Origin of the sequence: Xanthomonas sp. DAR33341, assembly GCF_003992815.1 — a bacterium.
Taxonomy (GTDB): Bacteria; Pseudomonadota; Gammaproteobacteria; order Xanthomonadales; family Xanthomonadaceae; genus Xanthomonas; species Xanthomonas cissicola.
The window spans coordinates 115,343-229,835 of the sequence record NZ_QEYV01000012.1 but is presented as its reverse complement, the minus strand read 5'-3'; the positions used below and the strand labels follow the sequence as shown (position 1 = coordinate 229,835).

Here is a 114,493-nt window from a genome sequence, read left to right as displayed (position 1 = left end):
GCGGTGCGGCACCGCAGTGGTTACGGCCGTTTCCGGGCGAGGTGCTGGGCATCCAGTTCGCGGTGCTGCCGGTGGGCTGGGTCGGCGATTGGCATGAGAGCCCGTACCCGCAATGGGTGATTCCGTTGCGAGGCCGCTGGTTTATCGAAACCGGCGACGGCACCCGCGTGGAGATGGGGCCGGGCGACATCCACTTCGGCCAGGATCAGGGCACCACCGATCGGCGCGGCCACCGCTCCGGCCAATTGGGCGAGACGCCCTGCCTGCAGATGATGGTGCAGTTTGCGCAATCGCCAGGAGCGGCCACCGCGCATCCGTTCGGCCATCCGGCGCCGCGTTGATGGACCGCCACTGCCGCCTTCGCGCGCCCGGCGCCGCCCAGCCGGCCGAGTGCCCGCCACCCACCACGCATCACGCCGCGCTGGCAGCGCGGCTGGGCAATGCGCGCCTGCAGACCCTCTACGACCAGGCCACCTGGAGCGAGGGCCCGGCGTGGTGGGAGGCACAGCGCACGCTGGTGTGGAGCGATGTGGTCGGCCGCCGCGTGCTTGGCTGGCGCGAGGACGGCGCGGTGGACGCGCTGCTGGATGCCACCGCCTTCACCAATGGCAATGCGGTGGATGCGCAGCAGCGACTGGTGCACTGCGAACACGGGCGCCGCGCGATCACCCGTAGCGATGTCGATGGCCGGGCGCATCTGCTGGTCGGGCGGTTCGAGGGCAAACGGCTCAATTCGCCGAACGATCTGATCGTTGCGCACGACGGCGCGATCTGGTTCACCGACCCGCCGTTCGGGCTGCTCAAGCCCAGCCAGGGCTGCCCGGGCCCGCAGGAACTGGACCATCACGGCGTCTACCGGCTGCCGCCCGATGGCAGCGCCCTGCAGTGCATGGTCAGCCTGGATCACCCCAATGGGCTGGCGTTCTCCCCCGACGAACGTGTGCTGTACGTGTCGCAGACGCCCGAAAGTGGCCCGACCACGCCGGAGATCACCGCCTTCGACTGGCGCGATGGCGCATTGCACAACCGGCGCCGCTTCGCGGTGGTGCCGGACGGCCTGCCGGACGGCTTTTGCGTGGATCGCCAGGGATGGCTATGGAGCAGTTCCGGCGCGGGCGTGTGCATCTTCGACAACCACGGCCACTGGCTCGGCCTGGTGCCGACGCCGGAGACGGCATCCAACTGCACCTTCGACCGGGAGCAACGGCGGTTGTTCATCACCGGCGGCAGCACGCTGTGGCTGCTGGGGTTGCAGAAATAGGAACGGCATGACAGGCCAGGCGGACGCGGCCGGTGATCGGTACGGCATGGATCACTCGTACGAATGGTTTCGAACACCCCGTACACATCCAGCAGCATGATCGCTTGCCGGGTTTTGGGCGCGGCTCCAAGCCATGCAAGTCCGCTCGCCGCGATGCGCGCGGCAGCCACCACCGCCTACGGCACGAGCCTCATCTGCGGCGGATCTTGCGCGGGGTTGGCGCTTGACCCGGCAATCACCAGGCATAAAAAAGCCCGCTTGCAGCGAACTGCCAGCGGGCTTTGCTCCCTCCCCCACGTCGGGATGCAGGATCATAGTGCGCGCCCCGAATCGGACTTGCACGCTGCACTGCAAAACAATACCAGGCAGTACAGAACTGGTGCTTTTTTCTTCACCCCAGCGCGTGCGATGCAGGCGTCAGCGCAATAGCTCCGGCTGCGCGCGATACCACTCCGGAGCGCGTCGCAGATGCCATTCGGGTGTGTCGCCGCGCAAGCCCACTGCCGCGCTCAGCATTCCCCAGCGGGCCAGCAGACTGCCGCTGCGTTGATTGCCCTGCAAGCGCAGGCGCGCATCGACCTGAAAGCGTTCGTTGCGTGCCTGCAACCGATCGACGATGACCGTCTCGCCTTGCCAGTGCGCGCGTGCGGTCAGCTGCGCCTGGCCTGCATCCACCAGCCGGAGCATCCAGTTCGGAATCGAGCGGTCGCGCGCATACAACGCCACCAGAAATGCCAGATCGCGCACCTGGATGCGTACACGCCCATCCACACCCACCGGTTGTCGCCATTGCATGCGCGCATCGTCCAGCACGACACGCGCCCACCAGCCATCGCGATGTTGTCCATCCGGGCCGGTGAATCCGACATTGCGCAGCTGGATGCTGCTAGCATCGAGACTGAACTGTTCGGCGCGTAGATCGCCGCGCTGCAGGCGTAGATCCGCATCCACATCGCCGCGCAACGCCAGGCCGGCAAACTGCAGTCGCGCTGCACGCGCCCCGATGCGCACACCGCCCTTGCCGATGCGCCCACCCGGCTCGATCTGCAGATCGCCGCTGAGCACGCCGTTGCCGCCGTCGAAGCGCAGTTGCTGCTGCGGCAGATAGCGGTTGTAGGCACGCAGATCCGGCACGCGCGCATTGGCGAACACCAAGTGCGCGCGCGTGGCATCGCGCAGGCTGGTCAGGTTGCGCGCATCGGCGCGCGTTTGCAGATCCAGGCGCAAATCGCGGCCTTGCACGAACGGGCGCGTTGGCGCGTCGGTATGCGCGATCGAAAACTGCTGCATCTGCAGTGCAAGCGCCGGCAGCAACTGTCCGTTGGCATCGGCGTCCACGCGCAGATCTGCACTGGCTTGTCCCGTGATCGCATGCCCCATCACGCCTACCTGCGCTTGCACGTGCGGTACCTGCAGGCGGCTGCCGGCGCCGAGCTGGCCGCGATCGATCCGCAGATCGGCATCGACCAGGCCCTCGCCCTCCAGGGTCAGCCAATCCACATCCGGAAACAGCGCAGCAATCCAGCTCAACGAAGACAATTGCCAGTGCAGCCGCGCATGCCCGGAGGTGCGCGGCAACAGGCTGCGCATGGATTGCACTGGCAATTGCCTGCCTTGCACGCGCACGTCGGCGTCCAGCGTCAGTCCGGCATCGGCCGGCTCGGGCATGCTTACCGTCAGCCGCATGTTCTGATCGACCTGTAACTGCGCCGTCAATTCGCCCAGCAATGCGGCCTGCGCGCGCCTGCCGTCGTGCAGCGGCGCGCGCCATTGCAGTTGACTCCCGGGCTGCAGGGCACCGCGTATCCAGCGCAGCTCGCCATCTGCACGGCCCTTGCCGGGACGCGTCGCCAGCGTGTGCCGGCCCTGCGCATCACGGGCGACATCCAACGCTGCAGTGTCGCCATGCACGGCGATCAGCGCATCGGTGAACTGCAGCACCGCTTGTCCACTTGCCTGCTCCGGTGCATGCCGCGCGATGCTCGCTTCGATACGCAGCTGCCCGTTGCGCATCACTTCGTCCTGCCCCCACCGCACACGCGTCGATTCGAACACCGCACGCGAGGGGAAGATTTCCATCGGCCCGCCACGCAGTCGTTTGAACAGACCCAGTTGCAGTTGGCCCTGCCCTTCGATGTGCAGCTGACGCAGCGACACGGCCTGCACCTGCTCGGCAACGATGCGGTCGAACTGCAGGGTCCAGGCGGCTGGTGGGATGGGTGCGCTGGCGTGAGCGTCGGCGCGCTTGGCTGATTGCGGCGTACTGGTTGTTGGCGTTGTGGGCTTCGCGTTGGTTGCAGTGGTTACGCGCAGATGCTGCGCGGGCGGCTGCGTCGTCGCCGTTTTTTCGACATCGGGCGCTACTGTAGGCGCCTCCTCGTTCGCTGAAGCGGCCGGCGTATCAGCGACGCCCTTCATCGGAACAACAGCACCCCGCGCCGCTTGCGTCGCCGCAGGCGATGGCATTGTCGCCGTCCCGGGCGTCTCGACCGCAGCCTGCAGACCGCCACGCACACCGCGCGCGTGCAACTCCGGCACCAGCAGTTGGCGGTGCAGCAATGGCAGCAGCCGAATCTGCCCGCTCATCCGCTGCGCGCCGACATTCCAGTTCGTGCGCGTCCAATGGCCTCGCAGATCGACATCCCACAGCACCACACGCCCAGGCCACCAGGTCAGCGCCGGGCCCCAGTGCATCGTGAACTTATCGGGCGAGCGATTCAGCGCAGCCGGGCCAAGCGGCGTGTTGAGCAACAGATTGCCCAGCAGCACATAGCTTGCGTACAGCGCAATCAGTGCCACTAGCGGCCATCGCAGTACGCGTGGCAAGGCGCGCCAGCGGGCGCGAACAGGCATCGTCATGACGGCAGGCTCCTGAAAACCGCGCACGCGGCTGGGCACAGTGTGCCAAGCCAGCCGTGAGCACGGCGCAGCACGATCACGCCAGCGGCCGCATCACTTGGTTTTGGAGACCGCCGGCAACAGTGCCGGCCGCGCGTCATACCACTCGCGTGCGCCCGCCAGATGCCACTGCCGCTGCTTGCCCTCGAGTTCGATGCCGGCACCCAGCACGCCCCAGCGCAGATACAGATCGCCGCGCCGCTGCGCATCGTTCAAGGCCAGCCGCGCACGCAGCGACAAGCGCGCGTTTTCCGCATGCAGGTCGTCGATCAGCACCTGCTGCTTGCGCCAACGCACTCGACCAGTGGCATCCAGTTCGCCCGAATCCAGCAAACCCAGCACCCAGCGCGGATAGTCGGCGCGCTGGGCGAACACCGAGAGCAGTGGGGCGATATCGCGCATACGAAGGGCTGCGTCGACATCCACCTGGAACGGTGCTTCGGCCTGGATCGTACCGGCACCCACCTGCAAGTCGCCCCACCAATTCGCATCGCTGACTTCGTCCCCCACGCGCATATTGCGCAGGCGTATGCGCGTGCCGCCGAGGTCGAAGAACTTGTTCTTGAAGTCGGCGCGCTGCAGCGTTGCCTGCAACTCGGCATCGCCGCGCATCTGTACGCCAGCCAACGCAAGATGCGCGCCCTGCCCGCGCAGGTTCGCATGCCCATTACCGACCTCGCCGGACGCATTGAGCGCCACATCGCCGGTCAGGCTGCCGCTACCGCCGAGCAGGCGCACGTTATTGCCCGGCAGATAGCGGTTGTAGGCGGTGAGATCGGGCACACGCGCATCGCTGAAACGCAGCTGCGCCTTGAGCGTATCGCTCAGGCGGGCCAGCTCGGCATCGCCATGCATGGCCAGTTGCAGATCGCGGCCATCCAGCAGGAGCTGTCTGGGCGCATCGCGCGGCGCCGCCTTGAAGGTGGGAATGCTCACATCCAGATGCGCCTGCGCCGTGGCGGCATCGTCGATGCGCCCGTGCGCCTTGGCGACGCCGGCCAGGCGCGTGTCGAACACCTGTGCCACGGCCTCCACGCGCGGAATATCCAGCGTGCTGCCGGCACTCAGCCGGCCCTGTGCAAGGCGCAGGTCCGCTTCGACCAGACCGCCGCCTTCCAGCTGGAACCACGGCTTGCGCACGAACAGCTCGGCGATCCAGTTCAAGGATTCGAACTTCCAGCGCCCACGCACCTGCCCCGACAGACGCGGCAACAGCTGCGCCGGCTGTTCGAACGGAACACTGCGCCCGGCGATGCGCAGATCGGCGTGCAGCTCGCTGCCGGTCTTCTCGTCGCGCGGCAGCCGCGCCTGCACGCGGATGTCCTGTGCCACATCCAGCTGCAGCGCGAGCATGCCGCGGTCGGTGGCGCCCACGCCCGCAAGCAATGGCAACCGCCACACCGCGCGGCTGCCCGGCTGCAGCGCGCCGCTGGCCAGGCGGATATCGGCCTCCACGCGGGCTGCCGATGGCCCGCTGCCGATGTCCACATGCGGCGCGCCGGTATCGATCTTCAGCGCCACGGAATTGGCCTTCAGCTGTAGCCGGGCGGCGGTGATGCCGAGCTTGCGCAGGCCCGGCGCCTGGTCGCGGTAATGGCGTGGAAACTGGAACTGCGCATCCAGCTGCACACCGTTGAACACCTGCACCCCGTCGTAGCTGACCACCGCATCGGTAAAGCCCGCTTCGGAAGGAAACAGTTCCGACGGCCCGCCCTTGAGTTGCTTCAGAAAACCGACCTTGCCGTGCCCCTTCCCGGCGATCAGTAATTTGCCCAGGCGGGCACTGCGAATGCTGTTGCTGGTGATTGCATCGAAGCGCAACGTCCAGCCTTGGTTGCCCCGCGGTGGCGGCGGAATGGGCGTATCGGAGGTTTCCACTTCTGCGCTCACGCCGGTGGCATGCAGCCACGGCAGGCGCACTTCGCGCCGAAACAAGGCCAGCAGGGCGATACGCGCATGTGCGCGGTCGGCGTGGAAGACATACACGGTACGGTTGGCCTGCCCGCGCATGCGCACGTTCCAGGCGATGACCTCGCCCGGGAACAGCGTCACCGCCGGGCCGGTCTGCATGGTGAACTTGTGCGGCTGCCGATTGGTGCTGGCGTCGAACAGCGGGGTATTGAGATAGAGGTTGCCGGCCAGCAGATACAGCGCGTAGAGCGCCAGCACAATGCCCACTGCACGACGCCACGGCCGTGGCCAGCGCTGGAAGCGGTCGCGAAGTGAGGGCATGGGCGCAGGCAGGAAAGAGTCTGCCGCCACTATCCCGGTTGCGCTGACCGCGAAGCGTGAACAGGGCTGGTGCCGTTGCGGGAATTGGGAATTGGGAATCGGCGGCGAGCTTGGAGATTGGCGGCCGGCTAATGCCTTAGTGCTGCAAACCTCGCAATTCCTGCGGTGCTGCACTGGCGACGCTGAACCGCTGCGATTACGCAATCCCGGCATTTAACGCTTCTCGAACTTCATTGCTGCGCACGACATGCAGCGACATCGCAGGGTCACGCGCCGGGCGGATAACGGTCCTGCCCGCTCGCTCCATGTGACAGGAAGGCTCTCTCCCCCTGCTGTCGCTGAGCGAAACGGGCCATCACTGGGTGGTGTCCAATCCGTCGGGCCGGCTCCCTGCGCCGGCCCGACGTTCTTGGTCTGCAGCGGCCCGCCAGACGCCTGCGCGCACGGCCAAGCCGATCGTTGTATCGGTTGGTCGTCGCTGATGGCACCGCTGCGCGCCATGTTGGACGTGCTGCACCTGCGCGACAGCGGCGCACCAGCCAGCCGTCCCGCCTCGGTGAGGAGTGGCCCGAGCGTCTAGCGCACACCCACGTCATTGCCTGCGCAGTTACCGACGCTTGCTGCACCGACGCACGTGCCAGCCGCAAGATCCTTTCCCATTGGCCAAGGTGGCGCATAGCGCCGAATCAGGGATGCGCGACGCCGCAGACCAGCCAACGCGCTGCCTCGCCGTGATTTCGAGTGGGCGACGCCCCATGCAGCATCAGCAAGTGTTCTGCCGATGCTGCTGCGCCGCAACTCATGCAGCCTCGGCAATCCGGCGCATGCGCCGTGCGCGCACTGCGGTCGCCAGGCGTTCCAGCACCTGCACCGAACTGTCCCAGCCGATGCAGCCGTCGGTAATGCTCTGGCCGTAGGTCAGCTCGCACCCCGGCAAGAGGTCCTGGCGCCCACCGACCAGATGACTTTCCACCATCACGCCGACGATGCGTGTTTCGCCGCCTTCCAGCTGGTTGGCGATGTCCTCGACGACCTTGGGCTGGTTCTCGGGATTCTTGCTGCTGTTGGCGTGGCTGGCATCGATCATCAGGCGCGCGGGCAGGCCGGATGCATTGAGCACCTGGCTGGCCGCTTCCACATTGGCCGCATCGAAGTTGGGCTGTTTGCCGCCGCGCAGGATCACATGGCAATCCGGATTGCCCGCCGTCGCTGCCACGGCGGTATGTCCGTCTTTGGTCACGGCCAGGAAATGATGCGGATGCGAGGCCGCGCCCACCGCGTCCACCGCAATCTTGACGTCGCCACCGGTGCCGTTCTTGAAGCCCACCGGGCATGACAGCCCGGACGCCATTTCGCGATGCACCTGGCTCTCGGTGGTGCGTGCGCCGATCGCGCCCCAGGCCACCAGGTCGGCGATGTATTGCGGCGAAATGATGTCGAGAAATTCCACGCCGGCCGGCAGGCCGAGATTGTTGATATCGCGCAGCAGGCCACGCGCCACGCGCAGGCCCTTGTTGATCTGGAAGCTGCCGTCCAGGTCCGGATCGTTGATCAAGCCCTTCCAGCCGATGGTGGTGCGCGGCTTTTCGAAGTACACCCGCATCACGATCTCCAGCGCGTCGCCGAACTGATCGCGCAACGGGCGCAGGCGTTGCGCGTACTCCATCGCCGCGACCGGGTCGTGGATCGAGCATGGCCCGATCACCACGGCCAGGCGGTCGTCGCGCCCGTGCAGGATGTCGTGCAGCGCGGCGCGCGCGTTGGTCACGGTTTCGGAGGCGCGCTCATCGCAGGGCAGCAGCGACAGCAGCTGCGCGGGCGGTGCGAGGGCTTCGATCTTGCGGATACGCAGGTCATCGGTGACGGGCGGCATAACAGTGTCTCGGTGGGCGGTGTTGCATCAGGGAACCAGGCGCGGCGGCAACAAAAAAGCCGCCAGGTGTGCGCTGGCGGCTTTTCGGGAATGCTGCTGAAGTTTCCTTCAGGGTGAGCGCAATCCTTCCTCCGCCAGCGGCATCGGAAAACCGTAGTACCAAAAGTAAAACTGGCTGCGGGGTGCGTTCATGGGATGCATTGATACCACGCACGTTTGCGCGTTGCCACTGTTTCATCGGCAACGGACCGGGCGCAGGTGGAAGCGAACGTCCCTCCACAGGCTCCAGCACAACCCCGCGTTGAAATGCATGCGGCCGGAGCGGTGAAGTCGGCACAGGTTCCGGGGCGATCGCCAATCCAACGGGCGGCGATAGCGCTGCCGCCAATCGGCGCGATGCAAACAATCGATGACGCGCTGATCGAGCTGGTCATCTCGCCAGGTCTTGCGGCCTGCCGAAAGCAGTGCAGACACAAGACATCCGCACGCCACGGCAACCACCGTGGCGTGCGCAGGCGCCGCACTCACTCAGAACGTAAACACGTATTCGGCAGCCACTTCGCGACCGATCGGGTTGAACAGGGTGGTGTTGTAGAAGCCGTAACCGTAGAAGCGTTCCTTGTGGTCGTAGCCCACTTCGTTGAAGAGGTTGTTGACGTAGAAATTGACCTTGGCGTGGTCGGTGATCTTGTAACCGGTGCTCAGGTTCCAGTAGATCGCCGGGCCCACGCGGCCGAAGTAGCGCTTGCTGGTTTCGCCCAGATGCACGTTGGCGGTGTCGGTCACCAGGCACGCATCGGAGGCGCTGGGTTGATAGCCGTCGTCGAAGCGTTCGCAGGTGCCCCAGTTGACGGCGCGCATGGAGCCGATCCGGCGGAAGTACACGGTCCAGTCCCAGGCGCCGCCGTTGTCCCAATGCACGCTGCCACGCACGCGGCTGCGCACGCGTTCGTCGCGGCGGTTTTCGTCGCTGTCGGTGCGGTAGATCTGCTCGCGATAGGCGATCAGGTTGTTGTAGTCCAGCGACAACTGGAAGTTGCCCCAGCCTGCGGTAGCCAGGCGATACTTCAGCGCGGCGTCGATACCGGAGGTTTCCATCTGCGCCAGGTTGATCGGGCCGCGCTCGATGCTGGCGATGGTGCCATCGGCATTGCGCATCACGCGCGAGGTGATGGTGTCGCAATAGCCAGCGCCGCCCGGATTGTTCCAGGTGCCGCCGCTAATGGTGGTGCCGGTACGGCAGCCGGCTTCGGCCGACAGGATCTCGTCGCGGTCCAGATCCTTGATCATTTCCTCCAGCTGGATGCGGTAGTAATCCACGCTCAACGACAAGCCTTGTGCGATGTCCCACACGATGCCACCGGTGAACGAGCGGCCGGTTTCCGAGCGTAGATCCGGGGTGCCGCGACGATTGACATCCACGGTGTAGAAAATGTTGTTGTTCTCGTCGTTGCAGCCGCCGGTCAGGTACGCGCCCGAGGAAATGCAGCGGTACTGATCGATCACCGTCTGGTTGGTGGAACTGGGTTCGCCCAGCACGTAATGCATGTCCGGCGCGCGGAAGCTGGTGGCCACCGTGCTGCGCACCAGCAAGCTTTCCACCGGCCGCCATTCCAGGCCTGCGCTCCAGGTGGTGTCGCTCTGCGTGCCCACATCGGTGGGGATGGCGGCCGAAGAACGGTAATTGCCGTAGCGGTCGTAGCGACCTGCCACATTCGCACTCAACGTGGAGAGCAACGGAATCTGGAATTCAAGGCCGGCCGAACTGCGCATGCGTTCGCCGCCGCCGCTGTCCACCACATCCACCGGGTAGCACTCGTTGGCGCACGGGTCGGGCGAGAGTTGATAGCCCTGCTTTGCCACTTCGGCCACGGTGGCGAAGCGGATCGGCCCGGCCCAGCCCTGCACCACATCGCCGCTCACGCTGAAGCTGGCTTGATTGACCCACGAATACGCCGAGTTGTGCGATTTGGCGACCAGCGCGTCGTATTGGTCCATTGAAAGTGGCGTATACAAGCGCGCTTGGTTGATCGCATAGATCGACGTGCCATCGGCGGCAGTGCCGAGGGAGCTGCCGAGGAAGTAGTCGGTGGCGCGCGCGGTGTCCACGGTGCGAATGTATTCGTCGACGGTGTAGCGCGAGCGGCCCACGCTCAATTCCCAATCGAAACGGCCAGCCCACACGCCGCGCAAGCCGGCGCTCAGATCCCAGGACTGCTCCTTGTTGTAGTTGGCAAGCCGGTCCCAGCCACCGGCTTCGCGCCGGGTCAGCTGGCGGATCAGGTTCAACGAACGCCCGGTGGCCGCGTCCTGGAACGGGCCCAGATACGCGTACGGCGGGTCGTAGGTCCAGCGGCCGATGCTGCGGTTGGCGGACAGCGTGGCCCAGGCTTCGGTGTGTTCGCCGAACTTCCAGGTGCCGTAGAGATACGCCGAATAATCCTCGCTGCCGGTGACCAGGCCCCAGTCGCCGTAATCGCGCGCCACGCCGCAGTAACTGCCGGCATTGGTGAGCGCGCCGGTGTTCTGGTTGTAGCTCAGCCGCTGCCCGTCGATGAACTCACCGCCAAAGCGCGCGCAGGTGCCGGCAGGCGGTGCCAGACGCTCGTTGGTGTTGGCATCGATCAGGCTCAAACCGGTGAACGGATTGAAGCCGTACAGGCGGTTCTGGCCGGTCCAGTTGGAGTAGGACATGTCGTCCGAATCGTCCATTTCAGGGCGATCGCGTCCGCTCAACGGGTCGCGCTTGGTCGCCTGCAGCGCGTAGGTCAGGCTCCAGTTCTCGCCGGTGCGCCCGCCGGCCCAGGACACGTCGAAACTGTCGCGCCCACCTTCGGCGGCGGTGCCGCCGCGCAGGCGCACCTGGTCGCCCTGATAGTCGCGCTTGAGGATCACGTTGATCACGCCGGCCACTGCGTCCGAGCCGTAAATCGCCGACGCGCCGCCGGTGAGGATGTCGATGCGCTCCACCGCAGCGGAAGGAATATTGCTGTAGTTGGAGAAGTTGCTTTCGCCGCCGTAGGGCAGCGGGTAATCGGCCACGCGATGGCCGTTGACCAGCAGCAGCGTCCGCCCCGGCCCGAGGTCGCGCAGGTTGATCGGCGAGGCGTTGGGCGTATGCGAACCCCACTGGGTATCGGCTTCCACCGAGCCCTGCTGATTCATGCTGTTGAGCACGTCGTAGACGGTGGCGAAGCCTTCCTGCTGGATCTGCTGCGCGCTGATGGTGACCACCGGTTGCGCCCCTTCGACCTGCGCGCGCTTGATGCGCGAGCCGGTGACGCTGACCGCATCCAGCGTGGAGGTGGCGCGCGTGGCATCGGGTTCGGTTTGCTGGGCCATGAGCGGCGGCGCGCACGCGGCAGTCACGGCAAGGGAGACGGAAATCGACAAGGCAAGGCGATGACTGCGGCAGTTCATAAGATCCCCGGGAGAGGCCGGACGTGGCCGGCGTGGCGATGCGCTGCAACGACGCCTGCCAGCGATGCGTGCATCGCTGCCCCTTGTCCGATGGCCCCCCGACCGCTCGGCGCAAACGCCTGCCCAGCGACGCTAAGGCTGCGATGACATCGGTGTCAACAGGTGGCCGCAGAGTGTGACGGCGATCGACTATCCGGCAGGTTGGGGCTGCCCCCACCGCGACTTCTGCCCTCCCAGCGCACTCGACCATGCGCGGCAGCAACCTGTCTTGCGATCACAAGTTGCCACCGTCCTGCCTGGTCGGTTCTTTCTGCAACGCAGTAGTTCGCGCCGCGCTATGCCGGCCGGGCAGGCTTGTTCGAATGATGCATGTGCGCCAGCCAGTACGAGTTGGCCGCTCCTCCTCATCAAGGAAACCCACCATGGAGATCAAGCAACAGCAAACCGCAGGGCCCTCTTCTCTGGCGCCATTGCAGGACATCTATACCGACAATGCTCCCGTCACCGACGCCACATCGCCGACGCAAACGCCGATCCACCCCAGCTTGTCGGCGCTCACTCCCCGCAGCCGTTCGCACGCGTCCACCGCCGATTCCGAGCACGGCGCTTCGCCGGTGCCCTCGCACGACCCTGAACCGCAGGCCCACTCACCCGAACGCGCCGCAGGCCCGTCCACCGCCGCAACGCTTGCCGCACGCGCAAACGCGGCATTGGCAAGCGGCGTTCAGCAGGCTTACGATGCGGTCTCGAAGGGGGCGTCCAATCTCTGGTCGCTAGCGGATCTGCGCACCATGCTGCAGATCCATGCGGACGATCCCGCATTCTTGCAGATGGTGCGCCACACCGACCCGGAACAGAGCACCCCGCACAGTCTGGCCGCGTGCCGCCAGCAGATCACGCAGCTGCGCGACGCCATCGAAGCGGCAACCGGTCTGGAAGCACGCTTCCGTCAGCAAGTGCTGGGCGACATCAAGGCCGTGGAAGACGCGCTGCAGCCGCTGGAGCACGGCACACCTGCGACCGGGCGGGTGCTGAAGTCGCTGGCCAACCTGGTCAATCTCTGGCCCCTGGTGGTCCCCAGTCCGTTGCTGGGCAACCAGGCCAAGACCTTCGCCTATTCCATCGCCGCCGCAACCAAGGGCGTGATGACGCTCTCGGCATCTGCGCTGCGTCCCACCGCCGACGGGCTTCCGTTCCCGCTGATGGGCGGGCAGCTGGGGCGCGACGCCAACGAAATGCACTTTTATTCCGTTCTGCTCAACGGATTGTTTCTCACCACCGAACTGCCCAAGAAATTCGGCAATCCATCCGTGCGGCACCAAGCCGAAACAGTGGAAAACAACCTGGGATTTGCCGCGGCCGCATCGACGGCGTGCGCGGCGATGGTGCTGACGCCCTTCCTCTGGAACAGCCTCAACGTGCTTGGCAATCGACTTCAGCACAAGCTGTCGCATCTGGGCGCCGGCATTGCAGAAAACGCCGGTTTTCAGCGCCAGGCGCAACGGTTGCGTGCACGCCTGACGCCCGGCCAGATCAGCGCGCAACTGCGCACGCAACTCAACGAGATCACCGCCGCTCTGGAGAGCGGCCGGGAAGCGTTTCAACAGGCGCGTCGCGAGTTCACCGACCCAAGCCAAGGGCACGAGCTCACCCGCACGCTCAATGCCCAGTGCACGCACCTGCTGGAGACGCTGGACCAATGCAGCAAGCGACTGAGCACTGCGCTGCAAGTGGAACAGGACGAGCCAGCCACCATCCCGCGCCAGGTGACCAACCACGACATCGCGCCCAAGTTGGCATTGGCATTGCTGGGAGCCGGAGTGACCGGGCTGACGGTCTACCTGATCCAGCCCGACCGCATCGGCACGGTCGACCTGGTCGCCGACTCTATCCTTGTAACGACCGTGATGATGCAGTCGGCGGTCAACGCACATGCGACCCGTCAGGACGCAATGGAGCGTTTCAAGGCCATGTGCTCCAGCAGCCTGGTGATGGCGCTGGCCCTGGGCGTGGAGAAACTGTCCAAAACCTTCGCAGACAAGAGTCTGATCGAAGCCTCATCCTCATCGCCCTACTACGCCGGCGCGATCATGTCGCTGATGGCGATGACCATGCCGGGCCCCATGGCACGTGGCGCGGAACTGGCGATGAACTGGGGCGGAGGTCAGATCATGCGTATGGTCAAGGGCCCCGACGGTACCGCGCTCGCAACCCGCATGCCGTCCTCGCCCGAGGAGCTCATCCAGCACGCGCAAGACACCGCGAGATATGTGCAAAGCCTGTCGCCGGAACACGCGCAGGAGTACGCGCAGCGGGTCGGCGATATCGCCCTGCAGGTCATCGAGGACGCCGGCGCGCAGGCGCAGGCGCAGACCACCCCCAGCAGCAGCGTCACCATCACCGAGATCACCGAGGCAAACGACGAGGCCGAGTTGGCCGCAGGCAACGCATCGCCCGAGCAGCGCTCGCCTGCGCGCACGCATCCGTCGCCGGATCAGGCCGCAGCCAGCACTGCGCCTTCGTCCTGACGGTACGACCGCCGGTAATCGGCAACTGCCGCGTGCATGCGCAAGTTACGCGCATAAAAAACCCCGCCGTTGGGCGGGGTTTTTTTTACTGCAACAGCCTAAGTAGCCTGGATCAGAAATCCATGCCGCCCATGCCGCCCATGCCACCGCCGGCCGGCAGTGCCGGCTCGTCCTTCTTCGGTGCATCGGCCACCATGGCTTCGGTGGTGATCATCAGGCCGGCGATCGAGGCGGCGTTCTGCAGCGCAGAGCGGGTCACCTTGGTCGGGTCCAGGATGCCGAATTCGACCATGTCGCCGAACTCGCCGTTGGCGGCGTTGTAGCCGTAGTTGCCGGTGCCTTCCTTGACCTTGTTCAGGATCACGGAGGGCTCTTCGCCGGCATTGGCCACGATCTCGCGCAGCGGGGCTTCCATGGCGCGCAGGGCGATCTGGATGCCGTGGGTCTGGTCTTCGTTGGCGCCCTTCAGGTCACCCACGGCCACCAGCGCACGCACCAGGGCCACGCCGCCGCCCGGGACCACGCCTTCTTCGACGGCTGCACGGGTGGCGTGCAGGGCGTCTTCGACGCGCGCCTTCTTTTCCTTCATTTCGATTTCGGTCGAGGCGCCCACCTTGATCACCGCAACGCCACCGGCCAGCTTGGCCACGCGCTCCTGCAGCTTCTCGCGGTCGTAATCGGACGAGGTGTCTTCGATCTGGGTCTTGATCTGGCCCACGCGCGACTCGATCGCGGCCGAATCGCCAGCGCCGTCGATGATCGTGGTGTTTTCCTTGGAAACCTGCACCTTCTTGGCGCGGCCCAGGTCCTTGATGGTCGCCTTCTCAAGCGCCAGACCCACTTCCTCGGAGATCACGGTACCGCCGGTCAGCACGGCCATGTCTTCCAGCATCGCCTTGCGACGGTCGCCGAAGCCCGGCGCCTTGACGGCCACGACCTTGACGATGCCGCGGATGGTGTTGACCACCAGGGTCGCCAGCGCTTCGCCTTCGACTTCTTCGGCGACGATCAGCAGCGGCTTGCCGGCCTTGGCCACGCCTTCCAGCACGGGCAGCAGGTCACGCACGTTGGAGATCTTCTTGTCGTGCAGCAGGATGAACGGGTCGTCCAGATCGGCCGACTGGCTCTGCTGGTTGTTGATGAAGTACGGGGAGAGATAGCCGCGGTCGAACTGCATGCCCTCGACCACGTCCAGCTCGTTTTCCAGGCCCGAGCCTTCTTCAACGGTGATCACGCCTTCCTTGCCGACCTTCTTCATCGCTTCGGCAATGATGTTGCCGATCGACTCGTCCGAGTTGGCCGAGATGGTGCCGACCTGGGCGATCGCCTTGTCGTCGGTGGTGGGCTTGGAGATGTTCTTCAGCTCGACGACCGCAGCCTTGACGGCCTGGTCGATACCGCGCTTGAGGTCCATCGGGTTCATGCCGGCGGCCACAGCCTTGGCGCCTTCGCGAATCAGGGCCTGGGCCAGCACGGTGGCGGTGGTGGTGCCGTCGCCGGCGTTGTCGTTGGTCTTGGAAGCGACTTCCTTGACCATCTGCGCGCCCATGTTCTCGAACTTGTCAGCCAGTTCGATTTCCTTGGCGACGGAGACGCCGTCCTTGGTGATGGTCGGCGCGCCGAAGCTCTTCTCGAGCACGACGTTGCGGCCCTTCGGGCCCAGGGTTGCCTTCACGGCATTGGCAAGCACGTTGACGCCACGAACCATGCGGGTACGTGCGTCTTCACCGAAACGAATGTCTTTAGCAGCCATTGGTTGTTACTCCGGAAATTGGGAATGGGAAATGGGGAATCGGTAGATCAACAGCGTGAATCGGGGTGGGGTGGGATGGCGAAGGACGCTAGCCGCTTTGCCCATTCCCGATTCCCAACTCCCGATTCCCGGCGCATAGCGCCTGATCAGCCGATGACGGCCAGGATGTCGTCTTCGCGCAGCACCTTGTACTCGACGCCTTCGGACTTGTAGCTGCTGCCGGCGTACTGGCCGTAGATGACCTTGTCGCCAACCTTGACCACCGGCGCGCGCAGGCTGCCGTTGTCCAGCGGCTTGCCGGCGCCGATCGCGACGACTTCACCCTTGGTGGACTTTTCCTTGGCGGAGTCCGGAATCACGATGCCGCCGGCGGAAACTTCGTCGGCTTCGATCGGCTTGACTACAACGCGGTCGTGAAGCGGCTTGATGCTCATAGAGAAGACCTCTTAAGTGTTTGATTGGCCTGGAAATTATCGGCGATGTTAGCACTCGTACATGACGACTGCCAGCACAGCGCGCGGAAAAAACCCGACAAAGCGGGTGCGGGCCAAAGATTGTGCTGCGTGGGCGGCTTTCAAGGGCTGGCGGCAAAAATTTTTCGCTGACCGCTTCTCTCCGAACGCCGAGGGCGGCAGACAAAACAGAGCGAGCGGTCGTCAGGTGGGGCGGACGGCGCGCAGGAACCGGCGTGTACGCGTGGTACATGCCGGTTCCGAGCACCGGCCGCGCCCGCTGGCAGACGCGCAGCAGTTTGTTGAGCGCTCTAGAAATGGAACCAGGTTCCATCGCTTGTCATGCGCGCGCCTTACAGTCGGGAACGCATTCCCCGATCACAAGGAGCTGTCGATGAGGTTGCCGTCCCGTTTCGTGTCCCTGCGTTGCACCCTTCCCCTGGCCTGCGCGTTCGCGCTCGGTGCCACCTCCGCCGATGCGGCGGTCTTCATCAACGAACTGCACTACGACGACGCGGGCGCCTCCGGCGACAGCGGCGAAGGCGTGGAAGTGGTGGCCACCGCCGGCGAGTCGCTGAGCGGTTACCGCATCTACCTGTACAACGGCGCTGCCCCCAGTGCGGCAGTGGTCTATGCCAACACGACGCTGCCGGCCGGCACGGTGGTGAGCTGCGGCAGCCAGGTGCGTCTGGCCACGGTGAGCTACGCAAGCAACGGCGTGCAGAACGGCCCCAACGACGGCGTGGCGCTGGTCGACCCCAACGGGCAGTTGGTGCAGTTCCTCAGTTACGAAGGCGCCATCACCGGCAGCGGCGGCCCGGCGGCCGGCGTGACCAGCCAGAACCTGCCGGTGAGCGAGAGCAACAGCACCGCGGTCGGCAGTTCGCTGCAACTGACCGGCACCGGCAGCAGCGCGGCCAACTTCAGCTGGGCCGGCTCGGCGGCGCAGACCTTCGGCGCCTGCAACCGCGGCCAGACCTTCACCGGCAGCGACGGCGGCAGCAGCACCGGCGCTCCCACCATCAGCAGCACCACACCGACGCAAGGCGCCACCGGCTTCCCGGCCGCCGGCGATCTGGCCGTGGGCTTCAGCGAGGCGGTGACGCTGGGCAGCGGTGCGTTTGCGCTGAGCTGCGCCAGCTCCGGCAACGTGGCATTGACATACCCGACCAGCGGCACCCGCTTCACCCTGTCCACCAACACCGCCCTGGTCGGCGGCGAGCGCTGCACGCTGGCCATTACCGCCAGCGCCATCCGCGATGCCAGCGGCCTGAGCCCGGCCGCCAACCAGTCCATCGCCTTCACCGTGGCCACCGCCAGCGGCGGCGGCACCGGTTACTACGCGCGGGTCAATGCCACCAACGCCAGCCAGCTGCGCTGCTCGCTGCACGCCACCATCAAGGGGCACACGGTCTACCCGTACAGCGGCAGCGGCACCAGCACCTGGACCATCCTGGAGATGGCCGACGAGGATCCCAACAACAGCGGCCGCATCCTGGACGCCTACCGCAACCGCAGCTACGCCAAGGTCAGCGACCGCGCCGGCACCGGCAGCGGGCTCACCTACAACCGCGAGCACACCTGGCCCAACTCGCTGGGCTTCGGCAGCGCCACCGGCGACCGCGGCCTGCCGTACGCGCCCTACACCGACACCCACATGCTGTACCTGACCGACACCAGCTTCAACGCAGACCGCGGCAACAAGCCCTATGCCACCTGCACCAGCAGCTGCGGCGAGCGGGTGACCGAAGTCAACGACGGCAGTGGCGGCGGCAGCGGGCGTTACCCGGGCAATTCCAACTGGGTACGCACGCCCGACGGCAACAGCGGCACCTTCGAGGTGTGGGGCCGGCGCAAGGGCGACATGGCGCGCGCGGTGATGTACATGGCCATCCGCTACGAAGGCGGCCTGGATGCGACCACCGGGCAATCCGAGCCGGACCTGGAGCTCACCGACGACCGCAGCAAGATCGTGCAGACCGCGGCCTCGCCGGCGTACATGGGCCTGCTCTCCACCCTGCTGGCCTGGCATCAGGCCGACCCGCCGGACGACGCCGAGCGCGCCCGCAACGAGGTGATCTTCAGCTTCCAGGGCAACCGCAACCCGTTCGTGGATCACCCCGAATGGGCCACCGCCAGCCTGTTCAACTCGGCCAGGCCGGCCAGTTGCCAGTTGCTGAACTGAGGACGATCACCGGCGCTCCGATCGCGGCGCGCCGGGTGTCTTGCGAGCCACTGCCAGCCCACTGCAATAAATCGCATTCCCGTTAACATCATGACTTGGCATTGATCAGCGCAAGCCAGCTCCGTTCTCAGCGCGTCTGGCTCACGATGATGCGGTCGAACATGCGATCGCCGAGCCAGACGCGCATGCGGATCAGCATCTTGGCGAACTTGCCGGCCGCATAGCGCGTACGCGGGTTGTTGCTGGCCACCGCCTTGGAGACCACGTCTGCGATCACGCGCGGATCGCTGCCCTTGCCATGTCCGTACGTGGTGTCGATCGATTTGGTCACCATCTGCACCAGCCGGCCATAGGGGCCGCTGGCCGAGCGCTTGGCGATGCTGTCGGTGGCGGCATCGCCGAAGCCCGTCTCGATCACGCCAGGTTCGACGATCACGACCTTGATGCCGAACTCGGCGACCTCCAGGCGCAAACAATCAGACCAGCCTTCCAGCGCATGTTTGGTCGCGTGGTACCACGCACCCAGGATGCTGTACATCTTGCCGCCCATCGAGGTGATGTTGACGATATGCCCGGCGCGCTTGGAGCGCATCGCGGGCAGCAGCAGTTGGGTGAGCCGGGCGGCACCGAACAGATTGACTTCGAACTGGTAGCGCGCTTCGTGGATCCCGATTTCCTCGATCGGCCCGTACAGTCCAAAGCCTGCATTGTTGACCAACACATCCACGCCGCCCGTCTGGGCCAGGATCGCGTTGACGCCGGCGACGATGTCGTCGTCCCTGGAGACGTCCATGCACAGGAGGTGTGCGCCCAGCAGGGCCAAATCCGCCATCCTGTCGACGTTGCGCGCCGCTACGTAGGCCTGATAGCCATCCTGGATGAGACGGTGCGCAATGGCTTTGCCCATGCCCGACGACGCACCGGTGACCAAGGCGGTTTTCTTTCCTTTGACGAACATGTGACACCTCGATTGAATGGATGAAGTCCATTCTCCGGATGCGCGAGCAGACTCGACTTGCAATCGGCGCCAGAGTGCTGACATTTCGCGCCATGCATCGCAACCATCGCATTCGGTGGACCCGGCGATCTGGTCGAGCCGTCCGTCCAGCCCATTGCAGCCCGCTGTTCTGCTTTGGGCGCGGTCACTGGTTGGTGCAGGCCTTCATTCGGTAGCAGGCCGGTGGCTGCTGGGGGCAATGGCTGCAGCCCTCCAGCTAGTGTTTTGAAGAACGACCCGATGCTGCCGGGTTCGGCACCGGCATCACCACGGCCCGATCTGCATGACGGTGCTCTGCATCGAGCCGAACCAGCGCTGCCGTATAGGGCACTGCACGTCGCTCGGCGAATCCGTCGATCAGTAAACCAATGGCCCCCAGCAGCACCAGCGTCGAACCCAGACCGCGCCCCCATTCCGGGCCGGCCACGTAGTGCAGGATCAGCCCCAAGGCAGCCACCAGCCCCAGGACGTAGTAGGTCATGCGAAAATTGGCATTGACCTTTTGCATGCGTGGCAGCTCTTTTTGCACCAGCATGGAAGGGCTTTCCTGCAAGCCGCTTTCAATCGCGGCGACCTGTTTGTCGGTGCGCAGGCCAACGCCGGCGCCTACGCCGACCAGCACGATTCCAAACAGGATCGAGGGTATGACGACGCTCCATGCATACCCTCCGCGCTCGGCCTTCAGGGCCGCGACTCCGAAGATCACGAGCAACAGGCCGGTGACGGCGATGAAATAGATCGCCTCGATTTTTTCCCCTCGAAAGTACATGTGCATGGCATCGATGAATGGCATGTGCTTGTCCTGTGGCGTCATGGAATTGGTCGTTTCGTCCGCATGGAAACATTGGGTGCGATTGGAATGGCAGCGTTACTGGCCAAGCCATTCTCTTCAGACATCGAAAAGCCGACGACCAGCGCTCTTTGCCTTCGATGTATCCGTGAAATCTTTCGCTGCCGAACAGCTGGCCGACACGACGTTCATGGGCCTGGTCAGTGGGCTTGCCGCAAGTGGCTTCGCAGCGCCTTGAGCGTCCCGAAGGGCGTCTCCACCACCGTCTGGTTGGCCAGCCAGCTCGGAATGGACCCACCAGGCGAGGCGTGCATCTGGTAGGTGACGTCCACGCAGTCCGCGTCCGGCACCAGCGTCCATTGACCCTTGGCCCGGGGAATGCGCACCTTGCCCTTGCGCAGTGGCAAGTAGTCCGGGACTGCCTCCACACGCACGGTGATGGCACCGTCGCCGGCCTTTTCATAGGTGAAGTGGTAGACGCCGTCTCGGTTGGATACCGGCCAGGGCGCGCTGTTGTCCAGATAGTGGTACTGCTCGGTGTCGGTGGCCTTCAGCAGTTCCGAAGCGGCCACGTCCGGCATCCACTGGCGGAAGGCATTCGCGTCGCGCAGCACCTTGACCACATCGTCCGCAGCGGCCTTCAATTGCACCTCGCCCCGAAATTCGCGTGAGGGCGAGCCCTCGACGTTGCGCACGTAGACCTTGATGCCTTCGGCATCCTTGGCCAGCGACCAGCCGTCCTGCGCGAATGCCGCCTGGCCAACCAGCAACCCCACCAGCATGGCGATGGGAAGAAGAAAGCGCCGAACGTTCATGGTGACACCTCAAGTGGAGGAATGAACTGACGATAGAGCGCCTCGCCTTGCGATGAACTCGCCATTCGCGCCAGAGGAACGGCAATGTGCGCCAACCTCATTCGCCCTAGAGCGTGCCGCTTTTACCTGCTCCACCCGCGTCACCTGGGCCGTCAGGGCATGGCGTTGCGGCACCGGACGCAGGGTCTGCAGTTGCGCGACAGCAGCCTCGCGCCCCAGGCGCCGAGCCCCCTCTTGCCGCTCGGCATCGTGCACGCCAGCCGGCTCGATCAACACGCCGGCCGACGCGCATGAGGTCGGCGCGCTCGAGATCCTTGGCCATAGCGGCGAAACGCACAGGGCAGCGCTCGATGCACCCCCCTCAAGGCGTCCGGCGCCTGATCGGCTCAGCGCATGCAACGGAGCCTCATGAGACCAGGACCCTGTCGCTTCTCAGTTCAGGCGCATGGCGTTGCGCGCGGTATCCGGCGTCTGGCCCGTCCATTCCAAGAAGGCGCGATAGAACGAGTTGGGGTCTTCGAACCCCAACAGGAACGCGATCTCCCCGCCGGTCATCGTGGTGCTGCCGAGGTAATGGCGGGCAAGGCTCTCCCGGGTCGCATTGACCAAGGCGCGAAAATTCGCCCCTTCGTCTTCGAGGCGGCGCTGCAACGTGCGCTTGCTGAGCCCCAGGCGTTCGGCGGCCTTTTCGATGGTGGCCATATTGCTGGGCAGCAACTCCAGCAGCACCGCACGCACGCGCTCTACCGTCGTCGCCGCCGCATCGAGTTCGCTGAGCCGGCGGCGCAGATCGGGTTCGAACACGCGCCACATGCCTTCGTTCACGGTCAGGAACGGACGCAGCGCGTCGGCGGCGCCGAAGGTGATGGCCGGAGCCTCGCCGTGTCGAACGGGGACGCCGAAGAAGCGCTCGTAGCGCCGCGCATAGGCGCCGGGCGGAAGCCGCGGCAGTACCACGCGCAGCGCCTGCACCGGCTCGCGCGTCGCCAGCCGGGCCAGCCGCAGGAAGAACGCGACCTCTGCGACCTGCAGTGAGTAAGGCACTTCGGTCTGCACCGACAACCAGCGTGGCGACACCGTCAGTGCTCCCGCACGGTCCACGTCCACCTCCAGGCCCATGGGCGCCACGAGTTGCTTGTACTTGGCCAGGCGCTGCACCGCCTGCATCAGGTTGGCGCTGCACAGGGCGGCGAACAAGGGCGGATCGAACACCTCGGCCGACACCATCTCGACCAAGTGCAAGGGAAACATGGCATCGCCCGCTTCCAGTTCCAGCGCCCGCCAGAAGCGGAAATACTCGTCCGTATCGAGCCCGCGGCCGACGCGCGCGAACAGATCTTCGGGCAGCCCGGCCTTGCGCAGCACGTGCTCGGGCTTCAGGCCGAAGTCCTTCAGCAGCGTGCGCCAGCCGATGTCCAATGAAAACGTGAGGTTGCGTGCCATGCGAAAGCGACCGGGAGTCGATGATGACCAGGCTGGGACGAGGACGGAACTAGCGTAGCGCCCAACCCAAGCGCGGGACATGCAATCCGTGCCAAAGTGATTGCAATGCATGCCAGGGAATGGGATTGCCAGCCACCAGGGGGTTGTGTCCGCGCCTGCCCTGCCCGGTCGTCGCGCATGGGCCTGCAACCAAGTCCCCGCGGACACGGACTCACCTCCGACCCAGGCCCGGCAAAGCCCCGCCGGCGTCCCTATACTGTCGGCCGCATGTCTTCGCCCCCACCCCTCCGCCTGCTGTTCAGTACCTGCCCCGATCCGGCCAGCGCCGCGCGGATCGCCCAGGTCCTGGTCGAAGAACGCCTGGCCGCGTGCGTGAGCCGCCTGCCCGGTGTGCATGCCACGTATCGCTGGCAGGACGTGGTGGAGCAGGCCGAGGAAGTGCTGCTGCTGATCAAGACCGCCGCCGACCGCATCCCCGCGTTGCAACAGCGGCTGTGCGAGCTGCACCCCTTCGACGTCCCCGAACTGATCGAGCTCGAGGTCGCCGGCGGCTTGCCTGCCTACCTGCAGTGGGTGTACGCCGAAACCCGTGAGGAACCGTAAGCCGATGACCGTGCTGCACCGTATCGCCGCCCTGTGCCTGCTGGCCCTGGCCGCTTTCCCCGCCCTGGCGATCAGCGAAAAGGATCTGCTGCCAGTGGACCAGGCCTTCGCGCTGAGCGCCACCGCCGACAGCCGCGACCGCATCGCGCTGAACTGGAAGATCGCACCGGGCTACTACCTGTATCGCCACCGCATCAGCGTCAAGGCCGGAAAGGGGTTTGCCGCGGGCGAACTGGCGCTGCCGGAGGGCGAGAGCAAGCACGACGAGTTCTTCGGCCAGGTGCAGACCTACCGCAAGCAACTGCAGGCCACCCTGGCCGGCAAGGCCGACCCGGCGGTGCAGACCGCCGTCCTGCAGGTGCAGTACCAGGGCTGCGCCGATGCCGGCGTGTGCTATCCGCCGCAGCGGCGCGAAATCCGCGTCGACCTGCCCGCGGCCGATGCCACCGGGGCGCAGGCCACTGCTGCGCCACGCGAAAATCTGGGCGCGCTGGTGCCACGCAGCGCCGCCGGCCCGCGCCTGTTCGGCGCCCCCGGCCAGACCGCCGGCGTGGACGCGTTGCCGCTGCCGGCCGAGCAGGCCTTCAACTTCGAAGCCATCGTCGGCGACGGCAACAGCCTGCTGCTGCGCTTCACCCCGGCGCCGGGCTACTACATCTACCGCGACCGCACCTCGCTGGCACTGGAAGGCGCCAGCGGCGTGCGCACCGGGCTGCCGCGCTGGCCGCAAGGCAAGGCCCACCGCGACGAACACTTCGGCGATGTGGTGGTGTATTTCGACCAGGCCGAAGTGACCTTGCCGCTGCTGCGCGACCACCCTGATCCGGCCCACGTGACCCTGGTGGCCACCTTCCAGGGCTGCCAGACCGACGGTATCTGCTATCCGCCGATGACCCGCCGCGTCGCCCTCGATGTGCCGGCCGGAATCGTGTCGCCGCAGAACCAGGCCCAGGCTTCGCCGTTGATGATTTCGCCGCTGGCTGCCGGTCAGGCACCGGTCGAGCCCGCGCCTGCCGCCAGCACTGCCGGTCCGGTCGCCGATGCCTCGGCCGGCAATCCGGAGCGCACGCCGCCGCCGCATACAGACAAGGGCCTGCTGGGCATGCTGGTACTGGCGCTGCTTGGCGGGTTGGTGCTGAACCTGATGCCCTGCGTGCTGCCGATCCTGTCGCTGAAGGTGCTGGGCCTGGCGCACAGCGGCGAGAGCCGCGGCCACGCACGTAGCCATGCGATCTGGTACTCGCTGGGCGTGCTGGTGTCCTTCGCCGCCATTGGCGGGCTGGTGATCGGCTTGCGCGCCGCCGGGCAGGCCGCCGGCTGGGGCTTCCAGTTGCAGCAGCCGTGGTTCGTCGCGGCGCTGGCCTATCTGATGTTCGCGGTGGGGCTGAGCCTGTCGGGCGTGTTCACCTTGGGCACCAACCTGGGCGGCATCGGGCAGTCGCTGGCCGCCCGCAACGGACCGCTGGGCGACTTCTTCACCGGCGTGCTGGCCTGCGTGGTCGCCAGCCCCTGCATCGCGCCGTTCATGGGCACGGCACTGGCCTACGCCTTCACCGCGCCGGCGTTGCTGGCGATGCTGGTATTCCTGGCGCTGGGCCTGGGCCTGGCGTTGCCGTTCCTGCTGATCGGCTTCGTGCCTTCGCTGGCGCGGCGCCTGCCCACCCCCGGGGCGTGGATGGAAACGCTCAAGCAGGTGCTGGCGTTCCCGATGTATCTCACCGCGATCTGGCTGCTGTGGGTATTGGGCAAGCAACGCGGCGTGGATGCGCTGGCCTTGATGCTGGTCGGCGCCACCCTGCTGGCCTTGGGCCTGTGGTGCTTCGAGCGCAGCCGCTGGAAGAGCCACCGCCTGGGCATGGGCCTGGCCACGGCGATGCTGGTGCTGGCGCTGGTGCCGGTGGTCGCGGTCACGCGCCTGAGCCTGCCGGCGGCCACCGCGACCGAGGGCGTGGTGGCGTTCTCCCCGCAGTTGCTGGACCGCCTGCGCGCCGACAACCGCGTGGTCTTCGTCAACATGACCGCCGATTGGTGCGTGACCTGCAAGGCCAACGAAAAGAACGTACTGAGCAGCGCCGAATTCCGCGACGCGTTGCGCCGCGTCGATGCGGTCTACATGAAGGGCGACTGGACCAATGTCGACCCCGCCATCAGCACCTTCCTCGACCAGCACCAGGCCGTCGGCGTGCCGCTGTACGTGGTCTACGGCCCCGGCGCCCCACCGGCGATCCTGCCGACCGTGCTGACCGGCGCCATTACCGAAGATGCCTTGCTGCGCGCAGCGCGGTGAGGCAGCGCCTTCGCTGCAGCTGGTGACCTCGGCGGCCGTCTGTTGGCGGGCTAGGTCGAAGATGTTGCGAATCATGTAGACCGGCACCCGCGCCACGAGGCGCGTTGCGGCACGTCCAAGCGCGGGTTCGCTGCCCCTCTTGGCCGTCAGTCTGCGTGCCCCGCGCTCTGCTGGCGCCCTGCAGACCGGACTGGCCGGTGCCGGCATGGGCAGGCGCGGCGTCAGGCTGCGCGCGGTGTCGCCTGTTCGGTGCCTCCGACACCTGCGCCGCCTTGATGCATGCGATGTGCAGCAGGCGACAGTGGCCGCGGCCGGCATGACGGGCAGCTGCACGAAGCGAGGCAGCAGACGGGATCGATCGCGCCGATCGCCCTTCATCTGACACGCCGGCCCTGTCCGGCCCGGCGCCTCGTTGTTGGCGCCTGGATCTGCGCGCAAAACGCAGATCGCGGCCCTGCTGCAGCATCACCTCCTGCGCCCTTGCCACGAACAAGCCGGACACTCACCGAATTGCTGCCGCCGGCACAACATTCTGACGCCCGGCAGGAGAGGATGCCGACAGCAGCGATTAGCGCGCGACCGGCCGGGACGGCGCCTCCAGCGCGCCAGAGCGTAAACGCTGCGCGACGGGTGCGCACGGCCGGCTACCGGTTCGGCTCGCATCGGGATGGGGCTTTCAGAGCCGGCACTATGACCTTTGGCGCACTGATGCCTGCCACCATTAGCCACCGCCCAAACCACTCGAAATTTAAAACAATCGTTTTAAACAGACCTAAGTTCGTCGAACTGGACAGCATCGACGACATCGCGCAGACTTCCGGCCTTTCCGCTCTTGCCGATCCCATGGCCCATCTGCTGCTGTTGCATGGCCCCAACCTCAACCTGCTCGGCACCCGCGAGCCGGAGGTTTACGGGCGTACCACGCTGGCGCAGATCGATGCGGCCCTGGTGGACCGCGCGCAAGCGGCCGGGCACGTGCTGCACTGCCTGCAGTCCAATGCCGAGCACGTGCTGGTGGAGCGCATCCACGCCGCGCGCGAGGACGGCACCGCCTACATCCTGATCAACCCGGCCGCCTTCACCCATACCTCGGTGGCGCTGCGCGATGCGCTGCTGGGCGTGGGGCTGCCGTTCGTGGAAATTCATCTGTCCAACCCGCACGCGCGCGAGCCGTTCCGGCACCACAGCTATCTCAGCGACAAGGCCGACGGGGTCATCTGCGGCTTTGGCGCAGACAGCTACCGGCTGGCCCTGGAAGCGGTGATCGCGCGCCTGGAGCGCGACGCATGACCCCTGCCGCATCGACCTCGGCCAGCGCGCCGGCGTCCTGATCCCATTCCGCCGGCATCCGCCGGCACTCCCCACCGTTTCACTTCCAGAGGCCCTTATGGATCTCCGCAAAATCAAGAAACTGATCGACCTGCTCGAAGAATCCAATCTCGCCGAAATCGAGATCAAGGAAGGCGAAGAAAGCGTGCGCCTGGCGCGCGTGCCCAAGGGCGCGGCCATGCTGAGCGCGCCAGTGCAGCAGCAGTACGCGCCAGCCCCCGCCGCCCAGGCGCCGGCCGCCGCGGCCACCATGCCGATGCAGTCGCCTACCGAAGCCTCCACCGGCGGCGCCAAGCAGGCCGCCGCACTGCCGGAAGGCCACGTGCTGCGCGCCCCGATGGTCGGCACGTTCTACACCTCGCCCTCCCCGGACAAGCCGGCGTTCGTCACCGTCGGCCAGCAGGTCAAGGTCGGCGATACCCTGGCGATCATCGAGGCAATGAAGATGTTCAACCCCATCGAAGCCGATGCCTCCGGCACCATCGTCGCCATCCTCGGCGAAACCGGCCAGCCGGTGGAATTCGATCAGCCGCTGTTTGTGATTGGCTGAAGCGCCGGGAATCGGGAGTGGAGAATGGGGAATCGGCAAAGCGGCCTCATGAACGTCTTGAGGCGTGGCGCGATTCCATGGAGTTGGTGGAAATGATCTATCGGTTTACCGACGTCTTTCCCGAGCAGGAACGCTACGGCTTGACGGCGCAGTTGCGCCGTGCGGCCGTCAGCGTTCCATCGAATATCGCCGAAGGTGCGGCGAGACGCTCCACTTCCGACTACGCGCGATTTCTCTCGATTGCGCGCGGCTCGCTCTCCGAACTTGATACACAGATCCAAATCGCGGTCCGACTGGGCTACAGCAATCCCGAAGACGAAGACATCGCCAGCCGACAGGTCGACCAGGTCTTCGCCAAGCTCACTGCATTGATGAATGCCTTACGCAGACGCGGAGCCGCGCCATGAAGCCCGCATCTTCCCACTCCCCATTCTCGACTCCCTATTCCCATGCTCGATAAAGTCGTCATCGCCAACCGAGGTGAAATCGCGCTGCGCATCCTGCGCGCGTGCCACACGCTCGGCATCCGCACGGTCGCGGTGCATTCCACGGTCGACCGCAACCTCAAGCACGTGGCCATGGCCGATGAGTCGGTATGTATCGGCCCGGCCGCCTCCAGCGACAGTTACCTCAACATCCCGGCGTTGATCGCCGCGGCCGAGGTGACCGATGCGCAGGCCATCCACCCCGGCTACGGCTTCCTCTCGGAAAACGCCGATTTCGCCGAACGTGTGGAGCAATCCGGCTTCATCTTCATCGGCCCCAAGGCCGACACCATTCGCCTGATGGGCGACAAGGTGGAAGCGATCCGCGCCATGAAGGCTGCCGGCGTGCCGTGCGTGCCCGGCTCGGGCGGCCCGCTGGGCGATGACATCGTCGCCAACACCAAGGTGGCGCGCGAAATCGGCTACCCGGTGATCATCAAGGCCGCCGGCGGCGGCGGTGGGCGCGGCATGCGCGTGGTGCATTCGGAGGCGGCGCTGAAGGCTGCCATCGAAACCACCAAGTCCGAAGCCAAGGCCGCTTTCAGCAACGATCAGGTCTACATGGAGAAGTTCCTGGAAAATCCGCGCCACGTGGAAATCCAGGTCCTTGCCGATGGCCAGGGCGGTGCGATCCATCTGGGCGAACGCGATTGTTCGATGCAGCGTCGCCACCAGAAGGTGGTGGAAGAAGCGCCGGCGCCGGGCATCACCGAAGAACTGCGCAACGAGATCGGCAAGGTCTGCGTGGACGCCTGCATCCGCATCGGCTACCGCGGCGCCGGCACGTTCGAGTTCCTGTTCGAGAACGGGCGCTTCTACTTCATCGAAATGAACACGCGCATCCAGGTGGAGCATCCGGTCACCGAGCGCATCACCGGCATCGACCTGGTGTGCGAACAGCTGCGCATCGCCGCCGGCCACAAACTGAGCATCCAGCAAAGCGACATCGTGCTGCGCGGGCATGCGATCGAATGCCGCATCAATGCCGAGGACCCGGAAACCTTCATGCCCAACCCGGGCCTGATCACCGCCTTCCATCCGCCAGGCGGCCCTGGCGTGCGCGTGGATACCCACATCTACGCAGGCTACAAGGTGCCGCCGAACTACGATTCGATGATCGGCAAGCTGATCGTGCACGGCCCGGATCGCGAAACCGCGATTGCGCGCATGCGCGTGGCGCTGAGCGAGATGGTGGTGGACGGCATCAAGACCAACATCCCGCTGCAGCAGCGCATCATGCGCGACAAGGGCTTCCAGGCCGGTGGGCAGAACATCCATTACCTGGAAAAGCGCCTGGCCGAGCGCAAGAACAAGTCGATCGCCCTGACCTGATCGCGCCTGCCCTTGCATCGATGAAGCAGAAAAGGCCCGGGAAACCGGGCTTTTTTGTTGCGTTATTTCTCGGTGCATCGCGTCGGCAGCGCCTCATGCAGGCCAAGCAAGCGGCTCGACGACACCCCGCACCGGCAACACCATGCAGCCGCCGACCTATGCGTAGGAGCGCACCCGGGCGCGACCGCGCTTTATCGGTGGAACCTCGTCGCGCCCAGGTGCGCTCCTACGGGATCCAGGGTGCTACCGGATCCGCGGCGCAGGCGCCTGCTGGCTGCCCGGCACCGGCACGATGCCGCTGGCCGATGATGGGTCGACCACGGTCATGGTTTCGGTGGAGCCGTCCGGCCACACCACCTGGAAAGTGGAGCCAGCCGGCAAGGTGGAAAACGGCATGGCACTGCTGGCGCGGTAGACCGCAGCGACCTGGCTTGCGCCATGCCGTCGCTGCTGTTCGTCGGCGGTGACGCTGGTGGACTTGACCGACAGCGGCTGGTACCGGTGATCGGCGGTGTCGATCATCACGATGCTGACCGCCGCCGCCGAATACGCCACGAACAACGCCACCCATAACCAGAACTTGGCGCCGTGCGCCAACCGACGGTAATTCATGACTGCGCTCCCGGATCGGAGACCAATGTATCGACCATCTCATCCACCCTGTCTGCTCCCTGCCGCGGCACCGCGGCATCGAATACGAACGACACGAAATCCTGTGCGCTGTCGCGCGAGCAGATGCCCGCGTTGGCGCAATAACTGGTGACCAAGGTGCTGCCGGCACTGCAATCGAGCCCCAGCCGGCATGCAGCCACCTGCCAGGCCAGCTCGGCGAACTGATCGCCGGCCACATAGCCCTGGAGGCTGTCATCGCCGCTGGCCCGCGCGCCCATCGCCGGGGCCAGGGCCAGATAGGCCTCGGGATCGCGCGAGGCCAGCACGCGTTGCACCAGCGCGCGCTTGTAGCCGGGCGATGCGTGCAACGGTTCGCCCAACGCCAGCATGGCGGCCTCGGCGGCCAGGCTGCCGGCGCGCGCCGCGACCAGGCGTTGCTGGGCAACCATGCGCGGACTCAGCCCGTCGGTGGGGGCGAAACCGGCGCAGCGCTGCGCCAGGCGCTCGCGTGCGGCATGCATCGCTGCCACTCCCGGCGTGTGTTGCGCGGCGATCCATGCGCTGTCGGCGGCATAGCCGGACGGACTGGCCGCATAGGGCGCGCAGTAATCGTAGACACGGCTCAACCGCCACCCGGCCTGTGCATCGCCGGCACGCACCTGCTGCTGCAATTGCTGCGCGTAGCGATACAGATCCGGTTGCGCTTCCACTGCATCGCGATGGGGCAGCTGCAACGCGGCACCGTGCTCGGTCGCCGTGTGCGGCTGCGGTGGGGCAGCGCTGACCGGGATCACCTGTGCAGCAACCGGCACTGCGCGGTCGGCATCAAGCCCGGCCGGTTGCACGCGCACATGCCACCACGCGGCCGCCGCAAGCGCAGCGGGAGCGAGCAGCAGCCAGAGATGGCGGGCACGAGCAAGCGGCATGGATGGCGGCGACCCTGCTGCGGAACCACCCGCAGCGACGGCGCGGAGTCTAGCACCCACCCACGCGCACAGCTGCCGCCAAGCAGACGCTGCCAGTGGAAGTGGCGAGAAAGGGGCGACATGCGGTAACGGTCTGCGCGGACTGCAGGTGAGTGGCGCGCTGCAGGCGTTCGGTTGCGCAGTGCTGTGGGATGTTTGCTTTTGCTTTGCTGTGCTGTGCTGTGCTGCGTGTTGGTGGCGATGTTGATGTTGATGTTGCTCAGCTGCTTGCCGGCTTGCTGTTGAGTTGATCGGTTGCGGATGCCGGATGCGGCATCGATTTTCGCGGGTTGAGCATCCGACAGCAGCGCATGTCGAAGAGCTCCTGCTTGGCCCGAGTCTGGCGTTGCGCTATCGCCTCGACGACGCTGCGTTGCCCAGTTGCAGCGCTGTCGAGTTGTGAGTGGACCCACGCACCGCACACATCGCGGGGCACGACAGCACGACAGCACATATGCAGCCGTCTACGCGCGCGATTGCGCGTGCTCGCAAAGATGCAACGCCTCTTCCTGCTTGCTCGCCTCGGCCCTCACCCAAAGACCTTGTTCGATGACTCAACGGCATCACCGGTTCGCTCCCACGTGTGGCGTCATCGGCGCACAGCCATGGGCAGGGCAGCACATCCACCGCAGACGCGCTTCCAGACAGCGTCACACCGGGCCATCGTCCAATCGCCGACAGCACGCCGTCTGCCTGGCAGCGGACGCATCCTGATCGGCGAAGCAGGGTTTTTCCACCTCACGCATGAGTAGGACATACCGCCGGAGCCGACGGCGCCTGCGAATGCAATCGCCTGTAGAGCGGCAGGCATGCCGGCGCGAATGGTCTAGGATGCGTGGTTTCGAATTGCCCGACCGCCCCGATGCCGTTTCTTGAACTGACGCTTTCCTGTTCCGAGGTCACCCTGCCCCGTTTCCAGAATGCACTGGACGATGTGGGCGCACTGGCGGTGACCATGCTCGACGCCGATGCCGATACCAGCAACGAGCGCGCCATTCTCGAACCCGGTGTGGGCGAGATGCCGCTGTGGGACCGACTGACGATGACCGCGCTGTTCGATGGCGACAGCGACGCGCTGGTGGTGCTGGCGGCGCTGGAAGCCTTCGATCCGGGCCTGGACTGGAGCCAGGTGGCGTTTCGTATGGTCGAAGACAGCGACTGGGAACGTGCCTGGATGGACCTGTTCAAGCCGATGCAGTTTGGCGAACGCACCTTTATCGTGCCGTGGAATCACGCGCTGCCCGAAGCCGCGGACACCCCGGAAGCCGCCGTGGTGCGGCTGGACCCGGGCCTGGCATTCGGCTCGGGCACCCATCAAACCACCGCGCTGTGCCTGCGCTGGCTGGACAGCCTGGCCGGCAGCGGCGAGCTGCAGGGCCGTAGCGTGCTCGATTTCGGATGTGGCTCGGGCATCCTGGCGGTCGCCGCGCTGAAGCTGGGCGCCACCCACGCGGTCGGCGTGGACAACGACCCGCAGGCACTGCTGGCGACCGCCGACAATGCGCAACGCAACGGCGTGGACGCCCAGCTGGCGGTCTACATGCCGCAGGACGAACCGGTGCAGACCTACCAGGTGGTGGTGGCCAACATCCTGGCCTCGGCACTGGACGCCCTGGCCGACACCCTAGCCGCGCGCGTGGCACCGGGCGGACGGATTGCGCTGTCGGGCATCCTGCACGGCCAGGAAGACGACTTGCTGAAACGCTACGCCCCCTGGTTCGAACAGTTGCGCTGCGAACGCGACGAAGACTGGATGCGGATCGACGGCGTGCGCCGCGGCTGATCCAGCACGTCATCCACGCCGGCTAGCGCTGTGGCCGGCCGGCGCGGATCTGCGCGGTAGTCACTGCATCGGCCACGCTGATCGCCCGTAACCGGGTCACCAGTTGCCAGCCGGTGCGTTGCAGTGCCGCAGTGCGCCACGGCCCGGCCTGCCGGGCCACCCAGACCCGCAGCAGCACCTCAGCCACCAGCAGCGCCGTCCAGGCCACGGGCGACCACCCCTGCACACCTGCAAGCGCCACTGCGCCGGCAACCACAAGCATCGGCGCGCTCACCGCCAGCACCGGCCATTGCCGCTGACGTAGCGCCCAGATCCGCGGTGCCAGCGCTGCTGACCACTGCGGACCATCGGCCACGGCAGTCCACTCGGCGCCACGCCGCCAGATCGCATACCGGGCCGCGCCACGAAACCGTCTGACCGCAGGGTCCACTGGCGAATGGGCAGGCCACGGCGCATCTGCGGGCGCGACGGACGGGTGCGGAGTGCGCCGCTGTGGGTCGGGTTTCCGGCCGGCAGGCTCGACCATGAACATCCTCCTTGAGTTCGCTGTGATGTGACCATCACCGATTCGCCGACAGTATCGCAAACATATGGCTATATGAAAGTTATACGAACTATCTCGAGGCGCTGCTAGGGCTATATCTCCCGCCCCTGCCTGCCCTCCAACGGTGCCGTGTGAGCAAGCTGTACGAACGAGTACGCGAAGCCCGCAGCCTCACCAAGCTGACCCAGGAAGCCCTTGCCGGCGAGCTGGGCGTCACCCGCAGCGCGGTGGCGCAATGGGAGATGGCCGAAGGCACCGCACCGTCGGTGGAAAACCTGATCGGCCTGGCCAAGCGCAGCGGCATGGCGTTCGAATACCTGGCCACCGGCCGCGGCGACCGCGTGTTCGGCCCGCCGGTGTCGGCCATCGCCGAAGAACCGGCGCAGTACCGCCGCCTGGATGACCAGCAACGCGTGCTGCTGACGCGCTTCGACACCCTGACGCCGCGCCAGCGCGCCGGCCTGCTGGATCTGTTGCTGGCTGAAGGGAAGACGCGGCGCAGGCGGTGAAGCGGGAATCGGGAATCGGGAATCGGCGAGTTGACGCACCCGGCACCGAGATCTCAAGGCGATGTTCCGCTAGCTGTAGCCTCCTGATCCTGGATGCGCCTGGGCGTATCGCCGGCTTGCGTTGCTGTCGCGGCGGCCGTTTTCGGAGACGGCATGCGCTGCGCGCGTTGCGTCGGCATCGACGCAGACGGCGCCATGACCACTTGGGTCGGGTGCGAGAACCTGCAGGCATGCGCGCTGCGGGTTGATCGCATCGCCGCCGGCACAGGTTCGCCGTTGGACGTGCGCGTGGTTGAATAAGGGTCTTCCCGCTGCACGCCTGCCGATGTCCGAGACTCCGCCACCGCGCCGCCCCCTGGCCACGTTCCTGCGTGCGACGCCGGCCGCTCCACCGCTGGTGCCCACCCCGCTGGTTCCGCCTGTGGAGCCGCCGGAGCAGGCCATACCGGCCCCAGGCTCTGCGTTGCCGCCGGCAACACCGCCGCCGGTGGACGCGCAGCAGGCGCCGCGCGTGCCATCGCCAGCCGCCGCGGTGGCTGCGTCGCCGCATCGCCCAACGGGCACGCCCGGGCACGATGGTGTCCAGGCGCCAGTGTCCGGCGAGACGCAACTGCCCGCGCCCGGCACCACGATGCCGTCCGCTTCGGCGACCGCACTCGCAGCCGGACGCGTCTCTGATGCGATGGGCGATCCACCTCGCCCGGCGTCGGCCGCCAGCGACGCCCACGCCAGCGATGACGGGCTGGCCCCGATCGATGCCGCGACCGATGACGCCCTCCAAGACCCAACCGCGCGGACTGCACCTGTCCCGCTGAATTCAGCGCAGCAACGTGCGCCACGTGCGTCGACGGATGCAGACCTGCCGTCCCGGAATGCGCCGGGCACGTCGAAGGCGCTGACGGAAACGACCGAGCGGCAGGTTCCAACCGCAGCGGCAGCAGCGTCTGCAGGATCTGCAGCACCTGTGGCAACGGCGGCAGCCGCAACGCAGGCCGATACCATCGGCAGCGAGCGGACGGCGAGCACACCCGACGGCCAGTCGCACCCGGGCCGCCCCTCCAGCCATCCAGACCCGGCAACCACCGAGTCCGGCGCAGCCAGCGCATTGGCAGGCGAGGACGCGCAGTGCGATGCCGGCATCGCGCAGTCCCGCCCCTCCCCTGCGCAGTTGCAGCCCCTACCCGCTCCCGCCTTGGCCGCGCCCGCCTTCGCGCGGCGTGGCGTCACCCGGCCGCGGCTACGCGCCAGCGGGCGCCAGTGGGCGCTGTTGGTCGGGCTGGTCGGCGTGCTCGGGTTGCAGATCGTCATCGCCGACCGCGCGCACCTGGCCACCAGCCCGCGCTGGCGGCCGCTGATCAGCGCGGCCTGCACGCTGGCGCGCTGCAGCGTGCCGGCCTGGCGCGAGCCGGAGGCGCTGACCCTGCTCAACCGCGACGTGCGCCCGCTGCCCGGCGTGGCCGGGGTGCTGCAGATCCAGGCCAGCTTCCGCAACGACGCGCGCTGGGCACAGGCCTGGCCGTGGCTGCAGCTGTCGCTGTCCGATGCCGACGGCCGGGTGATCGGCACCCGCATCTTGTCGCCGCAGGACTATCTGGGACAGTCGCCGGCTGCGCAGGACACGCTGGCGCCGGGTCAGGCGGTGCAGGTCGCGTTTCGGGTGCGCGAACCGGCCGCGAGCACCGCTGCCTTCAGTTTCGACTTCCGGTGAACGGGCGCGACCGCCACGTGGGCGTGGCGAGCGATGAGGTCACGCGCTAGACTCACTCCCCCTCGCCGGCCACGCGTCCCGGCTTCGTGACACTGGGAATCTCCTTTGAACGCAGCCCCCTCTCGTCCTGACACCAGTCGTGGCGCCCCGAAGTCGCCCCTGCGCGAACACGTGGCCCAGTCCGTTCGCCGTTATCTGCGCGACCTGGACGGCAGCGACGCGGACGACGTTTACGAAATCGTGCTGCGCGAGATGGAGATCCCGTTGTTCGTCGAAGTGCTCAACCACTGCGAAGGCAATCAGAGCCGCGCTGCGGCGATGCTGGGCATTCATCGGGCAACCTTGCGCAAGAAGCTTAAAGAGTACGGTCTGACGTAAGCCGGGAATCGGCAATCGTCACGGCGTGCTTCTGCCAGACGTGGCGCGCACGGGCTCCCGATCACAGCGTGGTGTCGTGCGGGTCAGCCTTTCGGTTGGCCAGACGCGGCGGTTGACCGACGCGCGCTGGGCGGATCCGGTGCTGCAGATCGCCAACGGCACGCGATGCACGTGTTGCGATTTCATGACAAGCGATGTGACAAGCGGTCACGCCCAGCCATAGCGAATCAGGTGGAAGAAGACCGGCGCGGCGAAGCACACCGAATCCAGGCGGTCGAGCACACCGCCGTGGCCTTCGATCATATGGCCCCAGTCCTTGATGCCGCGATCGCGCTTGATCGCCGACATCACCAGCCCGCCGAAAAATCCCATCAGGTTGGCCACCAATGCCAGGCCGAAGGCATGCCACGGCGCGAACGGGGTGATCCACCACAGCGCCATCCCGAGCAGGCTGGCCGACACCACGCCGCCGATGAATCCTTCCACCGTTTTGGACGGCGACAATTTCGGCGCGATCAGATGGCGGCCGGCCAGTTTGCCCCACACGTACTGCAGTACGTCCGAGGACTGCACCACGATCACCAGGAAGGCGATCAACAGCAGATTGCGCCCCGCATAGCCGGGAATGTCCAGGTTCAACAGCGCCGGCACATGCGAAATGCAGAACACGCAGATCATCAGGCCCCACTGCACTTTGGCGGTGCGTTCCAGATAATGCGTGGTGTCGCCGCCGATGGTGGCCAGGATCGGCAATACCAGGAACGCGTAGACCGGAATCAGCAAGGTGTACAGGCCGTACCAGCCGGTCCACACCAGGCCGTATTGCCACGGTAACACGACGTAGAACGCGGCCAGTAACGCGTAGTAATCGCCGCGCCGGGTCGGGGTCAAGGTGATGAACTCGCGCAGCGCAAACAACGACACCAACGCGAACAAGCCGATGACGCCGGCGCGGCCAAACACGAACGCAAGGCCGACCACCGCGGCCATCACCCACCACGCACGGATGCGGGCGACCAGGTTGTCCAGCACTGTGCTGGGGCGTTCGCGTGCGCGCCAACGCAGGGTTTCGGAAATCAGCGTGGCGATGATGAGCACCAGCGCGATACCGCTGAACAGCCACAGCGTCTGCTGATGCATCGAAGACTGCTGCAGCTGGCCGCTGTACGCAGACAGGCTCATGCGCGCGCCTCCAAGTGATCCGGCGACAACGCCAGCAACGCCGCACGTGCACGCGTCAGAAACACATCCTTGGTTTCGTCCGCGTCCAGGCGCAATGGCGCGCCAAAGGTGGTGGTGCACAGCAGCGGCAACGGCAACCACTTGCCCTTGGGCATCACGCGCTTGAGGTTGTCGATCCACACCGGCACGAACTCCAGTTCCGGGCGTTGCCGTGCCAGGTGATACAGCCCGCTCTTGAACGGCAGCACGCCGTCGTCCGGGTTGCGCGTGCCTTCGGGAAACAGGATCAACGAATCGCCGGCGTCCACCGCATCGCACAGGCACTGGATAGGGTCGCGCGTGCGCTGCGCCGGGTCGCGCTCGATCAATACGCCGTTGAAGACCGCATGGATCAGATAGCGCCGCAGGGCGGTGCGCTGCCAGTAGTCGGCCGCCGCCACCGGGCGCACTTCATGCCGCAGGCCGGCCGGCAGCGATGACCAGATCAGCACGAAATCGCCGTGGCTTGCGTGGTTGCCGTAATACACGCGGCGTTCGTTGGAGGGCGCGCAACCGCGCCACAGCGCACGCGCGCCGGTCAAGGTACGAATGGCGCCGCTGCAGCCGCGCGCGATGAAACGGGCAATCATTTCTGCTCCAGGGTGCGCACGATCGTGCGCAGTCGTACCGCCACCGTCAGCAAGGCACCAGCGATCAACACCGCCAGTGCGCCGATCAGCAGCCAGGCCGCAAGACGCGGCTGGCCCATCCATTGCAGCGGCAAGGCCAGCGCGCCTGCCAGCGACAACCACTGCATGCGTTGCACGCGGCTCATCGGCCCCTGTCGCGGCTCTGGCATGCCGCAGGCCAGGCCCAGCATGCGCACATATGCGGTGGCCACGCAGCACAGCGCCGCCGCCCACCCCAGTTGCGCAGCCCACGGCAGGCCGGCCTGCAGTCCATAGCCCAGGCCCACGCAGACCAGCACATCGGACAACCGATCGGGCGCATCGTTGTAGACCTCACCGGCACGCGAGACCATGCGCGCCTGGCGCGCCAGCGCGCCATCCATGCGGTTGCACCACAGCCGCCCCTGCAGCCCGAGCACCGCCAGCAGCAGTGGCATGGCTCCTTCGCGCGCAGGCGCGCTCAATCCGATGTAGAACATCAGCCCGGCCAGCGCCGCAAACGCGATGCTTACCCACGACACGCCATTGGGCGTGGCGCCACGCCCGCGCAGCACGCGCGCCCATTGCAACTGCCGCTGTTGCTGTCCGTGTTGCATCAGTCGCCTCCTCCACCGCAGCCGCCACAGCCGCCGCCACCATCGCTGCTATCACCATCGCCGCCGCTGTCGCCGCCGCCCCCGCCGCAGCTGCTGCCACTGCCACCGGCGTGGCCATGCGGCGCACGCAGGCTGTGGTAGTCGGCCCAAGCGGTCCCGATCAGTGCCGCGGTGCCGTACAGCGCCACTGCCTCGCCTGGATCACCGCCGGTGCGCGCCGCATCGCGTCGCCGCGTGTGACGCAGTGTCGCAAGGCGGGCCTCGCCGCCGAGCGTGCGCCGCACGCGCACCAGCGCAAAGCCCAGCACCAGCAATGTGGTCAGCACCATCAGACACAGCAGATAGCCCACCGGATGGTTGCCCTGCACGCCGATGACCAGCTTGCACAGGCCAAGCCCCCATACCAGCGCCACCGGCACGGTACATGCCAGACGCACCGCGCGTGCCTGCGCCTGGCTCAGCCACAGGCCCTTGTCGATCAAGCGCTGCTCCAGCGGTGCGGCCAGCGCGCGCAACGCGCGCAAGGCCCACACCGGGTCTTCGGTGGTGCGCACCGCTTCCAGTGCCGGCTCCAGCGCAGGCGGAACCGCAATCTGCCGGTGGCAGCGCACCCAGTGGCGTGCCGGTTCGGTTGCGTCGCGCTCCAGATACACCGCATTGCGCACCAGTAACTCGGTGAACCACAGGTCGGCCACGCGATCGGCGCCGCCGGCCAGATACGCAAGCTCGCTGGCATCCAGTGCTGCTGCGGTGCGACCGCGTCGCAGCACCCGTCGCAACCATGCCGCCATCGACCAGGCCAGACCGATCAGCGCGATGAACAGCGGCAGGAAATAGACACCGCGCCAGTGCAGCGGCGACAGCGCCCCGCCATTGGCCGCGCGACAGGCCATCCCCACTGCCACCACGATGATCGCCCACGCGAAGCCGGCATACGGCACACCGCGCTGCGGCCCAGACAACTTCGGCGCTCCACGCAAGGCCTGCAAGGTCTGTTCGGCAGTGTCCTCGTGCAGCGGATCCAGCGTCGATTGCTGCGGTCGCGCCGCAGGCCACCATTGCGCCGGCGGCTCGCCGAACTGCGTGCGGTAACGCGCCAGCGTCTGGCGGTACTGCGCCTGGAACCGCGCCTGTTCGCCGGCATCGCCGCGTCCGGGTTGATGATGCAGGGTGGTCTGCAGCACGTGCGGGCAGAACTGCTGCCAGTACTCGCGGGTGTCGGTCAGATGCGTATGCCAGACCTGGTCGACCAACGGGCTGGGGGTGACCTCGTGGGTGTCGGTGCAGGCAAGAAAACAGAACCGTCGGTACTCCTCCACCAACGCCTGCGCTTGCGCGGTGCTGCACTGTGCCTGCTTGGCCACGCGCCGAACGAAGGCCGCAAACGCCGCGTCGTCCTGGCCAAAGCGGTAGCCCTGCAGCCGCTGCCACAGCGCCCGCTGCGCTGGCGCGGCGTGTTGCGGTTCGCGCTGAGCGGAATCGGGTGCGTCGCTCATCTGAAGATCCCGAGAGCGAGCGCAGCAGCCACCAACAGCAGTTGCACCACCACGCTTGCCAGCTGCCAACGCAGCAGGCGGCGCATGCCGGCGCAGCGCGATGCCCAGTCGCGTGCGGGCGGCAGCTTTGGTATCAGGCCAATGGCATGCATCGCCGCATCGAGCTGGTGCGCGGCCTCTTGCTCGCTGCCGCCGCAGCGTTCGAGATGCGCGATGGAGGCCGCCAGCAGGTCGGCATCCAGGCCCACGCGAAACGCCCAATAGCGCTGCACCACGCCCGCAAGCACGCTGATGGCATAGCCCAACTGCATCAACGGCGGCGCCTCGGCTACGCCGAGCAAGCCAATGGCCGCCGCCAGCAGCAGGAGTGAGAAGCGGTCCAGTGCTGCACCTTGCCGCAGCACTGCGCGCATGGCCGGCAAGGTCAGCGGGGAGGTATTCATTGCGCTCTCCGTTCGGGGATGTCGTCGCCACCGTCATGACCGTCGCATGCCGCCACGATCGCCGCGCGATGCGCGTGCCCAAGCACGATCGACGGCCGCACGGCGCGTAGCTGTGCGATGGCCGCATCCACGTCCCGGGCGCGGCCGCTGCGCACCAGCCAGGTGGCCATGCTGGCAGCGCTGCGCGAATAGCCCAATGCGCAACACACCAGCACCGGGCCGTGCGCACGCGCCTGCGCGATCGCCTGCGCCGCCTCGCGTAGTTGCGCTGGCGACGGTGCGACCAGATCGAGCATCGGCACCACACGGTCCTGCGCCTGCGCGGCGTACAACGAGAGCTCTGCAGACAGGTCCACCACCGCAGCACGCTCGTCGCGCTGGCCGGGCAGCGGAATCCGCCCCAGCCACACGCCATCGCATACCGCGCGCGGCGACGGGGCGCGCCGCGTCCAGAGGCGCGAGTTGCACCATGCTGCCATCAGATACGGCGCATACAACCAGCGCGCGGCAAGACTCAGGCGCCCATCGCTGCGCTTCTGGAATCCGCCCGGCCCGAGCAGCGCGTAATTCAACGCAACCAGCAGCAAAGCCAGGGCGATCCACAGCAACCACAGTCCTGCACCTCCGCTCCATAGCGCCAGCGCAGCGCTGACCAGCGCGCCGGCCAGATACATCACGGCCAAGCGCCAACGACGCAGGTCGCGTGCAAACCGTGCCCGCGCGAACGGTGCAGCGATACGCTCCGGCCACATCCACACGCATAGCCAGCCCACCGCGAGCCCGGTGGGAATATCCAGAAAGTGATGCTGATACGTGGTCAGCACCGACACACCGATCAATGCGAACCAGGCATGCAGCAGCCAGCGCCACACCCCGCAAAGATGCTGCGCATAGCGCACCCACAGCACAACCAACAGCACGATGTGCAGCGATGGCGCCTGATTGAAGGGTTTGTCAAAACCCAGCAGCACCGCGAACAGCCAGCCGAACACGCCCCCGGTCTCGGGCCGCACGAAGCTGTAGCGCAGCGGCCACAGCAAAAAACACGCCACGCAGATCAGCTGTGCGCTGAGCAAGCGCAGTGCATGGGTGTCCAGCTCGCGGCGATTGCGGCAGACAAAAAACGAGACCGCGTAGCACGCATCGATCGACCAGTACGGCACGATGGTCCACGGCCAGAACGGCATGCCGTGTTCCCAGCCGAATACCACCGACGGCACCTGCGTCGCCCGCCCGGCCAGCGTGTTGGCCAGGCCGTAACTGAGGAAGAAAAACGGCCCCAGCAACGCCAGCCACAGCGCGGCACGACCGACTGGCCGCGCAGCGCGGCTCATGCGTCGACCCGCTGCGCCATCGACACGGTGAAGATGCCGAACGCATCGATGCGTTGCGCCACCTTGCGAAAGCCCGCCGCTTCCACCAGGCCATCCATCTCCTGCTGGCTCCGCCGGCGCATCACCCAGGCCACGCCATCGCGGTGACTGGTCAGCGCGCGCGCAATGAATTCCAGCTGCGGATGCCAGGGCTGACCGGTGTAAAGCAGATAACCGCCCGGCTGCACCGCCGCGGCCAGGCCGGCCAGCGAGCGCGCGACCTGGTCGTTATCGGCAAACAATTCGTACAGGCCCGAGACCACCGCCAGCGTCGGAGCCGGTTGCACGGACGCCAATGCTGCCGGGTCGAACGCATCGCCTTGTTCGAAACGGGCGATGTCGCCAGCGCCCAGCGCCTGGATCAGCGCAGTGCCCTGGGTCACGTTGGGCGGGCTGAAGTCGCGCAGCACGATTGCATCGGCACGCTGTGCGCCGCTGCCCAGCGCCTGGAGCACATAGCGGCCGTGTCCGGCAGCGATGTCCAGGACGCGTACCGGCTTGCCGGCGCCACGCAAGCGCGCCGCTGCCTCGCGCAGCAATTCGCCCAGATGGCTGCCGCGGATGCGGATGCCGCGCCAACCGATCGCGTTGAGATACGTGCGGTCGATCATGCGGCCCAGCGGCCCGCGACCATGCGCCTGATTGCGGTAGATGTAGTCCAATGTGCTGCCGGAATCGAAACCGGTCTGCAGACCAAGCGCGATGCCCTCGGAGAGCTTGCCACCCAGGCGCAGGCCGGCACGCACGCCGCGCCAGCGCAGGTCCTGCAGGCTGTTGCGCTGCGGTGGCCAGGCCAGCCGTTCGGCCTCTTCGAAACTGGGGCCGGCACGGTGGGCATTGCGCAGCGCGGCGCGCACCGGCGGTTGCGCAAACCGCACTTGGACGAACTGGCGAATGTGCGCGATGGCAATCGCGCGATCGCGTTCGCCCAGGGTGTCGTGGAAAAACCCCGGCAGCCAGTGGCGCTGCTTGATCGGCGAGCGCAGGTTTTCGTAGAAGCGATCCTGCGGGCCGCGATGCACCACAACATCCGCGCCGGAGACCAGCAACTGGGTCGGCACGGTGATGGCCTGTGCATCGTCCACCACGCGATCGGCGGCCGCGTACAGACCGAGCAATACGCGCACCGAAATCGGGCGGGTGATCAACGGATCGGTGCGATAGCTTTCCGCGCGCGCCGGATCATGCGTCAGCCATTGCGGCTTGACGTAGCTGTTGACGAAGAAGTTACCGCGCAGCGCATGCAGCAACGCCAACCCGGCGCGTGCGAACGGCACATACAACTTCACCTTGAACGCCGGCGATGCCAGCACCAGCGCGCGCAGCGACGGGGCGTAATCGTGTACCCAGGTGGCAGCCACCACCGCGCCCACACTCTGCGCGATCACCACGATGTCCTGCACGGCGATGCCGTGGGTGGCGCGAAGATGCGCGATGAAGCTGTCCAGATCGCGCACCAGCGCCTCGAAGCCCGGCGCATCGCCACGCACGCCGGGCGAGCGACCGTTGCCGCGTGCATCCCAGGCAAAGAACTGCGCATCGGGCATGTCGAGTTCTTCGGCAAGATGCATCACACGGCCGGAGTGCTCATGGCCACGATGCAGCAGCACCACCGCCCTGGGCGTGCCGGTCGCAACGGCATCGTGCAACGGCCAGTGCCGGTAGAACAGCGGCACACCATCGAAACTGACGAACTCGCGCTCTAGCACTGTGCGCATCGAAGCATCCTGAAAGTCGAAAGGTTGAATCGCAGAGATCACCGCACAGCAGCGCGGCCAGCGGCGTTGCTGCGACGATGTATCGCTAGGTGCCTGCGGGCGACTCGGCCAGGCCGGCGCGCACCCGCCGCCACACCGTGGCCATGCAGGCCAGATTCAAGGCGATGGCGACCCAGGTGACGCCGCGCGCACCGAGCAACCCGCAGGCCAGGCCCACGCCCAGCACGCCGATCACCAAGGCGCGGTCGCTCTTGCCCATCGGCCCGTCGTAACGGCGGCTGGCGCCGACCATCAGGCCGAGCACGCCGGCGTATTCGGTCAGCGCGGCCAGCAGCGCGAAGATCCATAGCCAGGGTGCGCTCACACCGGGCACGCCAAGCAGGCTCAAGTACAACGCCGCATCGGCCACCACATCGCACAGTTCGTTGAGGTAGGCGCCCAGCCGCGATTGCTGGCCGAACTCGCGCGCCAGCATGCCGTCCACCGCGTTGAGCGCCATGCGCACCAGCATCCACACCGGCAGCAGCAGATACAGCAGCGGCCGGCTGGGGCCGCCGCGCAACACCACCGCCGCCACCATGAGCGACACCGCCGCTGCGATCAGCGTGACCTGATTGGCGCTAATGCCACCGCGATACAGCGCGCCCACCATCGGTCGCAGCAGCGCCTGGAAGCGTCCCTTCAATGCATAGATCGAGGCCATACGGAGTGTTGAGTCCATTCGAGCGCTGGCGCAGCCTACAATATCGGCTGCTCCGCAACGACATCCCCCACCGATGGCCTCTGATTTCCTGCCCGTGCGCCGGGCCCTGCTCTCCGTTTCCGACAAGACCGGCCTGATCGACCTGGCCCGCGCGCTGGTGGCGCGCAACGTCGCGCTGCTGTCCACCGGCGGCACCGCCAAGGCGATCCGCGAAGCCGGCCTGCCGGTGAAGGACGTCGCCGAGCTGACCGGTTTTCCGGAAATGATGGATGGCCGCGTCAAGACGCTGCACCCGCTGGTGCACGGCGGCCTGCTCGGACGCGCCGGTGTCGACGAAGCGGTGATGGCCGAGCACGGCATCGTGCCGATCGACCTGCTGGTGCTGAACCTGTATCCGTTCGAGTCGGTCACCGTGAAAGCCGATTGCACGCTGGCCGATGCGGTGGAAAACATCGACATCGGCGGCCCGGCGATGTTGCGCAGCGCGGCCAAGAATTTCGCGCGCGTGGCCGTGGCCACCGACCCGGCGCAGTACGCCGACCTGCTGGCCGAACTGGAGGCCAACGACGGCCAGCTGTCGGCGGCCAAGCGCTTTGCGCTGTCGGTGGCTGCGTTCAATCGCGTGGCGCAGTACGACGCGGCGATCAGCAACTATCTCTCGGCAGTGGCCGACAGCGCCGAGGCAGTGCCCACGCGCAGCCCGTTCCCGGCGCAGATCAATTCCAACTTCGTCAAGGTGATGGACCTGCGTTACGGCGAGAATCCGCACCAGTCCGGCGCGTTCTACCGCGACCTGTATCCGGTGCCGGGCACGCTGGCCACCTTCCAGCAGTTGCAGGGCAAGGAACTGAGCTACAACAACCTGGCCGATGCCGATGCGGCGTGGGAATGCGTGCGCCAGTTCGACGCGCCGGCCTGCGTGATCGTCAAGCACGCCAACCCCTGCGGCGTGGCGGTGGGCGCGGGCTGCGGCGATGCCTATGAGCTGGCCTACGCCACCGACCCCACCAGCGCGTTCGGCGGCATCCTGGCGTTCAACAAGACCCTTGACGCAGCGACGGCAAAAGCCATCCTCGATCGCCAGTTCGTCGAAGTGCTGATCGCGCCCGACTACGAGGCCGGCGCGCTGGAATACGCCACCAAGAAGGCCAACGTGCGCGTGCTCAAGATTCCGCACGGCAATGGCCTCAACAACTACGACACCAAGCGGATCGGCTCGGGCCTGTTGATGCAATCGGCCGACAACCGCGGCATGTCGCAGGGCGAGTTGAGCGTGGTCACCCAGCGTGCGCCCAACGAGGCGGAACTGGGCGACCTGCTGTTTGCCTGGCGCGTGGCCAAGTACGTCAAATCCAACGCGATCGTCTATGCCAAGGACAACCGCACCATTGGCGTGGGCGCCGGGCAGATGAGCCGCGTGGTCAGCGCCAAGATCGCTGCCCTCAAGGCCGAAGAAGCCAAGCTCACCGTGGCCGGTTCGGTGATGGCATCGGATGCGTTCTTCCCGTTCCGCGACGGCATCGATGCTGCGGCTGCGGCCGGCATCAAGGCAGTGATCCAGCCCGGCGGTTCGATGCGCGACGGCGAGGTGATCGCCGCCGCCGACGAACACGGCATCGCGATGGTGTTCACCGGCGTGCGCCACTTCCGGCATTGATGTCACCGGCACAGGGATAGGTCGATGCAGCGTTTGCGTTGTTTTGCCGCGTGTCTTGCGACCGCCGTGCTGTTGGGCGCGTGCAAGCAAGCGCCTGCGCCCGCGGCGGCGCCGGGTGCCGCGGCACCTGCCGCGCCCAGCGATGGCCCTCATCTGAGCCGCACCGAGCGGCTGGATGGGTTCTTGCGCACGCGCTACGGCGCCAAGGCCGGCCTGGCCGCGCAGTGGAGCGGCGAAGCCGACGGCTTCAAGGCCGGCAGCGAAGTCTGTGCCGAACAGCCGGTGGTGGTGGGCGATCAGGTGCAGCAACTGCTGGCGGTCTGCCACAGCCTCAGCGATGCCGGCCACGGCAACCCGGGCCTGATCGATTTCTTCGTGCTGCGCGGCGATGGCGACGGGTTCAAGGTCGTGGTCGAACGGCTCGCCGACGGCTACGGCAGCGACGGTCAGCCCGGCAGCGTGGACGTCCTGCGCCTGGGCAGCGATTTCTACGGCTTTGCCGTGCACAGTTTCTGGATGGGCCAGGGCCTGATGCTGGAATCGCAGGATCTGGTCGTGCCCGGCCCCAAGGGTTTGGTCAATGCCGGCTCGCTGCGGGCGCATATCGACAACAGCGGCGCACTGGCCTGCGACGACGACGCGCGCGAGCCGGACCAGACCCAGGCGCAATGCCTTGCCGACGCCTTCGACGTGGATTTCGCGCTGGAGGTGGACAACAGCGCGCCGCAGGCGCGCACCTGGCCGCTGCGCATCCACGAGCACGGCAGCGATTGCGGGGTTGCCCTGGACAAGACGCACGTCTTCGCGCTCGACACCAAGACCTGGACCTACCCGTTTCCCAACGCACTGCAGCGCGAAGGCTGCAGATAGCGCCCCCTTCCCCCTTACTAGCGAGCAACTGCCTTGAAAATCCTCGTCATCGGCTCCGGCGGCCGTGAACATGCCCTGGCCTGGAAGATCGCGCAGTCCGCGCGCGTGAGCGAGGTGCTGGTGGCACCGGGCAATGCCGGCACCGCCACCGAAGCCAAGTGCCGCAACGTCGCGATCAAGGTCGACGACCTGGATGGCCTGCTCGCCCTGGCGCAGCGCGAAGCCGTCGCGCTCACCGTGGTCGGCCCGGAAGTGCCGCTGGTGCTGGGCGTGGTCGACCGCTTCCATGCCGCCGGCCTGCGCATCTTCGGCCCCACCGCCAAGGCCGCGCAGCTGGAAGGCAGCAAGGCCTTCGCCAAGGATTTCCTGGCCCGCCACGGCATTCCCACCGCGTATTACGCCGTGCACACCGAAGTGGACGCCGCGCTGGCCTACGTGCGCGAGAAAGGCGCGCCCATCGTGGTCAAGGCCGACGGCCTGGCTGCCGGCAAGGGCGTGATCGTGGCGCTGACCCTGGCCGAGGCCGAAGATGCGGTGCGCGACATGCTCTCTGGCAATGCGTTCGGCGATGCCGGCGCACGCGTGGTCATCGAGGAATTCCTCGATGGGGAAGAGGCCAGCTTCATCTCGATGGTCGATGGCAAACACGCCTTGCCGATGGCCACCAGCCAGGACCACAAGCGTGTCGGCGACGGCGACACCGGCCCCAATACCGGCGGCATGGGCGCCTACTCACCTGCGCCGGTGGTCACGCCCGAGGTGCATGCGCGGGTGATGCGCGAGGTGGTCGAGCCGACCGTGCAGGGCATGATCGCCGATGGCGTGCCGTTCACCGGTTTTCTGTATGCCGGGCTGATGATCGACGCGCATGGCGCGCCGAAGGTGATCGAATTCAACGTGCGCTTCGGCGACCCGGAAACCCAGCCGGTGATGCTGCGCCTGCAGTCGGATCTGGTCGATCTGCTCGAGGCGGCCATCGACGGCAAGCTCGACGGCGCGCATGCGCAGTGGGATCCGCGCCCGTCGCTTGGCGTGGTCATCGCCGCCAGGCCTTACCCGGACACCCCGGTCACCGGTGAGGTCATCACCGGGCTGGACGCGGTGCCGGCCAGCGCCAAGGTCTTCCATGCCGGCACCGCGTTGAATGCCGCTGGCGAAGTGGTCAGCGCCGGTGGCCGCGTGCTGTGCGTCGCCGCCCTGGGCGACAGCGTGCGCGACGCCCAGCGCACCGCCTATGCCGGCCTCAAGCCGATCCACTGGAGCAGCGCCTTCCAGCGCAGCGACATCGGCTGGCGGGCGATCGCCCGCGAGCGGCAGGCGCAGGGCTGAGCCGCGTCCTTCCCCCGCCGGCGGGGGAAGGTGCCCGAAGGGCGGATGGGGGCAAGTTCGGACATCCACTGGTATCGGCCGAACAGAGCAACGGCGCGCTGGTACTCGACGACGCAGCGACATCGGCTGGCGGGCCATCGCCCGCGAGCGGCAGGCGCAGGGCTAAGCCGCGTCCTTCCCCGCCGGCGGGGGAAGGTGCCCGAAGGGCGGATGGGGGCAAGTTCGGACATCCACTGTTATCGGCCGAACAGAGCAACGGCGCGCTGGTACTCGACGACGCAGCGACATCGGCTGGCGGGCCATCGTGCGCGAGCGGCAGGCGCAGGGCTAAGCCGCGTCCTTCCCCCGCCGGCGGGGGAAGGTGCCCGAAGGGCGGATGGGGGCAAGTTCGGACATCCACTGGTATCGGCCCAACAGAGCAACGGCGCGCTGGTAGTCGCCGACAAGGCGCTGTTCAAGCGCGCAGCCGCAGGTTGGGCGCGATAGACGTCCGTGCAGCTGGGCGGACGCGCAGTTCGCATGGCTGCGCCCAGGCGCGGGCTGCGGGCTGCGGGCTGCGGGCTGCGGGCTGCGGCGCAATCGTGCACTCCGCTCCAGTCCGCGCACATGCCGGCTACTGACAAAGAACTAGCCGCCGTCCACCCCGATGGCGCATGGCTGCGGCAATAATGCCCGGGCTCCCTGCCTTGTAGAGACTGTGGCCACTCCCTCCTTCGAAACCCGCCTCAGCCGTTTGTGGGCCCATGAAAAGGCCAGCTATGGCCTGCGTGTGTTCATCGCGCTGGCGGTGGCGATGGGCGTGTGCTGGCACTGGCAACAGCTCACTGCGGTGCCGGCGCTGTTTCTGGGCGCCATTGCCAGCGCCATTGCCGAAACCGACGACAACTGGCTGGGCCGCATCAAATCGGTGCTGCTTTCGCTGCTGTGTTTCGCCGCTGCCGCAGCCGCAGTGGTGGTGCTGTTTCCGTACCCGCTGCCGTTCGTGCTGGGCATGGCGTTGGCCACGTTCTCGTTGACCCTGCTCGGTGCGCTGGGCGAGCGCTATGCCTCGATCGCGCAGGCCACGGTGGCCTTGTCGATCTACGCCATGATCGGCATGGACCAGCATGGCAGCCGCGATCCGCTGATCGCCTGGCACGGCGCGGCGCTGCTGCTGATCGGCGCCACCTGGTACGGCGTGCTTTCGATCCTGTGGACCATCCTGTTCGCCAATCGCCCGGTGCGCGAGCGGCTGTCGCGGCTGTTTTTCGAATTGGGCCGCTATCTCAAGCTCAAGGCCGATCTGTTCGAACCGGTGCGCCAGAGCGACCTGCATGCACGCCGGCTGGCCTTGGCCGAACAGAACGCCAAGGTGGTCGGCGCGCTCAATGCGGCCAAGACCGCCATCATGAGCCGCTTCGGCCGCTCGGGGCGGCCGGGCGTGCAATCGGGCCTGTATTTCCGCCTGTATTACATGGCGCAGGACTTCCATGAGCGCGCCAGTTCCTCGCACTATCCTTACGAGGCGCTCACCGACGCGTTCTTCCACAGCGATGTGCTGTATCGCTGCCAGCGCCTGCTCGCCCTGCAAGGCAAGGCGTGCGCGGCGTTGGGCGAGGCGATTCGCCTGCGCCATCCGTTCGATTACGGCGACAGCAGCCGCCTGGCCACCGAAGACCTGCGCCAATCGCTGGATTATCTGCACGCGCGCGCCGACCCCGCACTGGCCCGCCTGCTCGGCGCGCTGGAACTGCTGGTGACCAACCTGCAGAGCATCGAACGCAGGTTGTCGGAAGCGGCGCAATCCGATTCCACCAGCGACAACCTCGACACCCGGCTGCGCGATTCCTCGCCGCACACCTTGCGCGAAATGGGCGCGCGGCTGGTGCAGCAACTCACGCCCGGCTCGGTGCTGTTCCGCCACGGCCTGCGCATGGCCATCGCGCTGCTGGTGGGCTACGCCATCATGCAATCCATCCATGCCGACAACGGGTACTGGATCCTGCTCACCACCGCATTCGTGTGCCGGCCCAACTACGGCGCCACGCGCCTGCGGCTGGTGCAGCGCATTGCCGGCACCTTGATCGGCCTGGTCGCCACCTGGGCGCTGATGCAGCTGTTCCCCGGCACCGAGGTGCAACTGCTGCTGGCGCTGGCCGGCGCGCTGGTGTTCTTCATCACCCGCACCGATCGCTACATGCTGGCCACCGCCGGCATCACGGTGATGGCGCTGTTCTGCTTCAACCTGCTGGGCGATGGTTTCGTGCTGATCTGGCCGCGCCTGATCGACACCCTGATCGGTTGCGCGATTGCTGCGGCCGCCTCGTTCCTGATCCTGCCGGACTGGCAGGGCCGCCGGCTGAACCAGGTGATGGCCACGGTGCTGGCCAGCTGCGCGCGTTATCTGGCCCAGGTGCTGGAGCAGTACGCCAGCGGCAAGCGCGACGACCTCCCCTACCGCATTGCGCGCCGCGACATGCACAACGCCGATGCCGCGTTGTCGGTGGCGTTATCCAACATGCTGCGCGAACCCGGCCGCTACCGGCGCAATCTGGATGCGGGCTTTCGCTTCCTGGCGCTGTCCAACACCTTGCTCGGCTATCTGTCGGCACTGGGCGCGCACCGCGCCGCGCTGGAGGGCGAACACGATGCCACCATCGCGCAGGCTGGTGAGTATCTGCAGCGCGCACTGAGCGAGATCGCCAGCGCCCTTGGCCAACGCCAACCGCTGCCGACGCACGACGAAAGCGAAGAATTGGCCATCGCAGAAGCGCTGGAACACCATCCGGTGCAACTACCGCCCAAGCAACGCCTGGTGCGCGACCAACTGGCATTGACGCTGCGCCTGCTGCCCAAACTGCGCGCTGCAGCACTGGCGGTGACCACGGCGCCGGCAGAGAACGCGCCGCGTCTGGCGACGACCAAGGCCTAGAGCGTGTGATGCACTTTGACAGGACGCTTCGCACTCACCTCAAAGTACACAACACGCTCTAGCCGCCAGTGATCGACAGGCGTGGGCGCCGCGGCCCATGCAGCCTCGATGCGGTAAGCGATGTCGAACACGGCGATGCCGCGCAATCGCCACTTTCATGCGTGCGCTGCGTCCTCGCCCCACCGGCCGCGCTCACTTCCACTGCTTGCGCGCCACGCTCAGCCCCACCCAGCCCAGCGCCGCCGCAGCAAGCACCGCGCCACCGATCACCACACCCATCCAGCCGGCCTGCGCATATGCCGCCGTGCCCAGGGTCGAGCCCACTGCACCGCCGATGAAATAGCAGGTGATGTAGGCCGAGGTGATGCGATTGCGCGCCGCCGGGTTGCGCTGATAGATCACGCTCTGGTTGGCGATATGCACGCCCTGCACCGCGATATCCAGCAGCAGCACGCCGACGATCAGCAGCACGATCGACTGCGGCGCAAACGCCAGCAAGCCCCACGACAGCAGCAACATCGCCAGCCCACCCCAGCTCACGCGGTCGCCATGGCCGTGATCGGACCAGTGCCCGGAGCGATTGGCGGCCAGTGCACCGGCCGCACCGATCAGGCCGAACAAGCCGATCACCGCCGTGCCGTAGCCATAACTCGGCCCGGACAACAAAAACGCCAGCGTGGTCCAGAACATGCTGAAGCCGGCAAAGATCAGCCCGCCCAGCACCGCGCGCGAACGCAGCACCGCATCGTCGCGCAGCAGCGTCAGCACCGAGCCTACCAACCGCGGGTACGCCAGTTGCGCATTGCCGGGATGGCGCGGCAGCCCGCGCCACAACAGCCCGGCGGTGAGCAGCAACGCGACCGAGGCGATCCAGTACACCGTATGCCAGCCGCCGACACCGGCGAGCACGCCGGCCGCGGTGCGCGCCAGCAAGATCCCCAGCAGCAATCCGCTCATCACCGTGCCGATCACCCGGCCACGCTCGTGGGGCGCAGCCAGCGTGGCGGCGAACGGCACCAGGATCTGCGCCGCCACCGAGCTGGCGCCGGTCACGATGGTGCCGGCCAGCAACATCGCAAAACTGTGCGAACTGGCGCTCACCAGCAGCCCAAGCGCGCTCAGTACGAACAGGCCCACGATCAGGCCGCGCCGCTCCAGCCGGTCGCCCAGCGGCACCAGCAACAGCAACCCCGCCGCGTACGCCAACTGCGCCGCGGTGACCACCGCACCGGCACTGCGCACCTGGATGCCGAATGCCTGCGCCAGCGTTTCCAGCAGCGGCTGGGCGTAGTAATTGCTCGCCACCGCCAACCCGGTGGCGGCGGCCATCAGCAGCACCAGGCGACGGGGCAAGGGCGGGTGGGAGGTGGGCTCGGTCTGCATGGCGGCTGTCTGGTCAGGAATGCGCACAGTGTGGGCAGCCGGCACGCATCTTTCCAATGTATTGTTTTCACCATCGCCATCTTTTTTCGAGATTGCATGCTGACCTTGCGCCAACTGGAATTTGCCGTGGCCGTGGCCGAAGAAGGCGGTTTCACCGCCGCTGCGCGCCGCTGCAACACCGTGCAGTCGGCGCTCAGCCACCAGGTCGCCAAGATCGAAGAGACCTTCGGTGCACGCCTGTTCGAACGCGGCACCCGCCGGGTGCGGCCCACCGCCGCCGGCGAGGTGTTCCTGCACAACGCCCGCCAGACCCTGCGCGCTGCCGAGCGCCTGCACGAGGAAATGGCGCAGGCCCTGGGCACCGTGCGCGGGCGGTTGGCGTTGGGGCAGATTTCCTCGCTCACCACCGTGCAACTACCGGCCTTGCTGCATCAGTTCCGCAGCGCGCATGCGCGGGTGGACGTGCATCTGCGCACTGCCATGAGCGAGGCGTTGCTGCACGATCTGGGCGAAGGCCGGCTGGATGTCGCCCTGGTCGGTGTCGGCCCGCAGCTTGCGGTGCCGGCGCAGCGCCTGCTGCTGCATGAAGAGGCGCTGGCCTTGATCGTGGCCCCCGGCCACCGCCTTGCCGCGCGCAAGCGGGTGGCGCTGGCCGAGCTGGACGACGAACCGATGGCCGGGCTGGTTCCCGGCGCCGGCGTGCGCGGCATCATCGATGCCGCCTTCGCCCAGTCCGGCCTGCGGCAGCGCCAGCAGTACGAAGTCACCCATGCCGATCTGGTGCGCGAACTGGTCGCTGCCAACCTGGGCGTAGGCATCGTCCCGCAGACCATGGCCGGCGCCATGCGCGGCGTGATCACGGTGGCCTTGAAGGAGCGCTACCGCTTTCTGACCTATGCGGTGTGGCGGCCCGACCCCAGCCCGGCCGCACGCGCCTTCGTGGCCTTGCTGCGCGCCCAACTCGCGCAACGCAGGCCACCGGCACAGAGAAGCCGCTGAGCGCAACCGCCATCCACCAGCACGCCATGGAAGCCTGCTAGGCTGCGCGCGTTCGCAAAGGAAACTGCATGTCCGGTCACAGCCAGTTCGCCCTGCTCAGGCAGCGCCGCTTCTTGCCGTTCTTCGCTGTCCAGGCGCTGGGCGCGTTCAACGACAACGTCTATCGGCAGGCCATCATCGGCCTGCTGTTCTATCTCGGCATCGATGCCGCCCAGCGCACGCTGTATACGAACCTGGCGCCGGCACTGTTCATCCTGCCGTACTTCCTGTTCTCCGCGCTGGCCGGGCAGATCGCCGAGAAGCTGGAAAAGCAGAAGCTCATCGTGATCACCACCACGATGGAGATTGCGATCATGTCGCTGGCCGCGGTGGGCTTCATCACCGAGAACATGGTGATCCTGCTGATTGCGCTGTTCTGCACCGGCCTGCAGTCCACGCTGTTCGGGCCAGTGAAATATTCGATCCTGCCCTCGGTGCTGAAGCCGGAAGAGCTCACCGGCGGTAACGGCCTGGTCGAAATGGGCACCTCGATTTCGATCCTGTGCGGCATGATCTTCGGCGGGCTGATCTTCCAGATCGCCGGCAGTCATGGGCCGGAGGCTGCCGCCACCGCGGTGATTGCGATTGCGGGGACCGGCAACCTGGTGGCGCGGCTGGTACCGCGCGTGGATGCCGGCGCGCCCGAGCTGAAGATCAACTGGAACCCCATTCCCGAATCGCGCGCCATCATGCGCCTGACCCGACGCACGTTGGCGGTGCGCAACGCGGTGCTGGGCGTGTCGTGGTTCTGGTTCATCGGCACCGTGCTGACCGCGCAGTTGCCCACCTATGCCCAACTCAACCTGGGCGGACAGCAGGATCTGTACGTGTTCGCGCTGGCGCTGTTTTCGATCGGCACCGGCGCAGGCTCGCTGCTGTGCGAACGGCTGTCCGGCCGCACCGTGGAAATCGGCCTGGTGCCGCTGGGCGCGTTCGGCATCAGCGCCTTCCTGCTGGACCTGTACTTCGCCCGGCCTGGCGCAGCGCCGGTCACCGGCCTGTCGATCGGCCAGTTCGTGCAGCAGCCCGGCAGTGTGCGGCTGATCATCGATCTGGTCGGCATCGGCCTGTTCACCGGCCTGTTCGTGGTGCCGTTGTTTGCGCTGATCCAGAGCCGCACACCCAAGGCCGAGCTGTCGCGCGTGATCGCCGGGCTCAATATCCAGAACGCGTTGTTCATCGTGGCCGCGGCGGTGATCGGCATCGCGCTGCAGTTGCCGCACGTGGTGCTGTTCGGGGTACGGATTCCGCTGCCGGGCTTGAGCATTCCGCAAGTGTTCCTGGCACTGGCAATCGCCAACACGCTGGTGGCGCTGTGGATCTTCACCCTGGTGCCCGAGTTCCTGATGCGCTTTCTCAGCTGGGTGCTGGTGAGCGTGTTGTACCGCCTGCGCGCGCGCGCTATCGACACGCATGTGCCCGACGAGGGCGCCGCCCTGCTGGTGTGCAACCATGTCAGCTACATGGACGCGCTGATCCTGTCGGCGGTGATTCCGCGCCCGGTGCGCTTTGTCATGTACTACAAGATCTTCCGCATCCCGGTGATGCGCTGGATCTTCCGCACCGCCAAGGCCATCCCGATCGCCGGCGCGCGCGAAGACCCCGCATTGATGCAACAGGCCTTCGACCGCATCGATGCCGCATTGGCCGATGGCGAGCTGGTGTGCATCTTCCCCGAGGGCGCATTGACCAAGGATGGCGACATCGCACCCTTCAAGTCCGGCGTGGAAAAGATTCTGCAGCGCCGCAACGTGCCGGTCATTCCGATGGCGCTGCGCGGCATGTGGTCGAGCATGTGGAGCCGGCGCGACACGCGCCTGGGCCGCATGCGGGTGCCGCGGCGGATGCGCGCGCAGATCGACGTGGTGGCAGGGGCAGCGGTCGCCGGCGATCAGGCCAGCGCCGCGCTGCTCGAACAACAAGTGCGCACGCTGCGGCAGGATCAGCCCTGAGCCCGGCGGATGCAGGCTTTGCGTCCATGGCGCGCCGCGAGTAGCCTGTGCGCCATTGCACGCTTTGCCGTCGCAGCCGCCAGGCGGACGCGGCCGGCCGTACCGGGGGACGTCGTTGTGCTCAACATCATCGCGCCTGAGGCGTCTGCCCTGATCGGCGGGTGTCGCGCATTGCAGCGGCTGGCTGTGCCGGCAGCGATGGGCATGCCGCTGCGTTTTCGCTCGCGGCGCAGGCGTGGAGCGCCAGGTCCGCTGGCGCGGGCAGATATCCGGCACCGCGCAGCGCCGCTACCGCTACCGACACGCGGCTCGCCGCTCGCGCCAAACCTCGCATGAGGGCCATCCGGCCATCGTCAGCGCACACGGGCGCATCACCGCCGTGCATGGCGCCCGATAATCGACCCCACTCACCCATCAGTTCGCTGTTGTTTACCACCCAAGGAGCTTCACCATGAGTGCCATGCCACCGCCGATCCATCCCTCGTCCAGCGCCGCGCCCGGCCCGGTGCCGAATCACCTGATCTGGGCGATCGTTTCCACCGTGCTGGGCTTTTGCCTGTGCTGCCCGGCCCTGATCTCCGGCATCGTGGCGATCGTGTTTTCCAGCAAGGTCAACGGCCTGCTCAACCAGGGCGACATCGACGGCGCACGCCGCGCCTCCAACACCGCCAAGACCTGGTGCATCGTGACCAGCGTGCTGGCCGCGATCGGCCTGCTGATCAACATCGGCATGGTGGCCACCGGCGGCATGCAGGGCTACATGGACTACATGCAGCAGTTGCAGCACATGCAGTAATGGAACTGCGTCCACGCCATTGGCTTGGACTGGGGGCGGCCACCAGCGTGGCCGCCCTTGGCGTGTCGTTGCTGTATCGCTTCGATCCGAATGCGAGCAACAGCCCGTTCCCGCCTTGCGTCTTTCGGGCCGTCACCGGCTGCTACTGCCCCGGCTGCGGCATGACCCGCGCACTGTATGCGCTGGTGCACTTCGACCTGCCCGGTGCCTTCGCGATGAATCCGGCCGCCGTGCTCGGCCTGTTCATCCTGCCCGGCCTGATCGCCTGGAAAGCCGGCTGGCGCGCGCGCTGGTTCTCCCCGGTGGTGGCCGTGATGTCCGAACCGAAGTTCTGGTTGTGGGCCTTGCCGACGTACTGGATCGCAAGAAACCTGCCGTGGTACCCGTTTACCTTGCTGGCGCCGGGTTAGACCGCCAACAATCGCGAGGGGCCGACGTTTCCATAGGGCCCGGCGCTACACATCTTCTCGCCCGACATCACGCGCGGCGCTACCGCACCCAGCCCGCAATCACCAACAACGCCAGCACCACCAACCATAGCAGCAGCACGCGCCAGACCAGGCTCATCGCGTCGCGTACTTCCGGCAGGCGGCGCCAGACCGGCACCAGGCCCGAATCGGTGTAGTCGTGCGCTTCCTCGCGCAGCTCGGCGCTGACGCTGGCACGTGCAACGGCGCCGAGAAAATGCGGTTCCAGCGACCAGCGGTTGCCATGCGCCTGCCGCCAGGCGCGGAACACGGTGTCGAAGTTACCCACCAGCGCCATCGACATCGTCATCAACTGCGCCACCGGCCATTCCAGCACCGCCAGCAGCCAGCGCGCGCCAGCCAGATTGCGGGGCGGCAGCAACACGGCCAGCGGGCTTTCCACCGCCAGGGCAGTGAGCCGATACAGCACCGCGCCGAACGGCCCCAGCAGCAGAAACCACCACAGCACCGCAAACCAACGTCGCAGGCCGTTGACCACCACCGCTTCCACCAGCGACGGCGCGTCTTCGTGCACGCTGCCGCCGGCGGCCTGCAGGTGCGAAACCGCTTCGCGCCGCGTGCGCGGCTCGTCGGCGTCGATGACCGCTTCCACATCGCGATCCAGATCGCGCGGACCCCAGGTCCAGGCCAGCACCGCCACGCCGAACAGCAAGCCCAGAAAACCGTGCCAGACATCGTCCAGCAGCCACTGCACCAGCAACACCAGCAGCGCCGGTAGCACGGCCAGCAGTACGCCATAGCGCCCTTGCCACGCACCGCGCCCGGCCGCGTAACTGTCTAACCGGCGCAGCCATTGGCCGAACCAGGCGAAATTGCGCAGCCTGGCCACCTGCGCCGGTACCAGATGGCCCAGCGTGAGCGCGACGACGACGGCAACCAGGGTGGTGAACATGGGCAGGCCTCCTCAGCCGAGTCTAGCCGAGCGGACGCGAGCGCCGCTGCAACACCGCAAAAGCCGGCCAGGCTCAGCCATGCGCACGATGCCAGTGCTCGATCAACGCACGCGCAATGGAAATGCGCGGCGGCAACCCGATATCGCCCTCGCCGGCCAGCGCGGCGCTGACCTGCGCATGGCTGACCCAGCGCGCGTCTTCCAGCTCCCCGGTGACCTGCGGCACCTCGGTCGCAGCGGCGCGCGCGGTGAACCCCAGCATCAGCGCCCCCGGGAACGGCCACGGCTGCGCGCCCAGGTAGCGGCAGTCCTGCACATGCACGCGGGTTTCTTCGTACACCTCGCGCACTACGGTCTGCTCCAGCGACTCGCCCGGTTCGACGAACCCGGCAATCACCGAATAACGTCCTGGCGCCCAACTGGCCTGACGGCCGAGCAGCAAACGCGCGCCATCGCTGACCGCCACGATGATGGCCGGGTCCACGCGTGGGTAATGCTCGGTCTGGCATTGCGTGCAGTGCGCGATGAAGCCGGCGCGCCGGAACGCGATCGCACCGCCGCACACGCCGCAAAAGCGCGTGCGCGATTGCCAGTGCAACATCGCCCGTGCATAGGCGAAGGCGGTAGCGATCTCGGCAGGCCAGTCGGCAGCGGCCTGGCGCAGATCGATCCGCTGCGGCGCCTGCACCGCGACGATGTCGGCCGGCAGGCAGAACCAGCCCACCGCATCGCGCAGACCCAGGAAGATCGCGGCCTCCGGCCCGTCGCCCAGTTCGGCGCCATCCAGCAACAGCGGCTGGCCATCGGCATCGGCCAGCGCCGTGCCCTTGGCGTCGATCAACAGCACACGGCCCTGTGGCCACAGACGCGCCAGGGCGTCGGGATCGTCACGCAGCACATCGCCGCGATCGAGCGGCGCGTGGGTGAAGGCAAAACCGGAAGCTGAAAAAAGAGACTCTGACATCGGCGCAAGCCTGCCGATAATCGGCAGCGCCTGCAACCATCGTACCCACTCTATCGAGCGCGCCTGCGGTGCGTGTTCAGACGCGGACGCCGCTCGCGCTGGCCACTGGCGCGGGATGCGGTTCACGCCAAGCGGCACGCGGCCCTATCACTGGACAGCGCGCGGGTGCGGCCCTGTCAGGACACGCACGTGAGCCAGTGGTCATGGCAGTGCATTGCAACGGCTGCAGTGAAGCGCCATGCAGGTGCCGGCTTCGAGACGCCTGCACCTGCAAACCCTTCGGCAGCGTCGAGCAACGACCGCGGCGTCAGCGCTGCTTGTCCAACAGCTGATGCCGCACTGCCACGATGCACGGCTCGTTCGTCAACAGATGGACGAAGGCCGAGTTGTCGCTGGAGTTGCCGGTGCCGATATCCACCACCGCCACCTGGTTGCTGCCACGCCGCTTGAAGCTGGCGATGGCGGTCTGCGCGTTCTTGAGCGGAATGGTGGCATCGTTGGACGAACCGCACAGCAACGTCGGCGTCTGCGGCGCCCACGCCAGCAGATCGTTGCGCGCCAGATCCTGGCGGAACGGGTTGGCGGGATTGCTGGCAAAGTCGCGGTAGAAGCCGGGCTGGAAATACGCCTTGAGTCGATCGATGCCTGGCAAGGTGTCGCCGAGAAACAGATCGGTCAGGCTCTGCTTGCCTGGGAACAAGGGCTCCACCTTGGCAGCCCACGGGTCTTGAAACACCTGTCCGGGCTCCAGATAGATGTTCTTGTACGTGTGCTGCATCGCGACGATGGCATAGCTGCCCAGAATGATGCCGAAGCTGCTTTCGCCCACCGCGTTGCTGCCGCTCCAGCTGTCCAAAAACGTCTGCTGCAGCGCGTACGGTCCGGAGATCGGCGCGCTCGCCACCAGATGGAATTCCTTGGACAGATGCGCTTCTATCTCGCGCTGGGTGGCCATCGCCGTGTGGCCGCCCTGCGAATAACCCGACAGCATCACCTTGCCGGATAGCGGTGTGTTCAAGCGTTGCAACACACTGCGCGCTGCGCGCATCGCATCGATGGTCGCACTCGCCTCGGTCGCGCTGTGCAAATACGGGTGATAAGGGTAGTTGGACGGACCAAACCCCAGGTAATCGCTGCTGACCACGACATACCCCTGGCTGGCCAGGCGCGTGACCAGTGGGTCGTTGCCCTTGGCATCGCGGATGTCCTTGGCCTGCTCCTCAGCGCGAACCGTTCCGGTCGGACGCCCCCAGCCGAGTAACGGATACGGCCCGGCGCACCGCTCGCCATCCGGAATCAGCAGCACGCCAGATGCGGTTGCAGGTTCGCCTTCGACACCGACGGTTGCATAGGTGAATTCGGCAACACGGACGTTGCATTTGGGCTGCTCGGCCTGCGGCTCGGAGGCCAGCATCGCGCCGATCGCATCACGGGTGTAGCTGGTCAGGAAATTGCTGGTAATCAAGGCGCCGCGCGCGGGCGCGGCCTGCGCGCCGGGTGCAAGCACTGCGCTGGCGATGCCCAACATGGCCGCCAGGCCAAACGCCGAACGGGAGTTGATCTGCAACATGAAGTGATGCTCTCTTGGGGAAGGACGGAAGACGCGCAGCAATCACCCAACGCCAGATCGGTCTCGGTGCGATCGAGGTGCGGAAGAAGCGTGAGTGGTCACTGCGCAACGGCTTGGAATCGACACAAGGCATGGCAGACGTGTCAGCACGGTGTCACACATGACCGCGGTGGATCAACGTGGACAAGCGGCAATGCCTGGAGAAAACGCGCATATCGTGGCGCCAGCGGAAGCACGCACGCAGTATGGCCCTCTGGATCCATGCACCATCGCGCACGCACGAAGCTGGCGCGCGCGCCGCGAAACCTGCAGCGCAGAAAGCGTCGTGGCGCGTCACGCGCGCGTGCAGGTCGCCGGCCTTGCGGGCGCAACCCAAGCAATCAGATGCGTGCCTGGCCATCGACAGCCAGCAACGCGCTGCATTCCTGTCGTCGCGCTGAAAATCGCTGCAACGCCGCGCGCGGCACAGGCTCTTTCAACGCGGCGCGTGGATCGCTGTTCACGTGTCACTACGTGGCGCGCAGCGCTGTCACCGTACTGAAGGATTGCCGCAGAATTGCTCAGCGTGGAAGCACTCACACGCCTGCCTGACCAGTCGCCGCCATTCGCGCACTGCGCTGCTCGCGTTGGCAGCCTCATCGTGATGGCGGTCGGCAGTCGCCCGACGAGCTGCAGCGGCGAAGCAAGCGATGCGCCTTCCTCATCACAGCGCGCACCGCGAGGTAAGCCAGGCATACAGGCCAGTCCCGTCACCTGCAATGCGCCCACCTCATCGCCAGCTGGTCAACATCGAGCGAGACCAGCGCGCCACTCAGCCGCGATCGATCTCACGTTCGGCAGTCACCCTGTCACCAACGCAGATGCACTGCAGAAGCACGCGCTACGCGCCGCAATCCGCGTTCACCCAGATGCGTCGCACAATCCGCATCTACCCAGATGCAATCAGACGCTGAAGCTGCTCCCGCACCCGCAGGTGGTTTTTGCGTTCGGATTGCGGATCACGAACTGCGCGCCGGTCAGGCTCTCGGTGTAATCCACCTCGGCGCCCATCAGGTATTGCAGGCTCAGCGGATCCACCAGCAGCGTGACGCCATCGGTGGCCACGGCCAGGTCGTCCTCGGCACGGTTCTCGTCGAACTCGAAGCCGTACTGGAAGCCGGAACACCCTCCGCCCTGGATGTACACGCGCAATGCCAGGTCGGCATTGCCTTCTTCCTGGATCAGCTCGCGCACCTTGGCGGCAGCGGCCACGGAAAAGTTCAGTGGCCGGTCGATGGACTGGTAGTCCGGCGCCGGGGCGGCAGTAGGAAGCGAAACGAGCGTACTCATGGCGCCAGCATGGGGGCCGGAGCGCACCACTTCAAGCCATGCCGCCGCATCGGATGCCGCGGCATTCACCGCATGCCGCGCTCAGGCGTCGGCGGTTTCGGCCTGCAACGCCGTGACCGGTTCGGCACGGCTGGGTTCCGGCGCCGGCAGCGCCGCGGTTGCGCCGGCCGTGGCGGCATGGATCAGCCGCCCAGTAAGCTGCGCGCCCGCGCTCATTTCCACCACCTGGTAGTGCACGTTGCCCTGCACGCGCGCATTGGCGGCCAGTTCGACCCGCTCGGCCGCATGCACATCGCCGGTCAGCTGGCCGTTGATGATCACCACCGGCGCACGCACTTCGCCTTCGATGCTGCCCTGCTCGGCCACCGTCAGGGTGGCGCTGGCGCCGTCTTCGGCAATCACCTTGCCCAGGATGCGGCCTTCCACATACAGCCCGCCGCTGAACGTCAGGTCGCCGCGGATGACCACCTGCGGCCCGATCAAGGTATCGACCACGGTCTGCGCACCACGGTTGGACTTGTTTCCGAACATGAGCTATTCCCCCGCGCCATTGCCGGCGACTTTCCAATCGAATGTCTGACTGACCGGCGCCCCATCGCCACTCAGGGAGATTTTGACACGTTGCGGGGTGAAATCCTTCGGCAGGATCACGCTACCGTCCAGCTGCTGGAAATAGCGGAACGAGTACGGTTGCCCGGCGGCGTCGGGCTTCTGGTGCAACTCGTTCCAGCTCACCGTCACCAGCTTGCCGGCGCGCACGCCTTCCACCGCAAAGCGCAGCTGGCCCTGGCTGATTGCGCCGCGGTTGAGGTTCTGGGTCAGCACCACGCTGTAGCTCCAGGTGCCGCCGGCTTCGGCGGTGAATTGCACCGAATGCGCGTTGAGCCCCTTGCGCTGTGCGGTGGAGCCCACCAGCCGCTCGTAGAAGGCCACATCGGCGCGCAGCGCGGCGATCTGCTCGTCGCGCTCGGCCAGCGAGGCCTGCACTTCGGTGTTGGCCGCGCGGCTGATCTTGTCGGACATCGCCAGATTGACCTGGCGCTGCTGCAACTGCTCGATCTGCCGACGTTGCTGGACCTGGCTGCGTTGCGCCTGCTGCAGCGCTGCCTCGGCCTTCACCAGCCGCGGGGCAGCCGTGCGCGTGGCCATCCACCACACCCCGCCCAGCGAAGCCAGCCATACGATGGCAACCAGCAGCCACCACCAGCGGCCACTGGAACGGCCATGCCCGGAGGCACGTTGGACGATCTGCACGCGTGCGGCTGGTCTCATGGGCATCGGGTCCGGACGGGCCGGCGCAATCATGGGCGGCGTAGTGTGCCAGAGCCCAGACGATCGTCGCGCTGGCGCTGGATCGGCGGTTATTCCAAAGTTCTGCGATAGTTCTGCAATTGTTTGCAGGGAACCACGCCATGAGCGAAGCGCATCTGTTCGTGATCGGCATCCTGCTGGCCTGGCTGGCCGGCATCCGGGTCTATCTCACCGTGTTCGGCGTCGGCCTGGCCGGCCTGCTGGGCTGGATCGATTTGCCGCCGGCGCTGCATCCGGCGCAGTCGTGGTGGGTCCTGGGCACCTCCGGCGCGCTGGCAGTGGCCGAATTCTTCGCCGACAAGATTCCGGGCGTGGATTCGGGCTGGGACCTGCTGCAGACGCTGGCCCGCGTGCCAGCGGGCGCCTTCCTGGCCGCGGCGACGCTCTCGCCCGATGGCGACCTGGGCGCGGGCGCCCTGGCGGCCGGTGCCGGCGTGGCGCTGACCAGCCACACGCTCAAGGCCGGCACCCGCGCACTGCTCAACACCTCGCCCGAACCGGCCAGCAACTGGATCGCCTCGCTGGCCGAAGACACCATCGCCACCACCGCCTTGGCACTAGCACTGGCGCACCCCTGGCTGGCACTGGGTCTTGCGGTGGGCTCCAGCCTGATGGCGGGGCTGGTGGTGTGGTGGGTCTGGCGATTGCTGTGGCGGGGCATGCGTCGGCTGGTTGCGCCGATACGCCCTGCCGCCACGCCGACTGCACGCAGCTCCCCGCTACCGTGAAGTTCATCGCATAATCACAGCGACTGTAGGGAGTATCGATGGCCGCCCGAGATCCGGTTTCTTCCACCACACGTGACGACACCGCCACGCGTAATCGTCCACTTCGCGCCGAGACCCCGCCGGCCGACCACTGGCGTCGCTGGGCCGATGAGGTTGCGTCGCCGGCCGACACCGCTGTGCCGGTGAGCGCGGCGATCATTCCTGCGCCTGCCACTGCAGCGGCGGCCAGCCCGGCCGCGGCCGTGGCGACGCCGCGCGCGGTGGCGGCCAGCAGCAGCGCACGTGTTGCCGCAGCAACGGCGCCCACGGCGTCACCCACATCGGCAGCGCCCGCCGCGCCGCACGATGGCGAGGACAATGTCGCCGCCGATGCGCCGTACCGCGTCCTCATCGTCGAAGACGACCGCTCGCAGGCCTTGTTCGCGCAGAGCGTGCTGCACGGCGCCGGGATGCATGCGCAGGTCGAGATGACCGCCGCCAGCGTGCCGCAGGCGATCCAGGACTATCACCCGGATCTGATCCTGATGGATCTGCACATGCCCGAGCTGGACGGCATCCGCCTGACCACGCTGATCCGCCAGCAGCCCGGTCAGCAGTTGCTGCCGATCGTGTTCCTGACCGGCGACCCGGACCCGGAGCGCCAGTTCGAAGTGCTCGACAGCGGCGCCGACGACTTCCTCACCAAGCCGATCCGCCCGCGCCACCTGATCGCTGCGGTGTCCAACCGCATCCGCCGCGCACGCCAACAGGCGCTGCAGCAAGCCGGCGAACAGGTCAGCGTGCGCAGCAATCCGGAAACCGGCCTGCCCACCCGCGGCCACGTGATGGACCTGCTCGCCGACGCGCTGGAGCGCAAGCAGTCCGGCGGTCTGTTCTTCATCGAGATCGCCAGCGCGCTCGGCCTGCGCGAGCGTTACGGCTATGCCGCCTACGAGCGCCTGATGACCCAGGCCGGGCACCGCCTGGCCAGCGCCGCCCAGCCCTACCCGCTGGCGCGCCTGAACGACAACAGCTTCCTGCTGCTGGCCGTCGACATGCCCGAAGCCAGCCTGGAACAGCAGGCGCTGGAGATCCGCCAGCGGCTGTCCGCCAACGCCTTCCCGGTGCGCGAAGAAGAATCCGTGCATGTGCGCTGCGCCATCGGCGTCGCACCGCTGGGCCTGGGCTTCGACGACACCGGCAGCGCGCTGGAAGCGGTCGAACGCACCGCGCTGCAGGCACGCCTGCGCAGCGACGGCGTGCAGACCTATCTGGCGCCCAGCCAGGCCGAACAGCAGGAACAACTGCGGCTGGTCGAAGGTCAACTGGAACTGGCCTATCAGCCGATCGTGGCCGTGGCCGGCGGCGACACCGCGCAGTACCAGGTGCTGCTGCGGCTGCGCCAGGCCGATGGCACCTTGCTCTCGGCAGGCCAGGTCATTCCTGCCGCAGAAGCCGCCGGGCGCATCGCCGATCTGGACCAGCAGGTCATGGACCACGCGCTGGGCCTGCTGCACCTGTACCAGCACGCCAGCCCGCCGCTGCGCCTGTTCGTCTCGCAATCGCCGCGCACGCTCGCCCGCGATGCCTTCGCCGACTGGCTGCTCAAGGCGCTGGTCGAGCGTGGCGTGGCCGGCCAGTCGCTGATCGTGGATCTGCGCCTGGACGATGCATTGATCCATGCCGTCACCGTGCAGCAGTTCTGCGCCAAGTTGATGCCGGCCGGCGTGCAGTTCTGCCTCAGCCAGTTCGAACCCGGCGATGAAGCCAACGCACTGCTGGCCCAGTTGCCGCTGAGCTTCGTACGCATGGCCAACCGCTTCGCCGATGCGCACGGCAACGCGGCGGTGCGCGACGAACTGCGCGGCGTGATCGACATCGCCCACCAGCGCGGTTTGCTGATCATCGGCCAACGCATCGAAGATCCGCAGGCAGCGGCTGCGATGTGGATGAGCGGCGTGGATTTCATCCAGGGCAACCTGGTGCAGACCGTCGGCAAGGAACTGGACTTCGACTTCACAAGCGCGGTGCTCTGAGTGAGAGAGCGGGCAGCAGGTCTTCGCGCCTGGAGCATCTTGGCAGTGCTGGCCGCGCTGACAACCGCACTCGGCGCAGGCCTGCAGTGGTCTTCGCTGCAAGGCCCCTGGCGCGCCGTCAGCGCGGTGTCGGCAGCGCTGGCGGTGGTCTGCGGGCTGTGTGCCGCGTTTGCCGCTCACCGTGCCGCTCATGCGCAGCACGCGTTGGCGCAGCGCCTTGAAGAAGCCGACCTGGCCCGCGAACGCTTGCAGCAGGAACTGCGGCGCCACGGCGAACTCGAACAGGAACTGTTGCGCGCCAAGCAGGCCGCCGAGGCCGCTACTCTGGCCAAGGGCGAATTCCTGGCCACCATGAGCCACGAGATCCGCACCCCGCTCAACGGCATCATTCCGATGCTGGAGCTGATCTCCAGCGGCCAGCTCAGCCTTGATCAGCGCGACATGCTGCAGACCGCCACCGGCAGCTCGCTGCAACTGCTGCGCATCGTCGACGACATCCTCGATTACTCCAAGCTCGAGGCCAACAAGCTCGAACTGGAAATCACCACCTTCAATCTGCGCGAACTGCTCGACGGCGTCATCCAGTTGCTGCAGCGCACCGCCGAAGGCCGCCAGCTGCGCCTGAGCCTGGATATCGAACCGTCGGTACGGCTGCTGGTGCGCGGCGACCCGATCCGCCTGCGCCAGGTGCTGGGCAATCTGATCGGCAACGCCATCAAGTTCACCGAACGCGGCAGCGTCGACATCCAGCTGCGCCGCCTGGGCGAAACGCGCGCCCAGCATCTGCTGCGCTTCCAGGTGCGCGACACCGGGATCGGCATCGCCCCGGACCAGCAGGCACGCCTGTTCCGCTCCTTCGCACAAGCCGACGCCTCCACCACGCGGCTGTACGGCGGCACCGGCTTGGGCCTGGCGATCTGCAAACGCATCATCGACCTGATGGGCGGCCGCATCGGAGTGGAATCCGAACCCGGGCGCGGCTCCACGTTCTGGTTCGAAATCCCGCTGCTCAAGGTCATCGGCGACCTCCAGCAGGCCACCGGCGCCGACGCCGCACGGGTGATGGTGATCAGCTCCGATGCGCGCCTGTCGCAACGCCTCAAGCGCCTGTTCGACAGCTGGGGCGTGTCGCACGTGCTCATGGAAACCACTCAGGAAGCGCTCGAACGCGTGCGCCGGCACAGCGACGGCGAAGGCTTCCGCTGCGTCATCGCCGACCACGACACGCTGCGCTACAGCGCGCGCGCAGTGCACCGCGCGCTCGCGCGCCCGGAAAATGCCAGCAGCGCGCGGCTGATCTGGCTGTACGGCGAAGAACCGGTACCGCCCGAACTGCAGGATCACGCCACCCTGGTGCCACGCCTGAGCCCGGACGAAACCCTGCGCGCCCTGGTACTGCCGCCCGAACCCAAGCCCGCCCACGCCACCACGCTGGCTTCGGCGATGATCCCCGAGCCGTTGCCGCCGCCGATGGCCAACGCCCGCGAGGTGCGCATCCTGCTGGTCGAAGACAACCCGGTGAACCTGCTGGTCGCGCAGAAGCTGCTGGCGGTGCTTGGCTTCGAGGCAGACACCGCCACCGACGGCGAAGCCGCACTGGCCCGGATGGAATCCACCCGCTACGACATGGTCTTCATGGATTGCCAGATGCCGGTGCTGGATGGCTATGCCGCCACTCGCCGCTGGCGCGCCATGGAAACCGAAAGCGGCGGCCGCCCGGTGCCGATCGTGGCCATGACCGCCAACGCCATGGCCGGCGACCGCGAGCGCTGCCTGGCCGCCGGCATGGACGACTATCTGTCCAAGCCGGTCGCACGCGAACAGCTCGACGCCTGTCTGCAACGCTGGCTGCCGCGTCAGGCGCTGCTGCCCGGCCCAAGCCCTGCCGGGCAGGCCACCCATGACCCCGAAAGCGCCAGCGCCGCCGCGCAGGCACGCGCCCTGCCGATCCTGGACAACAGCGTCATCGACGAGCTGTACGAGGTGGCGGGCGCGGACACAATCACTATCCTGCAATTGTTCCTGGAAGACGCCCCGCTCATCATCGAACAACTGGAAGCGGCCGCCGCCAACCGCGACAGCATGCAGCTGCGCGATCTGTCCCATACGCTGAAGTCCTCCAGCGCCAACGTCGGCGCGCAGGCCGTGTCCAACGCGGCACGGCGGATCGAACTGGCCGCCCGCACCGGCACCATCGAACGCCCCTCGGTCATGGTCGCCCTGGTCATCGCCGAATACGCCCGCGCCCGCCTCGCCCTGCTGGGCCAGGTCGCCCGCCTGCAAGCCGACGCCAGCACGACAAATCACTAATCGCATCAGTGTGTCGAAGCGGCGGCAGACGCCTGGGACCGTCACCTGCATCCGTTAACGCGAGGCTCAAATCGCTCTGATGCTCAACGCCTTCTCACCCGAAAGGACGCTCGAGCCTCTCTGGTCCCGGAAGGACACCAGAGCCCCCCCTCCTGCGGGAAAGGGGTGGGGTGAGGGTACGGGCGAAGCCACGCACTCTCACCCGGCAACAGAATCTGTAGAAGCAGATCATCGGCAAACAATCGCTGATACACCAACCAGCAGAAGTACCGCGCACCCGTAAATCCAGCGCCAAATGAAAGACAACACCGACCAGACGCGCGTCAGTCGTCCAGCTTGGTCAGCAGGTAATTCGGCTCGCCGATGCGCGCCACCAGGTCCAGTTGGGTTTCCAGCCAGTCGATGTGCTCTTCTTCGGACTCCAGGATGTCCACCAGCAACTGGCGGCTCACGTAGTCCTTGACGGTCTCCGCATACGCCACCGCCTCGCGCAGCACGACAACCGCCTCGCGCTCCAGGGTCAGATCGCAGCGGAACATCTCGGTCGGGTTCTCGCCGATGCGCAGCTTGCCCAAGGCCTGGAAATTGGGCAGCCCTTCGAGAAACAGAATGCGGTCGGACAGCTTGTCCGCATGCTTCATCTCGTCGATGGATTCCTTGTACTCATGCTCGGCCAGTTCTTTCAGGCCCCAGTTCTTCAGCATCTTGGCGTGCAGGAAGTACTGGTTGATCGCAGTGAGTTCGTTGTAGAGCACCTTGTTGAGGTACTCGATGACCTTGGTATCGCCCTTCATGCGATGTCTCCGAGAGAGTGAGCCGGCCGCACTCTAGCGCGTTGGCGCGGCGCATGAAGGAACGCGAATCGTGATCAGTTGCGGGACGCGCTGTGTGTCGCAGGAGCTGCCAGGCGCCTGGCAGCTGCAATGGCGGATCAGGCTGGTACCGGCTGGAGTCTTGTGCCGGTCATTACCGAGCAACCACTTCGCTGCAGGTAGCTCCAGCGCTGCAGGGATGCCACGGGCATTCGCGGCGCGGGTCGGAAGATACCTCTGGCATCAGGTACCGCGTGGAAATCTCGAAGGCGTTGTCGGAACCCTCCGCCCCTGACGTCCTGCCTCAGGCAGCGCTAGCCAGCCCCAGGAGCGGCAACGGCAATGCGCGGTTGGCATGTGCCTGGCTCAACAGGTCGCCCGCCATCTCCAGGCACGAGCCGCAATTGGACCCACACCCGGTGCGCATGGTCAGTTCGGCAAGGCTGGCGCAGCCATTTTCGGCCGCTTCGCGGATCTGGTGGTCGGTGACCCCATTACAGATGCAGACGTACACAGTATCGGTCGGGTGTTGGCGATCCGGAAAGGACCGGCGCTGATTGCACCGCAAACGAGAATAGGTGTCAATTCCATCCGTTAATCATTATTAATCCGCATCGCACGAGCCCAGTTGCGCTTGCGTGGCCGCTTGCGTGGGCTGTCGTGCCCTGCCGCGCTGCTGCCCGGCAACCACGCCTCCAGCGCACGCTCGGGCATCGCACCGACTGCCGCCGGACCGGCCAGGCTCTGCGCAAGCGGCGCCAGATGACGCAACGCGCGGGCATAGACGCCGCGCTTGAACATCACCACGTGCTCGACCGGATACCAGAAATCCACCCAGCGCCAGTGGTCGAACTCCGGGGTGTCGGTATGGTCGAGCTTGAGATGGGATTCGTCGCCGGTGAACTGCAGCAGGAACCAGACCTGCTTCTGCCCGATACACACCTGCCGCTCATTGCGACGCACTGCCCGGCTGGGCAGCCGATAGCGTAGCCAGCCAGGCGTGGCGCCGAGCAATTCCACATGCTCGGGCAACAACCCGGTTTCTTCGCGCAACTCGCGGTACATGGCTTCAACGGGCGTCTCATCGGTGTTCATGCCACCTTGCGGGAACTGCCAGCCGTCCCTGCGCACACGTCGCGCCCAGAACACCTGACCGTCCTGCCGCATCAGCACAATGCCGACGTTTGGCCGGAAACCGTCCGGATCGATCACGATGCGGACTCCTGAAAATCTACTGCCACCGACTCTGCCACGGCGACGCCCGGCTCACAAGCTGAAAACGAAATGCTTGACAACAGCACGGCGCATCGTGAGAATTGCCGGCTCCCTAGGCTATGTAGCTCAGCCGGTTAGAGCACAGCACTCATAATGCTGGGGTCGGTGGTTCGAGTCCACCCATAGCCACCAAGGTATTCACGCCCTCGCGGGCATGCAATAATTTTGTACCAACACGTTTTATTGCCCCGTCGCCAAGCGGTAAGGCACCTGACTCTGACTCAGGCATTCGGTGGTTCGAATCCATCCGGGGCAGCCAAACACAAAAGGTCCGATCGAAAGATCGGGCCTTTTTCGTTGCCCGGCGTCCGGCGGTAACGCGTCGCGCACCTGCGTTCATGCTGATCGCACTCAGTCTCCAGGGCCATCTTCGCCACGCGCTCGCACACGCCACTCACCGGAATTCCAAAACGACAAGAGCCCGGCATGGCCGGGCTCTTGAAGCAGGCATCCCGGCGACCCGGGACGCGCCAAACGCGATGGATCAGCGCTTGGAGAACTGGGTGGCGCGACGGGCCTTGTGCAGACCGACCTTCTTACGCTCGACTTCGCGAGCGTCGCGAGTCATGAAGCCAGCCTTGCGCAGCTCGGACTTCAGGGTTTCGTCGTACTCGACCAGCGCACGGGCAATGCCCAGACGGATCGCACCGGCCTGGCCGGTGGTGCCGCCGCCGGAGGCGGTGACCATGATGTCGAAGCTTTCGGTGTTCTTGGTCAGTTCCAGCGGCTGGCGCACGATCATGCGCGCAGTCTCACGACCAAAGAATTCGTCCAGCGGACGGTCGTTGACGGTGATGTTGCCGGTGCCCTTGCGCAGGAACACGCGAGCGGTGGAGGACTTGCGGCGGCCAGTGCCGTAGTTTTGCGTGATAGCCATGATTAGATATCCAGAACTTGCGGCTGCTGGGCGGCGTGCGGATGCTCGGCACCCGAATAGACCTTGAGCTTGCGGTACATGGTGCGGCCCAGTGGACCCTTCGGCAGCATGCCCTTGACGGCGATTTCGATCACGCGCTCCGGGTGGCGCTGCAGCGCCTGCTCCAGGCTCTCGGTCTTCAAGTTACCGATGTAGCCGGTGAAGCGGTGATACTTCTTGTCTTTCAGCTTGTTGCCCGTGACGACGATCTTCTCGGCGTTGATCACCACCAGGTAATCGCCAGTATCGACGTGAGGGGTGTAAACCGGCTTGTGCTTGCCGCGCAGGCGACGGGCCAGTTCGGTGGACAGACGGCCGAGCGTCTTGCCGGCGGCGTCAACGAGATACCAGTCGCGCTGGACGGTCTCGGACTTGGCGGTGAACGTAGTCATGAGAAAACTCTTGAGTGGTCGGGCGGATTGCAGCGGCCGATGACCACTGGAACTTTGCCACGCGTTGTGAAGGCAAAACAGAAGAGGCGGGATTGTACGGGACGCTCGGCGGCGACGCAAGTTGCAGCGACACCTGCGCCATGGCGGTTGGCAGCACGGCGGAGCGGGGCCAGAATCGCCGTATGACCCAGATCTCCCCCACCCGCCTGCATAGCCCGCTCGACCGGCTGCTGGTCGAAGCCCAGCGCGCGCTGGACACCGTCTTCGGCAATCCGCCGGCCGAACGCCCCAATCCCGCTGCCGACACGCCCGACGTCGTCCTGGACCCGGAGCAGCGTCGCCATGCCGCCGGCCTGATGCGCATCAACCATGTTGGCGAGGTGTGCGCGCAAGGCCTTTATTTCGGCCAGGCCGCGGTCGCCCGCGACGCGCACACCCGGCACCACCTGCTGGAAGCTGCCCAGGAAGAGACAGACCACCTGGCCTGGTGCGCCGATCGCCTGCACGAGCTGGACAGCCGTCCCAGCCTGTTCAACCCGGTGTGGTACGCCGGCAGCTACGCGCTCGGCGCGCTGGCCGGGCTGCGCGGCGACGACTGGAGCCTGGGATTCGTGGTCGAGACCGAACGTCAGGTCGAAGCCCACCTGGATGAGCACCTGGAGACCCTGCCCCAGAGCGACCAACGCAGCCGCGCCATCCTGCGCGTGATGAAGATCGACGAGGCCCGCCACGCCGATCAGGCCGAGCAGGCCGGCGCCCGCCCGCTCCCGGCTCCGATCCCCAGCGCAATGGCCCTGGCCTCCAAGCTGATGAAGACGGTTGCCTACCGCCTCTAGTTGGGAATTGGGAATTGGGAATCGACGACCAGCGGCCGGCGGCCGCCAGAATCTAGCCCGCACCCGAGTACACCCGACACGGCAATCAACTGCTTGCCGGCACGCCACTGAAGCACAGCCTACTTGTTGAAGGGGCGCGCCAAAGGCGTGGGGATAGGCAGCCTCTGAGTCAGGGTTCCAATGTTTGCGCAGCAAACGTTGGGGCTGTGCACGCATTACGGGGGCGGCTACGGCCAAAGGCGTGGCGATAGGCAGCCTCCAAGTCGGAGCCCGGGATTTGCGCAGCAAACGCTGGGGGACTGACTACCCGACCAGCTTCAGCCCGATCACCCCGGCCACGATCAGACCGATGCACGCCAATCGCGACCACGAGGCGCTATCGCCGAATAGCGCGATACCGGCAATGGTCACGCCCAAGGCACCGATACCGGTCCAGATCGCATAGCCGGTGCCGACCGGAATGGTCTTCAGCGCCTGCGTCAGAAACCACAGGCTGATGCCGGCAAGGCCGATTGTCAGCACGGTCGGCCACAGGCGAGTGAAACCGTCGCTGTATTTCAGTCCCATGGCAAAGCCGATCTCGAACAGGCCGGCCAGCAACAGATGGATCCAGGGCATTGCAGTACTCCTCACAGAAAAAATGGGCAAAAAAAAAGCGACCCAGTGTTTGCACACTGGGCCGCCGTCGGCTGTGGAACGCGAGGTCATCGCGTGGCGGGCCGTCCCGCCTTGTGGCGTTTGGATGCTCCTGCGCTTATTCGCTCAGGTTGCGTCCGTGAAACAGTTCTTCGATTTCGCGCTTGAGCAGCGTTTCGATCTTCATGCGCTCCTTGAACGAGAGGTTCTTGGCGCGCTCTTCGAACAGGTACTGATCCAGGTCGAAGTCCTTCAGGTGCATCTTCGTGTGGAAGATATTTTCCTGGTAGACGTTGACGTCGAACATCTCGTAGCGCGACTTCACGTTCTTGGCGAGAAATTGCTGAATCGAGTTGATCTTGTGATCGATGTAATGCTTCTTGCCCTTCACATCGCGCGTGAAGCCACGCACGCGGTAATCCATGATCACAATGTCCGATTCCAGACTCTCGATCAGGTAGTTGAGCGCCTTCAACGGCGAAATCACGCCGCAGGTCGCGACGTCGATGTCGGCGCGGAACGTGGCGATACCTTCCTGCGGATGCGTTTCCGGATATGTATGGACAGTGATATGACTCTTATCCATATGAGCAACCACGGCATCGGAGATCAATTCCTTGCCGGCCTGCTTCTTGTCGATCACCGGCTCTTCGGAGATCAGGATCGTCACCGATGCACCCTGCGGATCGTAGTCCTGACGTGCGATATTGAGGATGTTGGCACCAATGATCTCGGCCACATCGGTCAGGATCTGCGTCAGACGATCGGCGTCGTATTGCTCATCGATATACTCGATGTAGCGCTGACGCTCCTCTTCGGTACGCGCATAACAGACGTCGTAGATGTTGAAGCTCAACGCCTTGGTGAGGTTGTTGAACCCCTGTAGCCTCAGACGAGGCAACGGCTTGACCACGTCGGTCTGTCCTTATGGAAAGCGGGAAAGGAGTCAATTATGAGCCAAAGATCCCAGCAACGAAATGCCGATGTTAAGAGTGGTTTACCTTGCATGACTCATGCCGTTAAGCTTCAGGAATCACACGCGGAACTACCATGAGCCCAGGAAATACGACGGTTGTCACTACGACGGTACGTAACGCTACCCCCTCCCTGGCGCTGGACGCGGGCACCATCGAGCGTTTCCTGGCGCACAGCCACCGAAGACGCTATCCGACCCGGACCGATGTGTTCCGGCCAGGAGACCCGGCCGGCACCCTCTACTACGTGATCAGCGGCTCGGTAAGCATCATCGCCGAGGAAGATGACGACCGTGAGCTGGTGCTGGGCTACTTCGGTAGCGGCGAATTCGTCGGTGAGATGGGGCTATTCATCGAATCCGACACCCGCGAGGTGATCCTGCGCACCCGCACCCAGTGCGAGCTTGCCGAGATCAGCTACGAGCGGCTGCAGCAGCTGTTCCAGACCAGCCTGTCGCCGGATGCGCCGAAAATCCTGTATGCGATCGGTGTTCAGCTTTCAAAACGGCTGCTCGATACCACAAGGAAAGCCAGCCGCCTGGCCTTCCTCGACGTGACCGACCGCATCGTGCGCACGCTGCACGACCTGGCCAAAGAGCCCGAAGCGATGAGCCATCCGCAGGGCACCCAGCTGCGTGTTTCGCGCCAGGAACTTGCACGCCTGGTGGGGTGCTCACGCGAAATGGCTGGCCGCGTGCTCAAGAAGTTGCAGGCCGACGGCCTGCTGCACGCACGCGGCAAGACCGTCGTGCTGTACGGCACCCGCTGACGGCGCTGTGCAGCCAGTGCCTTGTGCACTGGCTGCATGCCGGGTTCGGCACCGATCGATTCGATTGCGACGGTGCCGACATCGGCAGTTTCATGACCTCCGCAGCGGCACTTTTGCGCGATACCTCTTATAAGAGCGTCTTCGAGCCGTCGAGCCGCACGATCTGCATCGCGACTGCGTCACGATCCTGAAGATTCGTTGCGATACAGCTCGCATCGGTCTGCCCGTGCGATCCGCTGCACAGATGCGCCGTCGCAAGCTGGACCGCGCAATCGTGTCGCTCCGCGCGAAACGACCTAGCTGCCTGAATGTTGCGCTCGCCTACAGGGCCTTGCCGCCACGGTCGCGGCAACCCCAGTTGAGGATGGGCGTGCCTGTCGGCAACACCTGGCGGAACAGCGCTTCGCGATTGGCCTTGGGATTGACCACCACCGGCGCGCGCGCGGCCTTCAAGAGCGGCAGATCTGCGGTGCTGTCCGAATAGGCGATGGCGATATCGGCGTAGCCGCGCTCGCGCAGCATGCGCATCTTTTCTTCGTTATGGCAGTGACGTCGCGCGGTGACGGCGCCCAGGCGCGGGCCGACCAGGCTACCGATGACCGGCACGTCCTGGTGGGCCACAAAGCCGAGAATGGCGCGCGCCAACTCCGGCGGTGCGCCGGTGGCGACCACCACACGGTCGCCGGCAGCGCGGTGTTGGGTGAAGACCTGCAAGGCATGCGGAAGCAGGCGCTGGCGGATCTGCGCTTCATGCTTGAGCACGTATGCGTCGATGAAACGGTTGAACTCGCGCGCGCGGTGCAGGCCGAACGTGGCGATCCACACATAGCCGGACACGCCGCGCCGCCGGGTTGGCAGCATCGCCACCATCGGGCCGAGAATGGGCGAGGCCAACAGCGCAACCAGCAAGCGCAACGGGTTGCGCTTGATCAGCCAGGCAAACAGATGACTGCCGGAATCGCCGTCGTACAAGGTGTGGTCGAAGTCGAAGACCACCAGCGGTGCGTCCTCGCGCGGGACGGGATACGACTCAGTCATGCGCGAAGAATAGCTGACGCAGCGACTCGCCGGGTTCTGCCGCGCGCATGAAGGTCTCGCCGACCAGAAACGCGTTCACATCGTGACTGCGCATCCGTTGCACATCGGCCTGGGTGACGATGCCGCTCTCGGTGACCAGCACGCGATCGCGCGGCACCGCGGAGCGCATGTCCAACGTGGTCTGCAGCGTCACTTCGAAGGTGCGCAGGTTGCGGTTGTTGATGCCGATCAACGGCACCGGCACCTGCACCGCACGCTCGAGCTCGTCGATATCGTGCACTTCCACCAGCACGTCCAGGCCCAGCTGCATGGCAAGACCCGATAGATCGGCCAGTTGGGCGTCTTCCAGCGCGGAGACGATCAACAGGATGCAGTCGGCGCCGAGCACGCGGGCTTCGTAGACCTGATACGGGTCGACGGTGAAATCCTTGCGCAGCACCGGCAGCGTGCAGGCGTCGCGCGCCTGGCGCAGATAGGCATCGGATCCCTGGAAGAAATCCACATCGGTGAGCACGGACAAGCACGTCGCGCCACCGAATTCGTAGCTGACCGCGATATCGGCCGGCTGGAAGTCCGGCCGGATGACACCCTTGGACGGGCTGGCCTTCTTCACTTCGGCAATCACGGCCGGGTCGCCTGCGGCGATGCTGGCCTGCATGGCAGCTGCAAATCCGCGCGTGAGCGGCAGGTCGGCGCTGCGCGCAATCAACTCGGCCAGCGGCACGCGCGCACTGCGCTCGGCGACTTCATCGGCCTTGCGGGCAAGAATGGTGTTGAGGATGTCGCTCATCGTATCGGGTCCTGGCGGGCGGGCATTATCGGTCAAGACGGCCGCACTGGAGGATGCCGGCGGGCGATGGCTGCTGCGTGGGGGTTGTCGGCATGGCTCAGGGCTGCACGGCGAGCTGGCGGGTGTAGGCCACATAGGCGTCCAGGCGCGCGCGCGCCGAGCCGTCGGCGATGACCGCGCGTGCCCGAAGTACGCCATCGGCAATGCTGTCGGCGACGCCGGCCACGTACAACGCAGCACCGGCGTTGAGCGCCACGATATCCAGCGCGGGGCCGGGCACGTTGTCCAATACCTGCAGCAACATCGCGCGCGATTGCGCAGCATCGGCCACCTTGAGGTTACGGCTGGCCGACATGGCGATGCCGAAATCTTCCGGGTGCACTTCGTATTCGCGTACCTGGCCGTCGCGCAGTTCGCCGACCAGGGTGCCGGCGCCAAGCGAGAGTTCATCCATGCCGTCGCGCCCCCACACCACCAGCGCGCGCTCGGCGCCAAGCTCCTGCAGCACACGCGCCTGGATGCCGACCAGATCCGGATGGAACACGCCCATCAGGATGTTCGGCGAGCCTGCCGGGTTTGTCAGCGGGCCAAGAATGTTGAAGATGGTGCGCACACCCATTTCGCGTCGCACCGGCGCCACCACCTTCATGGCCGGGTGATGCACTGGCGCATACATAAAGCCGATGCCGGTGTGCGCCAACGCGCTGGCAACCTGCTCGGGCTGCAGCTCGATCACTGCGCGCAATGCTTCCAGTGCGTCGGCACTGCCGGATTTGGACGAGACGCTGCGATTGCCATGCTTGGCCACCTTGGCACCGCCGGCTGCGGCGACGAACATGGCGCAGGTGGAGATGTTGAAGGTATGCGAACCATCGCCGCCGGTGCCGACGATGTCGACCATGTGCTGGCGATCGGCCACGTCCACGCGGCGCGAGAACTCGCGCATCACCGTGGCGGCGCCGGCAATTTCGCCGATGGTTTCCTTCTTGACCCGTAGCCCGGTGAGGATGGCCGCGACCATCATGTCGGAGACCTCGCCGCGCATGATCTGCCGCATCAACTCGACCATTTCGTCGTGGAAGATTTCGCGGTGTTCGATGGTGCGTTGCAGGGCTTCTTGCGGAGTGATGGGCATGGGAACAACCGTGGCAGAACGTGATGGATGAAGACGCAGGCAGCTTGCAGCGCGCGATCAGCGCAGGAAGGCGCAAGCACCAAGCGGCGCGGCTGCCGTTGCAGCTGCGGCGATCATTGGCCCGGACGCGTCATGCGAAAACGCGCCTGCGGCTGCACTTCGTAGTAATCGGCCGGCCCGCCCGCGCGCAGAATGGTCTGCACCGCAGCCGGGTCGTAGATGCCCTCGTGCAGCGCCGACCTGGCCAGGTGCACGCCGACGACTTCGCCCAGCACCAACCAGGTCTCGATGGCGTGCCCGGCAGCGGTTTGCAGTGGCAACAGCTGGCTGAGCCGGCATTCGAAACTGACCGGACTGGCAGCGACCCGTGGCGCACCGATCAGGCGCGATGGCGCCACCTGCAGGCCGGCCAGATCGAATTCATCGACTTCCGCCGGTACCATCGCCGCGCTGGCGTTCATTGCTTCCGCCAGTGGCCGGGTGGCCAGATTCCAGGTGAACTCGCCGGTGGCTTCGATGTTGCGCACGCTGTCCTTGCGACCGATGCTGGCAAAGCCGACGATCGGCGGAATGTAGTTGAATGCATTGAAAAAGCTGTACGGCGCCAGATTGGCAATGCCCTCGACGCTGCGCGAGCCGATCCAGCCGATGGGACGCGGGCCGACGATGGCATTGAACGGATCGTGCGGCAGCCCGTGACCCTGCCTCGGCTCGTAGAAGTGAATGCTGTCGTCGGGTGTGCTCATCGTGGTCCGGATGCGATGGAAGGCGGTGCAGCGGTAACGTTACGTTGCGCGGTACGGTGCGCACGTTGAGTGCCACTGCACTTCTGCGTTGGCGTTGTAGCGACGCAGCGCGATACGGTGGTCACGCCGAGGCGCAGACGACGCATCACTATCAACGCTGCAAAAAGTTTTTCAGCAAGGCATGTCCGTGCTGGGTCAGGATCGATTCGGGATGGAACTGCACGCCTTCGACCGGAAACTGGCGATGGCGCAAGCCCATGACCTCTTCCATCGAACCATCCGGATTTTCGGTCCAGGCGGTGACCTCCAGTGCGTCCGGCAAAGTGGTCTTGTCCACCACCAGCGAGTGATAGCGCGTGGCCTCGTAGCTGTCCGGCAGACCGGCGAACACGCCCTTGCCCTGATGACGAATCGGCGAGGTCTTGCCGTGCATGATGTTGCCGGCGCGGATCACATCGCCACCGTAGACCTGGCCGATGCTTTGATGGCCCAGGCACACGCCCAGGATCGGTGTGGTCTGACCCAGCTGCTCGATCAATTGCAGCGAGATGCCTGCCTCGTTGGGCGTACACGGACCGGGCGAGATGACGATGCGCTCGGGCCTGAGCGCGGCGATCTGGTCGACGCTCATGGCGTCGTTGCGCACCACCGTGACCTCGGCGCCCAGCGCCTGCAGGTACTGCACGAGGTTGTAGGTGAAGCTGTCGTAGTTATCGAGCATCAGCAGCATGGCAGGGGACTCATTGCGCGATCAGAAAGACCGCATAGATGTTTTGGGTGAAGGTCTGGCTGCCGGCTGCAGGTGACTCTGCGATCGCTGATGGCGCGGCGTGACTGCCACACCTGACCAGCATCGAGCGAACCGGGATGGGCAAAATTCCGGCGTTCGAGTTGCTTCATCTGTTTCGCTCCCTCTGGTGCGCATGCTTACGACACGCCGCGATGAAGTGCGGCAACATCCGCACACAGCCGATCGACCGACGCGGCTGTGGTCGCCCACGAGGTCACGAAGCGGATCACCTGACTGCCATCGGTGCGCACTTCCCAGCGCTCGAAGTCGTAGCGTTGCACGAGCTGCGCAGCGTGTTGCGCGCTGACGGCGATGAACTGCTGGTTGGTCGGCGAGTCGCTGGTGAAGTGCGCGCCGGCCGCAAGCAGGCCGGCGCGCAAGCGTTGCGCCATGGCATTGGCATGCGCGGCCAGTTCGAAGAACAGACTGTCTTCGAACAACGCCGCAAATTGCGCACCAACCACCATGCCCTTGGCCAGTAGCGCGCCGCGCTGCTTGATCAGATAACGCAAATCCGCCTGCAGGGCGGGATTGACGATGACCAGCGCTTCGCCGAGCAACGCACCATTCTTGGTGCCACCGATATAGAACGCGTCGGTCAGCGTGGCAATGGCCGGCAGATCCAGATCGTTGCCGTCGGCGGTCAGCGCCGCACCCAGACGCGCGCCATCCAGGTACAGCAGCAAATCGTTCGCGCGACAGAACCGCGACAACGCATCGAGTTCGGCACGCGTATAGATGGTGCCGCTTTCGGTGCTGTTGGAAATGTAGACCAGACGCGGCTGCACCATGTGTTCGTTGCTGTGCACAGCCAGCACCGGCTGAATCAGCGCAGGCGTCAGCTTGTCGTGCAGCGCCGGCACGGTGAGCACCTTGTGGCCGGTCGCTTCGATGGCGCCGGTCTCGTGCGTGGCGATATGCGCCGCGTCCACCGCGATGACTGCCTGATGCGGGCGCAAGAACGCGCTGATCGCAATCAGATTGGTCTGCGTGCCGCCGACCAGCAGATGCACGTCGGCCTGCGGCTGCGCGACTGCAGTGCGGATCAACGCAACCGCACGCGCTGTGTGCCGATCGGTGCCATAGCCGGCATGCTGCTCGGCGCTGGCCTGCGCCAACGCCTGCAACAGCCGCGGATGCGCGCCTTCGCTGTAGTCGTTGCGAAAGCTGATGCGCGTAGCGCTACCCTGCCCATCCATCACAGGCCCTTCGCCGCCTGGGCAACTGCGCGAAACAGCGCACGCCCCTTGTTCATGGTTTCCTGCCACTCCAGGTCGGGGTCGGAGTCGTAGACCACGCCGCCGCCGGCCTGCACATACAGGTAACCGTCCTGGATGACGGCGGTGCGGATGGCGATGGCGGTATCGGCATCGCCATGCCAGCCGATATAGCCGACCGCGCCGGAATACACGTTGCGTTTGACCGGCTCCAGCTCGCGGATGATTTCCAGCGCGCGGATCTTCGGCGCGCCGCTGACAGTGCCGGCCGGGAAGGTGGCGCGCAGCACGTCGCTATAATTCAGGCCGGCTTTCAGGGTGCCGGTCACCTCGCTGACGATGTGCATGACATGGCTATAGCGTTCGATCACGAACTGCTCGCCGACCTTGACCGTGCCCGGTTCGGCCACGCGGCCGACATCGTTGCGACCCAGATCGATCAGCATCACGTGCTCGGCGCGTTCCTTCGGGTCGGCCAGCAGTTCGGCTTCCAGTGCCTTGTCCAGTTCGGGCGTGGCGCCGCGCGGGCGGGTGCCGGCGATCGGGCGCACAGTGACCACGCCATCGCGCAGGCGCGCCAGAATTTCCGGCGACGAACCAACCACCTGGGTACCGCCGACATCGAGAAAATACATGTACGGCGACGGATTCAGTGCACGCAACGCGCGATACACATCCACCGGGCGCGCGCGGAACGGCACGCGCAAGCGTTGCGATGGCACTACCTGGAAGATATCGCCGGCACGCACGTATTCCTGCGCCTTGCGCACCACGGCGTGATATTCCTCGCGGGTAAAAGAGGAATGGAAGTCCGCTTCGTCGATCGCATCGGAAATCTGCGCCTGCGGGTAACCGGCGCCGCCCTGACGCAGGCGATGCGCCAGCTCGTCCAGGCGCCGATTGGCGCGCACATAGGCCTGCGGCTGCCTCGGGTCGGCATGCACGATCAGGTACAGACGGCCCTTGAGATTGTCGAACACCGCCAGCTCTTCGGAGAGCATCAGCAGGATGTCCGGCGTGCCGAGTTCGTCGGGCTTGTCGCCACTCCCCAGGCGCGGCTCGATGTATTGGATGCACTCGAAACCGAACCAGCCGACCAGCCCGCCGGTGAAGCCGGGCAGCCCATCCAGCTGCGGCACCGAATGTTCGGCGCGCAACGCATCGACTTCGGCCAGCGGGTCGGCGACCTCCCGGGTCTCGACGACTTCGCCGTGTTCGCTGACCTCCAGCGTGTGGCCCCGAAAGCTGTACACGCGCCGCGCCGGCAGGCCGATGATGGAGTAGCGCCCGAAGCGCTCCCCGCCTTCGACCGATTCGAACAGATAGGTATAGGCGCCGTCGGCGAGCTTCAGGTAGACCGAGAGCGGCGTGTCCAGGTCGGACAACACTTCGCGGACAACGGGAATACGGGTGTGACCTTCAGCGGCCTGGCGCTGGAACTGCTCTGCAGTGATCAAGACGACTTTCCTTCCGGGACTCTGTGGCGGGGCGGACGACGGCAACGGGCCACCATCGCCACCAGCGGCGAGCGGAAGAGAAGGAGCGTGGAGTCGTCAGGCGGGACACGCGGCTACTGTAGCGCAACTGCTGGCCCAGGGCAGCAGGCGCGGGCGAACGCCGTTCAACAACGGCGAAGGTGGGCTGGTGTTGCTGGAGTGTTTTTCGGGATGGCGGTCAGCTGAGGCCACGCAGGCGAGCGGGTTGATGTCGTCCGGCCGGTGGGCGCCGGATCTCAGTGCGCACGCTTTAGAGTCCGCGCGGCGCGCTCCGTGCAGACGCCTGCGGCGCCTGCTTTCCGGAGCAAGGTGGCTGATGGCGGCAGGCGAGCCGGCGCAGGAACCCTCACCTCAGCCCCGCTCCGCGCCAGCAGCGCGGGCGCTCCAGGGCACGCGCCAATAGCGCGCAAGCAGCGCCTTATCGTCGTGGACATCAAGAGGCGTAAAGCGAGGCGATTGCCTGGCTCACCCGAAATGCCTGCCACGCTTTTCCGATTCCCGATTCCCGATTCCCGATTCTCACCCACCAAGCAAAGGGCACTCACCCGGCAAATGCATCCGCAGCCGCGCCGGGACGCATTCGATGCGGAAGCGCCGGGAGGTTTCCGGTTCGCCGTCCAGGTTCAAGGTCAGCGGTTGCTGGGAGACGATGTCCAGCCACGGCACGCGCGCACGCACGGCCACCCGTTCGAGCGCGGCCTGTTTGCCGCCGGTGACCAGGGTGCCGAGCGTGGCGGCTACTTCGCCGTCAAGGTCGGGGACGATGGTGACATCCAGCAGGCCGTCGTCGATCAATGCCTCCGGGCACAGCGCCTGGCCGCCACCGGCCTGGCGCCCGTTCCCCAGCCCGAGCGCGATGAATTCGCCTTCCCAGCTGAACTCCGGGCCGCTGAAGCGGGCGCTGATCGGGTCGATGCGGCCCAGCCGCGACATGCCGGTGATGAGATAGGCCAGACCGCCGAGCATCTTCTTCAGGCCTTCGTCGGTTTCCACGGTGACCTGGGTGCCGAAGCCGCCGCTGGCCACATTGGCGCACCAGTGCGGGCCGTGGTCGGCGTCGATCCGCAGCAAGTCGACCGGCTGCGCGACGCGCTCGGCGATCAAGGTCAACGCCTCCAGCGGGGCGATCGGCAGAGTGGCGGCGGTGGCGAAGTCGTTGGCGGTGCCCAGCGGCACCAGGCCCAGCGACGGCAGCGTGGCCGCATCGCCCTCGTGATGCGCCAGGGCGGCCGCCACTTCGCTCAGAGTGCCGTCGCCACCGGCGGCCACCACCGTATGCACGCCATCGGCCACTGCCTCGCCCACGTAGCGCTCGGCATCGCCGTCTTCCCAGGTGACCCGCACATCGAGCTGGATGCCGCGCTTGCGCAGCGTTCCCACTGCCTCACGCAGGTCCAGATTATCGGTGGACTTGCCGTTGAGGATCAGACGCCAGTGGGACGGGGCCATGCGCGCTGCCGATGCTGTGAAGGTAATGGCCGCAGGCTAGCAGCGGGCCAATGGGCAGATCGTGAATAGGCGCCGCCGGCACACTGTCATTGCGGTGTCATCGGTAACCCGGAGAGTAGAAGGCCATAGCAGGGACGACGGGCGGAGGCAGGATCAGCCTCCAGTTTTCTTGAAGGCCGCTTCCTCGGAAGCGGCCTTTCTTTTGCGTGGTCCTGACGTCCTGGCGCGCCCGGCTCAGCCGCCCGCAGCAAACGCGGCCAGCCGTTCGCCGTCGAGCCGGTACACGGTCCAGCCGTCCATCGGACGCGCACCGACTGCCTTGTAGAAGTCGATGGCCGGCTGGTTCCAGTCCAGCACCGACCATTCGAACCGCCCGCAGCCACGCTGCACGGCCAACTGCGCCAAGTGCCGCAACAGCGCAAGGCCCGCGCCCTTGCCGCGCGCTTCCGGACGCACGAACAGGTCTTCCAGGTACAGGCCGTTGCGGCCCAACCAGGTGGAATAGTTGAAGAAATACACCGCAAATCCCAGCGCCTGACCGTCCTGCTCGCAGATCAGCGCGTGCGCGGTGGCGCCGTCGTCGAACAGACTGGCGCGCACATCCTCCAGGCTGGCCTTGACCGCATCCGGCTCGCGCTCATACACCGCCAGCGCGGTGATGAGTTCATGCAGCAGCGGCACATCCGCAGGCGTTGCGCTGCGGATCTGTGGCGCGGGCCGGCTCATCGCACCGCATCCACCGCCGCGCGCATTTGCGCAATCACTTGCGCATAGTCGGGCGCATTGAAAATGGCCGAGCCGGCGACGAAGGTGTCCGCGCCAGCGGCGGCAATCGCACCGATGTTGTCGGCCTTGACGCCGCCATCGATCTCCAGCCGGATCGGCTTGCCCGTCGCGTCGATCTTGCTGCGGATGGCGCGCAGCTTGTCCAGCGCAGACGGGATGAAGGCCTGCCCGCCGAAGCCCGGGTTGACCGACATCACCAATACCAGGTCCAGCTCGGGCAGCACCCAGTCCAGGATGTCCACCGGCGTGGCCGGGTTGAGCACCAGCCCGGCCTGGCAGCCGTGCGACTTGATCAGCTGGATCGTGCGGTGCACGTGGCGGCTGGCTTCGGGGTGGAAGCTGATGGTGGTGGCACCGGCGTCGGCGAAATCCGGCACGATGCGGTCCACCGGCTCGACCATCAGATGCACGTCGATCGGCGCGGTGATGCCGTGCTTGCGTAGCGCCTGGCACACCATCGGGCCGATGGTGAGGTTGGGCACGTAGTGGTTGTCCATCACGTCGAAGTGCACCCAGTCGGCACCAGCCTTGAGGACGTTGTTCACTTCCTCGCCCAGACGGGCGAAATCGGCGGACAGGATGGACGGGGCGATCGCCGTCGGTTGCATGGGCAGCTCGGAAAAATGCAGGAGCGCCATTGTCGCAACCGTGGCCCGGCGAGGAAAGCCGAATGCCGCCGGGCGCTTGGGGCACGCGCCACGGGTAGGCCGCCGATATCACCGCAGGCGCTTGGGCCGGCAGCTCGCAGTCAGTGCGCGATCGCGCACCTGCCCGCTGCATCGATGGCTCTGCCGCTGTGCAATTCCGTCCCAGTGTCGGCCAAAGTGCATCCAGAGCGGACGCGAGCGCGTACGTACCTGACCGGCGCGCCGCGCCAGATGCAAGGAGATCGCATGAAACCCACCCCGCTCGCTTCCGCCGCTCTCGTCCTGCTCGTCCTGGCCCCCTCGGCCTGGGCGCAATCCGGTCCTGCCGACTGGTCCGGCTTGTCCATCGGTGCCAACGTCGGCGGTGCCGATCCGGCCGGCGTCTCCGGTGGCCGCTTCGGCTTCGATACCAATCTGGATGGCCGCGACGGCGACCAGGTCGGCACCGCGACCGGTGCCGATGCGTTCTCGCCCGGTTTCTGCGGTGGCGCAGCGGCGGGGCGCACTCCGGCCAGTGGCTGTAGCAAGGACAAGGGCGGTGCCGAATACGGCGCACGGCTGGGCTACGACTGGCAGGCCGGCAACTGGGTGTATGGCGTGGTCGCCGAATACACCCGCAACGATGTCCGCGACAGCGTCAGCGCCTTCAGCACGACACCCGCGTTTTATACCTTCACCCGCCAGCTCAACCGCACTGCGGCGTTGCGCGGCCGCATCGGCTACGCCTTCGGCACGCAGGGCGATTACCTGGCCTACATCACCGCCGGTGTGGCGCGTGGCGAATTCGACCACAGCTTCGCCAGCAGCAATACCGCCAACAGCTTCACCAGCAGTGGCGGCGACAGTGCCGATGGCTACCAGGCCGGCATCAGCCTGCAAAGGCGCTTGAGCGACAAGGTCTCGGTCGGCGTGGAATATCTGTTCACCCGCCTGCAGGACGACGACACCCGCGTGCGCGTCGGGCCCGGCACCGCGCCGGCCACCAACCCCTTCCTGCGCGTCAATCCGGCCGGTACCGACCTGCGTCGGACCGATACCGATGTTTCGACAAATGCGGTGCGCCTGACCGCGACCTACAGGTTCTGAGAGCCGGGTGCGTGCGTGCCCGCGGCGCCTGATCGTGATGATCAGGCGTTTTTTATTGGGTGAGGCCTTTCGATGTACCAGCGCTCTGCGCTGACGCCTGGCACTGCTTAACGCAGCGGTTTCGGCGCGCGGCCTTCGTTTAGCGCTTGCGCAGCCGTTGAATCCGGTCGTAGGCGGCGTTGATCTGGCTGGCCTTCTTTTCGGCCTGGCGGCGGGCTTCCGGGTCGGCGTTGGCGACCTTGTCCGGGTGGTAGCGCGACATCAGCCGGCGATAGGCCAGGTCGATCTCGGCGGTGGTGGCGTCCGGCTCCAGGCCCAGCGCTTCGTACGGATTTTCCGCGCGCCGTTTGAACCAACCGGCGTCGACCGCGTGGCCGATCGCCAGCCCGATCATCAGCCCCACCACCGGCGCCCCGCGAAACAGCAAGGCGCCGGCCAATGCGCCGAGCAGTTTTCCGTACCAGGACATGGGGGCGATCGGGGCGGGAGGCGGGCTGGCGATCTTACCCGAACGCCCGCCCGGCCTGGCTGACGACTCCTGCACAGGCCCCACCGCGCGGGCTCCAATAAATTCTGCGGGAGGCGGCGAAGCGCCGTACACTACGCGGCCCGCTGCCTACCCGCGGGCCCGCCGGGTCCCGGGGACAGCGTCATAGCGACGTCCTTAGGAGTGCCTGTGTCGACCACGCTGTTGCAATCCGATCTGCCCGGCCTGCCGTTGCGTCACCGTGGCAAGGTCCGCGATGTCTTCGATATTCCCCGCGACCGCCTGCCCGCGGATGCGCCCCCGGGCGATTATCTGTTGATGGTGGCCACCGACCGCCTGTCCGCGTTCGACGTGGTGCTGCCCGACCCGATTCCCGGCAAGGGCGAGATGTTGTGCCAGGTGTCCAACTTCTGGTTCCACAAGACCGAACACCTGATGCCCAACCACCTGGTGGACATCCGCGTGGAGCAGGTGTTGCCCGAGGGCGTAGATCCGGCGTTGTACGCCAAACGCGCTGTGGTCACGCGCAAGCTCAAGCCGGTGCCGGTGGAAGCCATCGCACGCGGCTATGTGATCGGCAGCGGCTGGAAGGATTATCAGCGCACCGGCAAGATCAGCGGGATCGAATTGCCCGACGGCCTGCGTCAGGCCGAGAAACTGCCTGAGCCGATTTTCACTCCTTCGACCAAGGCAGCGGTTGGCGACCACGACGAAAACATCGACTTCGATGCAATGGTCAAGACGGTCGGCGCCGAGCTGGCCGAACGCGTGCGCGATGCCACCTTGCGCATCTACCGTTTCGCCGCCGATTTTGCCGCCGAACGCGGCATCCTGCTGGCCGATACCAAGTTCGAATTCGGCACCGATGCCGACGGCCGGCTGTACATCATGGACGAGATGCTGACCCCGGATTCGTCGCGTTATTGGCCGGCCGACCAATACGAACCGGGCACCAGCCCGCCGAGCTACGACAAACAGTTCGTGCGCGATTATCTGGAAACCCTGGACTGGGGCAAGACCGCGCCCGGCCCGCGCCTGCCGGCCGACGTCATCGATCGCACGCGTGCGAAATATGCCGAAGCGCTGCAGCGGCTGGCGGGTATTTCGGTGGATTGATTGCGTAGCCCCGATTAAAAGGGGCGAGGCGGCGCACTACGCAGACGCCGCTTTGACTCGGAGCGCCGACATTCTCGGCGCCTCGAGTTCTCGACTACCGACTGAAGGCCAGGTTGGTGGTTGGGCGTGAAGCTTCATGACGGCGACTGCACATACCCGCATCTAACTGACTTCCACCACGCTCGCCGCGATGGTGTGTTCTCTTGCCCAGTCAGGTCGCAATGACCCAGTTAGGCCACTTGTTCCGCGCGTCGCCTGCCTTGCGCAGCGCAATCATTCCCGGTCCAGCACTCGCGCTGAGCGCCTGCACTGCCGGCGAATCTGCACCCCACGCCGTTCCCACATCAGCACCGCCAGCACCTGCGAAAAACAACGCGTCCGCAGCATTGCAGGTCAACGCCAGACTTGCCGCGCTGATACGGGCCACTGGCGTCACCTGCACGGACGCAACGACTGCAAACGGATGCACAGCTGGCACTGTCGACAGTGGTGATTTCCACGATGTGGAGTTTTCGCCCGATTGCGGGATTTTTCGCCGGCGTAGCCCAGGCGAACGGAGTAGATCTATTGAACGTTGTGCCCAGCACCGGCAGCAGCGCAACAGCTACAGCCAATCTTGCTCAAGGCCAGCTCGTCTGCGTCCAGGCGATCGGCCGCGCCGCACAAAACCCGCGGTATTACTACGTCGCCGCAATTCCAGCGAGCACCATCGCAAGGTGCAAGAACAACGCATTGTGCAAAACTTATGGCGACAGGCAGATCAAGCGTGCAAGTGGCGAGAGCTGCCACCCAGCAGCACCAGGACAATACGTCGGCAATTGCGCGCAAGGATGGGTGAGTGCGGACGCACTCGATGTATTTTCGAACGGAATTTAGTTGCTCGCGCCAACGGGCGATTTCCAGGCAGCCCATACATCGCCGAATGACGATTTCTGCGATGGGTCGAGATGAGGTACCCGGCCTGTATTGACGACAATCACCGGCCTTGGAACCGTTTGAGCAGTCGGCCACCGTCACTGCGGTCACTCTCCCCGAGTGCGGGCCTGCCGCGTGCCGGCCGGCCCGCCGCACTCTCGCCCCGCAAGCCTTCACGCATTTGCACGCAGCGCGCAGATACCATCCGGCGCGCTCGCACATCGCCCGATACGATCAGGAGGATCCGTTGGCCCTTTTACGCACATCTCTGCATGCCCTCGCACTAAGCCTGGCGCTGGTTGCCTGTAAACCGCAAGCAGAGCCAGCAGGCGCGGCACCCGCGGCGACAGCAGAGGCAGCGGGCGCCGCGCCTGCCGCCTCTACTCCTGCTACAGCGTCGGCCACGCCCGCTCCGGCGACGACCTGCCCGACCGCCGACTTCTCTGCATTTCTAAAAAGCTTCAGTGCAGACATCGCGGCCCAGGAGAAAGCCACGGCCGACCCGCTGACCATGATCCGGATCGATCCGGATGCGCAGCCGGAACCGGCGCCAGTCACTCGCGAGGTTGCGCTGGCCGACGTCAAATGGCCGGTTATCCCGAATCTGGACGTGGCCCGCTCCGCGGGCAGCGAAGTCGTGGTGTCCGAGGACGCAGGCGGTCGCCAGGTGCTGGTGCGTACACCTGACAGCGGCGATCAACAGGTCTACCACTTCGCCCAGCGCCCATGCTGGACCTTGGTCAAGGTCGACGACCAGTCGCTGTAACGGCGCGGGCAACACCGCGCCATGCAAAAACCCCAAATCAGGAGACGGCCGTGCCCCCTTTCAGACTGCTTATCCCCATACTGGCGGTAGCGCTTGTTGCGTGTAACGGTCCGCAGGCAGCCGATGCGCCTGAAACGCCGGCCAATGCACCCGCGGCCGCGGCTCAACCACCCAGCCCGGCCGCGTCACCCCCTGCCACACCGACACAAGGGACTGTACCCATGGCAACGATTGACTCCTTCGTTCCAGCAGGATCGAAGGCGCTGGATACCCAACGCGGCGACCTGACTGGCGCCGGACATTCGGACGCGCTTGTCGTGATTTCTCCGCCGGCAACCGGCAACGAAAAGCTCGGTGAAGGGCAGCCACGTCGCGTCTTGCTGCTGACCCAGAACGCCGATGGCAGCCTGCAAAAGGCCGCTGAAAATAGTCGCATCGTGCCTTGTGCTCGCTGCGGCGGTCTGGCAGGCGAACCGTATGCGTTTTCGCGCGTACAGCCAGGGCAATTCACCATCTCCATCTCAGGCGGGTCGCGCGAGCGCTGGGCCGACGACTTCACGTTCAAGTATTCGGCAGACAAGCAGACCTGGTTGCTGGATAAGGTCGTGCGCGATCTCTCCGATACCGAGACCGAACAGCACAACACCCTGGAATTGACCGACAAGGATTTCGGTGCGGTGACGTTCCAGGACTTCGACCCCGCCACGCTCAAGAAAGTTGCGGCGCTGGATGAGGCTGGAGCCCAGAAACAACATTAAAGGGAAGTAATGGCTTGCGCGGACAGGATGGGTCCGTTTTTTCATGTTGCTGAGAAATGAGGAGTTACACCATGGCAACCGATCGCGAAACTGGGCTGCTGCAGGCAGCCTATGCAGCGGGAATCACCCGGCCAAACGAATTGGCCAATTTCATGGCACAGGTAGGCCACGAATCGGGCGGACTCAATCGCCTGGAAGAAGGGTTCCGCTATACACGCGGCTCCTCGCAAGTGAGCTCGAAAGTGCGTTCTGCACTGCGCGAAGGACCAGAGGCGCTGGAAGAAGCGCGCCTGGAAGCATTGCGCGGCCAGCCTGAGAAACTCGCCGAATTGATGTATGGCGGGCGTATGGGGAACAACGAGCCCGGCGATGGTTATCTTTACCGTGGTCGCGGCTACATCCAGCTCACCGGCAAGGATCAGTATCGCGAGGCCGGCGAAGCGTTGAAACTCGACCTGGTCGCACACCCCGAACTGGCCGCGCAACCGGAAAACGCGTCGCGGATCGCAACCTGGTACTGGCAGCACAATGTGCCGCAAGCGGCCAGGCAGGATGCGCATGCAGCAGGCGTTGCGATCAACGGCGGCGATCCGCCGAATGGACTGGCCGACCGCGAAAGCCGCTTCGCGCGCTGGCAGCGCGACCTCACGCCCGATGTGATGCACAAGCTCGAACACGGTCAACTCGGACAGACGGTCGCGCCCGCGCAGCATTCGGCACCGGCGCAAACACCGCATGCCGGTTCGAACGCGCATTCGTTCCAGGCCACCATGGAGCGCATGCTTCCGCCGCAGAGCGGCACTGCGCCGCATGTCACCGGGCATTACGGCGAGCAACGCAGCGCGCGCGACCACGGCGGCACCGACTTCAATTATCAGGGCGGTCAGACAGGACGCAATCTGCAGCATCCAACCGTGCATTCGCCCGTCGCCGGAACGGTGACCTTTGCCGGCGGAAGCTACGGCACCGTCAAGATTCGCGATGCACAAGGCAATTCGCACGAGATCCTGCATCTGGATGGCGTCAAGGTCAAAGAAGGGCAAACGCTGTCGGCAGGCGATGCCATCGGCACGATGGGGGGACGTGGACCCAATAGCGCAAGCCAATATGCGCAGCATGTGCATTACCAATTGCGCGACGCCAACGGCAAGTTGACCAGCCCCGAGAACTTCTGGAATCAGGGTCACCAACACCAAGCGGGTGCGCGGCACACCCAGGCAGCATCGGCAAGTGGCACAGGTGCCGTGCGGCATGGCGACAGCAGTCAGGATGTGGGTAAGCTGCAGCAGGACCTCAACCGTCTGGGCGTGCGCGATGCGCAGGGCAACCGACTGGCCGAGGATGGCCGTTTCGGCGACAACACGCGTGAGGCGGTGATGGCGTTCCAGAAGCAGCATGGGCTGCAGCAGGACGGTGTTGTTGGCCGCGACACGCGGGCAGCGTTGTCTGCGCAACAGGTGCAGACCCGCGAGGCGCAGGTTGCTGCGCCCAAAGGGCCTTCGCTCAACGATGCATCGCACCCCGACCACGCGCTACATAACGCAATCCGCAGCAAGCTGCCGAGCATGATCTCCAACGAGACCGCGGCACATGTCACGCTGCAGGCGAAGCAGAATGGGATCGACAGCGCGGACAAGTTGCAGAACGTGACAGTGCAGGACGGCAAGGCGTTCGTCATGGGCACCACGCCGGGCTTCCGTGCGGCGGTGGACCTGAACCAACCTGCCCCGACACTTGAGCAAACCAGCGCACAGTTGCTGGCTGGTCAGTCGCAGCAGCAACAGGCCCAGCAAGAACAGCAGAAGGTTGCGATGGGCGGTCGCTGATCTTTCGGCGATAGATCAAAGGACGCCGGCCAGGACATTGGCCGGCGTTTTTGTTTCCACATGCGCTGTGGCCGGAACGGCATCATTGCGCCATCTGATCGTCTTTCAACGGCAAGCGCGTGCGGCGATGGGCACCGCAGCCCCCCCAACGCGCTGGCGCAACGATGCGGCGCAACGCCGTCTAGAATCGAGGCATTGCGCGCATGCTTGGCCGCAGCGGCCAATAACACCATGCATCCGCTGCGCCTCTGCGATGTGCGCCACAGCGAAAAGTGGCCGGGCGCACAGAACGCAACACATCCGTAATTTTTACTACTGTCCAGTTAGTGACTGTGCAAGCGTAGCTGCCGGCACCCAAGGTGCCATCGGCGACCGGCTGTCGGGGGGCTGCCGGTCTTTGCATTGCACGTTTTCTGGAGAGAGTCGTCATGCAATTCCATGTCCTGGGCGCGGCAATCTGCTGCGCGCTCTCGTTTTCTGCTGCCGCAAACGCTGCGGATATGTCGGCAAATGCCGCTGTGTCGCGCGCGCAATCGTTATTGGGGAACAACGCATCGGCATTGGCCAATCGCGCGCCGGCCGACGCCTTTATCGCACGCGACAGCATCGTCGATGCCGACGGCACCGAACATGTGCGTTTCGATCGCACCTATCAGGGTCTGCCGGTGATCGGTGGGGACGTGGTCGTGCACTCGCGTCGCGGCGTGATGCGTGAATTGAGCCAGACCATGGACACTACGGTGCGTCCGAGCCTGCTGCCGGGGATCGATGCGGCAACCGCATTGCGTGTGGCCGGTTCGCACTTCGATGTGGCGCAGGATGCCGCGCCGCGTGCGAGTCTGGCGCTGTATGCACGCCAAGGCGCGCCGCGCCTGGTGTACGAGGCAATTTACAGCGGCGTCAAACCCGACCAGACACCGACCGAGATGCATTACATCGTCGATGCGGTGACCCAGCGCATCCTCGAATCCTGGGATACCGTGCATACCGCCTGTAGCGGCGGCACCAGCGCCGCTGGCACAGGACGTTCGTTGTATGCGGGCAGCGTGACGGTGAACACCACGCGCTGCAGCAGCACCAGCTACGAACTGACCGATCTCAGTCGCGGCAGCGGTGCGACCTACAACATGCGCAACAGCACCTCCGGCAATGGCACGCTGGTCACCGATGCCGACAATGCCTGGGGTAGCGGCACCACCGGCGATACGGTCACCGCAGCGGTCGATGCGCATTATGGCGTAGCGTTGACCTGGGACTATTACCGCACTACGCATTCGCGCACAGGCATTGCAAACGACGGCGCCGGTGCGCGAAGCCGGGTGCACTATGGTAGCCGCTACAACAACGCCTTCTGGCAGGACAGCTGTTTCTGCATGACCTTCGGCGATGGCGACGGCAGCACGTTCACGCCGCTGGTGTCGGTGGATGTGGCCGGCCACGAGATGACCCACGGTGTGACCAGCCGGACCGCCGCTCTGACCTACTCGGGCGAATCGGGCGGTTTGAATGAGGCCACGTCCGACATCATGGGCACCATGGTGGAATACTCCGCTGCCAACAGTGCCGAGCCGGGCAATTATCTGATCGGCGAGAAGATCATTCCCAACAACAGCACCGGGACACTGGCGTTGCGTTACATGTTCAAGCCAAGCCTGGATGGCAAATCGCCCGATTGCTACAGCAGCAGCCTGGGTTCGCTCAATGTGCACTACAGCTCTGGCGTGGCCAATCATTTCTACTATCTGCTGGCCGAAGGGGCGGTGGTGCCGAGCGGGTTCGGCTCGGGCACTAGCTACAATTTGACCCCGACCAGTCTGGTCTGCAGCGGCTCCACGGCGCTCACGGCGATCGGCCGCGCCGCGGCCAGCCGTATCTGGTATCGCGCACTGACGGTGTACATGACCTCGTCCACCAACTACGCGGCGGCCCGTCGGGCCACGCTGAGCGCGGCCACCGATCTGTACGGCAGCACGTCCACGCAATACCGCGCGGTAGCGGCGGCGTGGAGCGCGGTCTCGGTGAACTGACGGGCGCGTCCCTCGTCATGCCACCAAGGCGTGGCGGGGGGCACATCTGCCATGGCGCCATCCGCGCGCGTATGCTTGGGTCATTCCTGGGAGGGAACATGACCCAAAGCACCACGACCGCGCGACCGATCGAGCGCTATTTCGCCAGCTATTCCGACGATCATCAAAACGCGACCAATCAGCAGATCCACGTGCTGGCGGTGCCTGCAATCCTGTGGTCGGTGGTGGCGCTGTTGTGGTGCATCCCGGTCGGCGGCAGCTGGTTCAGCAGCGGCGTATGGGCCGCGCTGTCGATGTTTGCGGCGTGGTCGTACTACAACCGGCTGTCGCGCCCGCTGGGGCTGGGGATGCTGGGGATCTTCTTCTTCTTCGGCTGTCTGTGCCGGTTGATCGAAGGCCGCATCGGGCTCGGGGGCCTGTTCACCACCGCGCTGACAGTGTTCGTGTTGGCGTGGATTGCACAGTTCGTCGGCCACAAGATCGAGGGCCGCAAACCGAGCTTTCTGACCGATCTGACCTATCTGCTGATCGGGCCGATCTGGGTGCTGGCCAAGGCATATCGCCAGCTGGGCTGGCGCTACTAGAGCGTGTGATGCACGTTGAGATGAGATGCGTTGGCCGCCAGCGGTGCGGCGCGGGTGCTGCGCGGCTTGCCTTGGCTGTCGCCAAGGCAAGCCGCGCGACGCCCGCGCCATGCCGCTGACGGCCAGCCCTCCGGAAGCGCCCTGTGGCGCGTCGCACTCGCCTCAAAGGACATAACACGCTCTAAGCGCGGCCGGCAGACCAGCCAGGCATCATTCGCCGATTCCGAGCTCTTCCGGCAGTGGGCGAAATGCGCGCGGCGCCCAGCCCTCCGGAAGCGCCCTGTGGCGCGTCGCACTCGCCTCAAAGGACATAACACGCTCTAAGCGCGGCCGGCAGACCAGCCAGGCATCACTCGCCGATTCCGAGCTCTTCCGGCAGTGGGCGAAATGCGCGCGGCGCGTAGCCGAAATCGCGGCGTGCCGGCTCCAGATCGAACACCAAGTCCTCGCGCATGCGCTGTAGCGCGGCGGCATTCAAGCCCCGCAGGCGGCCCAGGCGTTGCGCTGCGGTGAGTGCAAGACCGAACAGGCTCGGCGGCACCCGATACAGACGTGCAGCCCGTGGCAGCGCTTCCAGTACGCGCTCCACCATCTGCGTGTACGCCAGCACTTCGCCGCCGCCCACGGCATAACTGCGCTGCTGGGTGGCCGGCTGGCCAACCACCGCCAGAGCCGCGCTGGCCAGATCGTCCACATGCACTGGCTGGCGCAGGCCAGTCGCGTTGGCCGGCAGTACGAACGCACCGGTGCGCTGCGCCAGCCCGGCGATCTGGGTTAGCGTTTTGTCGCGTCCGGCGCCATAGACCAGGGTCGGGCGCAGCACGGTGGCACTGGCCCCACGCGCGAGAGCGGCGGAAAACAGCGCCTGTTCGGCATTGGCCAGACGCTGGGCCACGTCGCGCTCGGCCGCATCGATGGAGTGTTCCTTGACCTCAACGCTGGTGGAACCGAACGCGACGATGCGCGGCGCTACCACCGGGTTCTCGGCATACCAGCGTGCGAAGTGGTCGAGCGGACCGCAGCTGAAGATCACCTCGAACGCCTCGCCGGCAGCTGCCGGTACGGCCAGATCGCCCTGCCGCCAGACCAGCCCGGAACGCGCCGCGCGCGGCTGTCGCGACCATGCCGTCACCTGCCAGCCGCGGCTCAACAATCGGGTCAGCAGACGTTCGCCGATCTGACCGCTGCCACCGAAGACCAGGGCGCGCGGCGCAGATGCAGCGGTGGACGGAGCGGGATTGGCGGCAGTCACGGGGCAGCTACACAGGCATGAATACCTGCAGCATACCGAGTGCGGCCCGGCGATGTGCAGCCAATCCGGCCTTGCTTTCGGGCTGCACGCCGCGGCGGCGTTGACGCGGGCGTCAGTCAACGGTTTGTTAAGCTCTTTGGCCTGCTCGCGAATCTTGTGTTCCCTGCATGCCTTTCTCGTTGGAAATTCTGCTGGCGCTGCCGTTCGTGATGGCCGCTGCCGCTGCGCTGCGCTGGCGCACGTCCCGTTCGATCACTGCGTGGTTGGCTGCGGCCGCGCCGTTGGCCGGGCTGGTGGTGCTGGCGCTGTTGACGCCAGCGGTGCTGCGCGGCGAGATGATTGCCAGCGACCATGCGTGGCTGCCGCAGATCGGCTTGATGTTTTCGTTGCGGCTCGATGGGCTGGCGTGGATGTTTGCGCTGCTGGTGCTGGGCATCGGCGCGCTGGTGGTGCTGTATGCGCACTATTACTTGAGCGCACGCGATAGCGCGTCGCGCTTTTTCGCTTATTTATTGCTGTTCATGGGCGCAATGCTCGGCATGGTGCTGGCCGGCAACCTGCTATTGCTGATGGTGTTCTGGGAACTCACCAGTATCAGCTCGTTCCTGTTGATCGGGTTCTGGTCGCACCGCAAGGACGCGCGCGAGGGCGCACGCATGGCGTTCGTGCTGACTGCCGGCGGCGGCTTGGCCTTATTGGGCGGCGTGTTGATGATCGGCCGCATCGTCGGCAGTTTTCAGCTGGATGCGGTGTTGGCCGCCGGCGATGTGATCCGCGCCAGCCCGCTGTATCCGTACGCGCTGGGCTTGGTGTTGCTGGGCATCTTCACCAAGAGCGCGCAGTTCCCGTTCCACTTCTGGTTGCCGCACGCAATGGCGGCGCCCACGCCGGTGTCGGCGTATCTGCATTCGGCCACGATGGTGAAGGCCGGCGTATTTTTGCTGGCGCGCTTGCATCCGGCGCTGGCCGGCACGGATCTGTTTTTCTATACGGTGACCAGCATCGGCGCGATCACGGTGTTGTTGGGCGCCTGGCACGCCATCTTTCAGCACGATCTCAAGGGCGTGCTGGCGTACTCGACCATTTCGCACCTGGGCCTGATCACGATGCTGTTCGGCCTGTCCACGCCGATGGCGGTGGTGGCCGGCGTGTTCCACCTCATCAACCACGCGGTATTCAAAGCGTCGTTATTCATGGCCGCCGGCATCATCGACCATGAGACCGGCACGCGCGACATGCGCAAGCTGGGCAATCTGCGCCGGTTGATGCCGGTGACCAGCGCATTGGCCATCATCGCCTCGCTGGCCATGGCCGGTATTCCGCTGCTCAACGGCTTCTTGTCGAAGGAAATGTTCTTCGCCGTTGCCCTGGATACCGAAGCGCCGCAACTGATGCGCATCCTGGCCAGCACGGCTGCGTTGCTGGCCGGCCTGCTGGGCGTGGCGTACAGCCTGCGCTTCGTGCACGACACCTTCTTCGGCGATGGTCCGCGCGAGCTGGACACCACGCCGCACGAGCCACCGCGCTGGATGCGGATTCCGGTGGAGGTGCTGGTGCTCATCTGTGTGGCGGTGGGCATCGTGCCAGCGTGGACAGTGGCGCCCGTACTGCGCGCCGGTGCCACCGCGATCCTGGGCGACCGGCTGCCCGACTACAGCCTGGCGCTGTGGCATGGCGTCAATTTGCCGTTGGCGATGAGCGTTGCCGGCATCGTCGGCGGTGCGTTGTTGTACATCGCACTGCGTCGCACGCTGGATCTGTACGCGATCCAGAACCGTTCGCCGGGCAAGGCGATGTTCCAGTGGAATTTACGTGCCCTGTTCGCTGCCACCGCACGCATGACCGACGCGGTCACCAACGGCAACCTGCAGCGCATGTTGATGCTGCTGGTGCTAAGCGCCGTCGTGGTGGCGCTGGTGCCATTCCTGCAAGGCGGTACATTGCCGCAATGGCCTGCACCCATGCCAATGCCGGCACTGGGTTGGATGGTGTGGTTGTTGATGATCGCATGCGCCCTGGGCAGCCTGTTCCTGTATAAGCAGCGCCTGCTGGCGGTGCTGGTGCTCGGCGGCACCGGGCTGGCGGTCAGCCTGACGTTCGTGTTCTTGTCGGCGCCGGATCTGGCACTGACGCAGTTGCTGGTGGAAATGGTCACGCTGGTGCTGATGCTGCTGGCGATGAACTATCTGCCGGAGCGCTCGTTGCCCGAACGTGCGCGGCTGCGCAAGATTCGCGATGCGGCCATCGCCATCGTCGGCGGCGCGGGTCTGGCGGCATTGGCGTATACCTTGATGACGCAACCCAGCCATTCGGTCGCCGGCGAACTGCTGCAACGCGCCCTGCCCGAAGCGTATGGGCGCAATGTGGTCAACGTGATCCTGGTGGATTTTCGCGGCTTCGATACCTTTGGCGAGATCACCGTCTTCGCCATTGCCGGGCTGGTAGTGCACGCCTTGTTGCGCCGCGCGCGCATGGCACCGGAGCGCACCATGCCGGGGCCGCCGATCAAGTTGCCTGTGCCGGCCGATCTGGCGCAGATCATGTTCCCGCTTACGCTCACGGTGTCGCTGTTCCTGTTCCTGCGTGGGCACAACGCGCCGGGCGGTGGCTTCATTGCCGGGCTGGTGCTGGCAGTGCCATTGCTGATGCAGTACGTGATTCAGGGGGCGGCCTCGGTGGAGTCGCGCTTTGGTTTCGACTACATCCGCCTGATCGGCATCGGCTTGTTGTGCGCGCTGGTCAGCGGCGCAGGCTCGCTGGTCTTCGGGCTGCCGTTCCTGAGCAGTGGACATCTGGAAATTCCGCTACCGCTGTTGGGCGAGCTGGAACTGGCCAGTGCACTGGGCTTCGATATCGGCGTGTATCTGGTGGTGTTCGGTGCGGCGATGTTGATGCTGTCGATGATGGGCACGATCAAACCCTCGCGTACGCGCCGTTCCCAGCGCGGCGAGATCGACCCCACCCAACGTTCGACACGTACCGCGGAGCAGCATTGATGGAATTGGCAGTGGCAAGCGCGATCGGCGTCCTCACCGCATTGGCGATCTATCTGCTGCTGCGCGCGCGCAGCTTCGATGTGATCCTGGGCATGACCTTCCTGTCGTACGCCACCAACCTGCTGATCTTTGCCGGTGGGCGCTTGCGCAGCGGCCAGGCGCCGGTGTTGCGCGACGGCGTGCCGGCCGAGCTGATGCATCACAGCGACCCGCTCCCGCAGGCCTTGGTGCTGACCGCCATCGTGATTGCGTTTGCGATGACGGCCGTGAGCCTGGTGCTGGCGATCCGCAGCCGTAGCGACAACGGCAGCGACCACGTGGATGCGCACGAAGATGCCGCGACCGGCACGGATCCGCGGCAGGCCCGGCGATGAACCATCTGCTGATCCTGCCCATCCTGATCCCGATGCTGGGCGCGTCGGCGTCGTTATTTGTCGAACACCGCCGCTATGGGCCACGCGTGCAGCGCAGCGTGGCCTGGGTCAGCATGGCCTTGTTGGCCGCAGCGGTCATCGCCTTGTTCGCACGCGCTGCCGACGGCGAGATCCTGGTCTATCTGCTCGGCGACTGGCCGGCGCGCATCGGCATCGCGCTGCTGGGCGACCGCTTGTCGGCGTGGATGCTGTTGACGACCTTGATCCTGGGTTCGGCGTGCCTGCTGCATGCATGCGCAGGCTGGGACCGGCGCGCACCGCATTTTCATGCGTTGTTCCAGTTCCAGCTGATGGGCTTGAACGGTGCGTTCCTGACCGGCGACATCTTCAACCTGTTCGTGTTCTTCGAAGTGATGCTCATCGCCTCCTACGGCCTGCTGCTCAGCGGTGGGCGCGGATTGCAGATGCGGGTGGGCCTGCATTACGTGGTGTTCAACGTCTGCGCGTCGACGTTGTTCCTGATTGCGCTGGGCCTGCTGTTCGGTGTCTTCGGCACGCTCAACATGGCCGAGCTGTCGCAGCGCATTGCCGATCTGCCGGCGCAGGATGTGCCGTTGGCCAAGGCCACGCTGGGCTTGTTGCTGCTGGTGTTCTGCAGCAAGGCCGCATTGCTGCCGCTGTATCTGTGGCTGCCGGAAACCTATTCGCGCGCACCGGCGGCGGTGGCCGCATTGTTCGCCATCATGACCAAGGTAGGGTTGTATGCAACGCTGCGGGTGTCCTCGTTGTGGTTTGGCGCCGGTGCCGGCGCGCTGCACGGCTTCGGTCGCCATGCGCTGTTGTGGCTGGGCATCGCGACGCTGCTGATGGCCGCGTTCGGGGTGATGGCCGCATCGCGGCTGCGGGTGATGGTGTCGTACCTGGTGGTGTTTTCGGCAGCGACCCTGTTCATCGCGTTTTCGCTGGACGATGCCGGCGCACTGGGCGCAGGGCTGTATTACCTGCCGCACAGCAGCTTTGTGGCCGCTGCGTTGTTCATGGTGTCGGACCTGATCCGCCGCCGCCGCGGCAGTGCCAGCGACCGCAAGGAAGTGGTGGCGCCACTGCCGGGGCGGGCCATTCCAGGCACGATGTTCATGATTGCCGCGGTGGCGGTGGCCGGGTTGCCGCCGCTGCCCGGCTTTCTGGCCAAGGCGGCGTTGCTGCAGCACGTGCCCCAGGGCCTGGTCGGGCCGGTGTGGGGCGCGGTGCTCGGCAGCAGCCTGCTGGTCGTGATCGGCCTCACCCGCGCCGGCGTGCGGTTGTTCTGGCGGGTGCCGGCCGCGGCGGAAAATGCGCCGGAACTGCAACCGCCGCGACGTGGCCGCATGCGTCCGGTGGAGACCGCCGCCACGGTGCTGTTGCTAAGCGGGTTGGTTGCGATGACCGGCGCCGCAGGTCCCTTGATGCATTACACCGATGCGGCCGCTGCGCAGTTGCGCGACCCCGGCGCGTATGTGGACCAGATACGCGCCACCACGCCGCAACGGAGGCAGCCATGAACACGCGTCTGCCACTGCGTCGCCGCGTATTCCCGTCGCCGCCGCTGAGCGTAACGGTCTTCGTCTTCTGGCTGCTGCTCAGCGATAGCTTCGGCCCGCAGCAATGGGTCTTGGGCATGCTGCTGGGCGTGGTGGTGCCGATCTTCGCGGCGCGACTGGACCGCGAGTTCGCACAGATCGGCTCGTTGCGCTCGGTGCCGCGCATGCTGCTGGTGGCCGCGGGCGACATCGTGCGCTCCAACATCAAGGTGGCTGCGCAGGTGCTCGGACCCGAATCGCGTATCCATCCCGGCTTCATCTGGGTACCGCTGGATATCGCCAACATTCACGGCATCGCCGCGTTGACCAGCATGATCACGCTGACGCCGGGGACCGTCTCGGCCGCGCTGTCGGACGACCGTAAATATCTGCTGGTGCACGTGCTGCATCTGGACGATCCGGAGGCCTTGATTGCCGAGATCAAGACCCGCTACGAAAAGCCCCTGATGGAGATCTTTCCATGACCGGCCACATGTTCATCGAATCGACCATCGTGATCTGCATGCATGCGGTGGGCCTGGCCATCCTGATGGCCTTGTGGCGGCTGCTGCGCGGGCCGACCGTGCCAGACCGCATCCTGGCGCTGGATACGCTCTCGGTCACCGCCATCGCCGAATTGATGCTGCTGGGCATGTATCTGGATTCACCGATCTATTTCGAGGCTGCCCTGGTCATTGCGATGCTGGGCTTCGGCAGCACCGTGGTGCTGAGCAAATACGTGCTGCGGCGGAGCATCGTCGAATGATCGCCTTCACCGAATACCTGCTCAGCGCCTTGCTGCTGGCGGGCACGTTCTTCATCCTGATCGGCGCTTTTGGCCTGGTGAAGCTGTCGGATTTTTTCAAGCGCCTGCATGCACCGACCAAGGCGAGCACGCTGGGCGTGGGCTGCGTGCTGCTGGCCTCGGTGGGCTACCACCTGTTTCTGGGTGTGGACCCGCAACCGCGCGAATTGCTGATCACCGTGTTCCTGTTCATCACCGCACCGATCAGCGCGCACTTGATGGCCAAGGCGGCGCTGTCGCTGATGATGGAAGACCGCCCGGAAGTGCCGAACCACGGCGACGCGCAGCAGGAAGGGTTGCCGCAGGTCAAAGGCGATGTTGGCGAGAACGAAGACACCGAGAAGCAGCATCCGGGGCGTGCGTCGGAGGATGGCTAAGGCGTTGTTGCTCGGCCTGGATGGCTTACGATCAGATTCCGCACCTGCTCAGCACCTTCTCAACGGCGCGACCAGCTGACGCGGTAGTCAGCGCATGACGCATCGACTCACGAGCGCTCACTTCATGCGCTCGCAACCGCAGATGGGCATGCAATCGCGTCGTGACGCGACTCACCGATCATGCACAGCGCAACGCCACCGTTGCGCAGAGCGATTCTCTGACAGCCCACCATCGCTAACCGGCGCGCCCCATGGGCCGATCGGGTGACGTCCATGCTGGTCCACGTGCCGCGGCCTGACACTCGAGCCATTGCGCGGCCGATTCAGGTGGAAGCGAGCTGTCGTATCGCAGCAGGAATTACCCACCCTCCCCGAGCGCAGGATACAAACGCCTGCGCAACACGACACCACCATTGCACCCCGCATTTCAGCCGCAGCCTTCGACGTAATCCACCTGCGGCGGTTTGCCTACGCGCCAGCTGGCGACTTTACCGTCTGCATCGGTCTCGAACACCAGCGCGGTCTGCGTGGCTGCGCCGGGCAGGCGCAGCGTCAGCGCGCCTGGAATGTACTTATGCGGCTGCTCGGTCAGGCCGTCGGGGTACAACGCACGCAACTGCGCCAGGTTCATGCCGACCTTGCCGCCGCCCGGCGCCGTCTCCTTCCGTTCGCTGGTCTGGAAGCGCACCAACTGCCCGCCTTCGAACATGAAGCCGAAGCGACGCGCATCGCTGGTCCACTGTGGGCGCAGCAGGTAACAGCCATCATCGGTTGCCGCTTCGCCTCGCAAATCCCCACCCCAGGCAGCCCGCGCCTGGCTGGCATCCATCCCGAAGCGCAGATCGCCATAGCCATCCATGCGCGCAAGCGCAGCGGGGTCCGGCTGTGTGTGCGGTGGAAATGTGCCAGCTGGCGCCGTAGCCGGTGGGACGGTGGCGGCCGGTTGGTCGTCAGCGGCCGCAACCGGTGCGTGGTCGGCGCTGGCGGGCGCGGGCGATTGGTCGGCGCGGTTGCAGGCGGTCACTACGAGCAATGCGCTCATCAGGCCCAACAATCTGGATGTCATCTGTGCATTCCCTGGACGTGCGCTACAGCGTACACAGCTGCCATCGCGACCATGTGGAGAGCGTGCGACACGCCGTCGCAGTCATGTCATCGGCGCTTCATTGGCGGGCGTCACGCTGTTGGCTTCGCAGGACCGCCGCCATGATCCCACGCAAGACCGAGCTTGCCCTGACCACGCTGCAATCGCACCGCAGCCCGCTGACGCTGCTGCAACGGCGCGCGTTGATCCTGGCCGACGGCCAGCGCGATCTGGCGACGCTCGCCATGCTGCTGGGCGGCGACGGCACTGCCTTGCTGCATAGCCTGTGCGCGATGGGGTATCTGGATCTTGGTACCGCTGCGGGCGGCGCTGCGGGTCAGACGCGCAGTACGGCAGCCACCGCCGCGCTGCCCGATGTGGACCAAGCAGGTATGCCCCGGCCGGACGCAGGGCCCACCGACGAAGAGCTGCAGCGCCTGCGCCGCCGCGCAGCGACCAATGCACGCCTGTACCTGCTCGATATCCTGCAGTTGCAACGCAATGCCCTCGCCGCTGCGCTGCATCGGCAACTGCACGCCGCGCGCGACGAAGATCAGATCAGCACGACCATCGCCGAGGCGTTGCAGGCCCTGCCGCAGATCACGTCGGCAAGTTATGCCGAACGCGTCCGCGCACGGATCGGCGAGCTGCTGCCGGAGACATTGCAAGCCGCGTGATCTGGCAGTCTTGGCCAGCGCGCGCCGACTGGCGCTTGCCGAGTCGCTCAATACGCAGCGAGGGCTGGAGCTGATCGCTGCATCACCGCAACGACAGCAGCCCGCGCACCGGCAGCACCGATCGCAATCACAGCGCCGACGCGCAGACAGCGCAGCTGCAGCACCGCGGCTGCGGTCTGGCTTGAGCGCAGCTGACACCCTGCTGTTCGGCCGCCAGGCGCAGGCGGCTGGTACTCGGGACAGGTATCTAGCCGCCATCCACGCCATGCACTCTGTGCCTGAGCAACGTCCGCACCAACTGACAATTGCTTACGAGATTTTGGTTGCGCGCTAGGTTGCGTCTTCCGTTATCGGCGGTTGAAATGCAGCGCGTAGTCCGGACCAGCACTGCTGGTAATCGGCTTGCCGATGGGCGGCGCTCAATGCCTGCTGCGTAGGGCGCAACACCGCACGCGTTTCGAACATGAAGGCCATGGTGTCGGCGATCACGTCCGGGCGCGTGAGATCTGCCTGTGAAGCCTTGTCGAAGGTGGCCGCATCCGGGCCGTGCCCGCTCATGCAGTTATGCAACGAGGCGCCACCGGGCGCGAAGCCTTCGGCCTTGGCATCGTAGACGCCATGCACCAGGCCCATGAATTCGCTGGCGACGTTGCGATGGAACCACGGCGGGCGGAAGGTGTGCTGTGCTACCAGCCAACGCGGCGGGAAGATCGCAAAATCCATGTTCGCAGTCCCGTGCGTGTCGCTGGGCGAGGTCAGCACGGTGAAGATGCTGGGATCGGGATGATCGAAACTGATCGAGCCGATGGTGTTGAAGCGACGCAGGTCGTAACGATAGGGCGCGTAATTGCCGTGCCAGGCGACGACATCCAGCGGCGAGTGACCGATGTCGGCACGCCAGAGATGGCCCTGGAATTTGGCCACCAGTTCGAACGTGCCTTCGCGTTGTTCGAAGGCGGCATGCGGCGTTTCGAAATCGCGCGGATTGGCCAGGCCATTGGCGCCGATCGGCCCCAGATCGGGCAGGCGCAGCAGGCCGCCAAAGTTTTCGCACACATAGCCGCGCGCGGCGGCGTCCAGCAACTCGACGCGAAAGCGCATGCCGCGTGGAATCACACCAATCTGCTGCGGTTCCAGCGCCAGCACGCCCAGCTCGGTATGCACGCGCAGCCGGCCCTGCTGCGGCACCAGCAGCAGCTCGCCGTCGGCGTCGTAGAAGAAGCGATTCTGCATGGAGGCGTTGGCCGCATACACATGCACGCCAACGCCGGACATCGCTTCGGGCCCGCCATTGCCGGCCATGGTGTAGAGGCCGTCGACAAAATCGGTGGGCACCGACGGCAGTGGCAATGGGCTCCAGCGCAACTGATCCGGCGGCACCGGGCTCGCACCGAAATCGTTATGGAAGTGCGACTGCTCGACCAGCGAGAAGCTGCCATGCACGGCGGCAGGGCGAATGCGATACAGCCAGCTGCGCCGATTTTGACCACGCGGCGCCGTGAACGCGGTGCCGGATAGCTGCTCGGCATACAGGCCGTGCGCCACACGCTGCGGTGAGTTCTGGCCGACCGGTAGACTGCCGGCCACCGCCTCGGTTGCGAACTCATTGCCGAAGCCGGTCATGTAACGCTGGTCGTTGTGCATGGGTGCGTCCGGATGTTGATCCGCCCTCCATGACAGCAGAAGGTTGGGATCGCGTTGGATCAAGCCGCTCTTACCGAAAAAGAGCTGAAGCCTGGCGACTCAATCCCCTCTCCCACCGGGAGAGGGGATTGGGGTGAGGGTACGGCGTAGCGACCATCTTGCAGATCGTCTCAACCACCGCATCCAGCGAAAGCAATACATCATTGTTCCAGAAGCGCAGTACTGTCCATCCTTGTGATTGAAGCCACTGCGACCTTGCCTGATCGCTAGAAGCATCGTGCTGCGATCCGTCCAACTCGATGATCAAGCGTCTTTCGATGCAACAAAAATCTGCGATGTAGGGCGGAATCGGATGCTGGCGCCGGAACTTCAAACCGTGCAGCTGCTTGCTACGTAAACAGCGCCACACTGCACGCTCTGCATCGGTCATCGTTGTACGTAATGCGCGTGCATGGGTACGTGTGGTAGTGGGTAACGGCGGTTTGATTTTCATCGCTCCACCGTACCCTCACCCCAACCCCTCTCCCGTGGGGAGAGGGGCTTTGAGCGCGTGCGGTCTTACGGATTCTCTTGTCAGACAACCAAGGCCCGCTGAAGTGACGCATCAAGATCTTGCCTTAAGCGAATCACCAATCCCTAATCCCAGCCCTCAAAGCACCCCACGCTTCATCTGATCGCGCTCGATGCTTTCGAACAGCGCCTGGAAATTGCCTTCGCCAAAGCCTTCGTTTCCCTTGCGCTGGATGATCTCGAAGAAGATCGGGCCGATGCAGTTGGTGGTGAAGATCTGCAGCAGTTTGCGCTGTTTGGTATCGGGGTCGGCGTCGATCAGGATCTTGTTGCGGCGCAGGCGTTCGACATCTTCGCCATGCGCGGGGATGCGCAGGTCCACCACATCGAAATACGTGTCCGGCGTATCCAGGAAACTCACGCCGGCGGCGCGCATCTTTTCCACGCTGGTGTAGATGTCGTCGGTAAAACAGGCGATGTGCTGGATACCTTCGCCCTGGTACGCATCCAGATACTCGTTGATCTGGCTCTTGGGGTCGGAAGATTCGTTGAGCGGGATGCGCACGATGCCGTCCGGCGCGGTCATCGCCTTGGACACCAGGCCGGTCTTGGCGCCCTTGATGTCGAAATAGCGGATCTCGCGGAAGTTGAACAGGCGCTCGTAATAGTCCGACCAGCGCTGCATGTTGCCGAAATACAGGTTATGGGTCAGGTGGTCGATGAAGGTCAGTCCGAAGCCGGCCGGGTGCTGGTCGGCACCGTCGATCGGCTCGAAATCGGCGTCATAGATGCTGCCGGCCTCGCCATAACGGTCCACCAGGTACAGCATGCAATCGCCGATCCCCTTGACCACCGGCGCCGGGACCGCGCGGGTGTCGGGCTTGTTCTGCACGGCTTCGCCGCCGTTGCCCAGCACCGTCTGCAGCACGGTCTCGGACGGGGTGCGGAAGCGGATGGCAAAGCCGCAGGCGCAGGGGCCGTGCGCGGCGGCGAAATCGGCAGCGAACGAATCGGGATCTTCGTTGAGCAGGAAGTTGACCCCGCCCTGGCGATAGACGGTAATGGGGCGGCTGCGATGACGCAGCACCGCGCTGAAGCCCATCTTGCGGAAATAATCGTGCAGTTGCTCCCCCTGGCCGGCCGGTGCGGCGAATTCGACGAATTCGAAGCCGTCGATGCCCATCGGATTGTCGAAGGTGGTGACCTGCATGCCAGGATCCGGGCGGGTCGCAGTGGTGTTCGGTTGTGCGCTCATCGTCGTTTCTCCACGCTTGGGGGGGCCGCAGGGCTATGCGGAGTAGCAGAAGACCCGCGAGAATGCGCAGGCCACCCTCGGTTTGTAGTTGCAAATGAAACCAAAATCAAGACACAGTGCAACATGAGCGATCTCGACAGCCCCCACCCGCCGCAACATCCCGTGCTGCTCAACCTCGAGCAGTTCCTGCCGTATCGCCTGAGCGTGCTGTCCAACCGTATCAGCAGCAACATCGCCAAGGTATACGGCGATCGTTACGGCATGGCGATTCCCGAGTGGCGGGTGATCACGATCCTGGCGCTATACCCGGGTTCGTCGGCCAGTGAGGTCTCCGACCGCACGGCGATGGACAAGGTCGCGGTCAGCCGCGCCGTGGCGCGCCTGCTGGAGCGCGGCTTCATCCGCCGCGAGACCCACGGCGACGATCGGCGCCGCTCGATGCTGGCGTTGTCGCCGGCCGGGCGGCAGGTCTACGAGACCGTTGCGCCGCTGGTCAACGAGATGGAGCAACGGTTGATGTCGGTGTTCAGCGCCGAAGAACAGCAGGTCCTGGAAAAGCTGATCGACCGGCTGGCCAAGGACGGGCTGCCGCGCATGGCCAGCAAGGACTGAGCAGCGCACGCTGGGAGCGAACGCGCGGTGCCTTGGTGCCGCGCAGGATCTGATCCAGTTGCAATCGATGCTGGCGTACGGCGCTGGTGCAGCACTGGCATCGATGCGGTGCCGCGGCACTGCAGTGGCGCGATTTCGATAGCTTGTCAGCGCGATCGGTCGCGCCTCTTCGCTGGCTCGCCAGCCGCGCATCGCCGTAAGACGTTACGCGCCGGTGTGCGCTGCGGTCGCCAGCAAGACCTCATTACCTCAGGCCAAGGCAGCGCTCGTCAAAGAGAAGACTGGCCGCGTGCGCGCCAGGCGATAGCCATCGCACGATGCAAAACAAAAACCCCCCGCAGCAGTGCGGGGGTTTTTGTTTGACGCGTTCGCGCAGCATCAGGCCTGCGGTGGCGCCCACTGCTTGAGGAAGTCGAACAGCTTCTTGCGGTCGAAGCCCTCGCCCTTGCGCAACTCCGGGCCGGACTGCGTGGTCAGCAGCTTGCCGTCGCTATCCAGCACCAGCAGCGACGGGGCGTCGTTGAGCTGGGCGAACGCCGACAGGAAGGCGGCGTTCTCGTTGGCCGCATCGCGGTTGACCTTGACCACCACGAAGTGCGCGTCGCGGAAGCTGCGCAGCTCGGCATCGCCGCCCATCAACTCGTCCAGCGCCTTGCAGGGCTCACAGGCGGCATTGCCGACGTTGAGCACGATGCGCTTGCCGCCGCGCTTGGCCTCGACCTTGGCCGTCTCCAGATCGGCGGCCGGATCGCGCGAGGGGTCGTATTGCGCGTTGAGCGCGGCAGCCGCGGCGATGTCGGCCGCGGTCGGCGTATTGCCCGAGGACACCGGCTGGCTGGGATCGGCGCTGGGCGGCTTCTGCATCGAGGTATCCAACGGCTTCGGCGCGTCCTGCGGGCTGCTGGTCTGCCCGCAGGCGCTCAACAGACCGCTCAGCAGCAGGCCACAGACAAGGGGCTTGATCGGCATCGCTGTTCTCCTCACTTCACACCATGCATCAATTTATTGATCAGCGGCGCGATCAGGAACAGCAACGCGCCGGCGCCCACCAGCGCCCAGAACCCGAACGTATACCCACCCAGCGCCGAGGACACGCTCATGCCTTCGTTTCCGCTGACATGGCCGGCGAAAATGCCCGACAGGTTGTTGCCGATGCCGGTGGACAAAAACCAGCCACCCATGCCGAAACCGACCAGGCGTACCGGGGCCAGCTTGGTCACCATGGACAGGCCGATCGGCGACAGGCACAGCTCGCCGACCGACTGGATGACGTAGACCATGAACAAGGTCCAGAACGGGATCTTGCCGGCGTCGTTGACCAGGCTGGACAGCGCAAACATCAGCAGCAGGAAGGCCAGGCCGTTGAACAGCAGGCCCAGGCCGAACTTGCGCGGGATCGACGGATTGAAGCGGCCGGACTTGACCCAGATCCAGGCGATGACCGGTGCCAGCGCAATGATGGCGATGGAGTTCACCGACTGGAACCACGCGGTGGGGAAGGTCCAGCTGCCGAAGTTGCGGTTGACGATGTTGTCGGCCAGGAAGGTGAACGAGCTGCCGGCCTGTTCGAAGAACATCCAGAACAAGACGTTGAAGGCGAAGATGATCAGCATCGCAATCACCTTGTCGCGTTGCACCTTGCCTTCGCGGATGCCTTCCACCAGCAGCATCACCGACAGGCCGATGAACAGCACCGTCAGCACGATCTGCAACACATCCGCACCGACCGCGAGCAGGAAGTACACGCCCGGAATCGCCAGCAGGCAGCCCACCAGCACCATCAGCACACGGCCCATGCCCTGCGCGTTCGGCGCCGGTGCGCCGATGCCCTTGAGCTGGACGCGGCCGAACCAGAACCACACCAGGCTGATCAGCATGCCCACGCCGGAAGCCATGAACACCATCTTGTAGGACGGCATGACGTCAGTGCCGAACACCTTTTCGGCCAGCAACTGGGTCAACACCGGCGAGATCATCGCGCCCAGGTTGATGCCCATGTAGAAGATGGTGAAGCCGCTGTCGCGGCGCGGATCGGCCACCGAGTACAGCTTGCCGACCATGGTGGAAATGTTCGGTTTGAACAAGCCGTTGCCGACCACCACGGTGGCCAGGCCGATCTCGAACATGGTGGGGTCGGGAATGGCGATCAGGAACAGGCCGGTCGCCATGACCGCGGCCCCGACCAGGATCGAGCGCTGGTAACCGAGCACGCGGTCGGCCACGTAGCCGCCGAAGATCGCCGCCGCGTACACCAGCGCCAGGTAGGCGCCATAGGTCCGCCCTGCCGGCGCCTGGCCGGGGGCATCGCCATTGAAGAACTGCGCCACGATGTACAACACCAGCGCCCAGCGAATGCCGTAGAACGCGAAGCGTTCCCAGAATTCGGTCATGAACAGCAACCACAACGGCCGCGGGTGGCCGAGCAACGTGGGGAACTCGGGGGGCGCCGGCGGCTGCGGCGGTTTGGAGGCGGATGTCGGCGCGGTCGCGTCAACGCTCATAGAGGTCCCTTGCGTATTCAGTGATGGCTGGGTGCACCGAGGCGAGCCCGGGCGACGCGCGAGGATCACTTAGACGTCATGTACGCGTCAAATTCGCCGGAGTCGGCGACCTGATGGCGGTGGGTGGGAAGAACCTCTGCACCGCCTCCCTTCTCCCGTTGGGAGAAGGTGCCCGAAGGGCGCATGAGGGTGCGATTTCGCGGATTGGTGCCGTTTGCGGAGATGTCCCCGTTAGCAACTAGCTGATCCCTGGAATAACGCCCGTACCCTCACCCCAACCCCTCTCCCGCAGGGAGAGGGGCTTGAGCGCACGGCTACGCGGGTGCGCTGCAGCTCCTTGCGGAATTCGCTCCTTGCAGTGCCTGCTTCTGGCGTTCGGATTTCTTGTCTTTGCTGATTTCGCCTGACCAAGCCACCTGCCCCAGCCAGTCCGGCCCAGCTTCGCTGCGTTGCTCAGCTACCCGCCGTACCAGCATTGCCCTGGGATGAACGAGTTTCCACGCCTACCGAGGTGCGCACGTCGAACAGTTCCGGGAAAAACGTCAGTGCCAGCGCCTGCTGCAGGAAGCCGACGCCGCTGGAGCCGCCGGTGCCGCGCTTGAAGCCGATCACCCGCATCACCGTGCGCATGTGGCGGAAGCGCCACAGCTGGAACTGGGTTTCCACATCCACCAGGTCCTCGCACAGCGCGTACTCGCGCCAGTAGCGGTCGGTGTTTTCGTAGATGCGCTCGAAGACCGGCCGCAGGCTGTCGTCGGCCACGTGTGCGGCGGTCCAGTCGCGGGCCTGGTACTGCTGCGGAATTGCGTGCCCGAAGCGCGCCAGATAGCGCAGGAACTCCTCGTACAGGCTGGGCGCTTCCAACGCCTCGCGCAGCCGCGCCTGGCCCTGCGGGTCGTACGCGAACACCTGCAGCATTTGCGGATTCTTGTTGCCGAGCAGGAACTCGATATAGCGGTATTGCAGCGACTGGAAGCCCGACGAAGGCCCCAGCACATCGCGAAACCCCATGTATTCGCTGGGGGTGAGCGTTTCCAGCACCGACCACTGCTCGGTCAGTTGCCGCAGTACCTGCTTGCTGCGCGCCAGTACCTTGCGGCATTGCCAGACCTCATCGCGCTGCAGATGCACGATGGCCGCGCGCAACTCGTGCGCCAGCAGCTTCAGCCACAACTCGGAGGTCTGGTGCTGGATGATGAACAGCATTTCATCGTGATGCGCCGGCTCGGACAGCGGCTGCTGCGCGGACAGCAGTTGGTCCAGCCGCAGATAGCCACCGTAGGTCAGCCGCCCCTCCAGGTCGGTGTGGATGCCGGGTTCCAGGTCACGCAGGTTCTTGTCGACGGGCATGGCATCGCGCTGAAGATCGGGCCACGCAGGGTAGCGCAGCGGCGGGGATTCGGGATTCGGGATTCGGGATTCGGGATTCGGGATTCGGGATTCGGGATTGGCAGATGGCAGATGGCAGATGGCAGATGGCGAAGCGTATTCGGCCACGCCATCGCCGGCCCTGCCTGGCTGCTTGCAGCCCCGGCGGGATTGCCTGAGGGGATCGGGGCCAGCGAGATACCTGCGCAGGTGCCTCGTAGAAAATCCGCATGCACCAGTGGCCCACCCAGGTCCCAGCGTCGGGCCCGCTTCTTTCACCTCTGAACCACTCAGCAGGCGCGCGGTGCGGTCTCAGCCACTGCGCCGCTGTCACCATATCGTCAACCTAGGTCTGCAAATTCATGCAGAATCGAACGGCGCTGCCGGCCAGGGACGTGGCCGGACCAGGGGAGCGTTTCACGTCTCAAGGATCAGGGGACTCTCATCTCATGCATGTGTTGCAGCGTCGTGCAGCCGTATTTTTGTGTGCGCTGGCCATTGCCGGCCACGCCAATGCCCAGGTCGTCATCAGCCAGGTCTACGGCGGTGGCGGCAATAGCGGCGCCACCCTCCGCAGCGATTTCATCGAGCTGCACAACATCGGCAGTACCCCGGTCAGCCTGGATGGCTGGTCGGTGCAGTACGCCTCCGCGGCCGGCAGCAGCTGGCAGGTCACCCCGTTGGCGGGCACTGTCCCGGCAGGCGGCTATTACCTGATCAAGCAGGCCGATGGCAGCGGCGGCAGCGTGGCGCTGCCCACACCCGATGCCACCGGCACGCTGGCCATGAGCGGCACCGCCGGCAAGGTGGCGCTGAGCAATCGCGCCTCCGCGCTGAGCGGCACCTGCCCCCCCGGCAATGCCGACCTGGTCGGCTACGGCAGCACGGCCAGCTGCGCCGAAGGCAATGCGCCCACGCCGGCCCCCAGCAATACCCTGGCCGTGCTACGCGGCAACGACGGTTGCACCGATACCGACAACAACGCGGCCGATTTCGCCACCGGCGCGCCGGCCCCACGCAATGCCGCCAGCCCCGCGCGCCTGTGCAGTGGCGGCGGCCAGCCGGTCGCCACGCTGGCCGATGTCGGCCAGGCCGAAGGCAACAGCGGCACCCGCAGCTTCGTGTTCACGCTGAGCCTGAGCCAGCCGGCCGGTGCGGGCGGGGTGAGCTTCACCGCCGCCACTGTCGATGGCACCGCCACCGCCGGCAGCGACTACATCGCCCTGCCCGCCACCACCCTGCGCATCGCCGCTGGCGAACGCAGCGCCACCATCTCCGTCGATGTCCTGGGCGACACCACGCCCGAGCCGGATGAAAGCTTCCGCGTGCAGATCAGCGGGGTCACCGGCGCGCTGCCGGCCACGCTGAGCGCTACCGGCACCATCCTCAACGACGACTTCAGTCTGCTGCCGATCCACGCCATCCAGGGCAAGGGCGCACGTTCGCCGCTGGAGGGCCAGGTAGTGGCCACCTCGGGCATCGTGACGGCACGCCGCAGCGCCGGGTTCTTCCTGCAGGCGCCCGATAGCGAAGCCGACGCCGACCCGTCCACCTCCGAAGGCGTGTACGTCTACACCGGCAGCGCACCGCCGGAAGCGGCCGCCATCGGCAACCGGGTGCGCGTGCAGGGCACGGTCATCGAATACGTGCCCACCGCCGACCCGACCCAGCCACCGCTGACCGAGATCGGCGGCAGCGTCACCGTGCTGGCCGATTCCACCGGCAACCCGTTGCCGATGCCGGTGGCGTTGAGCGCGAACTTCCCCAACCCCAACGGTGCCTACGACCAACTCGAAGCGCTGGAAGGCATGCGCGTGGCCGCCGCCAGCCTCACCGTCAATACCCCCACCGGCGGCAGCGTCAACGAAACCAACGCCACGGCGACCAGCAATGGCGTGTTCCATGCCGTGGTCACCGGCGTGCCGCGCGCCTACCGCGAGCCGGGCGTGCAGTTGCCCGACCCGCTGCCGGCCGGCTCGCCTGCCGGCGTGCCGCGCTGGAATACCAATCCGGAAGTGATCGCGGTGGGCAGCGCCGGCGTCGGCGCCGAGCGGCTGGACCTGGCCTCCGGCTGCCAGGTGCTCGATGTGGTCGGCCCGCTGGATTACAGCTTCCGCCGCTACACGCTGTACCCGGAACGTACCCCGCAGGTGAGCTGCAACGGTGCCGACCAACCACGCCCCGCACCGATGCCGCAGGCCGACGATGTGGCCGTGGCGACCTACAACATGGAGCGCTTCTTCGACGACCAGAACGACCCGGCCATCGGCGAACCGGTGCTCACGCCGGCCGCCTTCCAGGCCCGCCTCAACAAGGCCTCGCTGGCGATCCGCAACTACCTGCACACACCCGATATTTTGGGCACGGTGGAGGTGGAAAACCTCAGGGTGCTGCAGACCCTGGCCGCACGCGTCAACGCCGATGCGGTGGCCGCCGGCCAGCAGGATCCCAAGTACGTGGCGTACCTGCAGGAAGGCAATGACGTCGGCGGCATCGACGTCGGCTTCCTGGTCAAGACCGCAGACATCGCTGGCGGCGTGCCGCGGGTGGAAGTGCTCTCGATCGCCCAGGAAGGCAAGACCACCACCTGGACCGAGCCGGGCGGCGGCGTGAGCCTGCTCAACGACCGCCCGCCGCTGGTGCTCACCGCCAACGTGCATCAGGCCGACGGCCGCACGCTGCCGCTGACCGCCATCGTGGTGCACCAGCGTTCGCTCAACGGCGCCGAAACCGACGATGCCGCCGGCACCCGCATCCGCGCCAAACGTCAGGCGCAGGCCGAGTATCTGGCGCGCCTGCTGCAAACCCGTCAGCAACTGAATCCCGACGAAAAAGTGCTGGTCATGGGCGACTTCAACGCGTTCGAATTCAACGACGGCTACGTGGATGCGATGGGCACGGTCACCGGCAAACCGGCGCCGGATGCGCAGACCGTGGTGGGCGGCGATGGCGCCGATCTGGTCAACCCGGATTACACCGACCTGACCTGGTTCAACACGCCCGACCAGAGCTACTCGTACGCCTTCGACGGCAACGTGCAGTCGCTGGATCACATCCTGGCCAACGAGGCGCTGATGCGCGCGCCGCAGATCGCGTCGTTGTCGGTGGGCCATGCACGCATCAATGCCGACTTCCCCGGCACCGCGCGCAACGATGCCAATACACCGACGCGGTTGTCCGACCACGATCCCACCGTGGTGCTGTTGCGCATGCGCGAGCAAGTCAATGCGGACCTGGGCGTGGCAGTGACTGCTGCGCGTGATCAGGTCGTCGAAGGCGAGCGCATCGACTTCAGTGTGGATGTCGAAAACCGCGGCCCCGACAGTGCGGCGTTCGCTGCGGTTGCCTTGGCGTTCGATGCCGCCGTGAGCCCACGCGTCACCGCAGCACCTGGCTGGGTCTGCCAACCGCCGCAGACCGGCACCCAGACGGTGGTCACCTGCACCATTGCATCGCTGGCAGCCGGTAACGCTCAGAACTTCTCAGCGCAGGTGGAGGCGGGTGCGGCGTTGGCCGGACGGACGTTGACCCTGGCTGCATCGGTGGCTTCGCAGACTCCCGATCCGCAGTCGGGCAACGACACCGATGCGGCCAGCGTGACCGTACAGGCGCAACCCCGCAGCGACCTGGCGGTACGTTTCGACGGCCCGAGCGCCCTGCCGAGCACCGCCTTCAACGCCACCTACCGCGTGCTGTTGGGCAATGTCGGCGCCGCACCGGCGCAAGGCCCCAGCCTGGTAATCGAAGGCAACACGG

At 65.9% G+C, this 114,493-nt stretch carries 99 protein-coding genes, 2 tRNA genes, 1 other RNA gene and 2 pseudogenes (2 of these 104 cut by a window edge); 49 read left to right on the top strand and 55 right to left on the bottom strand.

Annotated features, from left to right (window positions below; translation table 11 throughout):
• Positions 1 to 341 carry the 3' portion of a hypothetical protein gene (locus EO156_RS03050; RefSeq protein ID WP_016849715.1) on the top strand. It extends 178 nt beyond the left edge of the window, so 341 of the gene's 519 nt are visible here — the last part of the coding sequence; its start codon lies off the left edge, out of view; its stop codon occupies positions 339 to 341.
• Complete coding sequence (locus tag EO156_RS03045; protein ID WP_029827974.1) at positions 341 to 1,261, top strand: SMP-30/gluconolactonase/LRE family protein; 921 nt, start codon at positions 341 to 343, stop codon at positions 1,259 to 1,261. Before EO156_RS03050 ends, EO156_RS03045 begins: the two co-directional genes overlap by 1 nt.
• A gap of 417 nt (positions 1,262 to 1,678) precedes the next feature.
• On the opposite strand, the gene EO156_RS03040 is transcribed toward EO156_RS03045, so the two are convergent.
• The 4 genes from EO156_RS03040 to EO156_RS03025 all read right to left on the bottom strand — a co-directional run bounded on the left by EO156_RS03040 (position 1,679) and on the right by EO156_RS03025 (position 11,606).
• The gene (locus EO156_RS03040) at positions 1,679 to 4,120 is read right to left on the bottom strand and encodes a hypothetical protein (protein WP_016850428.1); all 2,442 of its coding nucleotides are present in this window, start codon (positions 4,118 to 4,120) and stop codon (positions 1,679 to 1,681) included.
• 93 nt (positions 4,121 to 4,213) lie between these two features.
• Positions 4,214 to 6,391 carry a hypothetical protein gene (locus tag EO156_RS03035; protein ID WP_029827971.1) on the bottom strand — a complete coding sequence of 726 codons (2,178 nt, stop codon included), beginning with the start codon at positions 6,389 to 6,391 and terminating at the stop codon, positions 4,214 to 4,216.
• 799 nt (positions 6,392 to 7,190) lie between these two features.
• Positions 7,191 to 8,264 (bottom strand): 3-deoxy-7-phosphoheptulonate synthase, encoded by a 1,074-nt coding sequence (locus tag EO156_RS03030; protein ID WP_011050379.1) that lies wholly within the window; start codon positions 8,262 to 8,264, stop codon positions 7,191 to 7,193.
• Positions 8,265 to 8,792: 528 nt separating this feature from the next.
• Positions 8,793 to 11,606 carry a TonB-dependent receptor gene (locus EO156_RS03025; protein ID WP_029827967.1) on the bottom strand — a complete coding sequence of 938 codons (2,814 nt, stop codon included), beginning with the start codon at positions 11,604 to 11,606 and terminating at the stop codon, positions 8,793 to 8,795.
• Between the two features lie 500 nt (positions 11,607 to 12,106).
• On the opposite strand from EO156_RS03025, the gene xopX reads away from it, so the two are divergent.
• A complete protein-coding gene (gene xopX, locus EO156_RS03020) occupies positions 12,107 to 14,212 on the top strand; it encodes a XopX family type III secretion system effector (RefSeq protein WP_016849646.1) in 2,106 nt (701 codons plus the stop codon).
• A 112-nt stretch (positions 14,213 to 14,324) separates the two neighbouring features.
• On the opposite strand, the gene groL is transcribed toward xopX, so the two are convergent.
• The 3 genes from groL to EO156_RS03005 form a co-directional block, all read right to left on the bottom strand.
• Entirely contained in the window at positions 14,325 to 15,965 is a 1,641-nt protein-coding gene (gene groL, locus EO156_RS03015) for a chaperonin GroEL (RefSeq protein ID WP_003483213.1), read from the bottom strand.
• A 146-nt stretch (positions 15,966 to 16,111) separates the two neighbouring features.
• A complete protein-coding gene (locus EO156_RS03010; RefSeq protein WP_003483210.1) occupies positions 16,112 to 16,399 on the bottom strand; it encodes a co-chaperone GroES in 288 nt (95 codons plus the stop codon).
• A gap of 196 nt (positions 16,400 to 16,595) precedes the next feature.
• Positions 16,596 to 16,670: non-coding RNA, sX9 sRNA (locus EO156_RS03005), on the bottom strand.
• Positions 16,671 to 16,811: 141 nt separating this feature from the next.
• On the opposite strand from EO156_RS03005, the gene EO156_RS03000 reads away from it, so the two are divergent.
• Positions 16,812 to 18,602 carry an endonuclease gene (locus EO156_RS03000; protein ID WP_016849645.1) on the top strand — a complete coding sequence of 597 codons (1,791 nt, stop codon included), beginning with the start codon at positions 16,812 to 16,814 and terminating at the stop codon, positions 18,600 to 18,602.
• A 127-nt stretch (positions 18,603 to 18,729) separates the two neighbouring features.
• On the opposite strand, the gene EO156_RS02995 is transcribed toward EO156_RS03000, so the two are convergent.
• From EO156_RS02995 to EO156_RS02970, 4 genes are all read right to left on the bottom strand, one after another.
• On the bottom strand, positions 18,730 to 19,560 hold the full coding sequence (locus tag EO156_RS02995) for an oxidoreductase (RefSeq protein ID WP_016849644.1): 831 nt from the start codon (positions 19,558 to 19,560) through the stop codon (positions 18,730 to 18,732).
• A 256-nt stretch (positions 19,561 to 19,816) separates the two neighbouring features.
• Positions 19,817 to 20,392, bottom strand: a complete 576-nt coding sequence (locus EO156_RS02990; protein ID WP_230577985.1) for a hypothetical protein — start codon at positions 20,390 to 20,392, stop codon at positions 19,817 to 19,819.
• Positions 20,393 to 20,589: 197 nt separating this feature from the next.
• Positions 20,590 to 21,204, bottom strand: a complete 615-nt coding sequence (locus EO156_RS02980; protein WP_026006942.1) for an START domain-containing protein — start codon at positions 21,202 to 21,204, stop codon at positions 20,590 to 20,592.
• A gap of 432 nt (positions 21,205 to 21,636) precedes the next feature.
• Complete coding sequence (locus EO156_RS02970; protein WP_234746883.1) at positions 21,637 to 22,623, bottom strand: AraC family transcriptional regulator; 987 nt, start codon at positions 22,621 to 22,623, stop codon at positions 21,637 to 21,639.
• A gap of 291 nt (positions 22,624 to 22,914) precedes the next feature.
• On the opposite strand from EO156_RS02970, the gene cutA reads away from it, so the two are divergent.
• The 6 genes from cutA (at position 22,915) to accC (ending at position 29,233) form a co-directional block, all read left to right on the top strand.
• The gene (gene cutA, locus EO156_RS02965; RefSeq protein WP_016849639.1) at positions 22,915 to 23,250 is read left to right on the top strand and encodes a divalent-cation tolerance protein CutA; all 336 of its coding nucleotides are present in this window, start codon (positions 22,915 to 22,917) and stop codon (positions 23,248 to 23,250) included.
• 4 nt (positions 23,251 to 23,254) lie between these two features.
• Entirely contained in the window at positions 23,255 to 25,537 is a 2,283-nt protein-coding gene (locus tag EO156_RS02960; RefSeq protein WP_029827960.1) for a protein-disulfide reductase DsbD, read from the top strand.
• 843 nt (positions 25,538 to 26,380) lie between these two features.
• A complete protein-coding gene (gene aroQ, locus EO156_RS02955) occupies positions 26,381 to 26,827 on the top strand; it encodes a type II 3-dehydroquinate dehydratase (RefSeq protein ID WP_003483185.1) in 447 nt (148 codons plus the stop codon).
• 97 nt (positions 26,828 to 26,924) lie between these two features.
• Entirely contained in the window at positions 26,925 to 27,416 is a 492-nt protein-coding gene (gene accB, locus EO156_RS02950; RefSeq protein ID WP_003483182.1) for an acetyl-CoA carboxylase biotin carboxyl carrier protein, read from the top strand.
• A 77-nt stretch (positions 27,417 to 27,493) separates the two neighbouring features.
• Positions 27,494 to 27,823, top strand: coding sequence for a four helix bundle protein (locus EO156_RS02945; RefSeq protein ID WP_026007107.1), 330 nt, complete (start codon positions 27,494 to 27,496; stop codon positions 27,821 to 27,823).
• 42 nt (positions 27,824 to 27,865) lie between these two features.
• Positions 27,866 to 29,233, top strand: a complete 1,368-nt coding sequence (gene accC / locus EO156_RS02940) for an acetyl-CoA carboxylase biotin carboxylase subunit (RefSeq protein WP_016850528.1) — start codon at positions 27,866 to 27,868, stop codon at positions 29,231 to 29,233.
• A 243-nt stretch (positions 29,234 to 29,476) separates the two neighbouring features.
• Here accC and EO156_RS02935 read toward each other — a convergent pair whose 3' ends face one another.
• Positions 29,477 to 29,845, bottom strand: a complete 369-nt coding sequence (locus EO156_RS02935) for a hypothetical protein (protein WP_005914152.1) — start codon at positions 29,843 to 29,845, stop codon at positions 29,477 to 29,479.
• On the bottom strand, positions 29,842 to 30,771 hold the full coding sequence (locus tag EO156_RS02930) for a hypothetical protein (RefSeq protein WP_029827957.1): 930 nt from the start codon (positions 30,769 to 30,771) through the stop codon (positions 29,842 to 29,844). Before EO156_RS02930 ends, EO156_RS02935 begins: the two co-directional genes overlap by 4 nt.
• A 901-nt stretch (positions 30,772 to 31,672) precedes the next feature.
• Here EO156_RS02930 and prmA point away from each other — a divergent pair.
• Positions 31,673 to 32,593 carry a 50S ribosomal protein L11 methyltransferase gene (prmA, locus tag EO156_RS02915; RefSeq protein WP_005914154.1) on the top strand — a complete coding sequence of 307 codons (921 nt, stop codon included), beginning with the start codon at positions 31,673 to 31,675 and terminating at the stop codon, positions 32,591 to 32,593.
• A 22-nt stretch (positions 32,594 to 32,615) separates the two neighbouring features.
• On the opposite strand, the gene EO156_RS02910 is transcribed toward prmA, so the two are convergent.
• Positions 32,616 to 33,125, bottom strand: coding sequence for a hypothetical protein (locus EO156_RS02910; RefSeq protein ID WP_026007086.1), 510 nt, complete (start codon positions 33,123 to 33,125; stop codon positions 32,616 to 32,618).
• Positions 33,126 to 33,268: 143 nt separating this feature from the next.
• Between EO156_RS02910 and EO156_RS02905 the strand changes: the two genes are divergently transcribed.
• From EO156_RS02905 to fis, 4 genes are all read left to right on the top strand, one after another.
• On the top strand, positions 33,269 to 33,646 hold the full coding sequence (locus EO156_RS02905) for a helix-turn-helix domain-containing protein (RefSeq protein WP_003483164.1): 378 nt from the start codon (positions 33,269 to 33,271) through the stop codon (positions 33,644 to 33,646).
• Positions 33,647 to 33,739: 93 nt separating this feature from the next.
• Positions 33,740 to 33,946 (top strand): hypothetical protein, encoded by a 207-nt coding sequence (locus EO156_RS24100; RefSeq protein ID WP_124632040.1) that lies wholly within the window; start codon positions 33,740 to 33,742, stop codon positions 33,944 to 33,946.
• Between the two features lie 25 nt (positions 33,947 to 33,971).
• Positions 33,972 to 35,354 carry a DUF3426 domain-containing protein gene (locus tag EO156_RS24270; protein WP_230577982.1) on the top strand — a complete coding sequence of 461 codons (1,383 nt, stop codon included), beginning with the start codon at positions 33,972 to 33,974 and terminating at the stop codon, positions 35,352 to 35,354.
• 105 nt (positions 35,355 to 35,459) lie between these two features.
• Positions 35,460 to 35,732, top strand: coding sequence for a DNA-binding transcriptional regulator Fis (gene fis, locus EO156_RS02885; protein ID WP_002804983.1), 273 nt, complete (start codon positions 35,460 to 35,462; stop codon positions 35,730 to 35,732).
• Positions 35,733 to 35,939: 207 nt separating this feature from the next.
• Here fis and EO156_RS02880 read toward each other — a convergent pair whose 3' ends face one another.
• From EO156_RS02880 to EO156_RS02845, 8 genes are all read right to left on the bottom strand, one after another.
• Complete coding sequence (locus tag EO156_RS02880; protein WP_016850616.1) at positions 35,940 to 36,914, bottom strand: phosphatidate cytidylyltransferase; 975 nt, start codon at positions 36,912 to 36,914, stop codon at positions 35,940 to 35,942.
• On the bottom strand, positions 36,911 to 37,543 hold the full coding sequence (locus EO156_RS02875) for a 1-acyl-sn-glycerol-3-phosphate acyltransferase (RefSeq protein WP_003483153.1): 633 nt from the start codon (positions 37,541 to 37,543) through the stop codon (positions 36,911 to 36,913). The genes EO156_RS02880 and EO156_RS02875 overlap by 4 nt, the downstream gene beginning before the upstream one ends.
• Positions 37,540 to 38,178 (bottom strand): CDP-alcohol phosphatidyltransferase family protein, encoded by a 639-nt coding sequence (locus tag EO156_RS02870; RefSeq protein WP_029827950.1) that lies wholly within the window; start codon positions 38,176 to 38,178, stop codon positions 37,540 to 37,542. The genes EO156_RS02875 and EO156_RS02870 overlap by 4 nt, the downstream gene beginning before the upstream one ends.
• On the bottom strand, positions 38,178 to 39,674 hold the full coding sequence (locus tag EO156_RS02865; RefSeq protein WP_029827947.1) for a TIGR04222 domain-containing membrane protein: 1,497 nt from the start codon (positions 39,672 to 39,674) through the stop codon (positions 38,178 to 38,180). The genes EO156_RS02870 and EO156_RS02865 overlap by 1 nt, the downstream gene beginning before the upstream one ends.
• Positions 39,671 to 40,117: a hypothetical protein gene (locus tag EO156_RS02860; protein ID WP_016851373.1), complete on the bottom strand. Its 447-nt coding sequence runs from the start codon at positions 40,115 to 40,117 to the stop codon at positions 39,671 to 39,673. Before EO156_RS02860 ends, EO156_RS02865 begins: the two co-directional genes overlap by 4 nt.
• Complete coding sequence (locus tag EO156_RS02855; RefSeq protein WP_016851372.1) at positions 40,114 to 41,451, bottom strand: phosphatase PAP2/dual specificity phosphatase family protein; 1,338 nt, start codon at positions 41,449 to 41,451, stop codon at positions 40,114 to 40,116. Before EO156_RS02855 ends, EO156_RS02860 begins: the two co-directional genes overlap by 4 nt.
• Entirely contained in the window at positions 41,448 to 43,208 is a 1,761-nt protein-coding gene (locus EO156_RS02850) for a bifunctional alpha/beta hydrolase/class I SAM-dependent methyltransferase (protein ID WP_029827944.1), read from the bottom strand. Before EO156_RS02850 ends, EO156_RS02855 begins: the two co-directional genes overlap by 4 nt.
• Positions 43,209 to 43,293: 85 nt before the next feature.
• Positions 43,294 to 43,911: a CDP-alcohol phosphatidyltransferase family protein gene (locus EO156_RS02845; protein WP_016851370.1), complete on the bottom strand. Its 618-nt coding sequence runs from the start codon at positions 43,909 to 43,911 to the stop codon at positions 43,294 to 43,296.
• 73 nt (positions 43,912 to 43,984) lie between these two features.
• On the opposite strand from EO156_RS02845, the gene purH reads away from it, so the two are divergent.
• The 5 genes and pseudogenes from purH (at position 43,985) to yccS (ending at position 50,678) form a co-directional block, all read left to right on the top strand.
• The gene (purH, locus tag EO156_RS02840; RefSeq protein WP_016851369.1) at positions 43,985 to 45,568 is read left to right on the top strand and encodes a bifunctional phosphoribosylaminoimidazolecarboxamide formyltransferase/IMP cyclohydrolase; all 1,584 of its coding nucleotides are present in this window, start codon (positions 43,985 to 43,987) and stop codon (positions 45,566 to 45,568) included.
• A gap of 24 nt (positions 45,569 to 45,592) precedes the next feature.
• Entirely contained in the window at positions 45,593 to 46,438 is an 846-nt protein-coding gene (locus EO156_RS02835) for a hypothetical protein (protein ID WP_029827941.1), read from the top strand.
• 33 nt (positions 46,439 to 46,471) lie between these two features.
• The gene (gene purD, locus EO156_RS02830; RefSeq protein WP_029995983.1) at positions 46,472 to 47,767 is read left to right on the top strand and encodes a phosphoribosylamine--glycine ligase; all 1,296 of its coding nucleotides are present in this window, start codon (positions 46,472 to 46,474) and stop codon (positions 47,765 to 47,767) included.
• 429 nt (positions 47,768 to 48,196) lie between these two features.
• A pseudogene (locus EO156_RS02825) lies at positions 48,197 to 48,398 on the top strand (hypothetical protein).
• A gap of 66 nt (positions 48,399 to 48,464) precedes the next feature.
• Positions 48,465 to 50,678, top strand: coding sequence for a YccS family putative transporter (yccS, locus tag EO156_RS02820; RefSeq protein ID WP_005914173.1), 2,214 nt, complete (start codon positions 48,465 to 48,467; stop codon positions 50,676 to 50,678).
• 192 nt (positions 50,679 to 50,870) lie between these two features.
• Here yccS and EO156_RS02815 read toward each other — a convergent pair whose 3' ends face one another.
• On the bottom strand, positions 50,871 to 52,061 hold the full coding sequence (locus tag EO156_RS02815) for an MFS transporter (RefSeq protein WP_005927904.1): 1,191 nt from the start codon (positions 52,059 to 52,061) through the stop codon (positions 50,871 to 50,873).
• A gap of 96 nt (positions 52,062 to 52,157) precedes the next feature.
• Between EO156_RS02815 and EO156_RS02810 the strand changes: the two genes are divergently transcribed.
• From EO156_RS02810 to EO156_RS02795, 4 genes are all read left to right on the top strand, one after another.
• The gene (locus tag EO156_RS02810; protein ID WP_005914176.1) at positions 52,158 to 53,060 is read left to right on the top strand and encodes a LysR family transcriptional regulator; all 903 of its coding nucleotides are present in this window, start codon (positions 52,158 to 52,160) and stop codon (positions 53,058 to 53,060) included.
• 68 nt (positions 53,061 to 53,128) lie between these two features.
• The gene (locus EO156_RS02805; protein WP_029827936.1) at positions 53,129 to 55,051 is read left to right on the top strand and encodes an MFS transporter; all 1,923 of its coding nucleotides are present in this window, start codon (positions 53,129 to 53,131) and stop codon (positions 55,049 to 55,051) included.
• 451 nt (positions 55,052 to 55,502) lie between these two features.
• Positions 55,503 to 55,847: a CD225/dispanin family protein gene (locus EO156_RS02800; RefSeq protein ID WP_005920117.1), complete on the top strand. Its 345-nt coding sequence runs from the start codon at positions 55,503 to 55,505 to the stop codon at positions 55,845 to 55,847.
• A complete protein-coding gene (locus EO156_RS02795; protein ID WP_016849923.1) occupies positions 55,847 to 56,257 on the top strand; it encodes a DUF2752 domain-containing protein in 411 nt (136 codons plus the stop codon). Before EO156_RS02800 ends, EO156_RS02795 begins: the two co-directional genes overlap by 1 nt.
• Positions 56,258 to 56,336: 79 nt before the next feature.
• Here EO156_RS02795 and EO156_RS02790 read toward each other — a convergent pair whose 3' ends face one another.
• The 6 genes from EO156_RS02790 to EO156_RS02760 all read right to left on the bottom strand — a co-directional run bounded on the left by EO156_RS02790 (position 56,337) and on the right by EO156_RS02760 (position 62,362).
• Positions 56,337 to 57,227 carry a cobalamin biosynthesis protein gene (locus EO156_RS02790; protein WP_011050354.1) on the bottom strand — a complete coding sequence of 297 codons (891 nt, stop codon included), beginning with the start codon at positions 57,225 to 57,227 and terminating at the stop codon, positions 56,337 to 56,339.
• A gap of 73 nt (positions 57,228 to 57,300) precedes the next feature.
• Positions 57,301 to 58,191, bottom strand: a complete 891-nt coding sequence (nudC, locus tag EO156_RS02785; protein WP_003483119.1) for an NAD(+) diphosphatase — start codon at positions 58,189 to 58,191, stop codon at positions 57,301 to 57,303.
• A 307-nt stretch (positions 58,192 to 58,498) separates the two neighbouring features.
• On the bottom strand, positions 58,499 to 59,761 hold the full coding sequence (locus EO156_RS02780) for a lipase family protein (RefSeq protein WP_016849922.1): 1,263 nt from the start codon (positions 59,759 to 59,761) through the stop codon (positions 58,499 to 58,501).
• Positions 59,762 to 60,703: 942 nt separating this feature from the next.
• The gene (gene erpA / locus EO156_RS02770; protein WP_002808218.1) at positions 60,704 to 61,090 is read right to left on the bottom strand and encodes an iron-sulfur cluster insertion protein ErpA; all 387 of its coding nucleotides are present in this window, start codon (positions 61,088 to 61,090) and stop codon (positions 60,704 to 60,706) included.
• 81 nt (positions 61,091 to 61,171) lie between these two features.
• On the bottom strand, positions 61,172 to 61,621 hold the full coding sequence (locus tag EO156_RS02765; protein ID WP_016849919.1) for a polymer-forming cytoskeletal protein: 450 nt from the start codon (positions 61,619 to 61,621) through the stop codon (positions 61,172 to 61,174).
• A 3-nt stretch (positions 61,622 to 61,624) separates the two neighbouring features.
• On the bottom strand, positions 61,625 to 62,362 hold the full coding sequence (locus tag EO156_RS02760) for a DUF6776 family protein (protein WP_033483086.1): 738 nt from the start codon (positions 62,360 to 62,362) through the stop codon (positions 61,625 to 61,627).
• 140 nt (positions 62,363 to 62,502) lie between these two features.
• Between EO156_RS02760 and EO156_RS02755 the strand changes: the two genes are divergently transcribed.
• Genes EO156_RS02755 through EO156_RS02745 form a run of 3 tightly spaced genes read left to right on the top strand, consistent with a single transcriptional unit; the run spans position 62,503 to position 67,454 of the window.
• Complete coding sequence (locus EO156_RS02755) at positions 62,503 to 63,129, top strand: DUF4126 domain-containing protein (RefSeq protein WP_029827935.1); 627 nt, start codon at positions 62,503 to 62,505, stop codon at positions 63,127 to 63,129.
• A 38-nt stretch (positions 63,130 to 63,167) separates the two neighbouring features.
• Positions 63,168 to 65,144 carry an EAL domain-containing response regulator gene (locus tag EO156_RS02750; RefSeq protein WP_015471664.1) on the top strand — a complete coding sequence of 659 codons (1,977 nt, stop codon included), beginning with the start codon at positions 63,168 to 63,170 and terminating at the stop codon, positions 65,142 to 65,144.
• A gap of 39 nt (positions 65,145 to 65,183) precedes the next feature.
• The gene (locus EO156_RS02745; RefSeq protein WP_016849053.1) at positions 65,184 to 67,454 is read left to right on the top strand and encodes an ATP-binding protein; all 2,271 of its coding nucleotides are present in this window, start codon (positions 65,184 to 65,186) and stop codon (positions 67,452 to 67,454) included.
• Positions 67,455 to 67,777: 323 nt separating this feature from the next.
• On the opposite strand, the gene bfr is transcribed toward EO156_RS02745, so the two are convergent.
• The 3 genes from bfr to EO156_RS02730 form a co-directional block, all read right to left on the bottom strand.
• On the bottom strand, positions 67,778 to 68,248 hold the full coding sequence (gene bfr, locus EO156_RS02740; protein WP_003483093.1) for a bacterioferritin: 471 nt from the start codon (positions 68,246 to 68,248) through the stop codon (positions 67,778 to 67,780).
• A 322-nt stretch (positions 68,249 to 68,570) separates the two neighbouring features.
• Positions 68,571 to 68,780, bottom strand: coding sequence for a (2Fe-2S)-binding protein (locus EO156_RS02735; protein WP_003483089.1), 210 nt, complete (start codon positions 68,778 to 68,780; stop codon positions 68,571 to 68,573).
• Between the two features lie 80 nt (positions 68,781 to 68,860).
• On the bottom strand, positions 68,861 to 69,478 hold the full coding sequence (locus tag EO156_RS02730) for an RNA pyrophosphohydrolase (protein ID WP_016849052.1): 618 nt from the start codon (positions 69,476 to 69,478) through the stop codon (positions 68,861 to 68,863).
• Positions 69,479 to 69,596: 118 nt separating this feature from the next.
• Between EO156_RS02730 and EO156_RS02725 the strand changes: the two genes are divergently transcribed.
• A tRNA-Met gene (locus EO156_RS02725) sits at positions 69,597 to 69,673 on the top strand.
• A gap of 52 nt (positions 69,674 to 69,725) precedes the next feature.
• Positions 69,726 to 69,800 (top strand) — tRNA-Gln (locus tag EO156_RS02720).
• A 225-nt stretch (positions 69,801 to 70,025) separates the two neighbouring features.
• Here EO156_RS02720 and rpsI read toward each other — a convergent pair.
• Both rpsI and rplM read right to left on the bottom strand, forming a co-directional pair.
• Positions 70,026 to 70,418, bottom strand: coding sequence for a 30S ribosomal protein S9 (gene rpsI, locus EO156_RS02715; RefSeq protein WP_003483085.1), 393 nt, complete (start codon positions 70,416 to 70,418; stop codon positions 70,026 to 70,028).
• 2 nt (positions 70,419 to 70,420) lie between these two features.
• A complete protein-coding gene (rplM, locus tag EO156_RS02710) occupies positions 70,421 to 70,849 on the bottom strand; it encodes a 50S ribosomal protein L13 (protein WP_003483082.1) in 429 nt (142 codons plus the stop codon).
• Positions 70,850 to 71,031: 182 nt separating this feature from the next.
• Here rplM and coq7 point away from each other — a divergent pair, with 182 nt between their 5' ends.
• Positions 71,032 to 71,685, top strand: coding sequence for a 2-polyprenyl-3-methyl-6-methoxy-1,4-benzoquinone monooxygenase (coq7, locus tag EO156_RS02705; protein WP_003483072.1), 654 nt, complete (start codon positions 71,032 to 71,034; stop codon positions 71,683 to 71,685).
• A gap of 303 nt (positions 71,686 to 71,988) precedes the next feature.
• On the opposite strand, the gene EO156_RS02700 is transcribed toward coq7, so the two are convergent.
• Complete coding sequence (locus tag EO156_RS02700) at positions 71,989 to 72,303, bottom strand: multidrug efflux SMR transporter (RefSeq protein ID WP_011050346.1); 315 nt, start codon at positions 72,301 to 72,303, stop codon at positions 71,989 to 71,991.
• A 136-nt stretch (positions 72,304 to 72,439) separates the two neighbouring features.
• On the bottom strand, positions 72,440 to 73,234 hold the full coding sequence (gene speD / locus EO156_RS02695; protein ID WP_007967854.1) for an adenosylmethionine decarboxylase: 795 nt from the start codon (positions 73,232 to 73,234) through the stop codon (positions 72,440 to 72,442).
• Positions 73,235 to 73,371: 137 nt separating this feature from the next.
• Here speD and crp point away from each other — a divergent pair, with 137 nt between their 5' ends.
• A complete protein-coding gene (gene crp / locus EO156_RS02690; protein WP_005914205.1) occupies positions 73,372 to 74,064 on the top strand; it encodes a cAMP-activated global transcriptional regulator CRP in 693 nt (230 codons plus the stop codon).
• A 321-nt stretch (positions 74,065 to 74,385) separates the two neighbouring features.
• Here crp and EO156_RS02685 read toward each other — a convergent pair whose 3' ends face one another.
• From EO156_RS02685 to rpe, 10 genes are all read right to left on the bottom strand, one after another.
• Positions 74,386 to 75,102 (bottom strand): haloacid dehalogenase-like hydrolase, encoded by a 717-nt coding sequence (locus EO156_RS02685; RefSeq protein ID WP_003483057.1) that lies wholly within the window; start codon positions 75,100 to 75,102, stop codon positions 74,386 to 74,388.
• Positions 75,095 to 75,892, bottom strand: coding sequence for an indole-3-glycerol phosphate synthase TrpC (gene trpC / locus EO156_RS02680; RefSeq protein ID WP_003483055.1), 798 nt, complete (start codon positions 75,890 to 75,892; stop codon positions 75,095 to 75,097). The genes EO156_RS02685 and trpC overlap by 8 nt, the downstream gene beginning before the upstream one ends.
• Before the next feature lie 97 nt (positions 75,893 to 75,989).
• Complete coding sequence (gene trpD / locus EO156_RS02675; protein WP_016849050.1) at positions 75,990 to 77,027, bottom strand: anthranilate phosphoribosyltransferase; 1,038 nt, start codon at positions 77,025 to 77,027, stop codon at positions 75,990 to 75,992.
• Between the two features lie 113 nt (positions 77,028 to 77,140).
• A complete protein-coding gene (locus EO156_RS02670) occupies positions 77,141 to 77,773 on the bottom strand; it encodes a flavin reductase family protein (RefSeq protein ID WP_003483051.1) in 633 nt (210 codons plus the stop codon).
• A 151-nt stretch (positions 77,774 to 77,924) separates the two neighbouring features.
• Positions 77,925 to 78,503 (bottom strand): aminodeoxychorismate/anthranilate synthase component II, encoded by a 579-nt coding sequence (locus tag EO156_RS02660; RefSeq protein ID WP_003483050.1) that lies wholly within the window; start codon positions 78,501 to 78,503, stop codon positions 77,925 to 77,927.
• Positions 78,504 to 78,700: 197 nt separating this feature from the next.
• Positions 78,701 to 79,762 carry a beta-eliminating lyase-related protein gene (locus EO156_RS02655; RefSeq protein ID WP_011050343.1) on the bottom strand — a complete coding sequence of 354 codons (1,062 nt, stop codon included), beginning with the start codon at positions 79,760 to 79,762 and terminating at the stop codon, positions 78,701 to 78,703.
• Positions 79,762 to 81,237 (bottom strand): anthranilate synthase component I, encoded by a 1,476-nt coding sequence (gene trpE, locus EO156_RS02650; RefSeq protein WP_005914209.1) that lies wholly within the window; start codon positions 81,235 to 81,237, stop codon positions 79,762 to 79,764. The genes EO156_RS02655 and trpE overlap by 1 nt, the downstream gene beginning before the upstream one ends.
• A gap of 558 nt (positions 81,238 to 81,795) precedes the next feature.
• Positions 81,796 to 82,725, bottom strand: a complete 930-nt coding sequence (gene yegS / locus EO156_RS02645; RefSeq protein WP_016849049.1) for a lipid kinase YegS — start codon at positions 82,723 to 82,725, stop codon at positions 81,796 to 81,798.
• 234 nt (positions 82,726 to 82,959) lie between these two features.
• The gene (locus tag EO156_RS02640) at positions 82,960 to 83,451 is read right to left on the bottom strand and encodes a GNAT family N-acetyltransferase (protein WP_011050342.1); all 492 of its coding nucleotides are present in this window, start codon (positions 83,449 to 83,451) and stop codon (positions 82,960 to 82,962) included.
• Positions 83,448 to 84,149, bottom strand: coding sequence for a ribulose-phosphate 3-epimerase (gene rpe / locus EO156_RS02635; protein ID WP_007967843.1), 702 nt, complete (start codon positions 84,147 to 84,149; stop codon positions 83,448 to 83,450). Before rpe ends, EO156_RS02640 begins: the two co-directional genes overlap by 4 nt.
• A 255-nt stretch (positions 84,150 to 84,404) precedes the next feature.
• Between rpe and EO156_RS02630 the strand changes: the two genes are divergently transcribed.
• Positions 84,405 to 85,244 carry an outer membrane beta-barrel protein gene (locus tag EO156_RS02630; RefSeq protein ID WP_026006838.1) on the top strand — a complete coding sequence of 280 codons (840 nt, stop codon included), beginning with the start codon at positions 84,405 to 84,407 and terminating at the stop codon, positions 85,242 to 85,244.
• Between the two features lie 139 nt (positions 85,245 to 85,383).
• Here the strand turns inward: EO156_RS02630 and EO156_RS02625 are convergent, their stop codons facing one another.
• Positions 85,384 to 85,713: a J domain-containing protein gene (locus tag EO156_RS02625; RefSeq protein ID WP_005912611.1), complete on the bottom strand. Its 330-nt coding sequence runs from the start codon at positions 85,711 to 85,713 to the stop codon at positions 85,384 to 85,386.
• 207 nt (positions 85,714 to 85,920) lie between these two features.
• On the opposite strand from EO156_RS02625, the gene EO156_RS02620 reads away from it, so the two are divergent.
• From EO156_RS02620 to EO156_RS02585, 7 genes are all read left to right on the top strand, one after another.
• Positions 85,921 to 86,847, top strand: a complete 927-nt coding sequence (locus tag EO156_RS02620) for a phosphoribosylaminoimidazolesuccinocarboxamide synthase (protein ID WP_003483031.1) — start codon at positions 85,921 to 85,923, stop codon at positions 86,845 to 86,847.
• 567 nt (positions 86,848 to 87,414) lie between these two features.
• Positions 87,415 to 87,723, top strand: a complete 309-nt coding sequence (locus tag EO156_RS02615) for a hypothetical protein (protein ID WP_026006837.1) — start codon at positions 87,415 to 87,417, stop codon at positions 87,721 to 87,723.
• A gap of 286 nt (positions 87,724 to 88,009) precedes the next feature.
• Positions 88,010 to 88,528, top strand: coding sequence for a hypothetical protein (locus EO156_RS02610; protein WP_078585779.1), 519 nt, complete (start codon positions 88,010 to 88,012; stop codon positions 88,526 to 88,528).
• Positions 88,529 to 88,749: 221 nt separating this feature from the next.
• Positions 88,750 to 89,286: a hypothetical protein gene (locus EO156_RS02605; protein WP_016849045.1), complete on the top strand. Its 537-nt coding sequence runs from the start codon at positions 88,750 to 88,752 to the stop codon at positions 89,284 to 89,286.
• 71 nt (positions 89,287 to 89,357) lie between these two features.
• The gene (locus EO156_RS02600) at positions 89,358 to 91,112 is read left to right on the top strand and encodes a peptidoglycan-binding protein (RefSeq protein WP_026006836.1); all 1,755 of its coding nucleotides are present in this window, start codon (positions 89,358 to 89,360) and stop codon (positions 91,110 to 91,112) included.
• 428 nt (positions 91,113 to 91,540) lie between these two features.
• Positions 91,541 to 93,139: a M4 family metallopeptidase gene (locus EO156_RS02590; protein ID WP_016849043.1), complete on the top strand. Its 1,599-nt coding sequence runs from the start codon at positions 91,541 to 91,543 to the stop codon at positions 93,137 to 93,139.
• Between the two features lie 98 nt (positions 93,140 to 93,237).
• Positions 93,238 to 93,723, top strand: coding sequence for an Mpo1-like protein (locus EO156_RS02585; RefSeq protein ID WP_016849042.1), 486 nt, complete (start codon positions 93,238 to 93,240; stop codon positions 93,721 to 93,723).
• A gap of 349 nt (positions 93,724 to 94,072) precedes the next feature.
• Here EO156_RS02585 and EO156_RS02580 read toward each other — a convergent pair whose 3' ends face one another.
• Positions 94,073 to 94,975, bottom strand: coding sequence for an NAD-dependent epimerase/dehydratase family protein (locus EO156_RS02580; protein ID WP_016849041.1), 903 nt, complete (start codon positions 94,973 to 94,975; stop codon positions 94,073 to 94,075).
• Between the two features lie 167 nt (positions 94,976 to 95,142).
• Here EO156_RS02580 and EO156_RS02575 point away from each other — a divergent pair, with 167 nt between their 5' ends.
• The 6 genes from EO156_RS02575 to EO156_RS02550 are packed head-to-tail and all read left to right on the top strand — an operon-like array spanning position 95,143 to position 101,086.
• On the top strand, positions 95,143 to 97,971 hold the full coding sequence (locus EO156_RS02575) for a monovalent cation/H+ antiporter subunit A (protein ID WP_029827930.1): 2,829 nt from the start codon (positions 95,143 to 95,145) through the stop codon (positions 97,969 to 97,971).
• Positions 97,971 to 98,345: a Na+/H+ antiporter subunit C gene (locus EO156_RS02570; protein ID WP_003486358.1), complete on the top strand. Its 375-nt coding sequence runs from the start codon at positions 97,971 to 97,973 to the stop codon at positions 98,343 to 98,345. Before EO156_RS02575 ends, EO156_RS02570 begins: the two co-directional genes overlap by 1 nt.
• On the top strand, positions 98,342 to 99,886 hold the full coding sequence (locus tag EO156_RS02565) for a monovalent cation/H+ antiporter subunit D (protein ID WP_003486360.1): 1,545 nt from the start codon (positions 98,342 to 98,344) through the stop codon (positions 99,884 to 99,886). Before EO156_RS02570 ends, EO156_RS02565 begins: the two co-directional genes overlap by 4 nt.
• Positions 99,883 to 100,389, top strand: coding sequence for a Na+/H+ antiporter subunit E (locus tag EO156_RS02560; protein ID WP_007967828.1), 507 nt, complete (start codon positions 99,883 to 99,885; stop codon positions 100,387 to 100,389). The genes EO156_RS02565 and EO156_RS02560 overlap by 4 nt, the downstream gene beginning before the upstream one ends.
• Positions 100,386 to 100,670 carry a K+/H+ antiporter subunit F gene (locus EO156_RS02555; RefSeq protein ID WP_003486364.1) on the top strand — a complete coding sequence of 95 codons (285 nt, stop codon included), beginning with the start codon at positions 100,386 to 100,388 and terminating at the stop codon, positions 100,668 to 100,670. Before EO156_RS02560 ends, EO156_RS02555 begins: the two co-directional genes overlap by 4 nt.
• Positions 100,667 to 101,086 (top strand): Na+/H+ antiporter subunit G, encoded by a 420-nt coding sequence (locus EO156_RS02550; RefSeq protein ID WP_016849263.1) that lies wholly within the window; start codon positions 100,667 to 100,669, stop codon positions 101,084 to 101,086. Before EO156_RS02555 ends, EO156_RS02550 begins: the two co-directional genes overlap by 4 nt.
• A gap of 427 nt (positions 101,087 to 101,513) precedes the next feature.
• On the opposite strand, the gene EO156_RS02545 is transcribed toward EO156_RS02550, so the two are convergent.
• Positions 101,514 to 102,128: a hypothetical protein gene (locus EO156_RS02545; protein ID WP_016849262.1), complete on the bottom strand. Its 615-nt coding sequence runs from the start codon at positions 102,126 to 102,128 to the stop codon at positions 101,514 to 101,516.
• Positions 102,129 to 102,292: 164 nt separating this feature from the next.
• On the opposite strand from EO156_RS02545, the gene EO156_RS02540 reads away from it, so the two are divergent.
• Positions 102,293 to 102,847 carry a hypothetical protein gene (locus EO156_RS02540; RefSeq protein WP_016849261.1) on the top strand — a complete coding sequence of 185 codons (555 nt, stop codon included), beginning with the start codon at positions 102,293 to 102,295 and terminating at the stop codon, positions 102,845 to 102,847.
• A gap of 1 nt (position 102,848) precedes the next feature.
• A pseudogene (locus tag EO156_RS24265) lies at positions 102,849 to 103,032 on the top strand (hypothetical protein).
• A 145-nt stretch (positions 103,033 to 103,177) separates the two neighbouring features.
• Here EO156_RS24265 and hmgA read toward each other — a convergent pair.
• From hmgA to hppD, 3 genes are all read right to left on the bottom strand, one after another.
• Positions 103,178 to 104,491 (bottom strand): homogentisate 1,2-dioxygenase, encoded by a 1,314-nt coding sequence (hmgA, locus tag EO156_RS02530; protein WP_016849259.1) that lies wholly within the window; start codon positions 104,489 to 104,491, stop codon positions 103,178 to 103,180.
• A 70-nt stretch (positions 104,492 to 104,561) separates the two neighbouring features.
• Positions 104,562 to 104,984 carry an endonuclease domain-containing protein gene (locus tag EO156_RS02525; RefSeq protein WP_103791081.1) on the bottom strand — a complete coding sequence of 141 codons (423 nt, stop codon included), beginning with the start codon at positions 104,982 to 104,984 and terminating at the stop codon, positions 104,562 to 104,564.
• 156 nt (positions 104,985 to 105,140) lie between these two features.
• Positions 105,141 to 106,256, bottom strand: a complete 1,116-nt coding sequence (gene hppD, locus EO156_RS02520; protein ID WP_005931586.1) for a 4-hydroxyphenylpyruvate dioxygenase — start codon at positions 106,254 to 106,256, stop codon at positions 105,141 to 105,143.
• A gap of 123 nt (positions 106,257 to 106,379) precedes the next feature.
• On the opposite strand from hppD, the gene EO156_RS02515 reads away from it, so the two are divergent.
• Positions 106,380 to 106,868, top strand: a complete 489-nt coding sequence (locus tag EO156_RS02515; RefSeq protein WP_005912639.1) for a MarR family winged helix-turn-helix transcriptional regulator — start codon at positions 106,380 to 106,382, stop codon at positions 106,866 to 106,868.
• 378 nt (positions 106,869 to 107,246) lie between these two features.
• On the opposite strand, the gene EO156_RS02510 is transcribed toward EO156_RS02515, so the two are convergent.
• From EO156_RS02510 to EO156_RS02500, 3 genes are all read right to left on the bottom strand, one after another.
• Positions 107,247 to 107,837 (bottom strand): thioredoxin family protein, encoded by a 591-nt coding sequence (locus EO156_RS02510; protein WP_005912641.1) that lies wholly within the window; start codon positions 107,835 to 107,837, stop codon positions 107,247 to 107,249.
• Positions 107,838 to 107,848: 11 nt separating this feature from the next.
• Positions 107,849 to 109,369 (bottom strand): oligopeptide:H+ symporter, encoded by a 1,521-nt coding sequence (locus EO156_RS02505; protein ID WP_016849258.1) that lies wholly within the window; start codon positions 109,367 to 109,369, stop codon positions 107,849 to 107,851.
• Between the two features lie 453 nt (positions 109,370 to 109,822).
• On the bottom strand, positions 109,823 to 110,719 hold the full coding sequence (locus EO156_RS02500; RefSeq protein ID WP_003486387.1) for a tryptophan 2,3-dioxygenase family protein: 897 nt from the start codon (positions 110,717 to 110,719) through the stop codon (positions 109,823 to 109,825).
• Between the two features lie 467 nt (positions 110,720 to 111,186).
• On the opposite strand from EO156_RS02500, the gene EO156_RS02495 reads away from it, so the two are divergent.
• A protein-coding gene (locus EO156_RS02495; protein WP_029827918.1) for a lamin tail domain-containing protein crosses the window boundary here: on the top strand, positions 111,187 to 114,493 show its 5' portion. It continues 275 nt past the right edge of the window; the window shows 3,307 of its 3,582 coding nt (coding positions 1-3,307); the start codon lies at positions 111,187 to 111,189; the stop codon falls past the right edge of the window.

Bases quoted from the DNA above. Each gene is read 5' to 3' on its own strand.
- yegS (WP_016849049.1), bottom strand. From the start codon at position 82,725: ATGGCCCCGTCCCACTGGCGTCTGATCCTCAACGGCAAGTCCACCGAT.
- EO156_RS02780 (WP_016849922.1), bottom strand. From the start codon at position 59,761: ATGTTGCAGATCAACTCCCGTTCGGCGTTTGGCCTGGCGGCCATGTTG.
- EO156_RS02995 (WP_016849644.1), bottom strand. From the start codon at position 19,560: ATGTTCGTCAAAGGAAAGAAAACCGCCTTGGTCACCGGTGCGTCGTCG.
- rpsI (WP_003483085.1), bottom strand. From the start codon at position 70,418: ATGGCTATCACGCAAAACTACGGCACTGGCCGCCGCAAGTCCTCCACC.
- EO156_RS02500 (WP_003486387.1), bottom strand. From the start codon at position 110,719: ATGCCCGTCGACAAGAACCTGCGTGACCTGGAACCCGGCATCCACACC.
- EO156_RS02700 (WP_011050346.1), bottom strand. From the start codon at position 72,303: ATGCCCTGGATCCATCTGTTGCTGGCCGGCCTGTTCGAGATCGGCTTT.
- xopX (WP_016849646.1), top strand. From the start codon at position 12,107: ATGGAGATCAAGCAACAGCAAACCGCAGGGCCCTCTTCTCTGGCGCCA.
- cutA (WP_016849639.1), top strand. From the start codon at position 22,915: ATGTCTTCGCCCCCACCCCTCCGCCTGCTGTTCAGTACCTGCCCCGAT.
- EO156_RS02760 (WP_033483086.1), bottom strand. From the start codon at position 62,362: ATGAGACCAGCCGCACGCGTGCAGATCGTCCAACGTGCCTCCGGGCAT.
- EO156_RS02835 (WP_029827941.1), top strand. From the start codon at position 45,593: ATGCAGCGTTTGCGTTGTTTTGCCGCGTGTCTTGCGACCGCCGTGCTG.
- EO156_RS02750 (WP_015471664.1), top strand. From the start codon at position 63,168: ATGGCCGCCCGAGATCCGGTTTCTTCCACCACACGTGACGACACCGCC.
- EO156_RS02570 (WP_003486358.1), top strand. From the start codon at position 97,971: ATGGAATTGGCAGTGGCAAGCGCGATCGGCGTCCTCACCGCATTGGCG.
- prmA (WP_005914154.1), top strand. From the start codon at position 31,673: ATGCCGTTTCTTGAACTGACGCTTTCCTGTTCCGAGGTCACCCTGCCC.
- EO156_RS02880 (WP_016850616.1), bottom strand. From the start codon at position 36,914: ATGAGCCTGTCTGCGTACAGCGGCCAGCTGCAGCAGTCTTCGATGCAT.
- EO156_RS02845 (WP_016851370.1), bottom strand. From the start codon at position 43,911: ATGGCCTCGATCTATGCATTGAAGGGACGCTTCCAGGCGCTGCTGCGA.
- EO156_RS03025 (WP_029827967.1), bottom strand. From the start codon at position 11,606: ATGGCCCAGCAAACCGAACCCGATGCCACGCGCGCCACCTCCACGCTG.
- EO156_RS02870 (WP_029827950.1), bottom strand. From the start codon at position 38,178: ATGCAACACGGACAGCAACAGCGGCAGTTGCAATGGGCGCGCGTGCTG.
- EO156_RS02585 (WP_016849042.1), top strand. From the start codon at position 93,238: ATGACCCAAAGCACCACGACCGCGCGACCGATCGAGCGCTATTTCGCC.
- EO156_RS02945 (WP_026007107.1), top strand. From the start codon at position 27,494: ATGGAGTTGGTGGAAATGATCTATCGGTTTACCGACGTCTTTCCCGAG.
- EO156_RS02935 (WP_005914152.1), bottom strand. From the start codon at position 29,845: ATGAATTACCGTCGGTTGGCGCACGGCGCCAAGTTCTGGTTATGGGTG.
- EO156_RS02795 (WP_016849923.1), top strand. From the start codon at position 55,847: ATGGAACTGCGTCCACGCCATTGGCTTGGACTGGGGGCGGCCACCAGC.
- EO156_RS02865 (WP_029827947.1), bottom strand. From the start codon at position 39,674: ATGAGCGACGCACCCGATTCCGCTCAGCGCGAACCGCAACACGCCGCG.
- EO156_RS03000 (WP_016849645.1), top strand. From the start codon at position 16,812: ATGAGGTTGCCGTCCCGTTTCGTGTCCCTGCGTTGCACCCTTCCCCTG.
- EO156_RS02575 (WP_029827930.1), top strand. From the start codon at position 95,143: ATGCCTTTCTCGTTGGAAATTCTGCTGGCGCTGCCGTTCGTGATGGCC.
- EO156_RS02555 (WP_003486364.1), top strand. From the start codon at position 100,386: ATGACCGGCCACATGTTCATCGAATCGACCATCGTGATCTGCATGCAT.
- coq7 (WP_003483072.1), top strand. From the start codon at position 71,032: ATGACCCAGATCTCCCCCACCCGCCTGCATAGCCCGCTCGACCGGCTG.
- EO156_RS02510 (WP_005912641.1), bottom strand. From the start codon at position 107,837: ATGCCGATCAAGCCCCTTGTCTGTGGCCTGCTGCTGAGCGGTCTGTTG.
- EO156_RS02875 (WP_003483153.1), bottom strand. From the start codon at position 37,543: ATGATTGCCCGTTTCATCGCGCGCGGCTGCAGCGGCGCCATTCGTACC.
- EO156_RS02550 (WP_016849263.1), top strand. From the start codon at position 100,667: ATGATCGCCTTCACCGAATACCTGCTCAGCGCCTTGCTGCTGGCGGGC.
- hppD (WP_005931586.1), bottom strand. From the start codon at position 106,256: ATGAGCGCACAACCGAACACCACTGCGACCCGCCCGGATCCTGGCATG.
- groL (WP_003483213.1), bottom strand. From the start codon at position 15,965: ATGGCTGCTAAAGACATTCGTTTCGGTGAAGACGCACGTACCCGCATG.
- EO156_RS02660 (WP_003483050.1), bottom strand. From the start codon at position 78,503: ATGCTGCTGATGCTCGATAACTACGACAGCTTCACCTACAACCTCGTG.
- EO156_RS02545 (WP_016849262.1), bottom strand. From the start codon at position 102,128: ATGAGCGCATTGCTCGTAGTGACCGCCTGCAACCGCGCCGACCAATCG.
- EO156_RS02765 (WP_016849919.1), bottom strand. From the start codon at position 61,621: ATGTTCGGAAACAAGTCCAACCGTGGTGCGCAGACCGTGGTCGATACC.
- EO156_RS02565 (WP_003486360.1), top strand. From the start codon at position 98,342: ATGAACCATCTGCTGATCCTGCCCATCCTGATCCCGATGCTGGGCGCG.
- crp (WP_005914205.1), top strand. From the start codon at position 73,372: ATGAGCCCAGGAAATACGACGGTTGTCACTACGACGGTACGTAACGCT.
- EO156_RS02560 (WP_007967828.1), top strand. From the start codon at position 99,883: ATGAACACGCGTCTGCCACTGCGTCGCCGCGTATTCCCGTCGCCGCCG.
- rpe (WP_007967843.1), bottom strand. From the start codon at position 84,149: ATGGCGCTCCTGCATTTTTCCGAGCTGCCCATGCAACCGACGGCGATC.
- EO156_RS02960 (WP_029827960.1), top strand. From the start codon at position 23,255: ATGACCGTGCTGCACCGTATCGCCGCCCTGTGCCTGCTGGCCCTGGCC.
- EO156_RS02505 (WP_016849258.1), bottom strand. From the start codon at position 109,369: ATGAGCGTTGACGCGACCGCGCCGACATCCGCCTCCAAACCGCCGCAG.
- rplM (WP_003483082.1), bottom strand. From the start codon at position 70,849: ATGACTACGTTCACCGCCAAGTCCGAGACCGTCCAGCGCGACTGGTAT.
- erpA (WP_002808218.1), bottom strand. From the start codon at position 61,090: ATGAGTACGCTCGTTTCGCTTCCTACTGCCGCCCCGGCGCCGGACTAC.
- EO156_RS02850 (WP_029827944.1), bottom strand. From the start codon at position 43,208: ATGCGCACAGTGCTAGAGCGCGAGTTCGTCAGTTTCGATGGTGTGCCG.
- EO156_RS02515 (WP_005912639.1), top strand. From the start codon at position 106,380: ATGAGCGATCTCGACAGCCCCCACCCGCCGCAACATCCCGTGCTGCTC.
- EO156_RS02860 (WP_016851373.1), bottom strand. From the start codon at position 40,117: ATGAATACCTCCCCGCTGACCTTGCCGGCCATGCGCGCAGTGCTGCGG.
- EO156_RS02930 (WP_029827957.1), bottom strand. From the start codon at position 30,771: ATGCCGCTTGCTCGTGCCCGCCATCTCTGGCTGCTGCTCGCTCCCGCT.
- EO156_RS02640 (WP_011050342.1), bottom strand. From the start codon at position 83,451: ATGAGCCGGCCCGCGCCACAGATCCGCAGCGCAACGCCTGCGGATGTG.
- EO156_RS03045 (WP_029827974.1), top strand. From the start codon at position 341: ATGGACCGCCACTGCCGCCTTCGCGCGCCCGGCGCCGCCCAGCCGGCC.
- trpD (WP_016849050.1), bottom strand. From the start codon at position 77,027: ATGCCCATCACTCCGCAAGAAGCCCTGCAACGCACCATCGAACACCGC.
- EO156_RS03010 (WP_003483210.1), bottom strand. From the start codon at position 16,399: ATGAGCATCAAGCCGCTTCACGACCGCGTTGTAGTCAAGCCGATCGAA.
- EO156_RS02525 (WP_103791081.1), bottom strand. From the start codon at position 104,984: ATGAAAATCAAACCGCCGTTACCCACTACCACACGTACCCATGCACGC.
- EO156_RS02755 (WP_029827935.1), top strand. From the start codon at position 62,503: ATGAGCGAAGCGCATCTGTTCGTGATCGGCATCCTGCTGGCCTGGCTG.
- nudC (WP_003483119.1), bottom strand. From the start codon at position 58,191: ATGTCAGAGTCTCTTTTTTCAGCTTCCGGTTTTGCCTTCACCCACGCG.
- EO156_RS02810 (WP_005914176.1), top strand. From the start codon at position 52,158: ATGCTGACCTTGCGCCAACTGGAATTTGCCGTGGCCGTGGCCGAAGAA.
- EO156_RS02790 (WP_011050354.1), bottom strand. From the start codon at position 57,227: ATGTTCACCACCCTGGTTGCCGTCGTCGTCGCGCTCACGCTGGGCCAT.
- EO156_RS02605 (WP_016849045.1), top strand. From the start codon at position 88,750: ATGGCAACGATTGACTCCTTCGTTCCAGCAGGATCGAAGGCGCTGGAT.
- EO156_RS02855 (WP_016851372.1), bottom strand. From the start codon at position 41,451: ATGAGCCGCGCTGCGCGGCCAGTCGGTCGTGCCGCGCTGTGGCTGGCG.
- accB (WP_003483182.1), top strand. From the start codon at position 26,925: ATGGATCTCCGCAAAATCAAGAAACTGATCGACCTGCTCGAAGAATCC.
- EO156_RS02655 (WP_011050343.1), bottom strand. From the start codon at position 79,762: ATGGATGGGCAGGGTAGCGCTACGCGCATCAGCTTTCGCAACGACTAC.
- EO156_RS24100 (WP_124632040.1), top strand. From the start codon at position 33,740: ATGCGCCTGGGCGTATCGCCGGCTTGCGTTGCTGTCGCGGCGGCCGTT.
- bfr (WP_003483093.1), bottom strand. From the start codon at position 68,248: ATGAAGGGCGATACCAAGGTCATCGAGTACCTCAACAAGGTGCTCTAC.
- EO156_RS02540 (WP_016849261.1), top strand. From the start codon at position 102,293: ATGATCCCACGCAAGACCGAGCTTGCCCTGACCACGCTGCAATCGCAC.
- EO156_RS02980 (WP_026006942.1), bottom strand. From the start codon at position 21,204: ATGAACGTTCGGCGCTTTCTTCTTCCCATCGCCATGCTGGTGGGGTTG.
- EO156_RS03040 (WP_016850428.1), bottom strand. From the start codon at position 4,120: ATGACGATGCCTGTTCGCGCCCGCTGGCGCGCCTTGCCACGCGTACTG.
- EO156_RS02630 (WP_026006838.1), top strand. From the start codon at position 84,405: ATGAAACCCACCCCGCTCGCTTCCGCCGCTCTCGTCCTGCTCGTCCTG.
- EO156_RS02910 (WP_026007086.1), bottom strand. From the start codon at position 33,125: ATGTTCATGGTCGAGCCTGCCGGCCGGAAACCCGACCCACAGCGGCGC.
- EO156_RS02625 (WP_005912611.1), bottom strand. From the start codon at position 85,713: ATGTCCTGGTACGGAAAACTGCTCGGCGCATTGGCCGGCGCCTTGCTG.
- EO156_RS02600 (WP_026006836.1), top strand. From the start codon at position 89,358: ATGGCAACCGATCGCGAAACTGGGCTGCTGCAGGCAGCCTATGCAGCG.
- aroQ (WP_003483185.1), top strand. From the start codon at position 26,381: ATGGCCCATCTGCTGCTGTTGCATGGCCCCAACCTCAACCTGCTCGGC.
- EO156_RS02800 (WP_005920117.1), top strand. From the start codon at position 55,503: ATGAGTGCCATGCCACCGCCGATCCATCCCTCGTCCAGCGCCGCGCCC.
- EO156_RS02670 (WP_003483051.1), bottom strand. From the start codon at position 77,773: ATGAGCACACCCGACGACAGCATTCACTTCTACGAGCCGAGGCAGGGT.
- EO156_RS02990 (WP_230577985.1), bottom strand. From the start codon at position 20,392: ATGCCATTCATCGATGCCATGCACATGTACTTTCGAGGGGAAAAAATC.
- accC (WP_016850528.1), top strand. From the start codon at position 27,866: ATGCTCGATAAAGTCGTCATCGCCAACCGAGGTGAAATCGCGCTGCGC.
- EO156_RS03030 (WP_011050379.1), bottom strand. From the start codon at position 8,264: ATGCCGCCCGTCACCGATGACCTGCGTATCCGCAAGATCGAAGCCCTC.
- EO156_RS24270 (WP_230577982.1), top strand. From the start codon at position 33,972: ATGTCCGAGACTCCGCCACCGCGCCGCCCCCTGGCCACGTTCCTGCGT.
- EO156_RS02805 (WP_029827936.1), top strand. From the start codon at position 53,129: ATGTCCGGTCACAGCCAGTTCGCCCTGCTCAGGCAGCGCCGCTTCTTG.
- EO156_RS02815 (WP_005927904.1), bottom strand. From the start codon at position 52,061: ATGCAGACCGAGCCCACCTCCCACCCGCCCTTGCCCCGTCGCCTGGTG.
- trpC (WP_003483055.1), bottom strand. From the start codon at position 75,892: ATGAGCGACATCCTCAACACCATTCTTGCCCGCAAGGCCGATGAAGTC.
- hmgA (WP_016849259.1), bottom strand. From the start codon at position 104,491: ATGCACAACGACCAGCGTTACATGACCGGCTTCGGCAATGAGTTCGCA.
- EO156_RS02590 (WP_016849043.1), top strand. From the start codon at position 91,541: ATGCAATTCCATGTCCTGGGCGCGGCAATCTGCTGCGCGCTCTCGTTT.
- EO156_RS02685 (WP_003483057.1), bottom strand. From the start codon at position 75,102: ATGACTGAGTCGTATCCCGTCCCGCGCGAGGACGCACCGCTGGTGGTC.
- EO156_RS03035 (WP_029827971.1), bottom strand. From the start codon at position 6,391: ATGCCCTCACTTCGCGACCGCTTCCAGCGCTGGCCACGGCCGTGGCGT.
- purH (WP_016851369.1), top strand. From the start codon at position 43,985: ATGGCCTCTGATTTCCTGCCCGTGCGCCGGGCCCTGCTCTCCGTTTCC.